Source organism: Nocardia kruczakiae NBRC 101016, assembly GCF_001612965.1.
Lineage (GTDB): Bacteria > Actinomycetota > Actinomycetes > Mycobacteriales > Mycobacteriaceae > Nocardia > Nocardia kruczakiae.
Genome location: NZ_BDBL01000010.1, coordinates 1 through 115,343 on the forward strand (window position 1 = coordinate 1; position 115,343 = coordinate 115,343).

95 protein-coding genes and 1 pseudogene (1 of these 96 running past the window's edge) are annotated in these 115,343 nt (G+C 66.1%); 41 read left to right on the plus strand and 55 right to left on the minus strand.

The annotated features are described in order from the left end of the window. Positions 1 to 133: 133 nt before the first annotated feature. From NK1_RS34325 to NK1_RS34335, 8 genes are all read right to left on the minus strand, one after another. Positions 134 to 403, minus strand: a complete 270-nt coding sequence (locus tag NK1_RS34325) for a hypothetical protein (RefSeq protein ID WP_157104168.1) — start codon at positions 401 to 403, stop codon at positions 134 to 136. Between the two features lie 20 nt (positions 404 to 423). Further along, a complete protein-coding gene (locus tag NK1_RS33565) occupies positions 424 to 858 on the minus strand; it encodes a YbaB/EbfC family nucleoid-associated protein (protein ID WP_084460723.1) in 435 nt (144 codons plus the stop codon). 313 nt (positions 859 to 1,171) lie between these two features. Continuing rightward, positions 1,172 to 2,590 carry a WXG100-like domain-containing protein gene (locus NK1_RS09175; RefSeq protein WP_063008123.1) on the minus strand — a complete coding sequence of 473 codons (1,419 nt, stop codon included), beginning with the start codon at positions 2,588 to 2,590 and terminating at the stop codon, positions 1,172 to 1,174. After that, positions 2,587 to 2,883, minus strand: a complete 297-nt coding sequence (locus NK1_RS09180; RefSeq protein ID WP_063008124.1) for a WXG100 family type VII secretion target — start codon at positions 2,881 to 2,883, stop codon at positions 2,587 to 2,589. Before NK1_RS09180 ends, NK1_RS09175 begins: the two co-directional genes overlap by 4 nt. After that, a complete protein-coding gene (locus NK1_RS09185) occupies positions 2,884 to 3,198 on the minus strand; it encodes a WXG100 family type VII secretion target (RefSeq protein WP_167354242.1) in 315 nt (104 codons plus the stop codon). Positions 3,199 to 3,452: 254 nt separating this feature from the next. Then, complete coding sequence (locus tag NK1_RS09190; RefSeq protein WP_063008126.1) at positions 3,453 to 5,093, minus strand: exonuclease domain-containing protein; 1,641 nt, start codon at positions 5,091 to 5,093, stop codon at positions 3,453 to 3,455. Next, positions 5,090 to 5,689 (minus strand): hypothetical protein, encoded by a 600-nt coding sequence (locus NK1_RS09195; protein ID WP_063008127.1) that lies wholly within the window; start codon positions 5,687 to 5,689, stop codon positions 5,090 to 5,092. The genes NK1_RS09190 and NK1_RS09195 overlap by 4 nt, the downstream gene beginning before the upstream one ends. A 94-nt stretch (positions 5,690 to 5,783) precedes the next feature. After that, on the minus strand, positions 5,784 to 6,047 hold the full coding sequence (locus tag NK1_RS34335; RefSeq protein WP_157104170.1) for a hypothetical protein: 264 nt from the start codon (positions 6,045 to 6,047) through the stop codon (positions 5,784 to 5,786). Positions 6,048 to 6,514: 467 nt separating this feature from the next. Here NK1_RS34335 and NK1_RS34340 point away from each other — a divergent pair, with 467 nt between their 5' ends. After that, entirely contained in the window at positions 6,515 to 6,937 is a 423-nt protein-coding gene (locus tag NK1_RS34340; RefSeq protein ID WP_157104171.1) for a hypothetical protein, read from the plus strand. A 53-nt stretch (positions 6,938 to 6,990) separates the two neighbouring features. Here NK1_RS34340 and dapA read toward each other — a convergent pair whose 3' ends face one another. After that, a complete protein-coding gene (gene dapA, locus NK1_RS09200; RefSeq protein WP_063008226.1) occupies positions 6,991 to 7,881 on the minus strand; it encodes a 4-hydroxy-tetrahydrodipicolinate synthase in 891 nt (296 codons plus the stop codon). 355 nt (positions 7,882 to 8,236) lie between these two features. Between dapA and NK1_RS09205 the strand changes: the two genes are divergently transcribed. Continuing rightward, entirely contained in the window at positions 8,237 to 9,043 is an 807-nt protein-coding gene (locus NK1_RS09205; RefSeq protein ID WP_218023092.1) for a DUF3048 domain-containing protein, read from the plus strand. 305 nt (positions 9,044 to 9,348) lie between these two features. On the opposite strand, the gene NK1_RS09210 is transcribed toward NK1_RS09205, so the two are convergent. Further along, positions 9,349 to 10,449 carry a type I restriction endonuclease gene (locus NK1_RS09210; RefSeq protein ID WP_063008129.1) on the minus strand — a complete coding sequence of 367 codons (1,101 nt, stop codon included), beginning with the start codon at positions 10,447 to 10,449 and terminating at the stop codon, positions 9,349 to 9,351. A gap of 622 nt (positions 10,450 to 11,071) precedes the next feature. Here NK1_RS09210 and NK1_RS09215 point away from each other — a divergent pair. Continuing rightward, a complete protein-coding gene (locus NK1_RS09215) occupies positions 11,072 to 14,626 on the plus strand; it encodes a DEAD/DEAH box helicase (protein ID WP_218023093.1) in 3,555 nt (1,184 codons plus the stop codon). 102 nt (positions 14,627 to 14,728) lie between these two features. Here NK1_RS09215 and NK1_RS09220 read toward each other — a convergent pair whose 3' ends face one another. The 8 genes from NK1_RS09220 to NK1_RS35605 all read right to left on the minus strand — a co-directional run bounded on the left by NK1_RS09220 (position 14,729) and on the right by NK1_RS35605 (position 28,099). Then, positions 14,729 to 15,796 (minus strand): 7-cyano-7-deazaguanine synthase, encoded by a 1,068-nt coding sequence (locus tag NK1_RS09220; RefSeq protein WP_167354243.1) that lies wholly within the window; start codon positions 15,794 to 15,796, stop codon positions 14,729 to 14,731. Between the two features lie 278 nt (positions 15,797 to 16,074). Beyond that, positions 16,075 to 16,824: a hypothetical protein gene (locus NK1_RS09225; protein WP_157104172.1), complete on the minus strand. Its 750-nt coding sequence runs from the start codon at positions 16,822 to 16,824 to the stop codon at positions 16,075 to 16,077. A gap of 208 nt (positions 16,825 to 17,032) precedes the next feature. Further along, on the minus strand, positions 17,033 to 19,207 hold the full coding sequence (locus tag NK1_RS09230; RefSeq protein ID WP_063008132.1) for a DEAD/DEAH box helicase: 2,175 nt from the start codon (positions 19,205 to 19,207) through the stop codon (positions 17,033 to 17,035). Then, entirely contained in the window at positions 19,204 to 20,511 is a 1,308-nt protein-coding gene (gene brxD, locus NK1_RS09235) for a BREX system ATP-binding protein BrxD (RefSeq protein ID WP_218023096.1), read from the minus strand. Before brxD ends, NK1_RS09230 begins: the two co-directional genes overlap by 4 nt. Positions 20,512 to 20,568: 57 nt before the next feature. Further along, positions 20,569 to 23,388 (minus strand): BREX-2 system phosphatase PglZ, encoded by a 2,820-nt coding sequence (gene pglZ, locus NK1_RS09240; RefSeq protein WP_063008134.1) that lies wholly within the window; start codon positions 23,386 to 23,388, stop codon positions 20,569 to 20,571. Next, a complete protein-coding gene (pglY, locus tag NK1_RS09245; RefSeq protein ID WP_245660406.1) occupies positions 23,385 to 27,380 on the minus strand; it encodes a BREX-2 system ATPase PglY in 3,996 nt (1,331 codons plus the stop codon). The genes pglZ and pglY overlap by 4 nt, the downstream gene beginning before the upstream one ends. Before the next feature lie 93 nt (positions 27,381 to 27,473). Further along, the gene (locus tag NK1_RS09250; protein WP_063905946.1) at positions 27,474 to 27,794 is read right to left on the minus strand and encodes a helix-turn-helix domain-containing protein; all 321 of its coding nucleotides are present in this window, start codon (positions 27,792 to 27,794) and stop codon (positions 27,474 to 27,476) included. Then, the gene (locus tag NK1_RS35605; protein ID WP_063008136.1) at positions 27,791 to 28,099 is read right to left on the minus strand and encodes a type II toxin-antitoxin system RelE/ParE family toxin; all 309 of its coding nucleotides are present in this window, start codon (positions 28,097 to 28,099) and stop codon (positions 27,791 to 27,793) included. Before NK1_RS35605 ends, NK1_RS09250 begins: the two co-directional genes overlap by 4 nt. Positions 28,100 to 28,239: 140 nt before the next feature. Here NK1_RS35605 and NK1_RS09260 point away from each other — a divergent pair, with 140 nt between their 5' ends. Then, complete coding sequence (locus tag NK1_RS09260; protein ID WP_063008137.1) at positions 28,240 to 29,436, plus strand: Fic family protein; 1,197 nt, start codon at positions 28,240 to 28,242, stop codon at positions 29,434 to 29,436. Between the two features lie 249 nt (positions 29,437 to 29,685). On the opposite strand, the gene NK1_RS09265 is transcribed toward NK1_RS09260, so the two are convergent. Next, on the minus strand, positions 29,686 to 30,009 hold the full coding sequence (locus NK1_RS09265; protein WP_063008138.1) for a hypothetical protein: 324 nt from the start codon (positions 30,007 to 30,009) through the stop codon (positions 29,686 to 29,688). Between the two features lie 571 nt (positions 30,010 to 30,580). Here NK1_RS09265 and NK1_RS09275 point away from each other — a divergent pair. Together NK1_RS09275 and NK1_RS09280 are read left to right on the plus strand one after the other, a co-directional pair. Beyond that, a complete protein-coding gene (locus NK1_RS09275; protein ID WP_063008140.1) occupies positions 30,581 to 31,909 on the plus strand; it encodes a helix-turn-helix domain-containing protein in 1,329 nt (442 codons plus the stop codon). Positions 31,910 to 31,925: 16 nt separating this feature from the next. Beyond that, positions 31,926 to 32,591: a GDSL-type esterase/lipase family protein gene (locus NK1_RS09280; protein ID WP_063008141.1), complete on the plus strand. Its 666-nt coding sequence runs from the start codon at positions 31,926 to 31,928 to the stop codon at positions 32,589 to 32,591. A gap of 31 nt (positions 32,592 to 32,622) precedes the next feature. Here NK1_RS09280 and NK1_RS09285 read toward each other — a convergent pair whose 3' ends face one another. The 6 genes from NK1_RS09285 to NK1_RS35615 all read right to left on the minus strand — a co-directional run bounded on the left by NK1_RS09285 (position 32,623) and on the right by NK1_RS35615 (position 48,135). Further along, positions 32,623 to 36,171 carry a DEAD/DEAH box helicase gene (locus NK1_RS09285; protein ID WP_063905947.1) on the minus strand — a complete coding sequence of 1,183 codons (3,549 nt, stop codon included), beginning with the start codon at positions 36,169 to 36,171 and terminating at the stop codon, positions 32,623 to 32,625. 260 nt (positions 36,172 to 36,431) lie between these two features. Beyond that, positions 36,432 to 38,852, minus strand: a complete 2,421-nt coding sequence (locus NK1_RS09290; RefSeq protein ID WP_063008142.1) for an ATP-dependent nuclease — start codon at positions 38,850 to 38,852, stop codon at positions 36,432 to 36,434. A gap of 95 nt (positions 38,853 to 38,947) precedes the next feature. After that, entirely contained in the window at positions 38,948 to 42,538 is a 3,591-nt protein-coding gene (gene pglX / locus NK1_RS09295; protein WP_063008143.1) for a BREX-2 system adenine-specific DNA-methyltransferase PglX, read from the minus strand. After that, complete coding sequence (pglW, locus tag NK1_RS09300; protein ID WP_063008144.1) at positions 42,535 to 47,010, minus strand: BREX system serine/threonine kinase PglW; 4,476 nt, start codon at positions 47,008 to 47,010, stop codon at positions 42,535 to 42,537. Before pglW ends, pglX begins: the two co-directional genes overlap by 4 nt. A 389-nt stretch (positions 47,011 to 47,399) precedes the next feature. After that, complete coding sequence (locus NK1_RS35610) at positions 47,400 to 47,606, minus strand: calcium-binding protein (RefSeq protein ID WP_245660408.1); 207 nt, start codon at positions 47,604 to 47,606, stop codon at positions 47,400 to 47,402. A 52-nt stretch (positions 47,607 to 47,658) separates the two neighbouring features. Then, positions 47,659 to 48,135 carry a hypothetical protein gene (locus NK1_RS35615; RefSeq protein ID WP_157104173.1) on the minus strand — a complete coding sequence of 159 codons (477 nt, stop codon included), beginning with the start codon at positions 48,133 to 48,135 and terminating at the stop codon, positions 47,659 to 47,661. A gap of 444 nt (positions 48,136 to 48,579) precedes the next feature. Between NK1_RS35615 and NK1_RS09315 the strand changes: the two genes are divergently transcribed. The 5 genes from NK1_RS09315 (at position 48,580) to NK1_RS09335 (ending at position 52,599) form a co-directional block, all read left to right on the plus strand. Next, the gene (locus NK1_RS09315; protein WP_063008147.1) at positions 48,580 to 49,647 is read left to right on the plus strand and encodes a fatty acid desaturase family protein; all 1,068 of its coding nucleotides are present in this window, start codon (positions 48,580 to 48,582) and stop codon (positions 49,645 to 49,647) included. 470 nt (positions 49,648 to 50,117) lie between these two features. Further along, positions 50,118 to 50,561 (plus strand): TIGR03618 family F420-dependent PPOX class oxidoreductase, encoded by a 444-nt coding sequence (locus NK1_RS09320; RefSeq protein ID WP_063008148.1) that lies wholly within the window; start codon positions 50,118 to 50,120, stop codon positions 50,559 to 50,561. Positions 50,562 to 50,582: 21 nt separating this feature from the next. Continuing rightward, the gene (locus NK1_RS09325; RefSeq protein ID WP_063008149.1) at positions 50,583 to 51,509 is read left to right on the plus strand and encodes a haloalkane dehalogenase; all 927 of its coding nucleotides are present in this window, start codon (positions 50,583 to 50,585) and stop codon (positions 51,507 to 51,509) included. 374 nt (positions 51,510 to 51,883) lie between these two features. Further along, positions 51,884 to 52,138, plus strand: coding sequence for a helix-turn-helix transcriptional regulator (locus NK1_RS09330; protein WP_063008150.1), 255 nt, complete (start codon positions 51,884 to 51,886; stop codon positions 52,136 to 52,138). Next, positions 52,102 to 52,599, plus strand: coding sequence for a hypothetical protein (locus NK1_RS09335; protein ID WP_157104174.1), 498 nt, complete (start codon positions 52,102 to 52,104; stop codon positions 52,597 to 52,599). Before NK1_RS09330 ends, NK1_RS09335 begins: the two co-directional genes overlap by 37 nt. Before the next feature lie 23 nt (positions 52,600 to 52,622). On the opposite strand, the gene NK1_RS09340 is transcribed toward NK1_RS09335, so the two are convergent. Then, positions 52,623 to 53,564 (minus strand): AraC family transcriptional regulator, encoded by a 942-nt coding sequence (locus NK1_RS09340; protein ID WP_245660409.1) that lies wholly within the window; start codon positions 53,562 to 53,564, stop codon positions 52,623 to 52,625. 100 nt (positions 53,565 to 53,664) lie between these two features. On the opposite strand from NK1_RS09340, the gene NK1_RS09345 reads away from it, so the two are divergent. The 5 genes from NK1_RS09345 to NK1_RS09365 all read left to right on the plus strand — a co-directional run bounded on the left by NK1_RS09345 (position 53,665) and on the right by NK1_RS09365 (position 59,260). Further along, positions 53,665 to 54,666 carry a zinc-dependent alcohol dehydrogenase family protein gene (locus NK1_RS09345; RefSeq protein WP_063008152.1) on the plus strand — a complete coding sequence of 334 codons (1,002 nt, stop codon included), beginning with the start codon at positions 53,665 to 53,667 and terminating at the stop codon, positions 54,664 to 54,666. A 233-nt stretch (positions 54,667 to 54,899) separates the two neighbouring features. Next, entirely contained in the window at positions 54,900 to 55,844 is a 945-nt protein-coding gene (locus NK1_RS09350; RefSeq protein ID WP_063008153.1) for a hypothetical protein, read from the plus strand. 109 nt (positions 55,845 to 55,953) lie between these two features. Then, entirely contained in the window at positions 55,954 to 56,280 is a 327-nt protein-coding gene (locus tag NK1_RS09355) for a putative quinol monooxygenase (protein ID WP_084460725.1), read from the plus strand. A 458-nt stretch (positions 56,281 to 56,738) separates the two neighbouring features. Beyond that, entirely contained in the window at positions 56,739 to 57,611 is an 873-nt protein-coding gene (locus NK1_RS34355; RefSeq protein WP_157104175.1) for a hypothetical protein, read from the plus strand. A 284-nt stretch (positions 57,612 to 57,895) separates the two neighbouring features. After that, a complete protein-coding gene (locus NK1_RS09365) occupies positions 57,896 to 59,260 on the plus strand; it encodes a CYTH and CHAD domain-containing protein (protein WP_063008156.1) in 1,365 nt (454 codons plus the stop codon). A 200-nt stretch (positions 59,261 to 59,460) separates the two neighbouring features. Here NK1_RS09365 and pip read toward each other — a convergent pair whose 3' ends face one another. The 3 genes from pip to NK1_RS09380 form a co-directional block, all read right to left on the minus strand. Then, entirely contained in the window at positions 59,461 to 60,402 is a 942-nt protein-coding gene (gene pip, locus NK1_RS09370; protein WP_063008157.1) for a prolyl aminopeptidase, read from the minus strand. Positions 60,403 to 60,444: 42 nt separating this feature from the next. Further along, positions 60,445 to 60,783 carry a hypothetical protein gene (locus NK1_RS09375; protein WP_063008158.1) on the minus strand — a complete coding sequence of 113 codons (339 nt, stop codon included), beginning with the start codon at positions 60,781 to 60,783 and terminating at the stop codon, positions 60,445 to 60,447. An 86-nt stretch (positions 60,784 to 60,869) separates the two neighbouring features. Further along, positions 60,870 to 62,054 (minus strand): citrate synthase, encoded by a 1,185-nt coding sequence (locus NK1_RS09380; protein ID WP_063008159.1) that lies wholly within the window; start codon positions 62,052 to 62,054, stop codon positions 60,870 to 60,872. 54 nt (positions 62,055 to 62,108) lie between these two features. Between NK1_RS09380 and NK1_RS09385 the strand changes: the two genes are divergently transcribed. Further along, the gene (locus NK1_RS09385) at positions 62,109 to 63,197 is read left to right on the plus strand and encodes a DUF2332 domain-containing protein (RefSeq protein ID WP_063008160.1); all 1,089 of its coding nucleotides are present in this window, start codon (positions 62,109 to 62,111) and stop codon (positions 63,195 to 63,197) included. A 158-nt stretch (positions 63,198 to 63,355) separates the two neighbouring features. Here the strand turns inward: NK1_RS09385 and NK1_RS09390 are convergent, their stop codons facing one another. Beyond that, positions 63,356 to 64,783: an FAD-binding oxidoreductase gene (locus NK1_RS09390; RefSeq protein ID WP_063008161.1), complete on the minus strand. Its 1,428-nt coding sequence runs from the start codon at positions 64,781 to 64,783 to the stop codon at positions 63,356 to 63,358. 299 nt (positions 64,784 to 65,082) lie between these two features. Then, positions 65,083 to 66,381 (minus strand): glycosyltransferase, encoded by a 1,299-nt coding sequence (locus NK1_RS09395; RefSeq protein ID WP_063008162.1) that lies wholly within the window; start codon positions 66,379 to 66,381, stop codon positions 65,083 to 65,085. Positions 66,382 to 66,472: 91 nt separating this feature from the next. Here NK1_RS09395 and NK1_RS09400 point away from each other — a divergent pair, with 91 nt between their 5' ends. Both NK1_RS09400 and NK1_RS09405 read left to right on the plus strand, forming a co-directional pair. Further along, positions 66,473 to 67,111, plus strand: coding sequence for a TetR/AcrR family transcriptional regulator (locus NK1_RS09400; protein WP_063008163.1), 639 nt, complete (start codon positions 66,473 to 66,475; stop codon positions 67,109 to 67,111). A gap of 157 nt (positions 67,112 to 67,268) precedes the next feature. After that, positions 67,269 to 68,375, plus strand: a complete 1,107-nt coding sequence (locus NK1_RS09405; protein ID WP_084460726.1) for a 4Fe-4S binding protein — start codon at positions 67,269 to 67,271, stop codon at positions 68,373 to 68,375. A gap of 2 nt (positions 68,376 to 68,377) precedes the next feature. On the opposite strand, the gene NK1_RS09410 is transcribed toward NK1_RS09405, so the two are convergent. The 4 genes from NK1_RS09410 to NK1_RS09425 all read right to left on the minus strand — a co-directional run bounded on the left by NK1_RS09410 (position 68,378) and on the right by NK1_RS09425 (position 71,772). Beyond that, entirely contained in the window at positions 68,378 to 69,004 is a 627-nt protein-coding gene (locus NK1_RS09410) for a DedA family protein (protein WP_063008164.1), read from the minus strand. A 53-nt stretch (positions 69,005 to 69,057) separates the two neighbouring features. After that, the gene (locus NK1_RS09415; protein ID WP_245660410.1) at positions 69,058 to 70,797 is read right to left on the minus strand and encodes a hypothetical protein; all 1,740 of its coding nucleotides are present in this window, start codon (positions 70,795 to 70,797) and stop codon (positions 69,058 to 69,060) included. Positions 70,798 to 70,954: 157 nt separating this feature from the next. Beyond that, positions 70,955 to 71,221: a hypothetical protein gene (locus tag NK1_RS09420; protein WP_063008166.1), complete on the minus strand. Its 267-nt coding sequence runs from the start codon at positions 71,219 to 71,221 to the stop codon at positions 70,955 to 70,957. Next, on the minus strand, positions 71,218 to 71,772 hold the full coding sequence (locus tag NK1_RS09425) for an RNA polymerase sigma factor (RefSeq protein WP_063008167.1): 555 nt from the start codon (positions 71,770 to 71,772) through the stop codon (positions 71,218 to 71,220). Before NK1_RS09425 ends, NK1_RS09420 begins: the two co-directional genes overlap by 4 nt. A 280-nt stretch (positions 71,773 to 72,052) precedes the next feature. Here NK1_RS09425 and NK1_RS09430 point away from each other — a divergent pair, with 280 nt between their 5' ends. After that, positions 72,053 to 72,721 (plus strand): trimeric intracellular cation channel family protein, encoded by a 669-nt coding sequence (locus tag NK1_RS09430; protein WP_063008230.1) that lies wholly within the window; start codon positions 72,053 to 72,055, stop codon positions 72,719 to 72,721. Then, positions 72,721 to 73,983, plus strand: a complete 1,263-nt coding sequence (locus tag NK1_RS09435) for an amidohydrolase (protein WP_063008168.1) — start codon at positions 72,721 to 72,723, stop codon at positions 73,981 to 73,983. The genes NK1_RS09430 and NK1_RS09435 overlap by 1 nt, the downstream gene beginning before the upstream one ends. Position 73,984: 1 nt before the next feature. Here NK1_RS09435 and NK1_RS09440 read toward each other — a convergent pair whose 3' ends face one another. Then, the gene (locus tag NK1_RS09440; RefSeq protein ID WP_063008169.1) at positions 73,985 to 74,365 is read right to left on the minus strand and encodes an inorganic diphosphatase; all 381 of its coding nucleotides are present in this window, start codon (positions 74,363 to 74,365) and stop codon (positions 73,985 to 73,987) included. Between the two features lie 41 nt (positions 74,366 to 74,406). Continuing rightward, on the minus strand, positions 74,407 to 74,880 hold the full coding sequence (locus NK1_RS09445) for a DUF6194 family protein (RefSeq protein ID WP_063008170.1): 474 nt from the start codon (positions 74,878 to 74,880) through the stop codon (positions 74,407 to 74,409). Between the two features lie 101 nt (positions 74,881 to 74,981). Here NK1_RS09445 and NK1_RS09450 point away from each other — a divergent pair, with 101 nt between their 5' ends. Further along, positions 74,982 to 75,671, plus strand: coding sequence for a MerR family transcriptional regulator (locus NK1_RS09450; protein ID WP_281189145.1), 690 nt, complete (start codon positions 74,982 to 74,984; stop codon positions 75,669 to 75,671). A 229-nt stretch (positions 75,672 to 75,900) separates the two neighbouring features. Here NK1_RS09450 and NK1_RS09455 read toward each other — a convergent pair whose 3' ends face one another. Continuing rightward, positions 75,901 to 76,320 (minus strand): group I truncated hemoglobin, encoded by a 420-nt coding sequence (locus NK1_RS09455; protein WP_063008172.1) that lies wholly within the window; start codon positions 76,318 to 76,320, stop codon positions 75,901 to 75,903. 405 nt (positions 76,321 to 76,725) lie between these two features. Beyond that, positions 76,726 to 77,634, minus strand: a complete 909-nt coding sequence (locus NK1_RS35360; RefSeq protein WP_084460727.1) for an NADPH-dependent F420 reductase — start codon at positions 77,632 to 77,634, stop codon at positions 76,726 to 76,728. Between the two features lie 90 nt (positions 77,635 to 77,724). On the opposite strand from NK1_RS35360, the gene NK1_RS09465 reads away from it, so the two are divergent. The 4 genes from NK1_RS09465 to NK1_RS09480 all read left to right on the plus strand — a co-directional run bounded on the left by NK1_RS09465 (position 77,725) and on the right by NK1_RS09480 (position 81,923). Next, positions 77,725 to 78,111, plus strand: coding sequence for a winged helix-turn-helix transcriptional regulator (locus NK1_RS09465; RefSeq protein WP_218023094.1), 387 nt, complete (start codon positions 77,725 to 77,727; stop codon positions 78,109 to 78,111). A gap of 81 nt (positions 78,112 to 78,192) precedes the next feature. After that, on the plus strand, positions 78,193 to 79,293 hold the full coding sequence (gene gcvT / locus NK1_RS09470) for a glycine cleavage system aminomethyltransferase GcvT (RefSeq protein ID WP_063008175.1): 1,101 nt from the start codon (positions 78,193 to 78,195) through the stop codon (positions 79,291 to 79,293). A gap of 246 nt (positions 79,294 to 79,539) precedes the next feature. Beyond that, positions 79,540 to 80,640: a branched-chain amino acid aminotransferase gene (locus NK1_RS09475; RefSeq protein ID WP_063008176.1), complete on the plus strand. Its 1,101-nt coding sequence runs from the start codon at positions 79,540 to 79,542 to the stop codon at positions 80,638 to 80,640. A 305-nt stretch (positions 80,641 to 80,945) separates the two neighbouring features. Then, positions 80,946 to 81,923 (plus strand): formylglycine-generating enzyme family protein, encoded by a 978-nt coding sequence (locus NK1_RS09480; RefSeq protein WP_084460728.1) that lies wholly within the window; start codon positions 80,946 to 80,948, stop codon positions 81,921 to 81,923. Between the two features lie 165 nt (positions 81,924 to 82,088). Here the strand turns inward: NK1_RS09480 and NK1_RS09485 are convergent, their stop codons facing one another. The 6 genes from NK1_RS09485 to NK1_RS09510 all read right to left on the minus strand — a co-directional run bounded on the left by NK1_RS09485 (position 82,089) and on the right by NK1_RS09510 (position 87,061). Continuing rightward, positions 82,089 to 82,697, minus strand: a complete 609-nt coding sequence (locus NK1_RS09485; RefSeq protein ID WP_063008177.1) for a TetR/AcrR family transcriptional regulator — start codon at positions 82,695 to 82,697, stop codon at positions 82,089 to 82,091. Between the two features lie 93 nt (positions 82,698 to 82,790). Then, positions 82,791 to 83,519 carry an ABC transporter ATP-binding protein gene (locus NK1_RS09490; RefSeq protein WP_063008178.1) on the minus strand — a complete coding sequence of 243 codons (729 nt, stop codon included), beginning with the start codon at positions 83,517 to 83,519 and terminating at the stop codon, positions 82,791 to 82,793. Further along, a complete protein-coding gene (locus NK1_RS09495) occupies positions 83,516 to 84,640 on the minus strand; it encodes an ABC transporter permease (RefSeq protein ID WP_063008179.1) in 1,125 nt (374 codons plus the stop codon). Before NK1_RS09495 ends, NK1_RS09490 begins: the two co-directional genes overlap by 4 nt. Before the next feature lie 179 nt (positions 84,641 to 84,819). Next, positions 84,820 to 85,533 (minus strand): MBL fold metallo-hydrolase, encoded by a 714-nt coding sequence (locus NK1_RS09500; protein ID WP_030514790.1) that lies wholly within the window; start codon positions 85,531 to 85,533, stop codon positions 84,820 to 84,822. Between the two features lie 103 nt (positions 85,534 to 85,636). Further along, entirely contained in the window at positions 85,637 to 86,608 is a 972-nt protein-coding gene (locus NK1_RS09505; RefSeq protein ID WP_063008180.1) for a carbohydrate kinase family protein, read from the minus strand. A 102-nt stretch (positions 86,609 to 86,710) separates the two neighbouring features. After that, entirely contained in the window at positions 86,711 to 87,061 is a 351-nt protein-coding gene (locus tag NK1_RS09510; protein WP_036500157.1) for a HesB/IscA family protein, read from the minus strand. A 313-nt stretch (positions 87,062 to 87,374) separates the two neighbouring features. Between NK1_RS09510 and NK1_RS09515 the strand changes: the two genes are divergently transcribed. The 5 genes from NK1_RS09515 (at position 87,375) to NK1_RS09535 (ending at position 94,728) form a co-directional block, all read left to right on the plus strand. Then, positions 87,375 to 88,043, plus strand: a complete 669-nt coding sequence (locus tag NK1_RS09515; protein WP_063008181.1) for a DUF3043 domain-containing protein — start codon at positions 87,375 to 87,377, stop codon at positions 88,041 to 88,043. Positions 88,044 to 88,365: 322 nt separating this feature from the next. Next, complete coding sequence (cobT, locus tag NK1_RS09520) at positions 88,366 to 90,369, plus strand: nicotinate-nucleotide--dimethylbenzimidazole phosphoribosyltransferase (RefSeq protein ID WP_063905949.1); 2,004 nt, start codon at positions 88,366 to 88,368, stop codon at positions 90,367 to 90,369. Between the two features lie 20 nt (positions 90,370 to 90,389). After that, positions 90,390 to 91,130 (plus strand): adenosylcobinamide-GDP ribazoletransferase, encoded by a 741-nt coding sequence (locus tag NK1_RS09525; protein ID WP_439955935.1) that lies wholly within the window; start codon positions 90,390 to 90,392, stop codon positions 91,128 to 91,130. A gap of 315 nt (positions 91,131 to 91,445) precedes the next feature. Continuing rightward, positions 91,446 to 92,687, plus strand: a complete 1,242-nt coding sequence (locus NK1_RS09530) for an ATP-grasp domain-containing protein (RefSeq protein ID WP_063008183.1) — start codon at positions 91,446 to 91,448, stop codon at positions 92,685 to 92,687. Between the two features lie 85 nt (positions 92,688 to 92,772). After that, on the plus strand, positions 92,773 to 94,728 hold the full coding sequence (locus NK1_RS09535; protein WP_063008184.1) for a hypothetical protein: 1,956 nt from the start codon (positions 92,773 to 92,775) through the stop codon (positions 94,726 to 94,728). Between the two features lie 274 nt (positions 94,729 to 95,002). On the opposite strand, the gene NK1_RS09540 is transcribed toward NK1_RS09535, so the two are convergent. Further along, the gene (locus NK1_RS09540; RefSeq protein ID WP_063008185.1) at positions 95,003 to 96,595 is read right to left on the minus strand and encodes a purple acid phosphatase family protein; all 1,593 of its coding nucleotides are present in this window, start codon (positions 96,593 to 96,595) and stop codon (positions 95,003 to 95,005) included. Positions 96,596 to 96,894: 299 nt separating this feature from the next. Between NK1_RS09540 and NK1_RS34365 the strand changes: the two genes are divergently transcribed. Further along, positions 96,895 to 97,038 carry a hypothetical protein gene (locus tag NK1_RS34365; RefSeq protein WP_157104177.1) on the plus strand — a complete coding sequence of 48 codons (144 nt, stop codon included), beginning with the start codon at positions 96,895 to 96,897 and terminating at the stop codon, positions 97,036 to 97,038. A 13-nt stretch (positions 97,039 to 97,051) separates the two neighbouring features. Here NK1_RS34365 and NK1_RS09545 read toward each other — a convergent pair whose 3' ends face one another. The 3 genes from NK1_RS09545 to asnB form a co-directional block, all read right to left on the minus strand. Then, complete coding sequence (locus NK1_RS09545; RefSeq protein ID WP_039777254.1) at positions 97,052 to 97,321, minus strand: DUF2277 family protein; 270 nt, start codon at positions 97,319 to 97,321, stop codon at positions 97,052 to 97,054. A 53-nt stretch (positions 97,322 to 97,374) separates the two neighbouring features. Continuing rightward, a complete protein-coding gene (locus tag NK1_RS09550) occupies positions 97,375 to 97,704 on the minus strand; it encodes a hypothetical protein (protein ID WP_063008186.1) in 330 nt (109 codons plus the stop codon). 230 nt (positions 97,705 to 97,934) lie between these two features. After that, entirely contained in the window at positions 97,935 to 99,860 is a 1,926-nt protein-coding gene (gene asnB, locus NK1_RS09555) for an asparagine synthase (glutamine-hydrolyzing) (RefSeq protein WP_063008233.1), read from the minus strand. A gap of 456 nt (positions 99,861 to 100,316) precedes the next feature. Between asnB and ctaC the strand changes: the two genes are divergently transcribed. Together ctaC and NK1_RS09565 are read left to right on the plus strand one after the other, a co-directional pair. Further along, positions 100,317 to 101,315, plus strand: a complete 999-nt coding sequence (ctaC, locus tag NK1_RS09560) for an aa3-type cytochrome oxidase subunit II (protein WP_084460731.1) — start codon at positions 100,317 to 100,319, stop codon at positions 101,313 to 101,315. 18 nt (positions 101,316 to 101,333) lie between these two features. Beyond that, positions 101,334 to 101,750, plus strand: a complete 417-nt coding sequence (locus NK1_RS09565) for a cytochrome c oxidase subunit 4 (protein ID WP_036500184.1) — start codon at positions 101,334 to 101,336, stop codon at positions 101,748 to 101,750. A 133-nt stretch (positions 101,751 to 101,883) separates the two neighbouring features. Here the strand turns inward: NK1_RS09565 and NK1_RS09570 are convergent, their stop codons facing one another. Together NK1_RS09570 and NK1_RS09575 are read right to left on the minus strand one after the other, a co-directional pair. Then, positions 101,884 to 103,167, minus strand: coding sequence for an FAD-binding oxidoreductase (locus NK1_RS09570; protein ID WP_063008188.1), 1,284 nt, complete (start codon positions 103,165 to 103,167; stop codon positions 101,884 to 101,886). Positions 103,168 to 103,195: 28 nt separating this feature from the next. Continuing rightward, complete coding sequence (locus NK1_RS09575) at positions 103,196 to 104,107, minus strand: CPBP family intramembrane glutamic endopeptidase (protein ID WP_063008189.1); 912 nt, start codon at positions 104,105 to 104,107, stop codon at positions 103,196 to 103,198. Positions 104,108 to 104,463: 356 nt separating this feature from the next. On the opposite strand from NK1_RS09575, the gene NK1_RS09580 reads away from it, so the two are divergent. Then, complete coding sequence (locus tag NK1_RS09580; RefSeq protein WP_063008190.1) at positions 104,464 to 105,231, plus strand: SDR family oxidoreductase; 768 nt, start codon at positions 104,464 to 104,466, stop codon at positions 105,229 to 105,231. On the opposite strand, the pseudogene NK1_RS09585 reads toward NK1_RS09580, so the two are convergent. The 3 genes and pseudogenes from NK1_RS09585 to NK1_RS09595 form a co-directional block, all read right to left on the minus strand. Then, positions 105,213 to 105,847, minus strand: a pseudogene (locus NK1_RS09585) (phosphotransferase). The gene NK1_RS09580 and the pseudogene NK1_RS09585 sit on opposite strands and share 19 nt — an antisense overlap. 28 nt (positions 105,848 to 105,875) lie before the next feature. Next, entirely contained in the window at positions 105,876 to 106,121 is a 246-nt protein-coding gene (locus NK1_RS34950) for a PASTA domain-containing protein (RefSeq protein WP_063008191.1), read from the minus strand. Positions 106,122 to 106,663: 542 nt separating this feature from the next. Further along, positions 106,664 to 107,548 carry an IclR family transcriptional regulator gene (locus NK1_RS09595; RefSeq protein WP_063905950.1) on the minus strand — a complete coding sequence of 295 codons (885 nt, stop codon included), beginning with the start codon at positions 107,546 to 107,548 and terminating at the stop codon, positions 106,664 to 106,666. A gap of 341 nt (positions 107,549 to 107,889) precedes the next feature. Between NK1_RS09595 and cysD the strand changes: the two genes are divergently transcribed. Genes cysD through NK1_RS09620 form a run of 5 tightly spaced genes read left to right on the plus strand, consistent with a single transcriptional unit; the run spans position 107,890 to position 113,893 of the window. Beyond that, positions 107,890 to 108,795 (plus strand): sulfate adenylyltransferase subunit CysD, encoded by a 906-nt coding sequence (gene cysD, locus NK1_RS09600; RefSeq protein WP_063008235.1) that lies wholly within the window; start codon positions 107,890 to 107,892, stop codon positions 108,793 to 108,795. Continuing rightward, positions 108,795 to 110,681 carry an adenylyl-sulfate kinase gene (cysC, locus tag NK1_RS09605; protein WP_063008192.1) on the plus strand — a complete coding sequence of 629 codons (1,887 nt, stop codon included), beginning with the start codon at positions 108,795 to 108,797 and terminating at the stop codon, positions 110,679 to 110,681. Before cysD ends, cysC begins: the two co-directional genes overlap by 1 nt. A gap of 35 nt (positions 110,682 to 110,716) precedes the next feature. After that, a complete protein-coding gene (locus NK1_RS09610) occupies positions 110,717 to 111,955 on the plus strand; it encodes a hypothetical protein (protein WP_063008193.1) in 1,239 nt (412 codons plus the stop codon). Beyond that, positions 111,952 to 112,743: an SDR family oxidoreductase gene (locus tag NK1_RS09615; protein WP_063008194.1), complete on the plus strand. Its 792-nt coding sequence runs from the start codon at positions 111,952 to 111,954 to the stop codon at positions 112,741 to 112,743. Before NK1_RS09610 ends, NK1_RS09615 begins: the two co-directional genes overlap by 4 nt. A 13-nt stretch (positions 112,744 to 112,756) precedes the next feature. After that, a complete protein-coding gene (locus NK1_RS09620) occupies positions 112,757 to 113,893 on the plus strand; it encodes a sulfotransferase family protein (RefSeq protein WP_063008195.1) in 1,137 nt (378 codons plus the stop codon). A 38-nt stretch (positions 113,894 to 113,931) separates the two neighbouring features. Here NK1_RS09620 and NK1_RS09625 read toward each other — a convergent pair whose 3' ends face one another. Beyond that, entirely contained in the window at positions 113,932 to 114,597 is a 666-nt protein-coding gene (locus NK1_RS09625; RefSeq protein ID WP_036500199.1) for a TetR/AcrR family transcriptional regulator, read from the minus strand. Positions 114,598 to 114,738: 141 nt separating this feature from the next. Between NK1_RS09625 and NK1_RS09630 the strand changes: the two genes are divergently transcribed. Continuing rightward, positions 114,739 to 115,343, plus strand: partial view of an acyl-CoA dehydrogenase family protein gene (locus NK1_RS09630; RefSeq protein ID WP_063008196.1) — the 5' portion only. Its footprint extends 547 nt past the window's final position; only the first 605 of its 1,152 coding nucleotides appear in the window; its start codon is at positions 114,739 to 114,741; its stop codon lies beyond the right edge, outside the window.

Sequence of the window (115,343 nt, forward strand, 5' to 3'; positions counted from 1 at the left end):
GAATCGGATGTGGCAGCTTTTCCAGAGTCATCCGCTGCCGTGACGGGTGGGCGCCGGTGAACGAGACCGGGGGCACTGCAACGAGATTCGGGTTGATCGCACGCGCGCAAGTTCTGGCGAAGACCCCCGATCGTCAATCGTTGATATCGTCCGATTCGGGCTTGCCTTTCAAGTAGTCCGGCCGCCCTGGCCCATGTGGCGGAGTGACAGGTTGTCCCGTCCATGCATCCAGCGGATGGATTTCGAATATGGAATGGTCGGTAATCCCCGCGGTGTCATCCAGGACGAGTTCGAGGTGGTCCGATTTCCACTCCATCCTGGTAACGGTTCTCCCACGCAGAGGCTTGAGCAGCCAGCGATCCTCGTGCTCAACGATGGCCCGAGGTGCCTCATAGGCTCCCATCAATCCTCTAGAGGCGAGGTTCACTCCGTCCAGCCGCGGCGGTTCATACGCTCAAAATAGGCGTCATCGGCTGCCTGGATGTCGTCCTCGGTCATTGGCTGATGGCGCGGCGGTTCCGGTGGTGCTGACTGCTCGCCAGTCAGGATCTCGAACTGCCGACATATGCGAGGATCGCCGTGCTGAATGAGCCGTTGGACCTTTGTAGCTGCATCAGCTCGGGCCTTTCGATGAGCAGTACGTATCGAGTGGGCGAGCTGCTCGCTGGTCCAGCGCAGCGCGCCGGGCGCAATGCGAAAATCGGTGATGTCGCCGTTCGCGTCGACTTCTATTGCGACACCTTGCAGTTGGCAGAGGCCCCGGATCGCAGCGACTGAATCGGATAACTGCTGGCTGTTGCGTCTGACCTCATCGAGGTCGCGTTGTAGTTGTCGTTCCCATTCTTGCAGGTCTGCCATCGGGCGGGCTCTCCTCTTGACCGAGTGGATCCGGATTCGGATGGTAGTGAACGATTCGCCCGCTACACTGTGCGCACTACGTCCCCGGGTTCTGCTCGCTCGGATATCTCTCGGGAGAACACGAACGAGTATTGCCCGGAAGGGGAGCGGTGAATTTCGATACCTTCCAGAACGCCGCGAACGGTTGCCCCGTCCCTCTTGAGCAGTTCGACCTGGTCTCCGACGGTGAATATGTCGTCGGTTCGGCCGACAATAATCGGGTTGGGGCGAAAGCTCACCCGAAATATGTCATCGATCCGGAATTCGCTCACTCTCAGTGTCCTGCCTTTCCGGACAAGTAGTCGTTCCAGAATCTCTCGTCTGCGGCGTACGCCTCATCCTCGAGTTCGTTCGTCACGAGGTTGTTGGTCACCTTCCCCTGCGCATACTGGTCGATGTGGACTCGCTCGTGCACAAGATTCCGCATCAAACTCTCCTCATCGGCGAAAGCCGACGGTGCGAGCGCGATGTGGTCACCTGACGTGCTCGCACTGGCGCCCACACTGTCGTAGTAGCGAATATCGTCGGCGGAGTTCGCGATGTCGAAACGCACGCCCGTCAAGTCGACCCCTGCGCGGCGTGCGTATTCCTCGACGGTCTCTCTGGTCATCGGTAAGTGGTTTCCGCTGTCCAAGACCTCACGATTGGTTCTACTCCCCATCCGTGAGAACAGGCGGCCGTCGGACAATACGGCGCCCCCGCGATCGAGCGGTGTCAGCTTGATCTTTGCTGCATCCACCCAATTTCGCACCTTTTCGAAGATGGGCTTCATCTTGCCGACAAGCGGTTTGATGGCGTCAGTTACGATCTTCGCTACCTTGGTGGAAAGCTCGCCGATGATGGTTGCAATGCGGCGCCCTTTCATAGCGATGCGACCGGCCATGGCGGTGTTTCCGACCCACTCTGACAGACTTCCCGTCACAGGGGCGAGGATGGCGAATACTCCCTCGGCTACCGCGGTCTCGACGACGAACTCCTTCAGTTCGTCCAGGATTTTGTGATGCGCTTCGTCGAGATGATGCGCGTAGTCGCCGCAGGCATTGCCGAGCGCATCGCACACATCTGCCAGCGCGTTGAAGTCGTTCTGCCGTTCCTGCGACGTCTGAACAGCGATGTCGATCTCGGGAGACTGCTGATTGGCGAGAAGAGTCTTGGCCTGCGGCACCTGTCCGGCGATGGTGCGGTAGTCGGCGGCGGCGGTCTGCCACGCGGTCTTTGCGGCATTCAGCTGATCTTGGTGTCCGTTCGGCCACGCGAAGCCGACCACATCCTTGATGATCGACCATCCAAATGGTTCGGGAATACCGTCACCGGCCGCGTTGGGTGCGGTCGAGGGCATACAGGGGTCCGGAAGCAGCTGGGGTGGAGGCGGAACCGGCAGATTGCGCTGATGCGCGGTGATCTCCGCAACCTCGTGATTGTGCGCTCCGACGACGAGAAGGTCACGGATCTGGCCACATGACGTGGTCAGCTTCGAGGACGCGGAAATCGCCAGCTGTGCCGACTCGTGGTAGGAGTCGGCCCACTGCTGACCGATGCTGTCGCTGCCGGCCATGCCGATGTACGAGTTGAGTACATTGATAAGCGACGAATGGGTCGTCACCGAGTCGGTTGACATCTGTCCGAATACTTCTCCGGCAGAATGATATTCGTCTGCTCGGTGGACGATCACCGGGACGGTCGGCGTCGTCATTGTGGCCACATCCGGTGGTTTGTCTCTCCTGCGTTGTGGTAGGCCGACCGCGCATGGTCCAGCGCCTTCCGCAATTCACCCAGGGCGGTGTGCATTTCTGTTGCGCCCGTATCCCATTCAGCGCTGGCCTGTTGGTGCGTCTGTGCTGCCTGGCCGGTCCAGTCGATATGGAGATTCGTGACCTGTTTCCGAATGTCACTCAAGCGATCCTCGAGCCGCTTCTCGAAGTCGATCGCCTTATCGATCAGGTTCTGCATGCCGACGAGATCGACGCGATAGTTGCCGGGTTGCATCTACGCATTCCCCGGGAACGTCGTGCCGATCGAGCCGGCGGAACCTTGGTCGGTGTTGTGTATGAGGCCCGCTGCCTGGTGTAGCGCGGCGGCGTCGTGTTCGAGGCCGGCGATGATCTGCCGTGCGCCTTCTTCCCACTCATCCCAGGCATCACCGTGAGATCCGGACGCGGCGCCCTGCCATTCGCCTCCGACGAAGGTCCTCACTTCCTTCATCAGCGAACCCAACTCGTCGCGGAAGTCCTGAGCCGACTTGTCGAGCCAGTCAGCGGTCGCATGCACTTGCTCCGGGTTCACTCCCACCGAATTGCCCACGTCGCCTCCCCTTTTGTAGCCATCAGACGTGCCGTCTGCACTATACGTGCCTAGCGTTGTCTTCTCCTGCGGAGTTTCCCGCGACAACAAACCCAGCCGTTGTTGGTCGCGCATAGAGTATCGCGGTGGTGTCCTGTTCGAATTGAGTTGTGCAACAGGTCGGTTCGCCCCGGCGACCCTAGGGAGGACGACGGGGCTGCCTCCACCTGAACGCGAGGCAATGTCCTATGCGGCGAGAGGTGTGCGCGCACCATTCACAACACCAGAATCGAATTCAGGGGACTGGCTGGATCGAGCGCGAGGTCCGAATGGTCCCCTACGATCCTCTTCGCCCTGGATTTGGGGCGTGAGGTGCCGAGGCATGAGCGGCAGAGCTTGCTCCGCCTGCTCGCGGTCCACGTCGACCCGCACTTGTCGCAGACGCATGCGAGGCCCGCCATGCGCAACCGTGTCCCGTTCGCTTGTCGGCCCGAGCGCAATGCGGCAACGAAGTCTTCTGCCGAGACAATCGGTTTCCCGTGCTTATGTGCCGTCTTCGCTTTGCCGGACATCGTCGCCGGATCCGCGGCGACCAGCACGTCGACCGACTTGGTCATGGACGGCGCGGGTGCCAGACCGTATTCCCGCGCGAGTTCCTCCAGTTCCTCGCGTGGATGACCGTCATCGCCGGTGAAGCACACAATGGTTCCCGCGCCCAGATCCACAACGACGGACTCGGCGCGGTGCTGGTGCGTTCGCGCGGTGACCACCTCGGTGGGAAGGTCCAGTAGTGCCGCGACCCGCAGAAGTCGGTCGATCTCGTCATCGGTGACGACGGAGTCTTCGAGTGCCGCTTCTATTGCGGCGTTGAGGAAGTGGGTGTGTGCAGCGTGCACCGCGGCGTCGTCGAGCCCCAGGTCCGATGCGAGGCGTCGAAGTTCTGTCCGCTCCTCCACGGTGAGCTGCAGATCGGCCAGAGCTTGGTCCAGCAGAATCTCGTAGGGCGCAACGTCCGGAGCGGTGTGCAGGCCCTGACTGATGTCGGCGAGGAAGGGGAGCGGCTGGGCGATCGATTCACCGTCGCGGGCACAGACTCTGGCACTGTGTGCCTTTCGATACCGGGTGGCAGCGGTGGGGGTCCCCGGCTCCGGGAAACGACCTGCGATGGCCTGCAGCAGACCCGCGGTGGCGCGCGCGTCCCCCAGCGCCCGGTGCTGGTTCTCATGCTGGACACCGTGTTCGAAGCACGCGGCTGCCAGCTTGCAGCGGGTCGCCGCCAACGTGTCCAGACCAGAGCCCCACCGGACGTCAATGCCTGACCGCTCCAGTTCGAAACCCACCATTCGTGTGTCGAAGGGCCGGTTGTGGGCGACGACGATTGCACCGTCGAGGAGCTCCGCCACCGCGTGCGCGATCTCCCCGAATGTAGGCGCGCCGGCCACGTCGGCCGGAGTAAGACCATGGATCCACGTGGGGCCGACATCGCGCATCGGGTTGACGACGGTATCGAAGGTGTTCGTGACTGTCCCTGAATGATCGAGGGTGAGCACGGTGATCTCCACGACCCGGTCCGAGTGTCGGAGACCGGTTGTCTCCACATCCATCACCGCGAAACGTGAAGCGGTGCCGAGAAGCGAAGCCAGCTGCGGCGCAATGCCGCCCGCCGGTTGAATAGTTGTTGAGGCACCGGCCCCGGTGTCCAGTGGCACCGGCGGGTGGAGAACCGCCGGCTGTAGTGCGTCGGTCCACAGGTGCCCGTCGAACCAGCGATAGTGCGCTTCCTGCCATGGGTCGGGATACCAGCCCGGGGCGTTGGAAACGGCGTCGGTCCAGCGAAATCCATCGAACCACCGCAGCGGCGCATGACGTGAGGGGTCTGCATACCAGCCGGGTTGTGCGGCAAAGCCGTTGCTCATGGTCGACGACTCCTCTCGTCGCGCCCCGCTGGCCGTACGCGGTCACTGAACTCTGCCGGGAAGATCGCGATCGCCGGATTGTTCAGCTCTTCCGGCATGATCCACGGTGTTTCCCCGGTCCTCGGGTTGACCGTTCTGCGAAGCCGCTGCTCTTCGGTGAAGAGCCAAGCGGTCCAGACGTTCCCGACGTAGTTGGCGACTGCCAGCGCGCGAAAGCGGGGCTCGTCCTGCGCTGGGGCCGCAAGCTGTGGGACGGGCTGGAAAACCGGCACGACCAACTTCGACCGCTGGCGCCGGGAGTAGTCATCGACGGCTTGGCAGATGCGTTCCTGATATGCGGTGGTCAGTTTGACCAGATCATCGAAAAGGTCGACCTCGACAGCATTCTCGAAACACGATTGCGGTGTGGTGCCTGCGGTCAGCACCACCGATCGACCGCTAACCAACCACTGGACCTTCGAGTCATGGTCCGGATCGTCGTGCGGGATCACCACAGCATTCGTGTTGCGGACGATGGTGGTGTCTGTGCGGCTGGTAAGCCACACCGCGGTAGCGTCAGCGGTCGGCTGTCTGTCGACAATGGCGAAGCCGAGCATCGTTCTCCGTTCAGGTCAGGTGATCTCCGGTTAAGCGCGCCGCGCGCCGTCGAATGCTGCGGCATTGAGGGGAAGTGGCACGTGAGGGCCGAGTTCATCTGGACGCGTCGAAATCGTCCTCAGCCGCCTTCCGCAATTCCTCGAGTTGCGACACAGACAGACGCCTGGCGGTGTCCGCGCGACCTCCGGCCACGAATTCGAGACCTTCTTGTTCGAGAATCTGTATGACATCGCGCCACAGCTCCTTGAAGTTGTCCGGCCCCACTGATGCGGCCGCTGATACGGCGGAACGAGGTACTGCGAGGCCTTCGAGTATCTTCTGCAGGCTCGTTTCTTGTGCGGCGACCACGCTGGACATCTCCTTGGGAAGTGCGGCCGTGGGCAGCGCCGACGGACCGGACAGTGATGTGGGTGCTGCCCCACGCGGACATCAACTCTGGCGCATATCGTCGGTGGGTACGAAGTCGTTTCAAGATGGCCATGTTGTCGAACCCGTTGTGGCAAGCAGAGTTTGACCGCTCAGTATGTTGCGGCTCCCATCGGTGAAGCTCGGCGCAACTGCCTGCTGTCGAAGGTGGATCGAGAGAAACGAGTCTGCGCGGGGCGCGAACTCCATCCCTTCGACTACTCGTAGGTGGCCAGCCGGAATTCGTTGTCGTATGCCGAACCTCGGCAGGCGGTGTGGCTGCATCTGGTTCGGGCGTGTCCGAGTCGTACTTGGGTTCCACCCATCGCGCAACCGCAGTCGCGCCGGAGGACAGTTGCCGTCGGCACGAATTCGCAGCAGCGACCGTGCGATCTCGAGCCAGTGACCAAGCCTCGCGGATGGTGGCGTTGTCAGCCTCCCAAGCTGCCGATCTGGAGTACGCGGGCTTTGATGAACAAGTCGACTATGTGGCTCAGCGCTTCTCGGTTCTTCGTCAGCTCGCGCCCCGCGAGTTGCCGATGCGCCTCGGCTACGCGCAGCACCGTATGGTGGCCGGGTACATCGCGCAATCCGCTTGCCAGGTCATGGTCAGCTTAGAGGTGTTCGCTGAGGGTCGCGCGGGCGCTGGCCGCCGTTTGTTCGAGATACTCGGGGTCGGCGGACCGAACGCGCTCCAGCCGTGCTCGAGATTGGCTTCGCCGCGCTGGCGCTCGCAGCGCCGTTTCTGGTACTGCAGCGCCGGAGCGGCACCAGCGAACGGTAGCGCCACATGCCGCGTCACGGCGAACAATCCGCACCATTCGAAAGGCTCACCCGGGTGAATCGTCGGCAAGGGGCGAATGAAGCTGCTGCACAGGGTTGTTCACGCGCCTCTCTACAACAACCCTGATTCCTCGAGTCCGGCACGCAGGCGTTGCTGATGCTCTGGCGGGCCCTGCCGGTATGGCATACGCAGCGCATCGGAGGAAATGACGCCGAGCATTTTCATCGCGGCTTTGGACTGAATGGCGCCCTGCGATACGTGCATGATCGCGTCGACGGCGGGGATGAGGCGCCGGTGGATCTCGCGTGCCCGCGACAGGTCGCCGCGGTCGACGGCGGCGATCATTTCCGCGTAGTGATCGCCGGCGACGTGACCGACCACCGACACGATGCCGGTCGCGCCTTGTGCGAGGTGTGGCAGGTTGACGACGTCGTCGCCGGAATACCAGAGCAGGTCGGTTTGCGACATGAGCCGGCTGGCCTCGAAGAAATCACCCTTGGCATCCTTGACGGCGCGCACGGCTGGAATGTCGGCCGCGCGGCGAATGGTGTCGGTGCTCAGCGCTGTTCCGGTCCGGCCCGGGATGTCGTACAGCATGACGGGCACACCGCCGCCGGCCTCGGCGACCAGGCGGAAGTGTTCGAGGATGCAGTCCTGCGGCGGTTTGTTGTAGTACGGCGTGACGACGAGGAGAGAATCCGCCCCGCAGGCGACCATCTCGCGCGCCGCGCGAGTGGAATGCTCGGTGTCATTGGTGCCGCAGCCGGCCATCACCTGGACACGGTCGCCCACTGCCTCGACCACCGCCCGCACGCAGGCGTAGTCCTCCTCGTCGGTGGTGGTGGCGGACTCACCCGTGGTCCCGTTGACCAGCAATCCGTCGTGGCCGTGGTCGGCGAGATATACGGCGAGGTTCTGCAGGCCGTCGTAGTCGATCGAGCCGTCGGCGTGCATGGGGGTCACCATCGCCGTGATGACTCGACCGAAGGGGGTGTCCACCATGATCGTGAGATTACAGGCGAGCACCTCACCGCCCGTGCGGACGGTCCGTGCCCACGCGCAGCGCGTCGTCGGGGTGGCTCCACGTGCGCTCCCCGGGGAGCAAAAGCCTCAACCAGCGACCGGCTCGAGGGCCGAGAGCGGCGTAAATTGGTAGCTAGAGGTTTGCCTTATGCGACAGCGATGGTGGGTGTGGATTGCCGCGTTCCTGATGAGCTTGGGAATGTGCACTACGTTCGCGTGCAGTAGCGGCACCGGCACCGGCACCGGCACCGGCACTCGTACCAGCACCGGCACTCGCACCGGGCCTGAGCAGACGGCACCTGACTCACCCCCACCCTCCCGGGTAGGGGTGCCCGTGCTGGTCGCGAAGATAGACAACAGTCCGCAGGCACGGCCACCGGTTGGGCTCGGAGCCGCCGATGTGGTCTACGTCGAGCCGGTCGAGGGTGGTTTGAGTCGGCTGGCCGCGGTGTTCTCGGCACAGAAACCCCCAGTGATCGGGCCTGTCCGGAGTGCGCGGGAAACGGATCTGACGCTGTTGGCCCAGTTCGGTAATCCGACGTTGGCATCCTCTGGTTCCGCACCCGAGCTTATTCCCGCCCTCGATTCCTCCTCGCTCCAGAACGCCTCGGCCGATCTGCAACCCGCGGCGTACTTCCGCGATTACAGTCGCGTCGCGCCACACAACCTGTTCGTCCGCCCCGATCAGTTGCCCGAAGGCGGCGGCTGGCCGGAGGCTTCGCAACTGCACTTCGGTCCTGCGCCCGCCGGCGGCCGGCCTACGCAACACGAGGAAGCGCGGTATCCGGCCGCGGTGATCGGCTTCGACTGGTCACCCAGCGATCACGGCTGGCTGGTGTCCATGGATGGTGCTGCCTACAGCGCTGCCGATACCGGACGGCTCACGCCAAGTGCGGTCGTGCTGCAGAGTGTGCCGGTGCAGAACTCGGCCATCAGCGACGTGGCGGGGAGCGTCTCGCCCCTGGCGCAGACGACCGGTAGCGGTCAGGCGCTCGTACTTCGCGACGGTCAAGAGTTCCCGGCCGAGTGGTCCCGGCCCTCGCCGGAGGCGGGCACAACGTATACAACCCCGACCGGCACAGACATCCCCTTCGCGCCGGGACAGGTCTGGACAGTTCTGGTTCCGGAGCAACTCTGGTGAGCCCTGTCCTCGCGGTGTGACCGTTGATCGCGTGTCATTCGACGATGGGAGGTAGCCGGAGTCCGGATTTGCTTGGTGCGGGACAGAAGCCGAGAAAGCTGTCGCTACTGTCGGCAGGGGAGTGACGCAGCTCGGCGAAAGGACTCGGCCGACAGTTGCGGGTGCTGGCGGGCTGGGAGGCAGTCGGTACGTGCCCGGCGGCGGTCGATGGTTCGGCCCCATTCGTGGCGGTTCCTGTGAGACGGGCCGCTATTTCCGCGGCCCGCCGCCTCGTGACAGATTGTCCAGCCGCAGCCGACTGAGCTTCACCCGTAGTTCTTCACCGTCGCGAGCAGCCGATCCGCGTGCTGGTACAGATCGACAACACTGCCGATGTCATGTCGTTCCCCGTCTTTCCCGTTCTCGAACGTCGTGACGAACTTGACGCTTTTTCCGTTGAGGTGAAGGCGCACAATCGGTTTGCGGTTGTTGTCATCGAGGAGCACCGCGAAGTATGCCTTGGCATCGCGGTAGCAGACCCGTGTCGGGTCTATGTCCTTGGCCAGGATCGCGCGAACGATATTGAAGCCGTCAAGCTCTGCCTCTGTGGTGACGACACCGTCGTCGGTGACTGGCGTTTCCGGTTCGGGGGCCTGCGGAGCCGCCGCCGCAGGAGCCTCGGAAGGTGCCGCGATGACCGCGCTCGTATTGTCGCCGAGCGCATTGTTCAACCGGTCGCTCACCTGGTCGGCGACGAACTGCGCTGCGGCCTTCGTAACCAGCGGCCGGAACTGGTCCACGATCTTCTGAGTTGCCTTCCCCTCATAGACGCGGGCGATGAAGTACCGTACCCAGTCATCGGTCGGGAGCTTGATCTCCTGTGCCAGTAGGCGTTTGACCTGGCCGATGTATTTGAGTTCTTCGGCGGCGCTCACGATGGAGTCGAGGTCGAACGACTCCTTCGACAGCTTCGCTACCTCGGGAACGAGAACGTTGTCCATATCGAGAATGTCGAAAACCAGGAACGGCTTCGAGTCCATGATGTTGGGACGATCACCGTCTGTATAGACCTGGTACTCACGACCATTGGTGAGGATCGCGATCCTGGCAGACGTGACGGAGAAGTACCGGAAGAGCTGGGAGGCATGGTTGATGTTGAGCGGCTCCGCGATCTTCTTGCACTCGATCAGGATTTGGACGGCGCCGTCCCGGAGAATCGCGTAGTCGATCTTCTCGCCCTTCTTGGTCCCGACATCCGAAACGAATTCAGGCACGACCTCGGAAGGGTCGAACACGTCGTAACCGAGCACCTGGGCGATGAACGGCATGACGAGTGCGTTCTTTGTCGCTTCCTCGGTGACGATCGACGACTGGGTCGAGCGGAGTTTGGTTGCGATGACATTGATTCGGTCGAGCGTGTTGGACATGGGCTCATGCCTCCCCGTGTGGTGCCTGAATTCGAGGATCAGGCGATGTTCTGTGGTGGATTCTGTTTGCAGGGCCGAGATTTGGGTTCATCCCCGGGTACGATCTCGATCTTCGAAGCAGGGGCGAGATCCGTCGGCTGGAGGTTCGTCCCAGTAGGACCCGGAAGTTTCGTTGCCGATGGCGGATCTCGGACGACATCGATCGCCGACCAATCGGCACGAATCAACGCGGGCAGTTGAGGATGCCGGATCGGTGCGGTGCGGCGGCGGGACCGGCGTTCTCGGGCGCCGGGTGGCAGACGGTGGCGAGTCCTACGACCTCCGCGCCTGAAGGGTGTTCGGTGGATTCGTCACGCTCCCTCATCTCGTTGAGGCGCAAGACAATTCCCGTGGCGGTCCGGAGGGGGTGTGGCTCGCGCATGCCTGTATGAGATAGCCGTAGCTGTGAGCGGTGTTACACAGTTTGAAGGTTTAGATCAGCAATGCCCGGTTGGGCAACGCTGCGCCGTCCACGTTCGGTCGTGATTCGCAATAGCTTCGAATGTCTTTGTGCGATCCGCATGTGTGTCGTCGCCGATGCAGGACCCGGCACCGTTGATTGTTTCGGCGATACCGGCGGAGCGTGACTACGATCGGTGGCCACTGGGCGACATTGTCGACGGAGTGGAGTCGGGTGGTGGGTGGGGAAGACGAGCGGCGCGGCACGATCGTCGAGTTCTGGCAGGCCGTGGAGATGTTCAGTCCGCAACGGGTGGACCGGCCCGACCGGCAGCAACGAGTCTTCCAGGTGGAAGCCGACGAGCCGTTGCCGTGGGATCCGGGCCATGAACTGGCTCGCCTCGCCTTGCGCCCCCACCTGGCGTGGCGGCACATCGTGTACGTGGGGATCTACCGTCTCGACGAAGTCTTCGAGGTGTTGTCGCGGCGTTTCGATCCCGATCCCGACAGTTACGACGAGCGGCCGGCCGGTGAAAGTGCCGTTGCCGCATTTCTGATAGACGAAAATGGTTGCGCCGTACCGGGTTCGGATGTGCTGTCCAGCTGTGCCTGGGCGACCGGCCACGCCGGTGACGATGAGCCCGGACCGAAATGGATCGCAGATTTTCAGGACGCATCCATCGAGTTCACTCGGCTCTGGCAGAAGGTGATCACCGCCGAGCGCACCGGCGTGCCCGTCGACGATTCAGCACAGCCGGCCCTGCGGGTATTCGACCGGACCGTTCTCGATGAATGTCTCACTGCAGCGATCCAGGCGGCCGGGATCAGTGGAGTGCTGCCGGTGGCGGGTATTCGAGTTCGTAGTCAGATCGTGGCCCGGCGTACGGCGAACGAGGTGAACGGCCTCGATTTCCTGAACAGTTTCATTATGGACGATCTGGTCCGGGTCGGCGGCCACGTCACCCGGGGAGATGCCGGCGCGGCTCTGCGTGACTATCTGTGCCCGGAGGATCGGATATCGACCGGCGCACGGATCGATGTTCGGGAGCGGATCGACACTGTGCTGGAGCTGACCTCTCCGGCCGCAGTGCCGGCGGGCCGGTGGCCGAGCGATCCCGGCCATGCCCTCGCCCTGTCTCAACAACTGGCCGTCAACACCGCGTTGGGGATGAGCGATACCGGCATCATGGGCGTCAACGGCCCGCCCGGAACGGGAAAGACCACCATGTTGCGTGACATCATCAGCGCGCTCGTGGTGGAACGTGCCGCGCGGCTGGCAGCATTGCCGGAACCGGGTGCTGCATTCACCGGCGAGCGGATGCGCTGGAAGACCGGCGACCGCACCCGTGTCGTCAGTTTGCTGAGGCCGGAGCTGACCGGGTTCGAGGTCGTTGTGGCTTCCTCGAACAACGGTGCGGTACAGAACGTGACCGATGAGATTCCCGCGTCCGATGCGATCGGTGCCGACTGGCGAGGCGCGGCGGCTGAGGTGAACTACTTTCCGGAGATAGCTACCGCCTTATTAGCACCGGATCCGGCCGAACGGTCGTCGGAGGCAACCTCGGCTGCCCCGATCGACGGCTGGGCACTGATGGCGGCGCGACTCGGAAACAAGACCAATCGTGGGCGTTTCGTCGATGCGTTCTGGTACCACACTCCGGAATCCGATGAGGACCCACAGGATTGGGCCGGCCTGCTGCCGATCCTCAGGTCCTGGGAAGCGGAGGCGCCGCAGCAGACCTGGGCGGAGGCGGTGGCGGCATTCCGAGCCGTGGAGACACGGGTCGAGACCATCCGCCGGTCTCGATCCGCCGTTTATGCGCAGCTGACCAGGTGCAAGGAGGTGAAGCAGCAGCTCGACACGACCGTGGCGGACCTCGCGGCTGCCGCGGCGAGCCTGGAGACCGCTCGCGGACAACGTGATTCGGCGTTTCGAACCGCGAGCGAATGCGTCCGGGAAGCGGAACGGCTCGCTCGTGTTCAACAAGCTGCTGACGAGCAGGCCGCGCGGCAGCGCCGCGCCGCTGCGGAGCAAGCCGTCCGTGACAGCCGGGCGGAGGTCGAACGGATCGTCGACGGTCGCCGGGTCCGCGCCGAGGAATCAGTGCGGCGATGGGGAGCGGAACTCGATCGGAGGGTCGCAACCCGGGACGAACACCGTGCGCTGCGACCGGGGTGGTGGAAGATGTTGTGGTCCTTGGGGACCGCCGGTCGCGAGTGGAAGCAGCGAGACTCGTCGCTGGCCGCCCAGGTGCAACAGGCATCGCAAGCGGTGGCCCAGGCTCAGGCCGAATGGGAAGCGGTGCAGTGTGATCTCGCCATCGCCCGGTCAGCGGTGTCCACCGCCCAGCACGAGTTGACTGCGGCAACTCGCGCCCTGAACGTCGGCATACCGCTTCCGTCGGTGGCCTATGAGCCGCTGGCCAACGCGAACCGAACCCTCGAACATGCCGAGCGCGAAGTCACCGCGGCAGCACAGGCATTGAGCCGGGGCGAACGGCGATACCAAACACTGCGAGAAGAACTGATAACCCTGAGCGCGGCACTTGCCGACAATGCCGGACTGGGGGTCTACTTCCCGGACGACACCTGGTGGACCGACCGGGTGCGCCGGGAATCGGCGGCCCCCTGGACCGATCCCGAATGGAATACCGCACGTAGTGAACTATTGCTGGCGGCCCTGGCGCTGCATCGATCGTTCCTGCGGCAGATGCCCACCCGGATGCGCCAGAATCTGCACGCCGCCATGGACATAGTCGGTGGTGGGGCGCCCCGCGACCTTTCGGCCCAGGCGGCGCAAGCGGCATGGCAGAGTCTGTTCCTGGTGGTGCCCGTCGTCTCCACCACCTTCGCGTCCTACGGTCGGTTGTTCGGTCACCTGGAGCGAGAGGCTCTCGGATGGTTGCTCATCGACGAAGCGGGACAGGCGACTCCGCAGAACGCGGTAGGTGCGCTGTGGCGGACCCGGCGGGCCGTTGTCGTCGGAGACCCATTGCAGTTGGAACCAGTGACTACGCTCCCGTTCCGCACCGAGGATGCCCTCCGCACCGACTTCGGGGTCGACCCGCAGTGGAATCCCAGCGGCACGTCGGTGCAGCGTATCGCCGACCGGCTCACCCCACTGGGGACGTCGCTGCCGGATGACGAGGGCACGACGTGGGTGGGGGTTCCGCTCACCGTGCATCGGCGCTGCGATGCTCCGATGTTCGATATCGTCAACACGATCGCCTACGACGGCCTGATGATCAATGGCACCGGCACCGCGGCCCGTGAACGCTTCGACGCGACCTACCCGAGTCTTCCCGAATCCAAGTGGATCGACCTGGTCGGCGCCAGCGCACACGGGCACTGGATACCCGACGAAGGCCGGCAATTGGACCGGATTCTGCGGACACTCCATGATCTCGGCATCGCCATGTCCGAAGTCATGGTCATCAGCCCGTTCCGCGACGTCGCCCGCGAAATCGGCCAACGTGCCGGGGGTCGTCCCGGCTTGACCGCGGGCACGATCCATACCGCCCAGGGAAAGCAAGCCGACGTGGTGATTCTGGTTCTCGGCGGCGATCCGGCCCGTCCCGGCGCCCGGCGGTGGGCGGCGAGCAAACCCAATCTGCTCAATGTCGCTGTGAGCCGGGCGAAACGGCGGCTCTATGTGATCGGCGATCATGGGTCTTGGTCGCGCGAACGGTACTTCCGAACGTTGGCCAGGCATCTTCCACAGGCCGAGCCGGTGCGGTGAACTCCGGACACGTTGCGGCCCAACCGGGTCCTGCTGGCTGGGATGCACTGCAAGACAACCCCGTGCGATCGTGCCGTCGCGGTGTCGCTTCGGCGACTACTGCTAGCGGTCATTCGGATTCAGATGCGGGACCAGGTCGGCCAGCATGGATCTCAGCTCGTCGCGGCCACGCTCGAGTACCGGCATGACGGACAGCGCAGAAATCGCCTGGGGATAGGGGGTATCCGCGAGGAGGTCGTCCACCACGAACGGCGTATCCAACCACTGAATCAAGTCACGCAGGTGGGAGGCATCCCTTCTCGCCTTTCTGCTCGTTCCCGCGAGGTCGATCGATGCGAGTGGGTGGGCGTACCCGGAATCATCGCCGTCGGCGAGCGCACTGTGCAGTCCGGAGCGCCGGACCAGACAGGGGAAGCAGGTCCCGCAATTGAAGTGTGCGCGGTTACTGTCTCGACGTGCCACGGTCGGGCGGCCGCAGCTCACCGTGCGTCGCAGCACCTCGGAAGCGAGCCCCGAGTCGATGGCGCACCGGCAGACTTCGCCCTTGGTCGCATGCAGAAACGGGTTACGGACGGTTATATAGCCTCCGACGGCGGCGATGAGTTGATTGATGGTGTCGATGACCCACGGATGAACGGATCGGGTGGAGCAGGACGATCTGCGGCCGGATGTCAGCGGCGGGTTGATGGCGAGCTGACCGTTCTCCGGCACGACGACATCGGATATGTCGTCGCCGGCCGCTTGGCACACCGCCGCGGCGATATAGGTCAAGCTGCGTGACCTGTTGCTCGAGTCGAGGCAGCCTCCGATGGGGAGCAGCCGCCTCGAGAACAGCGTCATGCGAGAATCCGCCGACTTCTGATTCGGCACAAGACGTTTGATTTCGTCGAAGATCTCCTTCTGGCGCCCTTTCACCGTGGGATCGAAGGCGACGAATTGAATTCGCTCCTCGTGGCCCAGACGAGCCGCGCGGTAAGCGGCATAGGCGGTCGAGTCCAGGCCGCCGGAGAACAGCGCCACCGATGTCGGCGGGTTGTCGACGAGGTTGGGGGTCTTGGTCGGCGACTCGATTCCATCGTGGAAGCCGATGTCCCATCGATCGCCGGTCAGCAATTGCAGCAGGCTGTCGAGTCTTTCGCATTGCGACTTCCAGACGTCGGGCTCGTGCACCTGGACCGAGAGTTCGATGGTTCGGGTCCAGCGGTCGGGCGCCGCGTCTCGGCGCGACCGCCGATCGGCCAGGTAGACGGCTTGGGCGATTCGCCAGAAATCCTGCGCCCAAGTCTGTTCGGCCGCTCCGACACTGGTGTTCCGCCTTTTCGCTTCCGGGTCGTCGCGGAAGTCTCGATCCGAGAATCGAATCCAGGAGTCATCGAAAGAGGTGCTGGGCGTGGTGTTCACACCGGTGAAGCGGTACCGGAACTCTCCGCCTGACATGGCATCCCCCCCTACGGTTCGATCGGCAGGCCCACCAGGCGGCGGACATTGTCTTCGAGTAGTTGACGGCTGAGGTCAGCCAGTGAGATGTCGTCGGCGTCGGCTCGCTCCGCACACGGATCGAGGACAAGCTCGGTGAGCGTGTCCGCCAGCCATTCCGCGATTCTGCCGCCGGGGTCGACGAGATACAGCAAGGGCACGGCGACACTGAGCTTGGCCGCCGCGACTCCGGCGATGAATTCGATGAGCACGTTTTTCAGGAAGAGTTCGTATACGGCACAGAAGAGATCGTCCGGGATCCGGTAGTGACCGCCGCTTTCGACAGCATCGGCCAGGGCCTTGTCTTCCAACAGCTTTCGTGCGCATCGGACGGCGGCTGCGCGCGCGGCACCATCTGCCGGCGTGGCGGCTATGCCGACGACACGCTCGGTGAATATCGCCACGAACTCTGTGCGGCGATCGGCGGATATGTTCGCGGAATCCGGGAGTGGGCAACCACCTGATGACAGTTCCGCCAGCATGTCCACGAGGCCGTGGCCGGAAGTAACCATCGTAGGGATCAGGCCGTATGCGCCGGGATCGGCCTCGAGCGTTGTGCGTAGCGCGGACACGCACTGCTCGATGACCCGGTGCAGCTTGTCGTCGAAAGGTGCTGTATCGCTGGCGACTTCGGCCGACAGCGTGCTCAGGCGCCCGAAGGCGGCATTCGGCTTGCGCCAGGCGTCGCCCGTTGGTCCAGGCCATCGTGTCGAGGTCCCCACTGCGCCTCCCAGCGCCGGGTCCCGGAACATGCCGGTTGCCGGCCGAGTCGAGTCTCGTCAGTGGTGATTCTATCGGACGGAACGGGCAATAACGCCGAAAATCGTTGCGCGGCAACGGCTAAGCCTAGTTGCAGGACGTTCGCTCATGAGGATCTTCTGGGGCGTCAGGATCCGTGCCATCATGCTGGCCGCGTCGGTTGTCAGAGGATTATGTGATTGCGCGCCACCGGACTGTCTCCTTCAACACCGCCTGCGCCGTCACCGAATCAGCCAGCCGACTGCCGACGGTATCGTTGGCGAGTTGCTCCGGGAGCAACGCCGAAAACTTCAGTCCTGCAACAGCTCGGGAGTCGATGTCCGGCAGGGCGAGTCGATTGGGATCGATTGTCTGTTTGACAGCTGACCATACTGACGGCGTAACACCGCCATCGAACCGAATCGCGAAGTCGTCAGGTCGCTGCGTCGGGCTCGCAACAGGCGCCAGCGCCGCGGCAAGACTCGCATTCGCCCGGTAACCGGCCCAGGTCCACCACCGTGTACCGGAGTCTTCCCGGGTGATGAGCGTGGCGTCCGGAGCGACAGTGCCGCCCTTCTCCTGCCGCTGGTCGGCGAGGGCGGTCTGTGCGCGGCGAGTCAGTGAGACATCAGGGTCGGAGCCGAGCAGGACCGCACGCATTGCCCGGCACAGTTCGGCGGACAGCCCCCGGATTCCGAGGCTCGACCATTTCGCGATGCCTCCACCATCAGCCGGTTCGACGTATGCCCTGCGCCGGTTCCAATCGATATAGGTGACCCGCCAACTGTTTCCGGCGAGAAGGAGTAGCCGAGGGCCGGGACGGTCGTCGGTGAGGACGGAGACATCGGTCATTCCGATCTCCTGTCGCCCGGCGAGAATGGTGAATTGTGGTGGGGCCGTGAAGGACGCAGTCAGCTCCAGAAAGTTCCTCTTTCCGAAACGGTGCTCGGCCTGGTGGCCGATGAAAGCCAGTTCCTGATCGCTGTCGAGGTATCCCGCCTCGAGCAGGTAGGTGAAGATGGGTTCGGCGGAACGGTCGAAGGGGGCGAGGCCGTTCCATTCCTGCGACCACAGGCGTTTTCCGATCGTCCCGTGCTGGAGGGTGACGGCGAGCAGTTGCTGGGCCACGAGATGGCGTGGTTGTGGGGGAGCGGTCACCGGTTCGACCCACCCGCGGCTCCACAGCAGCAACAGACCGGCAGCTTGGAGGAGGGCGTCGGTGGTGGTTGTGAGGAACAGGCAGTTGCGGGTGGTGCCGGCGCGGCGGCCGGTGCGGCCGATGCGTTGGAGGAACGAGGCGACGGTGGCCGGTGAGTCGATTTGGATCACGCGGTCGAGATCCCCTACGTCGATGCCGAGTTCGAGTGTGGAGGTGGAGACGATCACACAGTCGCGGGCCTCGGCGAAGGCTTGTTCGGAACGGGCGCGTTCGGATGCGGACAGCGAGGCATGGGAGAGGAATACCGTTACGTCGCGTTCTCGCAGTGCCGCGCCGAGCTGTTCGACCTGCCGGCGCGAATCGCAGAACACCAGGCGCTTTTCGCCGTGGTGGAGCGCGGTGATGACCTTCGCGGCATTGTCGAGCGATCCCACGTAGTCGAGTTCGACTTCACCGGCCGGCCGCGGCAGAGGAGGAAAATCGGTGGGAAATCGGGAACTCGCAGCCGTGTCCTGGGTTGCCAGTTCTGGAAGGTCCGGTGCGACAACGGTTCCACGTCGCTTGCCCGAGCCCGATCCTTGCAGCCATGCCAGCAGCCGGTGCGGGTTGCCGACCGTTGCCGACAATCCGATCCGCTGAATCGGCTGTCCGGTGACACGCTGCAACCGTTCCAGTATCGCCAGCAGGTGCCAGCCTCGGTCGTCTCCGGCGAATGCGTGGACCTCGTCGACAACCACGACGCGGACCGACCCCAGCAATGCCTGATGATCGGTTTTGATCCCGATCAGCATGGCTTCCAACGATTCCGGCGTCGTCAGCAGAATGTCGGGCGGTTCGCGCCGGATCCGGTTGCGCGCCGATTCGCTCGTGTCCCCGTGCCAGAGTGCGGCGCTTCTGCCGATCCATTGGGCGTAGGTGTCGATGCGGGTCACGAGGTTGTTGAGCAGGGCCTTGAGCGGGCACAGATACAGCACCGAAACCCCCGGCCAATCGCCGGCCGCCATCGCGGTCAGCAGCGGGAAGCAGGCCGATTCGGTTTTGCCGCCCGCGGTGGGTGCGAGCAGGATCGCATCGTCTCCGCGCAAGAGTGGATCGACCGAAGCTCGTTGTAGCGGACGCAGATCCGGCCAGCCCAAGGTGTTCACGATGTGGTGGACGAGCACCGTGTCGAGGCGCTCGATCGGATCAGGAGCGGGTTGCTCGATCACAGCTCTAGATCGACATCGTCGGCGCGAGCCAGGTTGCGTTCCATATCGGTCAGCTCCGCCGAACCGACGGTGAGCTTGTAATGCTGGCGCGGATCGAAATCGGGGAACTGGTCGATGCGGTCCAGCACATCACCGACGAGCTTCTTGAGGAACAATCGCGGTGCGACGCCGACGGTTCCGCCGAGTGAGCCGGTGACCGCTCGGGCGAGATCCGCGATGTAGGTGTCATCGGCGATCGCGTTGACTCGTTCGCCGTTCTCGGCCCCGGAGGCATAGAGTTCGCGGATCGTCTTGCCCAGCGCCACAAGGGAATCCATGCTGAAGCCGGGCAGGCGGATCTGCACCGCGCGCGGATTGTCGAAACGCGGGTCGGTGGTGAAGTCGGTCGCGAGCCGTTGCGCGAGCGGTGGCAGCCGCTGCACACCCTGCTGCCCCTCGTAGAAGGCCGGTGTGCCGGTGATCAGCAGGTACACGCCGGGGAAGCGTCCGGAGTAGACCTCGTCGATCAGCTGCCGCAACGCGTTGAGGGCCTTGTCGCGGGCATCCGAACGCACCCGCTGCAGGGTCTCCACCTCGTCGAGAACGATCAGCAGACCTCGGTGCCCGGAATCACGCAGCACCGTCAGCAGCCCTTGCAGGAAGCCGAACGCGCCGAAATGATCGAGTTCGCCGCGCACCCCGGCGGTCCTGCGGGCGGCCGCGGCGACGTTCGGCTGTCCGCCCAGCCAGGCAAGTACCGCGCTTGCAGTGGCCTCGTCACCGGCCAGCACCGCCGTGCGGTATCCGCGCAATGCTGCGGCGAAAGATGGTGCGTGCCTGGATACTTCGGCCAGCCGCGTGGTCATGAGGCGGTCGACGGCCTCGGCCAGCTGGTCCTCGGTGGCACCTTCGGCGAGAGCGTCTTCCTCCAGCGCATAGAACCATGCGTCGATCACGTGGCGGAACGCGCTCGGTGGTGAGCTGGCGGTGGTGAGTCGCTCGGTGAGCCGTCGATACACGGTCTCCAGCTTGTGCAGCGGGGTTTCGGTCTCGGAGATCTGGATTTCGGACACCGCGAAGTTGCGTCGCTTCGCTCGTTCGCCCAGCCAGCGGGAGAAGAACGTCTTACCGGATCCGTATTCGCCGCGTACCGCCTTGAATACCGCGCCCCCCGAGGCGACGGCATCGAGTTCGGCGTCCAGCGCTGCTTCGAAACGGTCGAGGCCGGTCGCCAGCAAATCGAGACCGCTGTCGGGAACCGCGCCGCGCCGTAATGCGTCGATGACTGCTCGTCGTCGGGCCGCACTCACCCCTGTCGGCTGCACGCTACTCACCGGACCAGTTTGGCATCGAGGCGGCGGTGCGAGCACCTCCCGTGCCGATCATCGGAGTCCGAACTGTTCGCGGAGCAGCCCGACGTGCAGGCGCAGCGTGCGGCCGTCGGAGTGAGTCTCCAGCACCTGCTGCCCGTCGACATTGAGCAGTTGGGTCAGCACGGCCGCGAAACTTCTGGCCCGCGAGGGAAGTTCGCCGATCCGCTGTGCGAGCGCGGTGGTGGTTTGCGGCCCGTCGAGTAGTGCGCGGATGGCCTTTTCCAGTTTTCCGGGCGCCGGTTTGCGCGCGAGGGTCTCGAGTTGGGCGGCGAACGTGTCGGAGTCCAGCAGCTCCTTGATCATGGCGTCTGCCGATCCGAGTGCCTGCCGGACGGGCTGGGCCGCTTCCGGTACCACCAGCTCGAGTGTGATCTGATCGCTGGCCAACTCCCGCGCCTTCGCACTCGCCCGTTTGGCGCGTTCGGTGACGGCCTCCTTCTCTGGGACGTCGAGGGTTTCCTCTGCGTCGCCGATCCACCATTTCGGCTGCTGGCTGCTGCCCAGCTCCTGCCAATCACCGGGGTCGGATTCGAACGGCAGGAATGCCAGCACGGGAATGGTCATTTCGGCGAGGGACGCCCCACCGTGGTAACCGGCTTTCTGAGCGGTGTACCGGGAATCGGCATCCCACAGTGCGACGATCGAGGCTCCCGGTTCCGGCCACACCACACGCGGCCCCCGCAGCGCGATCTCGGAGTCATCCAGCCGATCGTGGGCCGACGTGGGAACTCGATGTCGCGCCGAGGCGACTCCGGTGCCGTCGCATGCCCGGCCGTGCCGGTCGACCACGTGCCCGTGGTCGCTGGTGATCAGCACGGCCATATCTCGCGCGGCGGCCGAGGCGACGAGCGCGCGGAGATCACCGACTTCACGTGTCTGCCAGGCGGCGTCGTCGAGTTTCAGTTCCTTGGCGAGCCGGTCGTCGATGGTGTTGAGCACGACGGCGATATGTTTGTCCGGATTCGCCAGTGCATTCAGCAGGTCGCTGCCGAAGCGATCGCCCGCGGCACTGCGCAGATCGTGTTTGTGGAACACCTCGGCCTGTTTCGCGCCCCAGAACGGATGGGCGGGAAACAGTCTCGCCTCGTCCTTCTGGTCGCCCTTCATCAGCGTGCCCGCGAACAATGACGTGCGCGACACCGCGGTCAGACTCGGCAATGCGGCGACCATCGACCGCCGCCGCACATGCTTGTCGCCGGGCAACGGGTCGTATTCCGCGAAGGACTTGCGAAGCTCACCCGCCAGCTCGGTCGCGATCGCACCGCTCATTCCGTCGATGACGATGAGCATGACGCGCCGTGTGGCGGCCAGTGGGCGGACCACTCGGTGCAGGAAGGTCTCGACGGTCAGCATGGAGCCGGGTGCGCTGCCCGAGGCGGTCCACTGGGCGAGGACAGTGGCGAACTCCCGATCGAATTCGCGCCGCACGGCCCGGACTTTCGTCGCGATGTCCTGATAGGCGATCCGCACCGCGGGATCGTCGTCGCCACCCGCCTCGAGCGCATCCAGGGCGCGGTCGGCCCAGGCGGTGTCGCGCATCTGCCGGTCGATGGCCGCAGCCACGGTGTCGACGGTGGGATCGGGTGCGGTCGCGAGCCACCGAGTCAGCCGCTGCGCCATCCGGATTCGCTGGATACGTACGTGGTGATCCGGTGCAAGCTTGTGATTGCGCAGGTCGGTGACGGCTCGGTCGATGCTGTCGAGCTGGCCGCGACCGAGCGCGTTTCCGGCCGCCGTGATTCGCGCCTCCAGGCCGACGGCGAGGAGGGGGCTGCTTGCCGCCGCTTCGAGTGCGCCGAACTGTCGGGCGAGGGCATCGGCGCGGGAAAGCACCGTATCGGTGATCTTGCGGGCCTGCCGGGCGTGCTCGTCGGCTTCGTCTCCCGGATCGGTCTCGGTGCGCGCCCGGGTGAGCAGATCGCTGATGTAGTCCTCGCAGACCGTGCCGAAGGAACTGAGCACCGAATCGAGTGCCTCACCCTTGATCGGGAAGTCCTCGCCCAGCCACCGTTCGACCCTGCCCCGGGCTTGATAGACCGGATTGTTCGGTGCGGCATGGCGCCACAGTGCCGCGCACAGCAGGCCGTAGGCGACGGCTTCATCGCCGTGTCCGTTGACGGCCAATGTCGTCAGGACTCGACCGGTAGGCCCGGATTGATCTGTCTCGCTGAGGAATTCGATCAAACCGTCACGTTCGGGCCCGCGCAGGTCGAGCAGCAGTTGCGGGTGACCCGGTCGCTGCGACCAGATGAGCAGGGTGCGCGCATCGATACGGTCGCCGACGTCACCGAGGTCGAGACGACGAGCGGCCAGTGCGGCCAATGTCGGTGTGCGAGAGAGGACATCACCGGCCAGTGTGGCCGGCCAGCGCCGAGCGCCGGAGGCATCGAGCAGCGCTTCGCAGACCCAGGTGATACGCCGCAGCATCGGGTCGATCTCTTTGGTGCCGAAGGTCTCCCGGACGATGTCCCACTGGTCCACGACATAGATGTGGGCGCGGTGGACCCGCGCCAGGATGGCCGGGTCGAGGTCGTGTTCCTCGACATCGGTGATCACCACGAGCACTCGCGGATCCGGATTGATATCTCTGGGGTGCGCCAGAATCTGTTCGTGCACCGCCAGCGGCGAGGGGGCCGGTTCCACCCGCACCGCGCGGCCGTCGGACAGCGCCAGCACGGGCTCGCCGTCCCACACCGGCTCACCGCGCAGCAGGATCGTGATGTTGCCCTGCGGCGCAGTGAGGATCTCCGTGAGTTTGTGGTTCGCGGCAAGGTATTGGGCGACCGTGGTTCTCGACAGGCGCATGGCCCCCGCGACGGTCGCGGTCATTCGACAACCTTCCACGTGATTTCGATGGTGGCGTCGGGTTCGAGCTGCGCGAGCCTGGCGAGTTCCTTCTCGACGGACCGGGCCGCCTCGCGTGCGGTGGTCCGGTAAATGTTGGTGCGCTTGGACTTCGTCGTGTCGTCCTGGTCGGCCGAGGTTTCCTGGTCCGTCGGCACCGCAGGATGACTGCTGTCCGTAATGAGCTCGATCTTGTCGGCCACCACCGGCCCCGGATCGCGCGTCTCCTCTTCGCGGCGTTGCTTGTCCTTGACCAGCCTCTCCTTGGACAGCCTGGTCACCTCGGCATTGGTGCGGCGCAGTTTCTCGGCCAGATCGCTCGACCGCTGATCCGCACGTGCGACCGAACGCAGCGAATCCAGCAGCGCCGCACCCTCCGGTCCCAGATGCTGCGCCAAGGCCAGGTTGTCCCACGCGGCATCGGCGAGTGCGGAGATCACCCGGTCCGCGGACTTGATCGAGGTCGCGTAGCGGTCCGGACTGATATCGGCCAGATCGAAACCGGCGAAGGTCTCCACGGTTCGTTTCGCACCCGCCGATCCGCCATCGGCCTTCGTGAGTTCATTGAGCAACTGGGCCGCACGGCGCGCGATCGCAAGCCGCCCACCGGGTTCGGTGTCGTCGAGCCGCAGGAACTCACTGTGCTGTTCGAGCTGTTCCACCAATCGGACGGCAGGATCCAGATATTTCGTTGCGGCGGTAGTGATCTGGCGGGCGAACTGCTGAACCAGCCCGCCGCGGCGCAGCGTCGGCGCCTTGTCTCCGAAGATCACCTCGAACCGGTTGCGTGCGGCATCCCACTCGGCCTCACCGGGCAGTGGCTGGGTCCGCAGGGCGTCGCCGGCCTGGATCTTGGTCAGTTCCGGAGTGTCGATCGGGACGCCCCCGCGCACCCACACCCGATCGTCCATCTCGGCGAACGAGGCGATCACCAGGTTCGCGATATGCGGCTCGAGCCCGCGCTTGTCGGGCAGGTCGGTCCAATCGCCCAGGGAAATCACCGACAGATCGCCGGTGATGCCTTCGTTCTGCGCCGTCAAGCGGAAATGATCGGCCCAGCGCCGGGACAGCTCGAAATACGCTTCCTTCTGCTGTCCCAGCCCGAGCGGTTCGGCGATGCGCTTCATCAGCGGCCGATCCTTCGCCGGCACCTCGACCCGCCCGTCACGCGCTTCGGCGGCGCCGCGCACATGGGTGAGGACGAGTTTCGCGTCCGCGGGCTTCACCGCGGTCCCGGTGCCGGCGGCGTCGAGGTCCGGGTGGCCCGGAAGCTGGTGCGCCAGTAGCTTTCCGGCCACATGGCGCAGCGCGTCGTGCAGCGACTGACCGATGGAGACGGTGAGCCCGTCGAGATCCGGCAGCGGATAGAAATGCTGATCGAGCTCGTCGGTGACATCGGCCGGTTTCCGTTCGGCCAGCCCGTACGCCTGTTTGAAGGTGGCGAGCACCTTGTTGCGCAGCGTTTCGCGCTGCGATTCGAGCAGCTGCTTGGCACTGGCCCGGTTGTCGGGGTTCAGGTGCTGGGCGTACTGGGTGTCGAAGCGATACGGGTCGGCGAGGGCCTTGGTGACGACCACGAGCCGCCGGAAATCCTCCCAACGCGGTTTCGTCAGATGTGTCGGCAGCCAGGCGACCGCGCGAGGATGGTTGTCGCCCTGCTGTTCCCGCAACCGCCGGATCCGGTCGAGATCGACGATCGGGTTCAGGTTGTTCTCGTCGTAGGGCAGATCGACGATGATGCGCCAACGACCCTCGATCGACGGCTGCATATCGTGATTCGGCAGCGTCTCCTCATCGGCCACATTGCCGAACAGCACCTCCACGACGCGGTTCGACCCGCGCCACACGAAACGCAGTTCGTCGGAACCGAAACGGTCATTGGCGCGGTCGAGGCCGAACTCGTCGGCGAGCAGATCGCGCGCCATCGCCAACCGGTTGGACGGATTGTCGTTGACCTGCGCGTTGGCGATCACCGACTCCACATCGACACCGGAAAGTTCCAGTCGCACACCCGGATTGGCGTCGCTACCGGTTTCCTTGATCTCCGGGAACCGCGACGCCCACTCGGTGACCATGTCCTTGATGACACCCTCTTCGCGGCCCGGGATCATGGTGGTGATCGAGCCGTGGTTGAGGGCGCCGAGGCGGCGAATGGTCAAGTCGCGCAACGCCGGAACGCTGGGTGCGAGGGCGGCGAGCAGTACGGTGCAGGCCAGCCGGTTCTGGCCGACGAACTTCTTGCAGCGGCCGGCCAGCTGGGCGTCGGTGATGCTGTCGCGCCGATTCAGATAGGTGTCGACATCGTCCTCGGTCACCTCGCAGGTGCTGAGCAGGTACGGGCGCAGCCGGGTCTTGTAGAGCTTGTCGGCGGCGTCGAACAGCACCTTCTTGTCGGCGACGAACGGGCGGTCACCGCCCTTGGTCAGCTGCTCGTAGAGGTCGCCGAGCGGTACCAGGTCGCCGAGTCGCAATTCGTTGCGGTGATCGGCGAGTAGCTGCCCCATCAGCTTGAGGCCGGTGCGGGAACGCTGCAGGGCCGCGGAGATGTGAACGAGGGTGTCCAGGAAGGCGGGGGAGAACGGGTAGCTCAATCGGAAGGCCGCCTCGTCGGCGCCGGTGGTGCTCTCGTCCGAACCGAGCAGCGTGTCCCAGACTTTCGGGCCGAGCTTCTTCGTCTTCTCGAATGCGGCGTTGATCTGCGCGACCGCGTCGTCGTCACGCGGCCTCAGCAGGCGGGCGTGGGCGATCTGCGGGAGATTGCGGTCTTCCAGACTGATCAGGTCGAACCGGCCCGACGCGTGGTTCAACGCATCCTGGATCGCCGATTCCGCGGCACCGGCCAGTTCCTCTCCGACCAGCTCACGCAGATCGCGCTGGCGGGCGATGAAGGACACGATCGGTATGGCGCGGCGGGCATCGCCGCCTTCACGGAAGTTGGTGATCTTGCTGGCTTCGCGCGCCACCCGCTTCTCGTCGTGGATGAGACTGGCCAGCCAAAGGATCAACTCGTCGAGGAACAGCACCAGGCCGTCGTAGCCGAGCGACTTCGCATGGGCGGCAATGACACTCAGGCCCGCATCGAGTGAGATGAAGCCGGTCTCGTCCTCGGCGGCGAATTTCGTATAACCGGGCAGGAGCGTGGTGACCGCATCGTGGATCAGTTTCCGGCGCAGCTCGCGCGGCGCGGTCGGATTGACCATATCGAGCTGACTGGAGTCCTCGGCCTCCTCCGCGGTGAGCGCGGTATCGACCTTGTCCGAGGTCCAGAAGGCCGCCGAATCGCCCCACTCGTCGTCGTCCTCCGCGTAATCACGGTTGAGGGCGTCCAGGAACTGCTGCTCACCCATGGTTTCGCGGAGGTTGCGCAGATCGGTGAACAGGGCGTCGGTGCGATACACCGCGGGAACGTCGGCATCGGGATGGCGTTTGCGGACGAACTCGACGTACCCGCCGAGCACCCGCTGCTCCATCGTCTTGGCGTCGATCATGTGATACGGCACCATCAGGAACTTCTTGCCGTCCGACAGCAACCACTCGTGCTTGGTGAGCAACGAGTCGAAATCGGTGCGCGACCGCACCGCCGTATTGCCGGACAGCAGCGCGTACAGCACAGCCATGAAGTGCGATTTACCGGAACCGAACGAGCCGTGCAGGAACGCAGGCTTGGAGGTGTTGCCGTCGAGCGCCGACTTGATCAGCGACAACGCTTCGTCGAAGTTGCCGACCAGGCGATCGGTGAGAACGTAGTCCTGCACCGCCTTCGCCGACCCTTCTTCGGTCACCGCGTCGGCGAGGGTGAGCACATAGTCCGAGCCGGCGATGTGCTCTTTGATGTCGATGAGGTCGCGCAGTAGTGGGCGCTGATCCATCAGTTCTCCCCGCGCCCGGAATGCGGGTGTCCGTGCGCTGATTCGTTCGGGTTGCACTCCGGGGATATCGACTCGGTCACCGGTGAATGTTAACTTGCTGGCCGACACCCTCGGGTTGCCTTTGTGCTGGCATGGACCGCCCCAGTCCCGGTTCGGACGGCGCAATGCGACGGTACAGTCCGCTGTCGGTGATACGTCACCTCACGCCGCGGGGTCGGTCGGCATCTTCAGCAGATGGCCACCGATATCCGCCAGCAGCTCCAGCTTCCCACCCAATGCGGAAACGTATGCGGCGAGAGCTTCAACCGTCGCGACTTCACCATGCTCGATCTGCGACACCCGCCCCGGGCTGACACCCATGATCTCGGCCAAACCTGCCTGCGTGAACCCCAGCCGCTTCCGCTCCTCGGCAAGCTGGTGGCCCCACTGCTCGGCCATGATCGACCGACGACGACGCGCCGCTTCTTCTTCGCCCACACGGCGGCGATAGCCTTCGCGATCCCACTTGGAGAAGCTACTCATCGCCTGTCCTCCTCTGCCCGTTCCTTCAAATACACGCGGTACAGCTCTTCCGCGTGCGGAATCGCCTGCTCGTACCAGCTCTTCCACTGCCCGGTCTTGTCGCCGCCGGTCAGCAAGATGGCCGACCGCCATGGGTCGAACGCGAACAGCACACGAATCATCGTCTGTCTCGGCCGTAACTCCTTCAAGTTGGCAAGTTGCGAACCGGTCAGTGTGTCGACGAGTTCTTCCGGGCCCCAATGCGCTCTCAGCGGAAGGTCGTTGCCGACCTCGGCTCGAGATACCGCGACGAGCGGGGTGTCGATCTCCGTGCCGGGTGCCGACCCTTCATTCGGTCTGAAGCGCGACGTCGTCGCCCAGGTAAGTCGGATTAGACCGCCCGCTATTCCGAGTTTAAGATGAAACTCGGAATAAGAGGACTGCTATTCCGAGTTACGGAGGAGCTATGGCAGACGCAGGCTGGCCCCCGCACGAGCGCCGGGTGGTCCCGTGGCACCAACAGTTCAGGGGCGGGACCCGCGACGACCGGACAGTGCGAGAAGTCGCGGTCAGCCTCCCCCCGTTTATCGCAGACTCCGAGGTTCAACTGCCCTCGCGCCTCTCCGTGGACATGGAAGCGGCGTTGCAGGAAATTACCGCACTCGACGCCGAGCACCCGGCTGTACTCGGTGCTCTCGGCACTCTTCTGCTGCGGACCGAATGTGTTGCCTCATCCCGGATCGAGGAGATCGACGCTGCGGTCGACGACTATGCCCGAGCGCTGCACGGCGTGAAAGCCAACCCATCGGCCACGTCGATGGTCGCCGCTACGACTGCCACCGACGTACTTCTGACCAAGGTCACCAGCACCCGGAGAATCGAACTGGCCGACCTGACGGCCGCTCACTACGAACTCATGCGGGACGACTCGACGGACGGCGACTACGCCGGACGCGTTCGCGACATGCAGAACTGGATCGGAGGCAGCAAGTACTCCCCACGCGACGCCCTGTATGTTCCTCCGCCGCCGGAAACCGTCGATGAATACCTGCAAGACCTCATCAGGTACGCCAACCGGGACGATATCCCCGCACTGGCTCAAGCTGCGATCGCGCATGCCCAGTTCGAATCCATCCACCCGTTCACCGATGGCAACGGCCGTATCGGTCGAGCGCTCATCAACAGCGTGCTCCGGCGGCGAGCTGTGACGAATACGGTTGTGGTTCCGTTGGCCTCGGCACTTGTAGCCCACCGGGATCGCTACTTCGACGATCTGTCCGCGTACCGCAGCGGCGACCCGGAACCCTTGATGAACTCGTTCACAGCCGGTTCACGCATAGCTGCCTCTCAATCCCGCAAGACCGCAAGTTATCTCGCCGCCATTCCAGAACAGTGGCGCGAGTTGACAGGTCCGGTCCGCAGCCACAGCGCAGCCGCCAAGATCATGGCGTCGTTGATCGCCATGCCGGTCATCACCGCGGAAGACGTCTCGGACCGGTTCCAGCTCAGCACGAGCAGTAGTTACGCCGCCATCGATAGGCTGCACGAGGCGGGAGTCCTGCGCCCCCTGACGAATCGGAAGAGGGAACAGGTATGGGGTGCCGGTCTCGTCCTCGACGAACTGGACGCGCTCGGCGCACGAATCAAGAAGGCGGCAACCTGAGCCGTTGCTTCGCGTGACGCCGTCGAGGCCACAGGTTTCGCAGGTAGGTCACGGCCCACGGGCCGGCCGGCGACATAGACCGCGTCTCCCGATAGACGTGGATCGATCGGCTCCGCGGCGCAGTTCACGGAGCTGGCCGCCGCGGGGCAGTCGCGGCGAATTATGGTTTGTCTCCTCGTTCGGGCAGCATGACGGCCAGAATCAGCACGGCCAGTGGCAGACCGATCGCAACGACGAGTCCGAGTGTGATCACAGCTCGCGCCCCGTCCCTGGGGTGGCGGCCGGCAGCTTGGGATATGTCCGTGTGCCCGTGATGAGGTCGGTGACCTGGGTGATCGCCCACCATGGCGAGTCGACCTCGAGAGTGTCGAGGTGTGGAATCACGACCGCGTCCGCAGCGTATTCATAGGCATGTTGGGCGGCGATCAGTGCGGCCAGGACGGCGAGGGCGTCGGTGTGCACGGTGTAGACGACTTCCAGTCGGTGCTGCCGAGTCAGTGTCTCGTACGTGTCCGGATCATGGTCGCTGTGCAGCAGAGCAATCGCTCGCCGTGATGTGCTCGGTTCTGTCAAAGTGCTTGTCCCTCCGCGTATCGACGTGCCGCGATCGAACGGCACGGGCTCGGGCTGGTGGTCACTGGTGGGCTTCGATGTACTGAGCTGCGAGGCGGAATCGGGCGCAGTTGTGGGTAGCGTGGTCGGCCATCACATGCGTCGCGTGCGCACGCCCGCGGACGGGCGCGGCACTCTTGCACGCTGCCGGAGGACTCAGGTGACGGAGGCCGGCCGCGACGCGCTCCAAGAGGTCGATATTCCTTGTGTGCCAGAGCCGCAACGTGGCCGCCATCGACTGGTTGTGGGTGCGCCGGGTGGGGAGCTTCGGTAGTTGCCGGTTCGAGTGATCTTCGGCCGGGTCGGTGCCGGTGGCGGTCGGATCCACGCTTGCCGGTTCGCGGTTGCTGGTATCGGTTGCGGGCGTTGGCATTCGGGCGGCTCCGGTTCCTTGTGACGAAGGCTGAACGGCACCTTCGCTGGTCTGCGATGATTGGTCTCAGCTTTGCCGTGTTGACGCATTCGAAGGACTCACCGAACTCGTACGGAGTTCGTACTGTGGCGGTACTGCAGGAGGGGAGAACGCCGAGAAATGACGATCATTACCTGGACGGGGCTCGAGGTCGCTGCGCTGCGAGCAGCGTTGCGGGACACGCAGGTTCAGTTCGCAGACCGGATCGGATGCTCTGTCGAGGCGGTCGGTAAATGGGAACGCCGGGGTGCGGATATCGCCTTGGGTGCGAAGTACTCCGAGTGCATGGACACCGCGTGCGGGCGCCTTAACGACGAGCAGCGGGCGCGCTTCGATGCAGTACTGCATCAGGAACGGCAAAACGAGTTCGCTGGCGTCCCCAAGCAACTTCCCGAGGTCTCGCGCGTTTGCTCGCGGTCATCCGCGGTAACGACCTGGCCGAGTGGCGGTGAAGTTTCGGATAGCTCATATCATGTTTCGCACGATGACGGTATTTCTGCTTTGCGGCGAACGCTGATGGGATGCATCCCGGATGTACCGCCAGCCAGGCATTTCGAGATCGCAGCTGCGGTGGCGAATGTATGGCACTTGTTCTTCTCGGCCCGTCTCGGCGAATTGGAGCAGGTGCTTCCTACCGCTCTGGCCGGTGCGTATAACGCCGTCGAGGAGACAACGGGCGAGAAACGCCGTCAGGTTCAAGTTTTGCTGGCGCAACTGCTGCATGCAGCCTCCAATCTGCTTGGCTACATGGCACATACGGACTTGGCAGCACTCGCGCTCTTCCGTGCGGAGTCATTGACCGGGGCGAGTGGGGATGAGCTGACACGGGCCGCCATCAGAGGTTCGCAATCGTGGCTTCTGACGAAATGTGGCCTGTACGACGATGCCGTCGTGTGCGCGGAGGATGCTGCTGCCGAGATCGAGCCGCGGTTGTCGACAGCCACGCCGCGCCATATCTCGATCTGGGGAGAGCTTCTGTGTTACGCGGCATTCGCGGCTTCTCTCACCGGGGATTATTGTGAACCACGGCGATATCTCCGCCTGTGCGAGTCTGCGGGGACGCTGCTGGACGACGAGTATTGCAGCAGACCTGAGGTGTCCAATGTTTTCGGTCGAAGCTCGGCCGCCAGCTTCGGCATGATCAACGAGATCGGAGCAAATCGGCCGCGTGAAGCTCTGGAACTTGCTGCGGTCATCACCTGCGGTAACACAGGGATTCCGCCCACGCTGTTGAGTCGTAGGCTGGTGAATGTCGCACAGGCGCAGATCGGGACCCGAGATGATGCCGGGGCCGTGGACACGCTTCACAAAGCATGCGCGATGGCTCCGGAATTCGTTCGCCACATTCCGCTGGCTCATTCGCTGACCGATGACCTGCTGTCCCGTCGGAGCAACCTGATCACCAATGGTCTTGGCGGGGTTGCCGCACATCTCGGTTCGTTCACATGACCGTTAGGAACTGACCTTGATCGTCAATCCCTCCGCTCTTACCGTCCTGTGTTTCGGGGATTCCAACACCTTCGGCCAGCCCTCCGAGGGGCGCGGCCGATGGCCGGCCGACGTGCGCTGGACCGGGCAGCTGCAGCAAGTATTGGGGGTCGGCTACTCGATAATCGAGGAAGGCCTCGGTGGCCGGACCACCGATCTCGACGACCCTGATCGAGATGACCGCAATGGCCGCAAGTACTTCCAACCCTGCCTTCGAAGCCACTCGCCCTTGGACATGGTGGTCATCATGCTGGGGAACAACGATTTGAAAACCAAGTTCGGTCGCGACGTAGGCGCCGTCGCCACCGCGCTAGATGGGTATATCGACGACATTGAGCACGCTGCGTGGACGCGTAACGGTGGCGCCCCGGCGGTACTGCTGGTCAGTCCGATCCACGTCGACCCCGACCAGCCTGGGTTCGCCGAGCAAAGTTCCGAATACGGCGTCGAATCCGTCCGCAAGTCACGCGAACTGGCCGGTGCGATACGCCGGGTGGCGGATGAACGTCGGGCATTGTTCGTGGACGCGGCTACCGTTGCGCGGTCAGGCACCGATGGCGTGCATTTGAGCCGTGGCTCGCACCAACGGCTTGCGGAACTGATCGCCCGGGAAATACGAGACTGCCATCGTCCCTCTTCGTAATTGCTGGGCTCGTACCGGTGATGGGGATTTCTCAACTCCAACCTGGCAAGGCTTCGAGCATGGCTTTCCGCTCGGCGGATAGGTTCGTTCTCCCTGCCCGTTGTTCTCTCACCCAATTGCCGAGCCTAACCCCGTCCTGGACATAGACATCGGGGACGCTCGCGTGTCCTTCGCGGTCGACAAACTTCTTCAGAAGGGCAAACTTTTGATTCCACACATAGTCTGACTTCTTACCCCAGAACCAGCCTGGAATCGCATCCAATAGCGCCCTCCTCTGCGGTGTGAGTTTCATATGTTCACTCCGCCGGAGTCGCGTCCACTGCCCGAGTTTCAACCCGTTCTCTACGTAGTTCACCGGGACATTGGTGTGCCCCTCTCTGATGGCGAAATTCCGCAGCAGTTCGAGGTTTTCCATCCAGGAGTCCTCAGTGGAGTTCCAGCTCCAGCCCGGGACGGCTTCCAGCCTCATTCTGCGTTCCGAGCTCATCGTTCCCTGGCTTGCCCGCTGCTCCCCAACCCATCCACCGAGCTTCACTATGCCCTCAACGTGTTCGCCGGGGACACGTGCGTGCCCCTCGCGATCGGCATACCGAACTAGGGCGCCGTACCCGCGCTCCCACGCCGCAGCGTGCGGGTCCCACGCCCACCCAGGCGTGGCCTCCAACCGTGCACGCCGCTCAGCACCGATTTCTTCTTTCCTGTTTCGCTGCTCGTTGACCCACGATCCTAGCTTGATGCCTTCTTCGAGGTGTCCCTGCGAAACCAGTGCATGCCCTTCCCTCCGCTGGAACTGTTGCAGCAGTGCAAATTTGCGGTCCCACATGTCTGACCGTGCGTCCCAGCTCCAGCCCGGGAGAGCCTCAAGGCGCTTCCTCTGTTCAACGGTGAGCTTGTTCCGAACGCTACGCTGGTGTGTTACCCACCTGCCCAACTGAACACCGTTCTCACGATGTGACGTGGGGACACGAGAATGGCCTTCACGTTCAGCGAACTTCACCAGCTCGGCGTATGAATTCTCCCAGCGATCGGCGAATGGGTTCCACGACCATCCCGGGAGATCTTCCAACAATGCCACCCGTTCGGGGGACAACTCCTTTCGGTTCCTTCGTTGAACCGCCACCCATGTCCCAAGGTTTAACCCGTTCTCCTTGTGCCGCTGCGTGATTCGAGAGTGGCCGGTGCGTTCAGCGAACCGCTTGAGTGCGTTGTAGTTTTGCTGCCAGTTGTCCTCAAGCACGCCCCACAACCAACCCGGCAGAGCTTCGAGTTCGCGGATGCGTCGTTCAGACAGTCGTCCTTGACGAAATAGCCCACGTTGGGTGGCAACCCAACTCCGAAGGTTGTACTCGCCGACAGAGTAGGGGAACGGCACATTGGCATGACCATGATCAGCGACGAACTCATTCATCAAACCGATCCAGACGTCCCACTGATCCGAGAGAACATCCCAAGACCAGTCGGGCAGTTCTTCCAACTTGTTCCGTCGGTCATCGTTCAGCCTCCTCTTCGAGTGCAGGCCCCGCTGGACACTGGCCCACTGGCCGAGAGGAAAACCGTCCACAACGAGATCAACGGGGATCCGCGCGGTGCCATTCTCATCGGCGTATCTAACGAGCAATCCATACCGGAACTCCCATTTCGCGCTCGTCTTCTCGACCAACCGAATATCGAAGGCGCGGGCAAAATCCGCACTCACCCTGGCCGGAGCATCGAAATGAAGCTTGTCAGGAATCCTCGGACGACCACCCTTCCTGCCGAGTTCTCGGCGTATGGTGTCGATCTGCTCGGCCAGATCCTCATCGTGCGCCCGGAGCGCATTGATGACATCCCACACCGGCTTGAAAGAGGAATCATCGAGTGCCGCTTCGGGATCCGTCTCGGTGTCGACGAATACCGGCAGGACGATTGTTCCGACGGTCTTGTCCTCAGCGAGCCGGATCGCCCGGCCGACCGCCTGCACGATATCGACCTCGCTGCGGCGGGGGTCAATGAACGCGACCCCATCGAGCGTCGGGACATCGACACCCTCCGAGAGACACCGGGCGTTCGCCAACAAGCCACGCTCTCCGACTTCAAGCTGATGTAGCCGCTGAAGTTGGACGTGACGTTGACCAGCGGTCATCTCTCCAGAGGCGTATCCGGTCCACAGCGGACCCGCCGGACGATCGTTGGCCGGCATCCACTCGATAACTTGCGGCAATTCGGCGGCGAACTCGCGGGCCCGATCAATGCGGGAATGAAAGCTGATGATCCGACGCAGATCATACCTGTGCATTGCCTTGGCCAAACCGATCTGACTCGCTAGGGACCGAGCATCTGTGACCTGCCCCCCGCGTATGACTAGGGCGCCCTTCGCAACCCACGCCTGGTACGTCGCGTCGTCCACACCCACGATGGCAACCTGATAGTCGGTCAGGAGTTTCCTCCTGATTGCTTCTCCGAAGCTCAATCTGTGGAACACCACACCGAACCTGGTTGGATCGTCCATCGACGCGACTTCCATCTCGACGTCCTGCGCTGCCTTCCGGACCCGCCCCGTGTGGTAACGCGGGGTCGCGGTCATGAAAAGGCGACGTCGAGCCTTGATGGCGTCAGCATCGAGAACTGTTGCAAAAACTGTGGATTCGTCACCGGCGATCCGGTGCGCCTCGTCAGCGACGACCAAGTCGAACGCGGGCAACTGCCCGAGCGCGAACGCGGCGGCGATCTGCGGAAGTGACTGATAGGTCGCGAAGACCACACGCGGCCCCGACTGCCGCCGCAGGAATGCGGCTATCTCGGCGGGCTCAGTAGTCACGGGTACACCCAGCTCGCTGGTGTGTGCAATTGCTTCGTCGGTGTTCTGGGCGACGGTCTTGTCAGAGCACACCGGCAAAGACTCGAACGCCTTCGCGCAGCGGACCCGCCAAACCTGCATCGTCTGCTTGAGCAGTGACAGCGAAGGCAGCAGGACGAGGGTCCGCTCAGCATCTATCTTCTCCTTGATGAAAAGAGACGTGAGGGTCTTCCCTGTGCCGCAGGCCATGATGAGCTGTCCCCGGTCGGCAGTTTCGAATCCCTTTACAACGGCGTGCATCGCTTCTTGTTGGTAATCCCGCGGCGTGACCGGATTCGGAGGCGGCGATGGCCGCAGGTTTGCAGGATCGCTGGGCCAGACCACATCCGATGTCAGAAGGTCACTCAAGCCCACCAAGCTGACATGCTTTTCTTGGTCGTTGATCGTCCGACGAGCGATGCTGTGAAGCTTGTCAGTAGTGGCAATCAGCAGTCGAAACGAGAAGATGGCACGGGACGACTCGGCAAGGAATTTATTCACATCGTTCTTGGTGACAGCATGATGTCGCGCATAAGCCTTGGCCTGGATCGCCCAAAGTTTTCCGTCGTGGCCCTCACCGACCAAATCGATGCCAGCGTCAGCAGCCCATCGGCCTGGCCAATCGTCCCACAACCACACCCGTCGCAGCTCGGCCTTGTACGTCGGATCATTGGTCAAAAACCATTTGCAGAGATGCTCAAACTGCCTGCCCCGCGTTGCAGGCTTGGTGTCCAAGAGGCTAAAGAGCTCGGCGAAGGTGCCCATGGTGTCTCACATTAGATTAGGGGTCTGACACTAGAATCTAATCACGCAATCGCGACGTATCGGACGATCTTGGTTGGAGTAGCCTCCGTCAGCGCTCTCGGTCACAGTCCCGGTGTCTCAGCAAATACGACAACTTCGAAATCACCACATCAGTGCGACTTCGTCGGCGCGCGTTCATCAGCTCCGCTGACGCGAAGCAGTTGCCGACCGTTATCACACCAAGGGCACGGCGCTGGACATCTGCAGCGGCAGGGCCGGGCTTACGATGTTCGAACTAAGTCCGCGTCAGCCACGGCTGAGGGAGCCGCTTCCTGCGCATCCAGTACCGGACGGTAGACGATTTCGGCTAGCGCCTGTTTAAGTGCATCGAACTTCTCAACTGGCGTCATAGGGTCCACGTCCAACTTGAAGTCCACACGAATTCCTCGGATAGTGTCACGAACCTTGTCTGCTTGAACGTTGTTTTCTCGGAGTTGGTCGAGCATGTTGTCCAACAGCTCCTCGACTTGCCGACGAGTCGCGGTCGTAGGGTGATCTCGCTCGAATCGGGTTCGCAAGTCCTTGAGGTTCCGGGTCGTGAGGTCGTTCGCCTTCTTGCGTGTAGCCGAGCGCTGCGCGCGGTCAAGAAGTCGGAAAAGTTCCGTGAAGTTCGCAAGTGTGCGGTCGCGAAGGTCAGAGCTGACCTCCTTCTCTACCACGTGGAGGACGGCGCGGGCTACGCCAACCTTGTCGAGATCCAGAGGGCGGTCCTGATTCGGGCTCGCCGCCCGAGCCATCCGCTCCGCCGCTTTGAAGAGCTTCTCGTCACTCTGAGGAGTGATTATCGTGAGATGCTCGGCTATGTGGTCGGCGTCTGTCTGGCTCAGAACCTCTCGGGCGAAGCGAATGACCGCCAGCCGAAGCACTTCAGCAGGAATCAGATCCTCAATCTCGATCGGTGCGCCGACGTCCGTAGCCAACTTATCGGCGTCAAGGCCACCGACCTGGATGATGAACGCGTCGTCTACGAGACGCTTGCCACGGTAGCCCCGACGAAGCTCAGCGGCCTGACGGTTCCCTTCGTCGTCGGAATCGAGGAGAACGGTCACGGCAGGCTTATCCACATCGCGACCCCGTGCGAGATACACCATGTACGGGATGTGCTCTGCGCCGCCGGCCGGAACCAGGGTCAGCGTGTTGAGGTCGAGCGTCGTGTCCTTGGTTCCAAGTCGTCGCGCAAGCGAGCTGAGGCCAGCGAGGAGTACCTGATCGGCTTGGCCTTCAAGCATCAGGTTGCAGTTGCCAATGAAGGTGGTCTCGGCGACGAATGCGCCGAAAGCTGACCGCAGAGGCTCGTAGTGATTTTTGGCTGCGTTCTCGACGACCCGACTGCCTTCATCGCCCTCTCCTTTCTCCAGAACCCTGATGCGCTCGCCGTGGTTCTTGTCGATGAGGAATGGGGAGTGGGTGACGTAGAGGACCTGAATGGGCGCGGTGTCCGGCTCTTCCGGTGCGGCGAAATCAGCGAAGATGCGAAGTAGGTCCTGCTGACCTTGCATCGAGAGATAAGTGTCTGGCTCGTCCATCAGGAGAATCTCTTGGTTGCCCGCTGGAACGTGCGATCGGTAGCGGACGAAGTACGAGAGGAAGTAGCTCATCCCGCTCGACCTCTCGCCGAACGAGTACTCCTGACCGGTTCGGTCGCGGACGGTGAAGATTAGATCGAAATCTCGGAGCGTTAGGTAGACCGAAAACTCAGCGTCTTGCGACCACCATTTCGGGAAGTTGAGGGCGTCGGCTAGTTGCGCGTTCATCTTACGAACCAGGCCGTTCGCCCAGCCCTCTGCGCCCGAGCCCGCCTCGACGGCCTTCTGGAGCTCAATGAACGACGACTTGTCGATCTGCCCCACATCGAACAGCAGCTTCTCGGCCAACTCAAGCCGCGCGTGCAGGTCATCGTCTGTGACACCGGCGTACGAAGCATAGGTCGTCACGACCTTCTCAGCCGCCTTGGTCAACGCGTCGGTCGTCTCGAAGATCTTGGTGTCATCGAAGAGCGTGCGGAAGAACCGCAGGCGACCTTCGCGTGAGAACGCAGGCTTCTTAGTCTTCGCAGCCGTCAGGTACTCAAGGGGGACACTGCTAGGAAGCGGCACATTTGCGTGAATCTCGAAAAAGGTCGGAAGCGTGATCTTCTTAATTTGGGCGTCTGTGAGGGTCGTGCTGAGCCATACGGGCTTCGCGGCAGCCGAGGCAGCCTGGCGGCCGTAGACCCTTACTCCCTTGTTTAAGCGAAACATCCAGAACGACTCAAGCGGATTGTCTGCGTCTGCACCAAGCAGCCCGCGGAGGACCTCTCGTTCCTCGTCAGTCAGGTCCCCGAACTCACCCCCGAACTCTGGTGCGGCCATCTCCTTGTCGACGGCTAACAGTTCGGAGTAGCGGCAGAAGTCCCGCCGCTCGATACCCGCGCCGGTCAGAAGACACTTCACGGCGGAGATGACCTGGCTCTTGCCGGACTCGTTCGCTCCGACAACGGTGCTGATCTCCCGTTCGAGGGAGAGCTGAACGAACGGGAAGAAGCGGGGATCCTGCTCATTGACGACGTCCCACGGATCGGGTGCCGCCCGGGTGTCACTCTTGCGCAGGTAGTCGTAGTTGAACGACTTGTAGAACCTGATGTACAAGGTCTTGATTCGCACGTGGACTACCGCTCTCTCCTGGAGTGAAACGCAATAACGGACCGGCGTTGGTCTGACTCCGAAGCCGTTCCCGCGCCGTGAGATTCGGACGGCGGCTACCACGTCCTCGGGGTTCGTTTTCGTGTGGTCGGTTGGGGACGCCAGTTGCGTAGGTCGTCGTCGGTTAGTCCGTGTTCGGCCTGTCGTTCTCGGCGGTCGCCGCTCAGGAATTCGGCTGGGGAGATGCCGAAGTTTGGGTCGATGTCGTTGTGCCACTGGTCTAGCCATGGTTGGAGTTCCAGCAGGCCGGCGAGGAATGGGGTGATCTCCTCTGTCGACAGGTTGTGTTCGGCGAGGTGGATTGCGATTGCCATCGCCTGTTGGCGGTGGTCCCAGCCGGCCCAGCCGTAGAGGTCGGGGGTGGCGGCGTTGGTTGAGCCGTAAGAGATGAAGCGTTCCTTCGAGACGTCCAGTTTGCCGCGTGCCTGCCAGAAGGATGTGCGTAGGAAGTCCGCGGAGGTGTACTTGGGAGGGATGGGGATGGACTTGCGGAACTCGTTCTTCTCGTGGCCGTCCGGCATTGCGTCCTCTTGACGCTGCATGTTCCAGACGCGTTCCCAGTCCTGGCGCTTCTTCAGGCCGGAGGGCTTGTAGCGCAGGGCGGAGATGAACGGTACATGTTGGTCGGTGATGAGGTCGGCGACTACCTGTGCCAGGTCAGTGCGGAGGGAGTACAGGGCCGCGACCGAGACGAAATCCTCGTCGGCTGCCAGGAGATCGGTAAGGCGGGCGAGAGTGAGGAGCTGAGGCTGGTCGTTATCGCCGAACCAGAGATTGCGGGACTCCATTCGGTCGAGGAGCCAGGACCGTAGTGCCTTGTCTTGTAGGACATCCCAACCTTCGGTTGCCCATCGCCGTTTGTAGTCCGGCTGCTCGATCATTCCAATCGCTCGTATGGACTCGATTGAATCTAAACGTCGTTGGACGATCTGCTTGTAGGAGTTCGGCCAGTGAGCTGGTATTTCCGTAATCGGAGCGAATCGGTGATTGTGGTGTGTGAACCAACTGGATGTGGCCAGGCCTCGCTCGATTTTTCGAGCGAGCACAATAGCGAATGCACGTTCGGAGGGCGAGATTGGGGGGAGCTCATCCGAGAGGGCTGTTAATGATTCGTCGATGAGTCCGTACATTGCATAAGACTGCCAGTCCAACTCTTCCTGCAGGGCAGCCAGCCTCCCTCGAATGCTCTCCCACTCGTTTCTGGCTGCCCGGAGTGAGTTAGCTGTGGGGATCTCACTGGATACTACGATTGCAGGAGACGTGGCTGCAAGTTCTTGGGAAAGTTGGTCGATCTCCCTCGCTATCCGACTGTCAATGGTGCCCGGGAGCGGGAACTCTTCCAGCTTTGTGCCGGTGAATTCATAGTTCCATGACCACGGTTGATCGGGTATTCCACTAGCTGCGGTTGCATTGCCTTTGCTGTGGCTCACCATCTTGAGCCAGAAGCAGGCGGTGGAACTGTTGAGCAGTCCGAGTAGGCGCAGATGCTCCTCCTCGCTTGCTCCGTCCGGCAACTTGATTACTGGAGCGGACTGCTTAAACACCTTTCCGCCTCGATCCAGTACGAAATGGTTGTGCGTCGAAACGAACGCGAATGGGATCGCTAGCGCGCTACGATGCCGTTCCGGAAAGTACATTCCCAGATCGAACCAGCGTAATCCACGTTGTAAGGGAGTCTGTCCGAAGTATAGGCGGCGACTGAGGTTTGTTCGGTATGGCCAAAAGTAACGCAGCGTTGCTGACTGCAAGGTTCGTTCCTCGCCGCTCCACTCGCGCGTCATGATCACATTTTGTGGTGAATTGATAGCAAAGTCTCGAACTTCGTCACCGTTTACGAGATATACGCAATCTGCATCGACATTAATTCTCTTCGAGAAGTGGGTCGGAAGCAAGAATGCTTCGTCCTCGAGCGTTAGCGCTGTCATTCCGATCGCTGATGACTGTGCGCCAAGGTTGGCAGCGCTACTTTTGTCAAGCTCGTCGACCAGTTCTTGTCCGCCGTCGACTAGTATCCATGGTTGTTTGCTGAAGTATCTATCTCGATCCAGGTTGTCGACGGACACCCACTGGCTTGTGCTGGGTGCAGTTTCGATCTGATCCACGATTGCTCGCCACACCAGTCCGTTCTCGGGGTTCTCCGGTGCCTTGGGTTCGCCCTGTACGCTACGTACAGTGCGGATCGAGGTTGATCGGTCCTTCCCAGAGCGCGGTGTACCGATGAGAATCACTGTCGGGGTGCCATGGCCTGGGATGTAGGCGCCGGAGGTGTCGATTACCTCTGTGAGTTCGACGGTCCGGCCAAAAAACTCCGTGATGAGTTTATTTCCAAACTCGCGCTTCATGAATGAGTTTGCGGTTATCTGTCCGACTCGACCATAGCCGTTTCCGTCGGTCCCGCCCGTGCTCGCCAGCTCGAAGAATCGCTGCGCGAAGGGAACTGACAAGGCGTACTTACCTGAACATGCGTTGTACAGTCTGCGGTAAATCTCATTGAGATTCTTGTCCTTCACCGTGATGTACGGCGGATTTCCTACCACTACGTGATACCGCCCAGGCTCCAAAATCCCCGGATAGTCCTGCACATCCTCGGTGGCGTAAGAGAACTCAGCGAGAGGGTCGCCCTGATCACCTACCAGCGAGAGCTCGAGTTGCCGCGCCTTGATCAGCGAGTCACCGACGGCAAGCTTGATGGGCCACTCGTACCCCGCAGCGGCAGTGAGCGTGCGTACGTTCGCTGCCGCCATCGCCGCCACCAGGAGCCGGAAGCGAGCGATGGCGATCGCGAAGGGGTTGAGATCGACCCCGTGTACGGAATCGAGTGCAGCCCGGACGCGTTCGTGACGGTCCTTGGTGGGCTGTTCTTCGGCCCACAGTTTAGTGAGGCGTCGGAACGCGCCGAGGACGAAGTGCCCCGATCCGCACGTCGGATCGATGAGTTTGATTTCCTCGTAACCGAATTCGCCGATCGCAGGCGTGAGAGTCCGATCGAGAATGAACTCTTCAACAAACTCCGGTGTCTGCAGTAGGGCGTAGTTCTTGCGGATGTCTTCGGACAGGTCTTGGTACAGGTCGCCGAGGAAGCGGGTGTCCCACCCGTTGATGCCTTCGTCGTCGAGCGGATCGGTGAAGTCGTGAATCAGCGCACCTGATTCGTCGCGCTCACGCCAGAATTCGATGAGTTCGCGCGCGCCGTCGTGGGACAGCGGAATTTGGTAAAGGGCGTTGTGTGCCGGATCTAACAGGAGTTTTCCGGCCTGCCCTGCGCCGAGTTCGGCGAAGGCGCGGTGCAGCCAGCCGCGGTAGGTGGGGTCGGGGTCGGATTCGACGTAGGCCTCGTAGCGGGCCTGGGCGAGTTCTCGGCGGTCGTCGGTGGGTCCGGTGAGGTAGGGCTCGGCGATGAGTTCGTTGTCTTCGCAGAAGCGGACGAAGACGGTGCCGAGGATCCACGCGACCGCTACCTGGGTGACTCGTTCCTTGAGCCAGGTGCTTTCGGTGGCGGCGGTGCGCTTGAGTTTGAATGCCGTCGAATATTCGTCGTGGAGGCGGCTTTTCACCTCGTCCAGCACGCGCAGCTGTTGGTGGAGATCGGTTTCGGCCGCGCTGACCTGTTTCTTGAGGTCGGACAGTAGGGCGGCGCGGTCGATCATTGCTGGGCTCCTGATTCGGTTGTGGCGGGGGCGCGGTGCTTGTTGCTGGTCCACGACTGCGGTAGCGGGATCCACTCGTTGAGGGCGGATTGGTAGGGCACAGCGGTGGGGCCCAAATGCGGTGGGCGGGACGGGTCGGCTTGCGGGCACAGCAACCACAAGGTTCCTGCGCCGCGGCGGGATCGTTCGGCGAGGCGGGCCAGGACACCCATGGCGTCGTAGCGGGCGAACAACAGGGTGTCGTGCAACAGCAGCGGTCCGTCGGTGCGGATCGAGGCGCCCAGTTCCTTTTCGACTCGGCCCCACGCGGTGCGGGCGTATTCGGAGAACTTCAGTGCGGCCTTGCTGCCCGATTCGGCGATATCGGCACGCAGGATCGTCGACCAAGTGGGTTTACGGCCCGGTGGTACGAGGTCGTGCATATTCGCCAGGAACAGTGCGGTCACCGAGATGGGGTTCGCGCCGAACCGGTCGCGCAGCTCGCGGATGGCGTCCGGCGTGGAGTGCGGGGGAGCGGTGGGGCAGGTGAGCACACGGAACCCCTCGCGGATCGCTGCACCGGCCAGAAATTCTTCCGCCCGTGCGGCTTTCGCCAGATCGGGATCGTCGGAGTAGGTGTCGGCGAACTGTGAGGTGGTGGCCGTGGACCAGCGCGGGGTGTGGGCGGTGTAGCTGCTGGCGCGGTCGAGATGTTTCGGGATGTAGCGCGGTTCCCGGGTGTCGGCGTTGGTGGCGACGACCAGGTCGAAACCTGCGTCGTTCAGTGCCTTGGTCAATTCCGGGGTCGGCAGTTTGCGGTCGCTGCCGGCGATGACGAGTTCGGGGAAACGGGCAAGAATTCGCTCGAACACGGTCTCCGCGCGCAGTCCCGCCTGCTTCTCGCGGGGCAGGTCGGAGGGGACGTAGAGGCCGGCCTGGGTGAGGCGAATTGCGCGCTCCAGCCGCAGATCACGCGGGTAGATCTCGAGGCGCGGCGTGACCGCGGCCGTGCGGGAGGACGCCGCGGCCAGCTGCACCAGGCGGCGCTCGTCCACGGTGGAGCGGCCGGGCGGTCGTTCGACCGTGACGAGCCGTTCCAGCACCACTGCGGCGGTGGGGACCGATTCGTGCCGGGCCAGTACGTCGGCGGCCTCACCGAGTTTCAGCGCGTAATTGGTGAGCGCCCGCGCACCCGGAGTGTCCGGGTCGGTGTCGTCGCCGACCTCCAACGCCAGGACGACGACGGGATCGAGGCCCTTCTCGCGTTTCTGCGCGACCAGGATCGCAGCCTCGTCGGGGACGAACTGTTCGACCTCGGTGATCACACGCACCGCGGCCAAACCGAGTGCGCGACGGTCGTTTCGATCCAGCAGGCGGGTGCCCAGCCTGGTCACCAGAGCATCGGCGACCTCGGTGGCGGCGGCGACCCGGCCGAACCCCTCGAGCAGTTCCAGCACCTGGGTACGCAGATTCTGGACCGCGGGGTCCTTCTTCCAGAGCTGGCGCTGGGCGCGCAGCAGTTGTGCGACCCGGCCGCCGGTGAGGTCCAGAGTCTGCGCCACCGCGGTCTGAGTGGGCCACATGTCCAGCTCCGGTAGATCGCCGGAACCCGGAATGCGGAGCAGGCGCGCCACCGCGTCGACCTTGCTGGAGTTCGACTCGTCCTTGTTGAGCTCCGGAACGAACCGCGCGGCGAGAGTGTCCAGGCTCAGGGTGCGCATCATCCCGGCGGTCGACTCCGCTCGAGCGGCACTGATTTCCGCTTTCGCTTCCTTGCGGGCCTCCGGTGTGAGCGGTGCCGGCTCCCGTTTGCCGAGCCGCTTGGCCCACTCCTTCACCCGTTCCTGAATTTCGCGCCGGGCGCGCACACCCAGGCCGGGGGCGTTGATCAGGCGGGTGCGGCCGTAGTCCAGCAGTTCACCGACTGTCGTGACGCCCAGACCGTAAAGGAACTGTTCGGATGCGGCGGTCAGACCGGCCTGGGACAGGTGCGTGTCGCGGGTCGCCTGCTCGGCGATCAGCAACCGCTGCTGCTCCGGGGTGGTGTCATCGACATCATCGACCACCGGATGGTCGCTGAGCGGACGCGAGGGCACCGAGCGGGACATGTCGAGGAAGATCTTGCGCCAGGCGTCGCGCATCGGCTTCAGTTCCGGGAACCGTTGCGCCACATCGCGATGCAGGGCCTTGCGGAAGAACGCCACCAGGTCCTCGCGCACCGCCGCATCGAATGCCTCGGCCGCCACCTGCGGGTACTGGAACTCCTTGGCGTCCAGTTGCCGCGGCAGCACACTGCCGTCGCCCCAGCGCGGGAGTTCGCCCGATGCCATCTCGTGCAGTGTGACCGCGAGGGCGTACCGCTCGGCGTGTGCGTCGTAGGACGAACGCAGCAGGGTGCCGATGAACGGGTCCAGATAGCCGTCGGTGCCCGCGTCGGCGTGCTTGGCGGGATAGCCGGCCAGGGAGAAGTCGATGAGGACCAGTTCGCGGGTTCGGTTGGGGCGCACCCGGATCGCGATATTGTCCGGCTTGATGTCGCGGTGCCAGACGCCCTCGCCCTCGAGGAAATCGACGGCGCCGAACAGGTAGTCGCTGTAGGTTTCGAGGCGGCCGAGCTGGAGCCGACCGTTGTCGCGGAGCTCGCGGGCCACCGTCTCCTCGGTGCGCCCGTCCGTATTGTTGTCGAGGCCCTGTTCGTTGCCGACATATTCGAGTACCAGGGCGGTGCGGCCGGCGAGCGTGATCATGCCCGGATCGACGAGGTTGATCACGCCGGAATGGCGGCGGATGCCGCGCAGGACGGCGGCTTCCCTCTCGAGGACCTCCGTGCGCTCCGGCGCCAGCGCGATCTTCAGCACCACATAGGCTTTCGTGCCGCGCTGTTTGTCCTCGGCCTGCAGATCGCGCACCAGTAGCGCGCGGCTCGTGGAACCGGTGCCGAGACGGCGGCGCACCAGCCACCGGCCGCCGAGAACATCGCCCGGAACGGCTTCCAGTGGGTCCTTGTCCGGCTCGGGATCCGGCTCGTCCGGGGTGGTGAGCGCGTCCTCGACGTCTTCGAGCACTTCGAGGAATTCGTCCATCGACGACAGTCGCTTGCTCGGCTGATACGCCGTCGCCGTCGCGATGAGCAGATCGATATCAAGCACCAGGTTGTCGACCAGCGCACTCGGTCGCAGATCCTTGCCGGCCTCGAACTGGGCCAGCAGCTCCGCTTGACTGCCCGCCGGTGGCTTTCCGGTCACCAGCAGATAGGTCAGCATTCCGAGCCCGTAGACATCCATCGCGATCGGATCGGGGGCGACCGCCTGCAACTCGGGAGCCAGGTACACATCGGCGGACGACCCCAGATGTATCGCCGACAACGCGGTGGGGGCATGTCTGGTCATGGTGGCGCCGGTGGCCTGCGAGCGCTGGGTCGCAGTCTGCCAGTCCGAAATCTGGAGTCGCGGATGGCCCCACCGCTGCGCGTCACCGCTGCCCGGCCGCGGAAGGACGTGAATGGATCGTGCGGCCAGCGCTCGATGGAACAGCCGGGCGCCATGCGCGGACCGCAGAGTTTCCGCGAGCTGGCGGACCAGTTCGATGCGATCGGACAGGTCGAGCAGGTGGCCGAAGCGCAGCAGATACTCGTCCAGATGCAGGGTCTCGGGGTGGTACCGGAAGATCAGGGCCGGGCCGGCGGAATGGCCGGACGGGTCGAACAGTTCCAGGCGCACCACACCGGGGTGGGTGAAGCGGCGCAGCACCGATGCTTCCCGGCGTGCGGCATCGTCGACCGAACGGCGCTGTGCTTCATCGGCACCGCGCTCGCGCAAATAGATGCGCACCCGAGCAGGCTCGCGCAGCTCGGTGTGGGTGGCGAGATAGTCCTGCCAGGTCGCGCCCGCATCGAACGGCTTACGTTCCAAACGGTAGGGGCCAACCGTGAATTCGGCGTCGCTGCGCCGGATTCCGATCTGTTCGAGCGCGTTCTTGATCGCCTTCGAGCGCTGCACGTCGATGCGGTGCCGGGCGTCGCGCACCGGGCTCTCGAGTCGGTCGATCAGCTCGCGCACCGTGTGCGTATTGGCGCGATCGCCCTCCGGCAGTTCGAACCGCAGGTTCGGGTTGGTGAGACAGACGGCGTTTCCGACGAAGACCCGCACACCGTGGGATGCGAGCAGCCCGGCGAGTTCCTTGCTCTTCTGATTGGCCAGGTGCAGCGGGCTGCGGTGATATCGGGTTCCGCCGCGCTGGAGTTCCTGTACCCAGTCACCGTTGCGGCTGTGTAGCCGGCCGCTCCAATCCTTCAACTCGATCAGATGCACACCGTTCGGCGCGACAACCAGCAGATCGACCTCGCGAATGTGACCGGTCGAGGCGGTGAAGGTGAAATTCGACCAGGCGAGCCACGGATCGACATCCGGCAACTGCGTCCGGATCGCTTCCAGCCCCCGGCGCTCGTGCTCGAAGCTCGACTCGGTGACCGTCGTCCACCGCCGACTCTCCATACGCGCGCTGTCCTGTTCTTGTCGTCGACCAGCCACCGACCCCACCACGGCGGTAGGTTCGCGACGCCCACGGCTGCCGAATGCCTACCGACCGGACGAAGAGCCGCCGGTCTGTTCTCGCCTGTGGGCGCAACATTAGCGCTTGCACATCGCCGAGAAACGGGACGGCGGTCGTCCGGCCGGTGGGATCGCCGACGCGGGTGATTGCAGTGGTGGATCGCCGGTGAGGGTGAATATGTTTCGGGGTCGCGAGCTCGATGCCGGGGCCTGCGTGGCCAGTCGGTCGAATTTGCTAGGTGTCGGGGCGGACGCGTGGGTGTACCGCTCCGGCATCGATCGCCCGTTCAGTGAGACCGTCGCGCCGCCGGAGATCATGGAGTCTGCCCTGATCAGGAGCAATCTCCCGGTTCGCCCTTCTTCACCACCGACAGGACGGCGTCGCCCTCACCGATCGGGACGCCGGCGGCAGGGGTCTGTGCGACTACAACCCAGTTGCGGTCGAGTACTTGCATTCGGCCGGCTCCGGTCGCGTCCTTGCTTCGTGAGAAGAACACTCCGGCTTGTTGGATGAGGTCCTGTGCGGCCTGCAAATTCATGCACACCACATTCGGCATCGGCACCGTCGCTGCTTGCGTGGCCGCCGGTGCGCTAGAGGATGCCTGGGGTGCTTCTGTCGAAGGTGCTGGCTGTGTCGTCGCCGGCGCTGGGACAGTTGTCGTCGTGTCGGCGATTGTCGCCTGCGTGGTCGACGTTTCCGTAGCTCCGCATGCGGTTGCTGCCCCTATGGCAGCGATAGCGAGGTATGTCGCGATTCTCTTCAATGCATGGTCCTTCCGGCGCGAAGTGTGTCTCGAGTCGCCAAAATGTCGGTGAGTGCTGGGCGGCTTTGGCGAGTTCGGTCGCAGAACTGTCGGCCAGCGTCTGCAGGTGCTTGTAGTTGTCCTCGAGGTTTTGCCGGATATGCTCGACGATCCCCTTGACCTCGACGAATATGCCGGTGTGGGCGTCCGGGAGGTTGAACCACCTCGTCACGTGGGTGCCTGCGGCGCCGGCCTGACCCGCGAGATCACGCAGTGCGGCGCTGAACGTGTCCACATCGTCGGGTACGACTTGGAAGTCGGTCATCGCGCTCCTTGCGTGACGGGCTGAACACTTCTGATCTGTTGGACGGATGGCGACTGCCCGTCGGTTCCGGTGATCGACCTGCGGTTGAGAACGTGACTGGCGGCCGTCCCTGGTCGGATACCTCGTCGAAAGGTATGCCTCCGGTGTGCGGACGCGCCTGGCTTCAACTTGATCCGACGCCGGGCGCAACACGAAAGCTGTTGTGCGTCCGCAAAGAGTGACATCTGTGCCGAGGACCCTCGGCCGCGACGGAGCCCTGTAGCACACCGCAGCCTAATTCCGTGTCATACCAAGGGTTGAGAAGGAACGAGAATTCGGCCGATAGCTTTGGGGTACCGACATCGCCACCCCGCCCTACGCAATCCCGCTGTGTGTTCGATCGACATCGATCGGTCGGTATCGACAGCGGGCGTGGCCTCTCCGACCGAGCTCCCAGGAAGAAACATGACGACACCGACTTTGGTTTCCAAGTCATCCCCCCGCCCACGCTCGCGGCGCAGCGGCGCCGACGGTGATTACGCCCGTCTGCTGCGCCGTATCTCCGACGCGGGCTTGATGGACCGCCGCCCCGGCTACTACGCCATCCGGCTCAGTCTCGTCGGGATCGCGTTCGTTGTCGGCTGGGTGGCGTTCGTTCTGGTCGGCGACTCGTGGTGGACGCTCACGGTCGCGGCGTTCATGGCCGTGGTATTCGCTCAGGTCGCGCTCGTTATGCACGATGTCGCGCACCGCCAGGTCTTTCGGCTTCGGCGTCCGACGGAGATCATGGGGCGGATCGTCGGGAATGCCGGTATCGGGCTGGGGTATGGGTGGTGGCAGGACAAGCACACGCGGCATCACGCCAATCCGAATCATGAGGAGCTGGATCCGGATGTCGTGCCAGACATTTTGGTTTGGTCGCAGCGGCAGGCGCGGGCCAGTCGTGGGTTGCCTCGGCTGATCGGGCGGGCGCAGGCGTTTCTGTTCTTCCCGCTGCTGATGCTGGAGGGGTTGAATCTGCATGTGGCCGGGGTGCGTGCGCTTCGGAGCCGGGCGGTCAAGCATCGAGTGGTGGAGGGGGCGTTGCTCTTCGGCCACTTCGCTGTCTATCTGGGCATGCTGTTCGCAATTCTGCCCGCCGACAAGGCTTTTGCGTTTTTCGTTGTGCACCAAGCGCTGTTCGGGCTCTACATGGGGTGCATCTTCGCGCCGAACCACAAGGGGATGCCGACCTTCACCGGGGACGACCGGCCCGACTACTTGCGCCGTCAGGTGCTGACCTCGCGCAACGTGCGTGGTGGTGCGTTGACCGATATCGCCCTCGGCGGGCTGAACTATCAGATCGAGCATCACTTGTTCCCCAGCATGCCTACTCCGAATCTGCGGCATGCCCAGGTCATCGTTCGCGATTACTGTGCCGAAATCGGCGTGCCGTATCACGAGACCGGGCTGGTCTCCTCGTACCGCGAGGCGCTGAGGCACCTGCATGACGTCGGTGTGCCGTTGCGCGCCGGAGGTCGACAGGCAGGATGAACCAATCGACGGGCCTACAGCGGGACGCTGGGCCGCTTCGATTCGAACGCCCATCTCTTCGCGCTACGCGCTCGCGTCACCGCGTGACGCACCCGCAGCATCGCCGGCCGGCACCGCCTCACGCGCCCGTGCCACCGCCACACGCGGCGGTACCGCGCCCCGCGCCCCGCGTCACGGCGCTACGTCAGCGGAGCCGTGCTGCCCACGGAGAAGTGGTCATGTTCGCGATCCGCGGCATCGAGCAGCGAGGGATTGGGGTGTACTGATCGTGCAAACCTCGTCGAATTTTGCAGTTTTCTCGCATCCTCGTCGAGGTTTGCACGGAAAATTCACCCACCCGCGATCCTGCAGCCCGCCAAGCCGGGCATTTCGAGGCACAAACCCGTCATCTGCGTGACGACGGTCGCCCAATCCCGCCAAGCGCACAATGGGCCGTGCGAGGATCGGAGCATCCAACCACGGGAGATGTGATGACCACATTGGAACAGGCGGTGGAACTCGGTCGGGCCGAGAAGGGGCTTGCCGTCGTCTCCACCCTCAGGTCCGATCAGACCATCCAGTCGACGCTGGTCAATGTCGGACTGTTGGCTCATCCTTCGACGGGTGCGCCGGTTCTGGGGTTTGTTACCTACGGCAAGGTGAAACTCGCGAATCTCCGCGCTCGCCCGCAGGTGAGCGCCACGTTCCGGCAGGGATGGGCGTGGGCGACGGTGGAGGGGCGGGCTCGGATCGTCGGGCCCGACGATCCGCAGCCGTGGATCGACGCCGAGGGGTTGCGCCGGCTTCTTCGCGTCGTGTTCACGGCGGCCGGCGGTGAACACGACGACTGGGACGAGTACGACCGCGTGATGGCGGCGGAGCGGCGCGCAGCGGTCTTGGTCGACCCGACTCGGGTGTACAGCAACGGCAGCTAGCGTCGACGAAGGGATTGGGCCATGCGGATATTGAGGACGCCCGACGAACGCTTCGAGAACCTGCCCGGCTTCCCGTTCGAACCGCATCACGTCGAGGTGCCGGCGGGCGACGGGACGACGCTGCGGGTGCACTACCTGGACGAAGGGCCGCCCGAGGGTGAGGTCGTGCTGCTGTTGCACGGTGAACCGTCGTGGTCGTATCTGTATCGGCGGATGATCCCGGTCCTGGTCTCGGCGGGGCTGCGGGCGGTCGCGATCGATCTCGTCGGATTCGGCCGCAGTGACAAGCCGGCGGACCGCGCCGACTACACCTATCAGGCGCATGTCGACTGGACCTGGGCGGCAGTCGAAGCCATCGGCCTCGACCGGATCACGCTCGTATGCCAGGACTGGGGCGGATTGATCGGGCTGCGCCTGGTCGGTGAACATCCCGAGCGGTTCGCACGCGTGGTCGCGGCGAATACATTCTTGCCGACCGGTGACCGCCATCCTGGCGACGCGTTCCTCGCCTGGCAGCGCTTCAGCCAGGACACCCCCGACTTCCGAGCCGGGAAGATCGTCAACGGTGCCTGCCGGACCGAGCTCTCGCCCGAGGTGATCGCCGCCTACGACGCCCCCTTCCCCGACGACACCTACAAGCAGGGCGCCCGTCAGTTCCCGCTCCTGGTTCCGACCAGTCCGGACGATCCTGCCGCCCCCGCGAACCGGGCCGCGTGGGAAGTTCTGGAGACATTCGAGCAGCCGTTCCTGTGCGCATTCTCGGACTCGGATCCGATCACGCGCGGCGGCGACAAGGTGCTGTCGTCGAAAATCCCTGGCGCCGCAGCGCATTCACCGGTGACCATCACCTCGGCCGGGCATTTCCTCCAGGAGGACAAGGGCGAAGAACTCGCTGCGGTCGTCGTCGACTTCGTTCGTGCGACGCCGCTGGACACATCGCTCGCTTGAGGCGGCAGCCTGCCCGCGGCTGGCCACAGCCACGGGCCCGCGCGACGCCGCCCTAGGGGCCCTGTCCGCCGTCGGATCGGCGGCGTGGACAACTCGCCCGCGCGGCCACTGACCCCTGCATCACCTCGCCGAGACCGGTCTGAGGCGTGCCGACGCCGGAGCCGTGCGATGGACGCTGGCTGCCGACGAAAAGCGTTGGCCGACACAACCATCGACGTTGACGCCAGAGGGTGTGGCGTCCAGCGCTCGTGGAAACGCGCCACCAAATCCGGACGGTGTCGAACCGACCTCGCGGTTGTGCGCCCTGCGAACGGTCCGCGGCGAAAAGACAAGTTTCCTTGACATTGGATGTCAAACATCCTTAACATTTCTTCGTGGTTGGCGATCAGCGGGAGCATCCGGTGCGTACGCGGCGGCGGGAGTGCCGGATGACCCAGGCGCAGTTGGCGACAACGGTCGGCGTCAGCCGGCAGACCGTGATCTCGATCGAACAGGGCGACTACGCGCCGAGTGTCTATCTCGCACTGCGGATTGCCCGGGCGCTGGGAACGACGGTGGAAGACATTTTCTGGACCGACGATCTGGAGGGGACATGGCCAAAACCACTGCATTCGAAGACATCTTCCTAGCACCCGATGAACCGGCGTGGGGGGACGAGCGTGCTCGCGAGGAGTTCTATCGGGGCTCGACCATGGCGCTGTGCGCAACGATCTACGGCTGCTATGCGATCGCGATCGTCGCCGCGGCGATGGATGCCGAGGTGGTATCACTGCTGATCTTCGTGCTCCCCAGCCTCACCTCGCTTCTGCTGCTTCGTTATTGCGCGCGGCGTGGCATCGATATGCAGACCCTGCTGAAAGGCTTTCCGCCGCACCGCAAACGGATCGCCTATGCCACGACCTATCCGTTGATCGCCACATGGCTGATCGTTTTCCTGTGGCGCACCTTGCCATCGGATTCGTTGCCGCAGAGTCTGTTGGGCGCGGTGGTCGGTGGTGCGATCGGAGCGGGTGTCGCCGCAATCATCGGCAAATTCGTTCGGCGCCGCTCCACAGCACAGCAGCTACCCGAGGACGACAGCTTCGACTAGCGATCCGTCCGGAGTTGCGGCCGTCAGCGTGACAGACCAAGTGCAGCAGCGCGATAACGACCCGGAGGAGTGTTGTATTCGCGCTTGAATGCCTTGGCGAAGGCGAATTCGGAGGTGTAGCCGACTCGTTGGGCCACCGTGTGCAACGGGGTGTCGTCGGAGCGGAGCAATCGGCCGGCGAGGGTCATGCGCCACCAGGTCAAGTAAGCGAGTGGTGACCGGCCGACCGTGGCGGTGAAGCGGCGGGAGAAGGCGGCGCGCGACAGACCGCCGAGGGCGCCGAGTTCCTCTACGCTCCAAGGCTTTTCGGGGCTGGTGTGGATGGCGCGCAGCGCGGTGGCGACGGGGCGATCGGCCAAGGCTGCGGCCCAGCCGTTACGAGGGGTGCCGTCGTCCTCGGTGTCCAACCACCAGGCGCGCAGGATGTAGAGCAGCAATGTGTCGAGCAGGGACGTCACGATGGCGTCCGAACCGGGCTGGGACTCCTCGAGTTCGGTGCCGAGCAATTCCACCGCCGCGCGCAGGGAGCGGTGCGTGCCGACTCGGGGGCGTAGATGGACCACGTCGGGCAGATCGGTGAGCAGCGGATGGGCGCGTCGGCGGTCGAGTTGATATGCGCCGCACAGTAATAGCGTGACAGGCGCGCCCGGTGTGTGCGGGTCGGGCGCGGGAGGGGGCCACGATCCGTCGGGCAGCGGATTCACCGTTCGCAGCGGCGCGGTCGGGTCACTGGCCAGTGCGTGGCCGCGGCCGTGCGGCAGGAAGACGATATCGCCGGGACCGAGCGGAGTGGGGTCGCGGTTATCGAGGATCAGCCATGCCGAACCTTGCAGGACGACATGGAATCCCGTGCCGTCCGATGCGGGGAAACGCATTCCCCACGGGGCGGACTTGTGCTGGCGCGAGGAGTGTGGACGCCCGGTTCGCATCGTCGTGACGGCATCGCTGAGTACGTCCAAGCCCATATCCGCATGGTAGCCGTAATCCTCACACCGAGACGAACGGACATTTCCGCGAGACTTTCACGCATAGATCATCTCTGTACTGGTGAATAGCGTCAGTGCCATGACAACCGACGCGATTACCGCACGCACCGTCGTCTTCCACGAACTCGGTGACCCCGAGGTATTGACCATCGAAAATCTCGACCTACCGGCGCCCGGACCGAAGGAGGTGCTCATTCGCATCGAAGCGCTCGGACTCAACCGGGCGGAGGCATTGTTCCGGGCCGGCGCCTACTACTACCTGCCGACGCTTCCGGGATCCCGGCTCGGCTACGAATCCTCCGGAGTGATCGAGGCGGTCGGCGCCGACGTCACCGAATACGCTGTGGGAGACAAGGTCTCGACGGGCCCGAATATCGAGATGAGCTCGGCCGGGGTCTATGCCGAGCGGGTGGTGCTGCCGGTGGAGTCGGTGGTCCCGCGTCCGGAGGGACTCGACGCGGTCACCGGCGCGGCCACCTGGCTGACCTACTCCACCGCATACGGCGGCATGATCGAAACCGGGGGCCTGCGTCCGGGCGACCACGTTCTGATCACCGCGGCGTCGAGTGGCGTCGGTATCGCGGCACTGCAGACGGCTGCCCGCATCGGCGCCATCCCCATCGCGGTCACCCGGACGGGCGAGAAGAGCCGATACCTGCTCGACAACGGAGCAGCGCACGTCATCGCCTCGGCCGATACCGATGTCGTGGCCGAGACCCGCCGCATCACCGGCGGCGTCGGCGCGCAGGTGATCTTCGACGCCGTCGGCGGGCCCGGCCTGGCCGAATTGAGCACGGCCGCAGCGCATAACGGTACGGTCGTCGTCTACGGCTGGCTCGATCAGCGCCCGATGGCCATGCCCATGAACTGGCCGCTGCGAATCCTCGGCTACGCCAACATGGAACTGTCGGTCACCGCCGACGGCCGCCGCCGTATCAACCACTGGATCGCCTCCGGCATCCGCGACGGTGTGTTCCGCCCCCACGTCGGCGCGGTTTTCGACGGCCTCGACAGCATCCGCGACGCGCACCGCCTGATGGAGTCCAGCACCCACACCGGCAAGATCGTCGTCAAGCTCTGAGAGCCGTTCTTTTCGCCCGCCGCCGGATTTCCCGGCGACCGTCACCAGGTTGCCCGGAAGCACCTCGGCCTCCGTAAAACTGGTGCGGTGTGCGATATCTGCCCGCAGCCCTTCGAATTGCGGGCTGGACGCCGCGCCGAAATTGGGTGATCGTCGTAGGGGTGGGCGGAGGGAACACTGCACGAGAGCAACGCCGGTTCGGCCTTCGCGCATGGTGGTTGGGCGGTGCTCTCGTGCTCGTCGCGGCGGTGGTCTTCCGCGGCTGGTGGTGGGAGCTGTGCGTGCGGTGGTCGCGCGGTCCGCTGCCCGAAGCGAATCTTCTGCTCGGACATTCGGTTCTTTTCTGGGGTCGTCTCGGGAAAAGTCTTCAGTTCGTAGCCGGCCTGCCGGTGATATTCGATCTGATCGGCGCTGCCGCGTTGAACGAATTCGGTAGACGGCAGGCGAAGCGTTTGAGTAGAGCGAAAGACAGGATCACGGCCACCCGCGACGCGGCACGGTTACTCGAACGCCTGCGCACACTGGAGCGTCGCGTGAAGTCGGACCTTACGGCCGGGCTACGAGGACGCGACACCCCGGAGTACGAGTCGCTGCTGGCTTCGCTGGTCGGGGCGTTCGACGGCGAGCTCATGTGTGCATCGTGCAAACCTGCCATGCCCCCGGTCTCGGAGGTCGACGGCATCGTGGTCGTCGGGCCGGATCCGGTTGTATACAAATGGGAATGTCAGCATGGCCGTGAGGTTTTCGAGAGCCGGGTCGAAGCGGCTTTCGTCGACACGTTGGCCGGAAGCGAGAAAACAGCGTGGCGCAATGCCGAATACGTCGACCGGCGGGTGGAGCGAATCGGCTCGGTCCTGCTGGCGGTCCTCCTCCCCGTGGCGTCGACGTATCTCGTCGCACAGTGGACGGTGGGGTCGCACCCGCCGGGGCTCATGATGGCGATCGCGGTCGGGCTGGTGATACTCGCACCGTTGGCGTACCTGACGACGCAACCCGATAAACGTCACCGTGCCGGGGCTGTTCTGGCTTGGCTCTGGGCGGTCGTGTGCTGGCTCCCGGTCCCGATAACTCGTTCGATCGTCTGGGTCATGCACCGCGAACGTCCGGCGCATCCTCTTCGCTGGATTGCCGTGGGGCTGTTCATCTTCGGCTCCCTACTCGACCTGCTGGCCAGTTAGGTCGAAGGCTTACAGCGGCCGGTCCTCCATCCGGCGCGAGCATGATGTCGCCGAGATGGCGTCGAGGAGTAGCCTCCACGCAGGGTGGGCAGGCGAAAGGTGAAGTTGTATGTCCGGCGGGACTATGTTCAGCGTCTACGGGCGAATGACCGCTCTGCCCGGGCGGCGCGACGAGCTGATCGCGGTGCTGCTGGCCGGATTTCGCGCCGGCGGCGACGACAGCGGCCTGCTCCACTACAGCATCAACACCGCGTTCGACGACCCGGACACGATCTGGCTGACCCAGCTGTGGCACGACAAGGACGCGCACGACGTAACCACTCGTTCCGAGCCGGTCGCGGCGGTCTCTCGCCAGGTTCCGCCGCTCCTTGCTCGGCAGCCCGACGGGGCCTACGGCAACACCGTCCATGTCGGCGGTCGAATCACCGAGGGGTGATTCGGCGCCTGGGAGGCTATGCAGCTCCGAATCACGGGCCGCGAGAGCGTAAGTCGCCGCCTACGTCGCCATCGCTCGAGCGGTTTCGCAGCTCAACCGGCCATCCTGCGTCATGCCCCAAGCCGGCGCATACCACGATTGGCAAGGCGGCATTCGGCCTCGGCGCGGTCGTGTCCCAACGGTGCTGGGTATTTCCGTGTGTTCTTGCCGGTGGCGATTCTCGGAGATGGTGCGAACAGCTGCCTGTGAGAGTGGCGTCTCAGTTCGACCAGGTCCGAGACGGTGTGCGGCGAAGGGGGGCGCGCTGGGGCGTCCTCCTGCACGGAGCGCTTCCCGGTGACAACTTACGGGAATCGCCCACCGGTCCGATCTCGATTGCCCCACAGAGTCGGTCTATGTAGGGAATAATCGGCGAAGTCGTTGCGTGACAAGGCATGTGAATGACGGGGGTGGTGCTGGTGAACGACTATCTGTCTTTGCTCCCATCGACTCTGCAGTGGATTTCCAGGCAACTGGACTCGGTGTCGCCGATCCCGTGGCCCCTGTGGATCGGCGGGTTGTTTCCGGTCTACGTGGCCGTCGTATCGGTGTTGCTCTGGTTCCTGCGCGGGTCGGTGTGGCCGGTTCAATGCGCGTATCCGCGGACAAGTAAGGGGCGACCGTGCCGCAATTGGGTGCCGGGCGAGTGGATGCGCTGTCGTCACCACAATCGCCGCGTCAGATATCGGTATGGGCACGAGGTGGTGAAACTGCAACGTTGGCAGACGCTGACCAGGGGAAACAAGATCGTGGACCGGCCGGAGGTCGGCGTGGGAGCGCTGAGGCTGCGCCCTGCGAACGCAACGCTACTCTACGAGAGAGGTTACGCCAGACCGCCTTTGGCGGTGGTTCGGTTGCTGCCTGACAAGCTACGGGCGGGGCTGCGACGGCTCGGTGAGGCACGGTGGAGAACCCCGTCGCCGCCTGATGAAGCTGTGCAGACCGAACACCAACCCTACGAGTCGATCGCCACCGAACGGCGGACCGATATCGCGACAGGGCTGACCCAGGTTGTCCGCGCGACCCAATTCGCGACGGTCGCCTTCTGTGTCGCCGTCGTTTTCACCATTGTCGCGACGTTGCTCCGTGACACCACTCAGACTGTCCTGCAATATGTGGCAACGCTGGGCTTCGTACTGGCTTGGGCTGCGACGAGTGCGGGAGTTTACGGGCGCAGCGAAACCTGGCTCAAAGGCGCATGCCTGAAATCTCTGAAGTGGTGGGCGGGCATTTTCGTGCCGGTGGGTTTGCTCAATCTCGCCTTCACGGTCATGAACAAATCACCTGTATAACGCCGGTACCCCGGGGCGGGCGGCCCCGTCCGACGCGAGGTGCTGTGCCGGCGGATCGTCGGTGGACCGATTATCGAAGCGACGTCCGGCCGCCAGGCGGGCACGCATCCCGGCCAGACCGGTCGAACGCCAGGAATCAGAGCGTCGACGATAAACCCGTGCGCGCAGAGCTGGGACGGAGGTGGCGGGGACATCGTGTCGCAAGCATTTGCCCGGGACATTCACGGGTCCGGCTCGCTGTGAGATTTGGGACTAAAACCGCCCATTCGTGGTAGCCGGATCATATGGCCACGCACGTGAACGAAAGGGAACGGAAGTACCAGTTGCCGATCACGGGTGGGGTGCCGCTGGATGACATGCCCGGTATGACCCTGGACCCGCTGAGCGAGGAGCAGGTGCTGGATGCCGTCTACCACGACACCGCGGATCTGCGGTTGGCGCACAAGGGAATTACGCTTCGGCGGCGGACCGGTGGGGAAGATGAGGGGTGGCATCTGAAGTTGCCGGTGGGGGAGGACACCCGGGAGGAGATTCAGGTTCCGCTGGGGCGTGGGGGTAAGTCGGCGCCGCAGGAGCTGACCGACATGCTCGCGGGGATCACCCGGGGCCGGCCGCTCGCGCCGGTGGCGCATATTCGGACGAAACGGCGGAAATGGCGGCTGTCCGACGATCGGGGCGACGTCGCGGCGGAGATCGTCGCCGACAGCGTGTCGGGTCAGACGCTCGGTGAGTCGTCGTCGGTGATGTCGTGGGAGGAGATCGAGGTCGAGTTGGCCGGCGGTGGTCCGGATGTGTTCGACAGCGTCGAGAAGAGACTGGGTAAGCCCACGGACGCGCCGCCGAAGGCGCTGCGCGTCCTCGGTGTCCGTACGACGCCGCGTCCACCCGAGCGGGGTCTGCAGAGTTATATGCGCAAGCAGGCGGACAAGATGATCGAGCAGGATATCCTGATCCGGCGCCGCAGCCCCGACTCGATACACCAGATGCGGGTGGCCGGTCGCCGGTTGCGCAGCATTCTGCAGGCCTTCAAGGGCTCGCGAGATCTGCGCAACGAGTTGAAGTGGCTCTCCGGTGTCCTCGGCGATATGCGTGACCTCGAGGTTCTGCACGACCATCTCGTCGCGGAGGTCAGGGCGCTGCCGGACGAACTGGTGATCGGCGAGGTACGCCGGCGGCTGACCGAGTCGTTCGTACCACGCCGGTCGGCGGCCCGCACCGACGTGCTCGAGGCGATGAACAGTGAACGGTATTTCGCACTGTTGGACTGTCTGGAAAACAGCCACCGACTCCCGCTGAACCGTAAGAAGGGCAAGGGGCTGCGCAAGACCCGCCGCCGCGTCGACCGCGCCTTCGACGACATCGGCCGGCTCGGCACCGATCGCGGCCTGCACGAGGTGCGCAAGGCTGCGAAACGCACCCGCTACGCGGCCGAGGCGACCGGCAAGAAAAAGCTGGCCCGCCGCATGAAGAAGTTGCAGAAATCCCTCGGCGTCCACCAGGACGCGGTCGTCGCCCGCGCCGAAGTGCGCACCCTCGGCGTCCAGGCGCACCTGGCCGGGGAGAACGCCTTCACCTACGGCTTGCTGTACGGCAGGGAGGTCCAGCGTGCCGAGAAGGTGCGGCAATCCCTGCGGCTCGGGGAGCGATAGATCGCCGAAATCCCTACTGCCGAGCATTGCGAACCACAGCGTGCATCTGCGTCGACGCCGAGTCCGGTTCAGGTTCGCCGCGACGCTCCCCGCCGGTGATCGCGGCGACGATATCGGTCAGTGCCGCTTCGTGATCGGTATACCGGCCGCGAACCCCAGTCGGAGCCGGAGGGGGTGGGGGCGGACCCAGTTCCCGCGGGTCATGCGAAGCGGGCAATCGCGTGGGCGATCGCGTCGCTCATGGCGGGGCTGCCGGTGTGGCCGGAGTCGTCGATGACGTGCAGGCGGGCGTCGGGCCAGACTTTCGCCAGCTCCCAGGCGGTTTCCAGGGGCGCGCTGAGATCGAGGCGACCGTGGATCAGTTCCCCGGGGATTCCGGCCAGCCGCCCGGCCTCGCGCAGCAGCACACCTTCGTCGAGCCACGCGGCGTGCGCGAAGTAGTGGGTGCAGATCCGGACGAAGGTGAGCATGGCCGCGTCCTGCTTGGCGCTGTATTGCCCTGGGCGGCCGAGGGATTCGTGGGCGATCACCGCGTCTTCCCAGCGGCACCATTCGATCGCGGCGCTGCGGCGCACCTCCGGATCGGGGTGTTCCAGCAGCTGCCGGTAACCGTCGACCAGGTCACCGTCGCCGGGCAGCCCGGCCCGGAATCGCTCCCACTCGGCGGGCAGCAGCTGTGCGACACCCCGATACAGCCAGTCGATTTCGCGGCGGCGAGTGGTGGTGATGCCGACCAGCACGATCCCGGTGACCCGCTCCGGGTACCGCTCGGCGTAGGCGAGGATGAGCGTCGAACCCCAGGACCCGCCGTACAGCAGCCAGCGGTCGATGCCGAGATGGGTGCGCAGCCGCTCCATATCCGCGATCAGGTGCTCGGTGGTGTTCACCGACATGTCGGTGGCCGGGTCGCCGGCGCTCGGAATGCTCCGGCCGCAACCGCGCTGGTCGAACTGCACGATGCGGAAGACGTTCGGGTCGAACGACTTTCGTGGCCCCGGACTGCTCCCGCTGCCCGGTCCGCCGTGCACCACCAGCACCGGCCGGCCCGCGGGGTTGCCGCTGGTGCACCAGTACACCCGATTTCCCTGGCCCACCTCGAGCAGGCCGTCGGCGTACGGGTCGATCGGGGGGAAAGGGGGCACGGTCGCCGAGGTTAGCGGAACAGGGGTGCCGGCGTCGACGACTCAGTCGGGGATCAGGGCATACACCTGCACGACGAACTCCTGCGTCGCGCCGGATGGGTCGGCGATGTAGAAACCGCGGCGCGACAACGACTTCCGTTCCAGTGGCATGCGGGTTCTGCCGCCGGAGACGATGTTGGAGAGGACGCGCTGGTCGTAGTTGGCGCGGACGTCGACCATCACGCTGAATTTGATCACTTCGGTGCCGGGGCCGGTCCGCCAGAGCAGTTCTTCCGCCTCCGCCGGCACGGACGCGAACGAGAAGTTGTCACTCGCTCGCGCCTTCTGATTGCGCCGTGGCTCTGAATCCGACCGGACTTCGGCGACCAAGACCTCTCGCATCGCTGCCCTCCCTGTATGTCTTGTGCCGCTTCGGGGATGTTCTCGAATCTTAGCGGCTAGGGCTGTCCGATCGTCGGTTCGTGATGTCATCGGTGTCGTGGGACAGCGCGAGGGCGGATGAGGGTCCCGGATTCGTACTCCTCCATCGCGTGGGCCAGCCAGCCCGCCGTTCGCGCGATGGCGAAGATGATTTCGCCCGCACCGGGAATCATGCCGAATACCGTGGCGAGAACGCCGAGTCCGAAATCGCTGTTGATCGCGGGCAACCGCCGGTGTCGCAGCTCGGCCGAAATCGCTTCGGCGACAAGCAGAGCCGGATGATCCGGGGCGAGCGTGCGAATCGCATCCATCAGGTAGGTGCCGCGTGCGTCGCCGGATCGGTAGACGGCGTGGCCGGCGCCGGGAATGCGTTCACCGCGACGCAGACGCTCGTCCAGCGCCCTGGGTACGGCGCCGGGGTCGGTGATGTCGGCGAGCATCCGCTCCACCGCCAGCGAGGCGCCGCCGTGCATCGGACCACCGAGGACCCCCAGGCCGCAGCCGACGACGGCATAAGGGTCGGCGTGCGCCGAGGCCGCGATCCGGGCCGCGAAGGTCGAGGACGCCAGCTCGTGATCGGCCAGCAGAACCATTGCCGCGCACAGTATTCGCAATTCGTCGGCTCCGGCGGGTGCGGTGGCCGACAGGCGCGACCAGAGCATCGCGGCGGCGGAGCGGCCGACCGGGAGGGACAGTTGTGGGAGCGCCTCGATCATGCCGGCGACCGCGGCGCGCGCGATGGTGACGACGGTAGCGCGGTCGCGGTGGAAACGCAGCGGGTCGCCGACGGCCAAGGTGGTCACGATGAGTTGCAGCCGGTCGATCGGCAGCAGGCCGTCGGGCAGGCCGGCCTGTGTCGCGCGGGCAGCTGCCACCGCCTTCTCGGAGGGTTCCCAGGGTCCACTGTCGGTGAGGTCGGCGTCCCACAACCATTCGGCGACGGCCTCGAAGCTGTGCGATGCGGCCAGTTCGACGGCGTCGCGACCGCGGAAATACGGCCGGTCGGTGCCGAGGGTGGTGATGCGGGAGGCGATATCGATTTCGGTCGGCGCGGGGTTGCGGCGCGGTTTGCCCCGCCGGGCCAGCTCCTCGATCTCGGCCGGATCGAACAGGCTGCGCCGCCGGACCGGGTCGTAGCGGCGTTTCAGCACGCCCCGGCTGACGTAGGCGTAGAGGGTCGCGGGCTTCACCCCGAGCCGTTCGGTGGCGTCGGCGGTGTCCATCCACTCCATGGGTTGACCATAATCAATATTGATTACGGCTGGGCAGCGGCGCACAGTTCACTCATGCATCTGGTATCGCAATTCGAGTTGCAAGCCAAGGCCTGCGACAAGCTCGGTTCACCGCTGTACGGCTCCCTGCTGCGCGATATCGCGCGCGATATCGACGATCGCGGACCCTGCGCCGCGGTTCTGGAGGGCTACGAGGACATCGACTTCGATTCCGCGGTGCCGCTGCGCCTGCTGGCCGGTGTGCACGCGCTGGTATTGTCCGGCGCCGCAAGCGATCTCGCTCCGTTCTATCCCAGCTCGGGAGCGTCGGTGCGCACTCACGATCCCGCCGGCGCGTGGGCTCCGTTCCGTCGGATCGTGGCCGATCGGACCGAGTGGATTCGCGACTGGCTGACTCGTCCGCCGCAGACCAACGAGGTCGGGCGGGCCGTGCCGCTGCTGGCCGGGCTGCTCGCGGCGGTCGATGTGACGCCGTTGCCGATCCGGCTGCTCGAGCTGGGCGCCAGCGGCGGACTCAACCTGCGCGCCGACCATTTCCGGTGGGACAGTGGCGATATCGGCTGGGGCCCGCAGGATTCACCGGTCACGATCGCGGACGCGTGGCGAGGGCCGGTCCCGCCGTGGCTGGCCGGTGCGGTGCGACGCCATCCGCGGATCACGGTCGTCGAGCGACGCGGGTGCGATCCGACGCCGTTGGATCCCTTGTCGCCGCGCGACGCGCTCGCATTGCGCGCCTATGTCTGGCCGGATCAGCAGGCGCGTGCGGCCCGGCTCGACGGAGCGTTGCGACTGGCGGAGAAGATCCCGGTCGATATCGCCGTGACCGGGGCCCGAGACTTCCTCGCCGGCATCGAGGTGGAGCCCGGCACGCTGACCGTGGTGTGGCATTCGGTGATGCGCCAATACGTCGGCAAGGACGAATGGCAGGCGGTCACCGCCGAACTGGATCGGCTGGCCGCGGCCTCGCGCGCCGAGGCCGGATTCGCCTGTGTCGCTTTCGAACCGCAGAACAACTCCGACGATCGCAACGGGTTCCGGCTCACCGTCCGGATCGGCGACAACGAGCCGGTGATCCTCGCCCGTGCGATGCCGCACGGCGTGCCCACGTTCGCCTACCCGCTCGACGATCCCCGCACGGCCTAGTGGTGGCCGGCCGCTCCGACAAGGGTGATACAGCGGACGGTGCCGGGCGCGCTGTCGCGTCGCCGCCGGCCGAACCGGCATCCGCAGCCGCCGCCCAATTCCCCGGCTGCACCCCTCCGGCAGCCGAGGAGTCGGCTATTCAATTCAACGGGAAATATTCAGTCTCCGAGACGGTTTCGCACGGAATGATTCGCGTGAATGACATCCGTGGCGTCCCAGCGGTCCTTCGCGGCTACCCATCGCGGCAGGTCGGAGCCGAACAAGCGCTCCGGCGCCGTTGCGCTCTCGGTGAAGCTGCTGATGTCACGATCCGATCGGACGGTGGCGACGGCAGCCGTCAGCGCCTGGAATCCGGTTGCGGCCGCTTCGGCCGCGGCTGGGTGGGGAGCTACGGCGACGGCGAACAACAGCGCCGCGGATCCGCGGACAGGGCTCGCTTCGCTGCGGTCGAGGGCGCCGCCGAGGTGGCGCAGTTCGACCGAGGTGAGTGTATCGGCGGGACCGTCGGTCACCGCGGTGACGATCGCGTCGACCACCTCTGCGGGCAGCGTCCGGAGCAGCGCGCTGCACCCGAGCGCCGGGACCGGAACCGGCGGATCCATATGCAGGCCGGCGAGCGTCGACGGTGCGACGACATCGAATGTGTCGACAAGAGGCGATAATTCACGCAGCGGCGCGAGCAGATCGTGTGCCGTCGCCGTGTCGGCTTGTATGACGGCCTCGATGATCGCGAAGGCCCGTCCGGCGAACATCGGTGGGGCGTCGGGCGCATCGGGGAAGCGCAGTACTCGTACCACGGAGGTCACGGTCTCGGGCATCGTCGCGGTCCATGCCGTCCAGGCGTGGAAGATGTCGCGGGTCGATTCGACCGGCCAGAACAAGGCGCCGGCGACCACGTCATCGATGGCGTGCAGCCGCAGTGTGAGCGCGGTGATCACGGCGATATCGGCGCCGGCGAGGGCCGAATCGAACAGGTCGTCGCCGGCACGGACGCGGCGGATCACGCCGTCGCCGGTCACGAGTTCGAGTTCGAGAACCGAGGCTCGGGCGGGTCCGTGGGAGCGCGCGAACCAACCGAGGCCGCCGCCCAGCATGAGGCCGACCACGCCGACGTCCGCGGAGAAACCGCCGATCGGTGCGAGGCCCGCGGATGCCGCGGCAGCCGTGAGATCGGCGCAGCGGGCGCCGGCGCCGACATGTGCGATGCGTGCGTCGGCGTCGATCTCGACGCGATCCAATGCGCCGGTGCGCAGCAGGATCGTCCGTGCGAGGTCGCCCAGCGGGGTGGCATTGTGGCCGGTGGATTGCGGTGCGACGCGCAGTCCGAGGGTGGTGGCGGCGCGCACGGTGAGTGCCACATCGTCGGTGGTAGCCGCCGTCACCACGGCGATCGGTCGTTGATCGGCCAGCAATTGCCATGCGGCGCGGGCCTGATCCCACTCGGCATCCGTGGGGCGGACGAGGGCGCCGCACAGTGCGGATGCGAGGTCGTCGAGGTTGCGAAAGACATTCGGTAACTCAGCGTTTCGATCGACCACGCCGGGTCTGACGTTCGCGCGGCGGAGGGCTTCGTGCGGGAGGGTCATGATTTCTCCTGGCAGGGTTGGCGGTTGCGGTCCGAAGCGGGTGCGACGGACCGTCCGGCCTGCGGAGGGTGCAGGGCGGATGAAGCGAAAGATGATGTGGTTGAGAAGAATTGGACTTGCGAGACGAGGTGAGAGATGCGGTGCCTCGCGATGCGCCGGACGCCTGGGTCTCGAGCAACCGGATCCAACTTCGGAGGCCGACTACACCGGCCTCTCAACGACTGGCAACCAGGTCCGCGCCGTCGTTGGAGCCCGTGAACTCGAACGCCGCCACCCCGACCTGATCGCCGGACAGAGCTCTATGCCCGCGGCCGGCCGGCGGACCGCACCGCGTCGGCGATGATGCCGTGCACGGCCTCGGGACCTGGCGACCGACGGATCGATTCGCCGATCTCCTTGGCGCGCAACCGATACCGCTCGTCGGTCAGCGCGGTGCGGACCGCGGCGGCGACCTTGTCCGGCGTGGGAGTGTCGGTGCGCAGATCGATGCCGACTCCGGACCAGGCCACCCGCGCACTGACCTCCGTCTTGTCCTCGGTGCGGCCCGCGACCACGATCGGCACGCCGTGTTCGAGCGCGTAGTGCACCCCGCCGTAGCCTCCGTTGGTGACGAAGACGTCGGTCTGCGGCAGCAACCGGTCGTAGGGAAGGAATTCGGCGACGCGCACATTGGCGGGCAGGTCGTTCGGCAGTGTGGCAACCGGTCGTCCGCCGGTGCTGACCACGACGACGACGTCGTCGTGGGCGAGTGCGCGCACCGTGGGTTCGATCAGATTCCATTCGCCGGTGGCGACCGTGCCCTGTGTCACGTGCACGACGCGGCGGCCGGCGAGATCGTCCCACCACTCGGGCACCGGGATCGCCGACGGCCGCGACCGGGCCACCGGCCCGACGAAATGGACGGTGTCGGGCAGGCCGCGGCGCGCGTATTCGAATTCGGGGACGGTGAACTGCACGATGTGGTCGGCTCCGGCCGGCCAGTCGAGGAAGAATCGCGGCAGTGCGCGACCGGTCTCGGCGCGCGCGATCTCGTTCGCGAAGCGCTGGACGGGAGCGAATACGCCCTTCTCCGCGCCGAGGGTGAGGACCGCGTTGCGCAGGCGCCCCAGCGGTCCGCGCATCGGTGCGATCCCGAGACCGAACGGCGCGACGTCCGGATGCTTCAGCGCGAGCGGCAGGATGCCCAGATTCACCAGCAGTGGCCGCTGCGCGCGCGGAATACCGCTGAACACCGCGGCGGCGGCGAACATCGACTCGGCGAGAACGGCATCCGTGGGCTCGGCGGCGATGGCCTCGCGGACAGCTCGCAGCTGGGCGGGCACCGGGCGGAGGAAGATCTCGATCATGTCGTAGCGAATCCCGGCGGGGCCCGACAGTCCGCGACGGCCCGGAAAGGCCGCGTCGATATCGCGATCGTCGTAGTCGGCCTCGGGCGGAAGGGGCAGGAATTCGGCGCCGGCGGCGAGGACGTCGTCGCGGAAGCGGGTGCCGGTGAGGAACCGTACGCGGTCACCCGCGGCGATGAGTGCCTCCGCGACGGACAGCAGAGGCGTGACATGGCTGCGCACGGGTGTGGCGGTCAGGAGAACGGAGGTCATGGGCAGGTCTTCCCGAATGTGAAGCGAAGTAAGATTGGTGACACCGATAAAGTATTCACTACCTCGCCGGGGTAGTCAATTAGGAATTGAGATGAGCGACAAGACCGCAACCCGGACCTATCGATCCGCCCTGCGCAGCGAACAGGCCGCGGCCACCCGCCGCCGAGTGCTCGAGGCCGCGGCCGCCTGCTTCGTGGAGCGCGGCTACAGCGGCACGTCGCTGTCCGATATCGGGTCGCGCGCCGGAGTGTCGACCGAGACCGTGAAGGCCAACGGCCCCAAACGCAATCTCCTGCTGGGCGCCTTCGAGCAGGCATTCGCGGGCGAGGAGGGGGAGGCGCCGGTATCGGACAGCGATGCCGCGGCCGAGGTCAACGCCATCGCCGACCAGGAGGGTTTCCTGCGGGCGGCCGCCGGCTTCGTCGCCGCGGCCAACGCCCGCACCAGCGTGCTGTGGACGGAGTTCCTCAGCGCCGCGAACGCCGACACCGCCGTCGCCGAGGCGCTGGCCGGACTGCTGACGCGCCGCAAACAGGACTACCGCAACGTGATCGGCATGTTGCTCGAACGCGGAATAGCCCGAGACGGCACCGATCCCGAGACCGCGGCCGACGAGCTGTCCTTCCTCTGGTCGCCCGAAAGTCACCAGCAGCTCGTCCTGCAGGGCGGATGGAGTATGGAACGCTACGAACAGTGGCTCGTCGCCGCGGTCCGGCGCCAATTCGGCTGAGATTCGAAAGCCATTGCTGGGCAGCGGTCTTCGCGGTCTCGATTCCGGTTGCGTTTCGGTAACGTCTGCCGCCGATGCGGATATCGGCGATGAATTCCGGCGACCGGATTCGTCTATCTCTTCGAGGCCATACGCCTCGTGGAGATAGGAGGGCGCGATGTCGTCAACTGACCGGGAGCCGACCGAGGCAGGGCGCTACGCGGAGCATCCGACCGTGAAAAACCTTGCCGCCCAAGGCCGAAGGGCACCCGATCCGGTGCTGACCGCCGCGCGGCTGCGCGAGATCTGCCTCGCCGCCGGTGCCGACGACGTGGGCTTCGTCTCCGTCGAGGATCCGAAGGTCGCGCAGGAGCGCGAGCACGCGCGCGGCATCCTGCCCTCGGCCCGCACTTTCGTGGCCTTCTGTATCCGGATGAACCGCGACAATCTGCGCAGTCCGATGCGCAGCCTCGCCAATGCCGAGTTCAACCATGCCGACGACGAGACGAACGTGGTGTCGCGGCGCATCACCCGGGCCCTCGAGGAGGCAGGCTATCGCGCGGTCTACCCGGCGCCCGGCTATCCGATGGAGGTCGAACAGTTCCCGGGACGGATATGGGTGCTCGCGCACAAGGTGGTGGCCGAGGCTGCGGGCCTGGGCGTCATGGGCATTCACCGCAACGTGATTCACCCGAAGTTCGGCAACTTCATTCTGCTCGGCACGGTGGTGACCGACGCGGTCGTCGACGAGCCGAGCACGGCACTGGACTTCAGCCCGTGCCTGGAATGCAAGTTGTGCGTCTCCGCGTGCCCGGTCGGCGCGATCACCAACGACGGCGGTTTCGATTTCCAAGCCTGCTACACCCACAACTATCGCGAGTTCATGGGCGGGTTCACCGACTGGGCCGAAAACGTCGCCGACAGCGCCGACCGCGACGACTACCGCGAGCGCGTGACCAGGGGTGAGTCGTTCTCGATGTGGCAGAGCCTGTCGTTCAAACCCAACTACAAGGCCGGCTACTGCATGGCCGTATGCCCGGCCGGTGAAGATGTGATCGGCGCCTTCATCGACGACCGGAAAACGCATCTCGACGAGGTGGTGCGTCCGTTGCAGAACAAATCCGAAACCGTCTATGTGCTACCGGGATCCGCGGCCGAGGAACATGTGACACGCCGGTTCCCCAACAAGACGCCGAAGCCGGTCGGCAACGGTTTCGGCGACGAGGTCAACGATCTGCTCGATCAGATCGGGCCGCGCCCGCGACGGGGGAATACGCCGGAGTGACCTCATGCGCGTTTACGCAGCTGCCCCAGCAGCGGCAGCATCGACACCACGACGATGACCGCGACCGCCGGCAGCAGATATTTGTCGACATTCGGCACCGACGCCCCCAGCCAATAACCCAGCAGGACCAGACTCTGCGACCACACGATCGCGCCGACGATCTGCCACAGCGTGAACGTGCGGGTGGGCACGTCGAGCACACCGGCGACCGGGCTGATGACCGTCCGGACCATCGGCACGAATCGGCCGATCACGATCGCCCGGCGCGCACCGTACCGGTCGAGCCAGTGTTCGCCGCGGGCCACGACGGTGTGCAGGCGGGAGTTCGACGTGCGCTGGAGAACGGCGCGGCCGCCGTGCTTGCCGACTGTGTACCCGACCTGGGCGCCGGCGATCGAACCTAGTGCGGCGCAGAGCAATACCTGCCACAGGATGAGATGGGGTCCGGAATGGGACCCGCCGGCGCACAGGATGCCGGCGGGGAAGATCAGGGTGTCGCCCGGAAGGAAGAAGCCCACGACCAGCAACCCGGATTCGGCGAAGGTCCCGACCAGGACGGCCAGTGCGCCGAAGTTGGCCAGCAGGGAGGATCCACTCGTCGGGTTGAGTGCGGTCCACGTGCCGGTCACAGGACAACCGTAACGGTTTGCCGGATTCGGGGCCGGAAACGGCGTCCCTCCCGCTAGGAAGCGTTCCCCTCCCGGCTGCGCTCCACCGTCTGACCCGGTCGCAGCACCGTCCCGCAGTCACCGGTCTTCTGGTAGTCGGACAACAGATGCGGCAGGACCTCGCTCGAGTACCGGCGCAGTTGCGCGAGTTGTCTGTCGCCGCGCACCACATCCTTGCGGACCCAGTCCTCGTCCGGGCTGGCGATGTTCTGCGACTGCTGGATCCGGTAGTAGTCGCGGTCCATGCGCGGATCGACGGTGAGTCCGTTCCGCATCCAGACGCCGTGGGTGTGGACGAACGTGGGCTTCAGGTCCTCGAAGACGTAGTCGGACAGGCCGATGTCGGCCTTGCCCGCGTAGATGTCCGCGATCCGCGCGTCGGCGAGCCCGGCCATATCGATCAGCCGGAGCCGGGAGGTCAGTGCGCTTCCGCCCATGTCGGGCGCCAGCAGTGTGCCCTGCTGCAGGTCGAGAATGTCGGCGTAGCCGTTGAAGTAGCGCCCGAAGCGAAACGCTATCCAGCACAACGGGATATCCGAGTCGGCCCGATAGGATTGCGCGGCATCCGCCAGGGCCACCCCGGAGGGGATCATGGCGGCGACCAGCGTCAGCGCGACCAGCGCCCTTCCCCGGGCGCGCAGCCGGGCCAGCACCTCCGTCGCCGAGAGCACGACGACCAGCGCGGCGAGCGCCCACACCGGAGTGGCGAACCGGAACTGCCCCATCCAATCCGGTTGCAGCACACAGTAGCCCGTTATCGCCAGCGTCAGCGGAACCAGCAGGGCGACCAGGCCGTGACGAATTCTGCCCGGGCCTGCCAGGGCGAATCCGACCACGCCGACGGCCGCGACCACGGCGGGCGCGCCCGCATACTGCACCAGATCGCCGGCCCTGGTCAGGTCGTGCACGGTCGGCATCGCCTGATTCTTGGCGACCGCCGTATTCGCGACGAGACGGCCGAACTCGGTGATCCGCCACACCAGATACGCCCCGAACGGAATCGCGAACGCCACAACGGAATACACCACGTGACGCACGGCGACGGGCCAGGTGGCACGACGAACGAGGATCACCGAAACCAGCGGGTACGCGGCGAGGTAGATCAGGCCGTCGGGTCGGGTCAACGCCGCGAATGCCGCTATCGCACCGGCGGTTACGGCCACGGTGGGTGTCCACAATCGCTCGTCCAGCACCCCGAGGAACAGGCGGACGCCGAGAGCACAGGCCGCCAAGGCGAACAGCGAGTTCTCCAGGCCGGAGAAACACCAGATCACGAACGATGGAATCGCGGCGAGCACCGCACCGGTGACGAAGGTCACCACCGCGGGCCATCGCGACACCCGTCGCGCGGCGACGTAGCAGCAGAGCAGGATCCCGGCGCAGCACAGTGCCGCGATCGCCTTGGGGTAGAAGACGAAATCGGGAATGCCGAACAGGGAGCCGGAGTCGAACAGGCCGCACCATTTGCCGAGCACCAGCACCGCGAGCCAGGTGGGATCGGAGAATCCTTCCACCGGTTGCGCCCCGGGTTGCAGGACCGGCCCCGCACCGTCGGCGACGCTGCGTGCGTAGGCGAACGTGATTCCGGCGTCGTCGACCAGCCAGATGCCGTACTGCGCCGCCTGCCACACCAGTAACAGCACGCCGCTCGTCACCGCGGCCGCCGCGCCCCACCATGATCGCCCGCGTCGCTGCCGCGGGTTCTCCCGCTGCGGGCCGGTGGTTTCCGGCCGCGCTGCTACTACCTCAACCATTCACCGAAACCCATACTCGAAAGATTCGCCAAGGGGCACAACAACTTTTGCGGCCCCTCGGCGAGTACTGCCACAGCTGTCGGTCGATCTTGAATCCGCGTGCCGACGGCTGTCAATCCGGCGAGACCGGCCAGAGATGGGGAAGGGTGTGTAGCGGTTACACGCGCACCCGGCACTGTCCTTGCGTGCACTGTCGTTCGATTCTGCCGCGCGACACCGTCTGCGCCAGGCCGATCAGCCAGCAGGTGGGGCAGCCGCGCAGCGCGACCACACCGGCCGGCAGCAGGAGCAGGACGGCCGGCCCCGCGGCGGGGAGCAGCGCGATCGATCCAGCGATCAGGCCGAACCCGAGCAACCCGCGTGCCAGGTGAACGGGGACCGAGCGGCTGGCGAACGTCTTCTGTTGTCCGGCACCGTTCGTCATGGCCGCACCCCCCGATCCGGCATCCCGAGTTCGACGCGAACTGCCGCGCGCGCTCGGTGCAGCCTGGATTTCATCGCCGCCGTGCTCAATCCGAGCGTGCGGGCGACCATGCTGCCAGGCAGGCCCTGCACATCACGCATGATGAGGACCCGACGCTGATCGGCGGGCAGGGCGGCGATCGCGCCGGCGACCCGCTCGATGTCCAGCCGGGCCAGCACATCGTCCTCCGCCGACGCCGCCGCGATCTCCGCGTCCGGTTCCCGGTGCGCGACGGTGCGTATCCGCCGCAAGCACTCGTTGCGCACGATGCGGAACATCCACGAGGCCAGCGCGCCCGCCGCCCGCAGCGTGCCGATCTTGCGGAACAGGACCAGCATCGCCTCCTGCGCGGCGTCCTCGGCGTCCTGACTGGTCGCGCACAAGGAATGAGCGAAGCGCTGAACGTGGGGATAGGAACCGGAAACCAACGCGGCGATGGCGGACTCGTCGCCGTCGCGGGCCGCCGCGACCAGATGTTCCTCGGGCCACGCCGATCGCGTGCACTCAGCCACGGTTACGCCTCCGTCGCAGGACCAGCATGCAGCTGCACAGTAGTACGGCCGCGACCACCGCGGCGATGACGGCGACAACCATGTCGACTCCTTCGATTCCGCGGGCCCCTTGCCCGCACGGATATGAGAGCGGTCGCGGACGGGAAAGGATTCACGTTGTTTTCGCGTCAGGGTGCCGAGGCCGGTCGGGCGATGACCCGCCGGTTCCCGGGCGATTCGCTGACCGGCGGGTACCGTGCCGATAGCGGATGCGGCGGATATCGCGGAAGGAACGGGGTCGATGGCGGCAGTGTCGGATACCGTCCCCGAATTGCTGCGCGCGCTGGATCTGACCGGTGTGTTCGCCAACGCGATGCTCGGCGGGGCGGTGGCGCGCACGTTCCGGTTCGACCCGATCGGATTCGCCGTCCTGGCCACCGCGTCGGGGCTGGGCGGCGGCATCATCCGCGACACGCTGCTGCAGCGGGGGACGCCGGTGGCGCTGGTCGACTACACCTACCTGCTGACCGCTTTGTTCGGCGCGCTGATCGCCTTCGCGTTCCGCTTCGAGGGCCGGTTGTGGGATCGGCTGTTTCCCTGGGTGGACGCGCTGGCGCTGGGCTGCTGGGCGGCGGTCGGTGCGCAGAAGACACTCGAAGTCGGGCTCGGGTGGTTGCCGGCGGTCTTGCTGGGGACGACGACGGCGGTCGGTGGCGGAGTGGTTCGCGATATCGCCGTGGGGCGGGTGCCGACGATTTTCGGGGGTAACACGCTGTATGCCACGTGTGCGCTGCTGGCTAGTGCGACACTGGTGATCATCTGGTATTCCGGGCATGTGACGGCGGGGTCGATCGCGGCGACCGTGGTCGGAGCGGGGTTGTGCCTGCTGGCGCGGTGGCGGGGATGGATGTTGCCCGAGCAGATGAGTTGGCCGGAGCGGTTGCGTTACGGACGGCGAAAGGAGAGGTAATGGCCTCGACTGCGCAGGAAGCGGCGGTACTGGCCGGGCTGGACGGAATCGGTGGGTGGCAGGACGAGTTCTACCGCGACCTGCACGCCAATCCGGAACTGTCGCATCAGGAGCACCGCACCGCCGGACTGATAGCCGAAAAGTTACGGTCGTGGGGGTACGAGGTGCACGAGGGTGTCGGCGGGACCGGGGTGGTCGGGATCCTGCGGAACGGGGACGGCTCCGGAGTTCTGCTTCGCGCCGATATCGACGCCCTGCCGGTGCGGGAGGCGACCGGATTGCCCTATGCCAGTTCGGTTTCCGCCACCGACGCCGGCGGTCACGAGGTGCCGGTGATGCATGCCTGCGGCCACGACGTGCACGTGACCTGCCTGCTCGGCGCGGCGCAACTGTTCGCCGAACACACCGATCACTGGCAGGGCACGCTCGTCGCACTGTTCCAGCCCGCCGAGGAGGTCGGCGACGGGGCGCGCGGGATGGTCGAGGACGGTCTGGCCGAGCTGGCGCCGAAGGTCGATGTCGCGCTGGGCCAGCATGTCCTGCCCGCACCTGCCGGCATCGTCGGAACCGGCAGCGGGCCGATGCTGGCGGCCGCCGACAGTATGCGGATCACCGTCTACGGGCGCGGCGGGCACGGGTCGATGCCGCAGGCGACCGTCGATCCGGTGGTGCTGGCGTCGATGATCGTGCTGCGGCTGCAGATGGTGGTCTCGCGCGAGGTGGCGCCGACCGAGACCGCGGTGCTGACCGTCGGCAGCATCACCGCCGGAACCAAGAGCAATGTCATCTCCGATCATGCTGTGCTGCAACTGAATGTGCGCACCTACAGCGAATCGACCCGCACCACGATCCTCGACGCGATCCGCCGGATCGTCACCGCCGAATGCCAGGCCTCGAACTCCCCGAAGGACCCGGAATTCGAACTGTTCGACCGATTCCCGGTGACCGACAACGACGCCGATACCACCCGCCGAGTCGCGGCCGCGTTCACCACCCACTTCGGCGACCGCGCCGTGGAACTGCCACGGCAAAGTGCCAGTGAGGATTTCAGCGATATCCCGAACGCCCTCGGCGTGCCGTACACCTATTGGGGAGTGGGCGGCATCGACCCGGAGACGTTCCAGGCAGCGGCGAAGGCGGGACGGATAGCCCAGGACATCCCGTTCAACCACTCGCCGTCCTTCGCCCCCGTCATCGAGCCCACGTTGCGGACCGGGACCGAAGCACTGGTCGTGGCCGCGCTGGCGTGGTTGGGGAAGTAGGTCACGGCCGGACGATGACGTAGCAGCCGACCTCCTCCTGGAACTCGACGGCGGCAGCGATCGCGTCGTCGTCGAGAACCTCGCTGTCGCTGGGGATTACGACCAGCTTGTCGTCGTCGTCGAAGAGCCGGTGGACGATCGCGATGCAGGTTCCCGTCGCAGTGGAGAGTGGGACCGTCGGCCCCAGGAAGTAGGCGTCGAGTTCCTTACCGTCGGGCGCGAGCGTGCCCGGGACGAACCCGTAGTTCGTCGTATACCGGAACCCGCAGGTCGGGTGGGTGCTTCCGTACGGGCGGTCGAAGGTGAGGGCGACCGCCTTACCGAGGAACGGGCGAGCCAACGCGAGTGATCGGGATTCGGCGAGCTTTTTCGGGCCGGTCATCGGCCGAGGTTATCGAATCCGGCGCCGCGCCGATGGCGACATCAGTTGTCTGCGTGTGATTCTCGGCGTTCGTATCGGGTGCGGGCGATGTGGTGGGCGCGCTGGAGGAGGTCGGTGACCGTGGTGGCGGTCTGCAAGCCCGGGTTCACTACGGCGAGCCAGCCCTGGGCGCCGTAGACGGGGTGAGGGAACAGGGTGTCGGAGATGCTCGGGTCGGCCGGGTACGCGGCGTGGTCGCGCGGGGTGTGGCCGGTGAGCTCGGTGAATGCCTCTGTGCCCGCGAAGATGTTGAGGCGGAAGGTGTTCGGGCGGTCCAGGCAAGATGATTCGTCGTCCGGGTAGTTCTTGGTGACGATGGTGGCGAAGGGCTGGGTGCGGGGTACTACGCCGTCGGGGGCGTAGTAGAAGAAGGTGTCGCCCCAGCTGATGTCGGGGGTGCCGTCGCCCGGCCGGGGGGTCAGCGTCAGCACGCCGCCGAGCTTTTCGACGAATTCGATGATCTCGTTGATCTCCATGGCTCTAGCGTTTCATTCATGTGCTTGTGGAGACTTCATCTACGAGAAGGGCAGCTCGGCTAGTGGCAAGTCGCAAAACCGCTGTTCTACGGACCGTGGATGTGGCGCGGCGAGCCGGCTGTTCCGTTCAGCAGGTGCGCAACCTCGAACGGGACGGTGTATTGCCCGCGGCCGAGCGTGGTCCGTCCGGGTATCGCACATACCGTGAGGTGCATGTGCTGTCGGCTCGCGCGTATCGGCTGGTGGCGGCGGCCGTCGGGCCGGCCGAGGCGAGAGTTGTTCTGCGCGAGGCACATTCCGGGCAGCGGTTGCCCGTACTGATGGATGCCGCGCACGCCCGCCTCGATGCGCAACGCCGGGAACTGCGGCTGGCGCAGCGAGCGGCCGAAGCGATCGCGGAGGAACCGATCGGGGATGCGGAGCCCGCCGACTCGATGACGGTGTCGGAACTGGCGGGCGCGCTCGGTGTGCGGCCGTCGACACTGCGGCACTGGGATGCGGAAGGGGTGGTCGTGCCCGGCCGGGCCGGTGCGCGCGGTGCGCGGCTGTACGCGCCGGAGGATGTGCGCGATGCGCGGATCGCGCATCAGCTCCGGCTCGCCGGATATCGCATTCCGGCACTGCGCGAGCTGCTGTCCGCCCTGCGAACCTTTCGAGGTGGTGACGTGTCGGGCGCACTCGCCGCGCGGGAGGCCGAGATCGACGCACGCTCCTGGGCGTTGTTCGAGGCGGCCGCGCTGCTGTTCCGGATCGTCTCCCCGTCCGGCGACGACTCCGTCGAGATCGGATGAATGGTCGCCGGCGTGTGTTTCCCCGGTCGGCTACGGATCGATTGCCGGAGACCGGCCCGGTCCATGTGTCGCTCGGCCGCCGCCGATCCTGTGCGCGGGCAGGCGCGGCGGCGGCCGATCCGGCGAGTTCACCCGCGCGGCAAGGTCTCGTCCATAGTCGCGGCCCCGGGGAAGCGGGTTGCCTGTGCAGGGAGGTGGGGCTCTCTCGCCGGCAACCCCCGAGTGCTGCTCACGACACGGGTGCGTCCGAGGCGATCTCCGGTGCCAAAGGCGCGATGGCGCCGATGATTTCGCCGAGGGTCGGCTCCTGAACCCCGGCGGCCACCAGGGCGTCGGTGAGGTGGGCCGCCACGAGGGTGAAGTGGTGCATGGTGATGCCCCGGCCCTGGTGCACCTGCTTCATCGGGGCGCCGGTATACGGCTCGGGACCCCCGAGGGCGGCGGCGAAGAATTCCACCTGGCGCCCCTTCAACCGCGACATATTCGTGCCGGTGAAGAAGCCGGCGAGTTCCTCGTCGGCGAGGACTCGGACGTAGAAGTCCTCGACGACGGTTTCCAATGCCTCGTGCCCGCCGATCTGCTCGTAGATCGACGGAGCGGGCGCGGGCGGGGCTGCGGACGATTTCGAGAAAAGTGACGAGATTCGCATGAAAACAGGAAATCAGCGGCGTGTTTCACCTCCGTTAGTTGTGTGTCGCCGACGGATTGCCCTGTGTAGAAAGGCGGTTGCTCCGATCTCACCAACGCCGCGGGTTGGCTGCGAGGTTTCTCTCGCTGCGATGACGAGCGAGCGGGCCGGATGTGCGCCCGGCCGGCTGCCTCGGCCTTCGTGCGCGCCGCGCGGTCGGCCGCCTAATCGTCGCGCGCGCTGCGCAGTCCGCCGCCTGGAACTTCGTGCGCGCCGTATGACCGGCCGCCCCGCATAGGACTTCTGCAGCGCCAGGCTGCGCCCGGACGTCGGGGTGGTGGGTGATGGTGACGCGCGGGGCTCATCCCGGTGCGCGAATCCGGCGCCGTGACGCCGGTACCCGCGCAAGCTCCGCGGCGCACGCGACTACGAGGTCGGCATGGCCGGCACCGCCCGGCTGGGATCCACGCCGGCGAAGGCGAGCGAGATGACGAAACCGGCGGCCTCCTCCAGTTGACGTGCGCGATCCAGACCACCCAGCACCACCGGTTCGGCGCCGACGTCGCGGACCAGCTGTTCGGTGGTGCGCAGCGCGGCCGCGTCGTCGCCGCAGATCGTGACCGACGGCGGCAGGTCGGTCGTTCCGGTATCGGCGGATGGGGCTGCGGCCCATTGTTCGCTCGGGAACAGATGGAACGCCTTGACCACCCGCGCGCCCGGCGCGAGGTCCGCCACGCGCTGCGCGTGCGAGGTCCCCGGCGGCACGCGCAGCACGCCCACTCCGTGGTCGATCGCATTGGTCGCGTCGATGAGGGTGAGTCCGGACAGCGCACCGCCGGGAGCGCCGACCGCGCGCAAAACCTCCTCCACGCCGGTATAGGCCACCGCCAGCAGCACCGCTTCGGCGCCCGCCCACGCTGCTGTGCCGAGGTTTGCCTCCGATCCGGCGCCTGCTGCCGAGTGCGAGCCGGCGTCGGTCACCGGCCGTGAATCCGAGGCGGCTGCCGAGTGCGAGTCTGCGCCGACTGCCGACCGCGAATCGGTTGCAGCTGCTGACCATCCCGCTGCGCCCGCCGTGCCCGCCGTGCCTGCGTCGCCCGCGGCTGGCGCTGTATCCGCCGCTTCGGCGTGCGTTCCGAAGTTTCCGTCCGCTGGAACCGTCGCAATCTCCGCCAACGGCATCGCCCGCGCGCCCGCACCCAGCCGCTGCGCGAGCTGCCGGGCTTTCTCCACCGAGCGACCGACCACCGTGATCTCGTGACCGGTGTGCGCCCATCGGCGGCCCAACGCCTCGGCCAAGGTGCCGGTGCCGAGAATCGTGATTCGCATACGCATCGTGTGCTCCTTCGACTTGTCGATCCGGCGCTACGGTAGGGGAGCCGATACGCACCGATCGGTGCGCGACGGATGGGTGATCATCACGGGATGAGCGGTTACGACGAGCATGCGGGCGAACTGGTCGCCGACTGCCGATTGCGCGCGGCCACAGACCTTTTCGCGCATACCTGGGATCCGGTGGTGCTGGTCGGGCTGCTCGGCGGGGCGCGCCGGCGCAGCGAATTGCGCGCCGAGATCGGCGGAATCAGCGACAAGGCGCTCACCGAGGCGTTGCGCCGGCTGCTCGGCCGCGGCCTGATCGAGCGTCAGCGCTACGCACAGGCTCCGCCCCGGGTCGAATACGCGCTGACACCGCTCGGGCGCAGCCTCGTCGAGGGGCCGATGCGCGCGCTCGGCGAATGGATCGAGATCCACGGCGACGCATTACTGGATGCGGGCGAGCCTGACGGGGAGCGTCGGGACGAACCGGCGTAAGCGGGCCGTCGCCTCCGGTGCGCACCGACACGGCGGACCGGCCGTGAACCATCGGCCCGCGGCGCTCGATAAGCTCGCCGGGTGACCGACGAGACGCTGCAGCAGGGCCCCATCCACGCCGTCCACGTGGAGCTGGGCGCGACCTTCGCCCCGTTCGGGGGGTGGGAGATGCCGGTGCAGTACGCGGGCACCGTCGCCGAGCACACCGCCGTGCGGACCACCGTCGGTGTTTTCGATGTGAGCCACCTCGGTAAGGCGACCGTGCGCGGCGCGGGAGCGGCGGCGTTCGTGAACGCGGCGCTGACCAACGATCTCGGCCGCGTCGGTCCCGGGAAGGCGCAGTACACGCTGTGCTGCACCGAGCAGGGCGGGGTGATCGACGATCTGATCGCCTACTACGTCTCCGACGACGAGATCTTCCTGGTGCCGAATGCGGCCAACACGGCCGCGGTGGTGGCGCAGCTGCGTAAGGCGGCGCCGGAGGGCATCACGATCACCGATGAGCACCGCGAGTACGCGGTCTTCGCGGTGCAGGGCCCGAAGTCGGCGGAAGTGCTTGCCGCGCTGGGGCTTCCGACCGATATGGAGTACATGGCGTTCGCCGATGCCGAGTGGGACGGCCGGTCGGTGCGCGTCTGCCGGACCGGATACACCGGTGAACTCGGCTATGAACTGCTGCCGCGCTGGGCCGATGCCGAGGCGGTTTTCCGCGCGCTGACCGCGCAGGTCGAGGCGGCGGGCGGGCAGCCTGCCGGACTGGGTGCGCGCGACACCCTGCGCACCGAGATGGGCTATCCGCTGCACGGCCACGAGCTGTCGCCGGAGATTTCGCCGGTGCAGGCCCGCGCCGGCTGGGCGGTCGGCTGGAAGAAGCCGGAGTTCTGGGGCAAAGCGGCACTGACGCAGGAGAAGTCGGCGGGCCCACGGCGAATCCTGTTGGGGCTCAAAGCTCTCGATCGCGGCGTGCTGCGGCAGGGGCAGACGGTGCTGCGCGGAGAGGAGACGGTCGGCGAGACCACCTCGGGCACCTTCTCGCCGAGTCTCAAGGTGGGCATCGCGCTGGCCTTGCTGAATACCGACGCCGGACTGGAACCGGGCGACGAGGTCACCGTCGATGTGCGCGGGCGTCGCCTGCGCGCCGAGGTGGTCCGCCCGCCGTTCGTCACACCGCACACCTCCTGAACGGGGGTCGCGGACCCCGCGCACGTGACGGAAATCATGAGATTTCCGGAGTGAAGTGTCCGGTAACCGGTATGTGCGCTGCACGACGGCGGCACGCGGGCTTGCCGGGGTGGAGCGAACGGCTCGTATCGGACGCCGTCAATCGGGCATTACGCCGCGATTGTCCGGTTCCCTGGCCGCTGCCCGGTGGGTCCCGACGCAGGTCCGAGCATCGGCGCCGAGGGCCGCAGTTCTAGTATCGAGGTCATGACAGTCGCCGCACAGTTCACTCGTACCCCGCATCCCGCCCCGGTTCCGGCGGATCGGCGCACGGAGATTCTGGCGGCGCCCGGGTTCGGTCGCTACTTCACCGACCACATGGTGTCGATCGACTACCTCGACGGGCAGTGGACGAACGCGCGGGTCGAGCCGTACGGGCCGCTGTCGATGGATCCGGCGACGATGGTGTTCCACTACGGTCAGGCCATCTTCGAGGGGCTCAAGGCGTATCGGCAGGCCGACGGCAGTATCGCCACCTTCCGCATCGACGCCAACGCGGCGCGGTTCCAGCGGTCGGCGCGGCGGCTGGCGATGGCGGAGCTGCCGGAGGAGCTGTTCATCGAATCGGTGCGCCAGCTGCTCGAGGTCGACGCGGACTGGGTGCCGGCCGCCGGTGGCGAGGAGTCGCTGTATCTGCGGCCGTTCATGTTCGCCACCGAGGCGGGGCTGGGCGTGAAGCCCGCGTCCGGCTACAAGTACCTGCTGCTGGGTTCGCCCGCCGGAGCGTACTTTCCCCGTGGCGTGAAGCCCGTGCGGGTGTGGCTGTCCACCGAATACGTGCGTGCCGCGCCCGGCGGTACCGGCGAGGCCAAGGTCGCCGGCAACTACGCGTCCTCGCTGCTGGCCCAGCAGCAGGCCACCGACAAGGGCTGCGACCAGGTCGTGTGGCTCGACGCCTGCGAGCGCAAGTACGTCGAGGAGATGGGCACCAACAACCTGTTCTTCGTCTACGGTTCCGGTTCCGAGGCCCGGTTGGTCACCCCGGAACTGTCGGGGTCGCTGCTGCCGGGTATCACCCGCGACAGTCTGCTGACCCTGGCCGCCGACTCCGGTTATCCGGTCGAGGAACGCAAAGTGTCGGTCGAGGAATGGCGTACGGGTGCCGAATCCGGTGAGATCACCGAGGTTTTCGCGTGCGGCACCGCCGCGGTCATCACCCCGGTCGGCTGGGTGCAGTCCGCCGAGGGTGAATTCGAGATCGGCGGCGGGGAGCCCGGCGAGGTCACCATGGCGCTGCGCGACACGCTGACCGGAATTCAGCGCGGCACGTTCGCCGACAACCACGGCTGGTTGCGCACCCTGGCGTGAGGTGAGAGAACGGGCTGGGCGCCGGGCCCCTTACGGCATGTGCCGCCGTCGCGCGCCGGAACCGGCGTCAAGCGGCCGTGCGACCGGCCGGTTATCTGGGAGCAGTTGCCGTGCCGTATGCGCGAGACGTTCGCTGCTGTGTGCCTCACCCACCGAGGGTGAATTCGATGTCCCTCTGCCGGAGCCGTCCGAACAGTTGCCGAATACTGCCTCCGACGGGGTGAACGGCGCTGTACCGTCGAGTCAGCGAACGATCGGCTACCGCTGCCTGCGTTGACGTTTCGGATAGTGAGGGAGAGGACGTCATGCCACATCGCACCGACTCCGGCACCCACCACGCCTGCTGCGCACCCTCGGCGGGAAAGAGCGCTGATTCGACCCAGGACATCGGCGTCACCGGTCGCCCGGCCGGGGGAGAACACGGCCGGGAGTTCGGCCCCGCAGTGGTTCCGGTCCCCGGCGGCACCTTCACCATGGGGGACGAGAGCCGGTGGGCGTATCCCGGTGACGGCGAGGGGCCGTGCCACCCGGTCACGGTCGCCCCCTTCGCCATCGGCCGGTACGCGGTGACCAACGCCGACTTCGCCGCCTTCGCCGCCGACACCGGCTACCGCACCGATGCCGAGAAATACGGCTGGTCGTTCGTCTTCGCCGGACTGCTGCCGCCGGATATGCCGCCGACCCGCGCGGTGGTGAACGCCCCGTGGTGGCGGCAGGTGGAGGGCGCGGACTGGGCTCATCCGTTCGGACCGGACTCCGATGTCGGGACCCTGGCCGACCATCCCGTGGTCCACGTGTCCTGGGAGGACGCGCGAGCCTTCTGCACGTGGTCGGGTACCCGGTTGCCCACCGAAGCCGAATGGGAGTACGCCGCGCGCGGCGGATCCACCGGCCCGTTTCCCTGGGGCGAGGACTTCGAGCCGGAGGGGCAGCGGCAGATGAACGTCTTCACCGGCGACTTTCCCCGCACGGCCCCCGGCGCGCATCTGGGCACGATGCCCGTGAACGCCTACGCGCCCAACGGTTTCGGGCTCTACAACACCACCGGAAACGTGTGGGAGTGGTGTTCGGACTTCTTCTCGCCGGACTACTACCGGCACAGTCCCGAGGCGAATCCCACCGGACCCGATCTCGGGCGCGACCGGGTGATGCGGGGCGGCTCGTATCTGTGCCACCTGTCCTACTGCCGCCGCTACCGCGTCTCGGCGCGGCAGGGCAGCGAACCGGTCTCCTCGACGGGAAATCTGGGCTTCCGAGTGGTCGCGGACAACCCCGTGCAGTGAGATCCCCCGGGCCGAGCCGAGAGGGAGAGTCGAGAGCAGATGAGCAGCGTGGTGGCGCCGACGCTCACCCATGGCTCGAGCGACCCCGACCGCCTCCATGCCGGTCGGAGCCGGGTCGCCGATTCGAGGGAGGCGCAGACCGCGCTGATGACGGGCCGAGGCGATCTAAGCGACGTCGGGTGTGTGCGGGCCGGCCGCCGCGTGACGGAGGTACGGACTCAGTAACTCTCGGACGCGCGCCGCCACGGTGTCGACGGGGGTGTGGTTTTCCACCAGGCGGGAGGCGGTATGGACGACGGCGTTGATCAGTTCGGCGGTCGTGGCCGGATCGGGGGCGCCGAGTTCGATCAGCGCGTCGATCAGCGGTGTGCGGAGTTCGTCGTGGATGGCGCGGCCCTGGGCGGCGAGGGCGTCGGCGGCGATGTGGGTCGAAAGTCCTTGGACCACCGCGTGTTCGCCCTCGTCGACCAGTTCGAGGTTGGCCATCGCATACGCCAGGACCCTGCCGCCGGGGTCGTCGGCCGCGGCCATACGTTCGGCGATCCGCTCGCTCCAGCGGGGAAGCGCGTCGGCCAATACCGCTTCGAACAGGTCGTCGCGAGAGCCGAAATACTGATACACGCTGGGCCGGGCCAGACCGGCGCGGGCGGCGACCTCCGCGAGAGTCGGCGCCGCACCGGTCTGCTCGGAGAGAATCGCGCGGGCCGCGTCGAGGAGGGCGCGCCGCTGCGCCTGCCGGTGTTCCGCGACTGTCGCCGCCTGAATCCTCGGCATGTCACCTCCTTCTCGCGCGGCCGGGCCCCGGTCGACCCTGTGCGACAGTGCTATCACACCCTGTCGCCGCGCCGGCCGGGGCGTCGCGCGATCTCAGGTGCCGGGCACGAGGCGGCCGTCGATCATGTGCAGGACGCGGTCGCAGCGGTCGAGGATGTCGTGATCGTGGGTGACCATGACGGTGGCAACCGCCGCCGCGCGGGTTTCGCGGGCCAGCAGTTCCACCACCTCCGCGCTGCGGGCGCGGTCCAGGGCGGCGGTGGGCTCGTCGACCAGCAGGACTCGCGGTGAGCCGATGAGTGCGCGGGCGATGCCGACGCGCTGGCGTTCCCCGCCGGACAGCTGCTCCGGACGCCGATTCGCCTTCGCACCCATCCCGACCGCATCTAGCAATTCCCGCGGATCGCGCCGGGCACCGGTCAGCCGGGCGACCAGTCGCAATTGATCGGCGGCCGTGAGCGCGGGCAGGAGATTGCCCGACTGGAAGACGAAACCGATGTGGCGCAGGCGGAATCGGGTGCGGGCCCGGGTGCCGAGGGCGGTGAGATCGGTGCCGCCGATGCGGACCCGCCCCGCGTCGGGCGTGGTGAGCCCGCCCGCCACGGCGAGCAGACTCGATTTGCCCGAACCGGAGGGGCCGATGATCGCGACGAATTCCCCCGGCGTGACCGACAGGTGAACGTCGTCCAGCGCGGTCACCGTATCGGCGCCGTCGCCGAGGGTGAGCGCGACGCCGTCGAGTTCGAGGCCCGTCTTCGCGTCGTCCAGGTCGCGCGTATTACCTTGTGGCGCAACTGTTTTGCGGCTGGTGAACAGGCTCATCGGTGGGCTCCCAGGGCCGCGAGGGGATCGATTCCGGTCACTCGCACGATGGCGGCGGCCGCGCCCAGCACGCCGAGCAGCACCAGTAGGCCGGCGCCGGTGGCGATGGCCGCGGGATCGAGGGTGAACGGCATGCCGTGAATGAATCGGCTGCCGCCGACGGCGATCAGCACGCCGACGGCGGTCGCACCGACCAGCACCACCACGGCCTGAGTGAGTCCGTCGGCGAGCAGGAACCGCGTCGGTGCGCCGATCGCCCGCAACACCGCCAGTTCGCCCGCGCGCTGAATGGTCCACACCAGGAAGAACGCACCGACCACCAGCGCGGAGATCGCGTAGAGGAACACCTTGATCAGCGACATGGTCGCCATCTCCGCCGAGAAGCCGGGGGAGGCGTCGTAGGAGGCGGTGCGCGTCATGGCGGTCGTATCCGCCGCCGCGTCGCCGGCGGCGAGGTCGACAGTCGCACCCGGCCGCGCACGCAGTGCCACGGCACTGGCCTCGCGGTAGGCCTGCTCCCGCACCTGCTCACCCGGTTTCACCCCGGCGTGGATCTGCTGCCAGGTATGCAGCGGCACATAGGCGACATCGACGTGGCCGAAGGTCTGCTTGCCCGCGGTGACACCGACGATCGTCAATGTGGTGCCGAGCCGATCGATCACGACGGTGTCGCCGAGTCGCGCCCCCTTGTCGAGGGCGGTGGCGCTCACGACGATGCCGTCCGGCCGGTCCAGCCGTGCGCCCTGCGCCGGGGCCGGGGCCAGGAACGACTGCGGATCGACGCCGAACAGGGCGAAGTCGAGCGCGACCCCACCACCGGTCTTGGTGTTGACCAGCGTATTGCCGAAGGGCGCGGCGTCGGCGACGCCCGGCTGGGATCGCCACGCCGCGACCTGAGCGGTGTCGATCGTGCTGCGGGTGAACGCGGAGTCGGTCTTCGTGCCGTGCGCGAAGGCGAAGGCGTCGACGGGCAGGGCGCGCAGGCCGGAGACGCCGTCGTCGACCAGTCCGGACGAGAGCCCGGACAGCATGACGGTCAGGATCGAGATGAGCGCGACCACCCCGCCCATCAGGCCGAATCTCACTCGCGCGTACCACAGTTCGCGCAGTGCCAGGAACATGGCAACTCCTCACAGCTGCCGCCGGGCGCCGGCGGCGGGACAGCACCATCTTCCTGACGGCGCGTCGGTAAGATACCAACGCTGCGTCGGCAAAATCCGCCGGGGTGCTGCACCTGCGCCGGACATGCGAAAAGCCCTCTCGCGCAAGGCGAAAGGGCTTGGAGGGCGAGGGCGGGTGCTCAGCCGGGCATGAGCATATGCCACTGCTCCAGGGTGGTCGGGCGCATCACGTAGTTGTTCTCGCGCACCGACGACAGGGCCGCGCTGGGTTCTTCGGAGTACCAGTGGCCGGGGTAGACGACCGGGTCGCCGGACAATTCGGCCAGGTGGCGCAGGCTGCGGAACATGGCGTCGGAATCGCCGCCGGGGAAGTCGGTGCGGCCGCAGCCGTCGACGAACAGCGTGTCACCGGCGACGAGCCGGTCCTCGAACAGGAAACACTGGCTGCCCGGCGTATGGCCGGGGGTGTGCAGGAATTCGATCTCGACGCCGCCGACGGCGAGCGTGTCACCGTGGTCGTGGCCGGTCAGCTCGCTCGGGGCGATGCCGGTGACGTTGGCGACCCAGGACAGTTCCTCGTGGTTCACGTGCACCGGAACCTGCACCCGTTCGAGCAGTTCCTTCACTCCGCGCAGGGTGAAACCCATCATCGTGCCGCCGACGTGGTCGGGGTGGTGATGGGTGGCCAGCACGCCCGTCAGCCGCAGGCCGTCCGCCTCGGCGATATCGACGAGATCACCCGCCGCGTACGCGGGATCCACCACCACGCATTCGCCGGACTCGCGATCGCCGATCAAATACGAGAAATTGCGCATCTGAGTGGCAATCGGGTCGCCGACGGCCCAGTCCCGGCCCGCCAGCAGCTGACGAAAATATAAACGATCGGATCCCATACGCACACCCTATTGTTCGCCGGCGAACTCCGCGCATCCGGACGCAATGTTGTGAATCGTCACGGCTGCGGGCCGCCGAACGGCTCGGTTCTTCGGGGCGGCGTCAGCTCAGCAGCGCGCCGAGTTCCTCCGCGGCCTCCGGGCCGTACGCGCCGCGCAACCGCCGCAGCGCGTCGTCGCGGTCGAGCGACCACTCCTGGGTTCCCACGGTCTCCAGGACCAGCACCGCGGTCAGCGAACCCAGCTGGGCCGAGCGCTGCAGGCTGAGGCCGGCGGTGTGCCCGGTGAGGAAGCCGGCCCGGAACGCGTCGCCGACGCCGGTCGGGTCGACCTGCGAAAGTTCCGGCACCACTTCGACATTCACCTCGACACCGTCGGCGTCGACGATCAGCGCACCCTTGGCGCCCAGGGTGGTGACGCGAATGCCGACCCGGCGGCCGATCTCCTCGGGGGACAGGCCGGTCTTCTGCAGCAGCAGGCCCCACTCGTACTCGTTGGTGAAAAGGTATGTGGCGCCGTCGATCAGGGCGAGCGCCTGATCGCCGTCGAGGCGGGCCAGCTGCTGGGAGGGGTCCGCGGCGAACGGGATGCCGAGCTTGCGGCACTCCTCGGTGTGACGCAGCATCGCGTCGGGATCGTTGGCGCCCACCAAAACCAGGTCCAGCGAACGTTTTTCGGCCACCTCGGCGATCGAGATGTCGCGGGCCTCGCTCATCGCACCGGGATAGAATGATGCGATCTGGGCCATCGTCTCATCGGTGGTGCAGACGAAACGGGCGGTGTGCGCGGTCTCGGAGATCCGCACCGCCGAGCAGTCGACGCCGTGGCGCTCGAGCCAGTCGCGGTACTCGCCGAAATCGGGGCCGACCGCGCCGAGCAGCAGCGGGTTACCGTTCAGCAGACCCATCGCGTACGCGATGTTGCCGCCGACACCGCCTCGGCGAATCACCAGATCGTCGACCAGAAAGCTCAACGACACGTGCTGCAACTGATCGGCAAGCAGGACGTCGGAGAATTTCCCCGGAAAACGCATCAAATGGTCGGTCGCGATGGAAGCGGACACAGCGATGGTCACGAAGCCCGGTCCTTGTCTGTCGAGGGCGGAATCAGCTTTACCGTACCGTGTGCACGACACGGCGCGGAACCTCCGCAGAGATTCCGCGCCGGGTGCAGATCGTCAGTTGAAGCTGTCGCCGCAGGCGCAGGAGCCGGTGGCGTTCGGGTTGTCGATCGTGAAGCCCTGCTTCTCGATGGTGTCGACGAAGTCGATGGACGCACCCTGGACGTAGGGGGCGCTCATCCGGTCGACGGCGAGCTTGACCCCGCCGAACTCGGCGGTCAGGTCACCGTCGAGGGTGCGATCGTCGAAGAACAGCTGGTACCGCAGACCCGCGCAACCGCCCGGCTGCACCGCGATGCGCAGCGCCAGATCGTCGCGGCCCTCCTGGTCCAGCAGCGCCTTCGCCTTGGACGCGGCGGCGTCGGTCAGGATCACACCGTGGGTGGTGGTCTCGTTCTGCACAGTCATGAAGTCTCCTCGCAGACCCTCGTTACCCGTGAACGTTGTTTCCGTGAACAGCGCACGGCTCGGTAGCTGTCAACGCCACGTCGCGGGTGGCTATTCCAATCTTGCCACTGCGCGCGCCAGGGTGGGCCCGTCGGCCCCGGAATTGCCGGGTTGTCGGCGGTCGGACGTGCGAATCGCCACACCCGCGAGGCGTGTCGCGGGTGCAGACCGCCCGGTCGGAGCCGGTTTGCCGGTATGGGCGGTATGACCGATCACACAGGCTGCGCGGACTCCGTGTTTCCAGGCCGGTATGCCATCCAATAGCCTGGTCGGCGTGAAGTTCCTGCGCCGTGGCGATGCCAGCACCACCGACGACCGCGTCGACGACACGTCGGCCGCGACCGACGACGACACGGCCACGGCAGCGCAGCGGCCCGCACCGACCGCCGGCAAGGGCCGGCCGACGCCCAGACGTCGCGATGTCCAGGGCCGACGTCGCGGGCCGGTTGCGCCCGCGCCGCTGACCGCCAAGGAGGCCCGCGCCCGGCGCAAGGCCACGCGCGGCAACCGCGAGGAACGCAAGGTCGCCTCGGCCGAACGCCGGGCCGCGGCCGCGGATCGCCGCGCCCGGATGCTCGCCGGTGAGGACAAATATCTGCTGCCGCGCGACCGCGGCCCGGTCCGCGCCTACGTCCGCGACCTGGTCGACGCCCGGCGCAACCTGGTCGGACTGTTCATGCCGCTGGCGCTGGTGCTGATCCTGACCATGTTCCTCACGCCGCAGGTGCAGGCCTACGTCACCCTCGCGATGATCGTGATGATGCTGTTCATGGTCGCGGAGGGCTTCGTGATCGGCCGCCTCATCAACAAGCGGGTGCACGAGCGCTATCCCGACGACACCACCTCGAGCTGGTCGCTGGGCTGGTACGCCTTCGTCCGCGCCTCCCAGATCCGCCGTATGCGCGCGCCGAAGCCACGGGTTTCCCCCGGCGACGCGGTCTGAGTCCGGGAACCCGCGCGGCACGATCGTTGTACTCGCGGCCGAGCCCGGATTTCGCCCGGGGCCGCGTGTTCTGTCGAGTCTTCATGTCGGGCGAGGACCCATGTCCGGCCGAGCACCCCATGCCCGGCCGAGCCGCAGGTGCGGCCGGCCCGGCCGACGGGCGGGACGATTGCCGTGGGCCTCGGTCGGGTGCCGCCGCGCGTCTGCTGAATCGCCGCGGTGGACGGATGGAACTCGGCCCGTCGCGGGGGCCGTGGGCTCGCACCGGCGGGGCCTCGGGTGGGCGGCGTCCGGGGTGCGGGCCGATTGGTACCGTGCTGACGTGGTGAACGATGCTGCGGGCGGCCGAGGGCTGCGGACGCTGGTGCTCGGTGGGGCGCGCTCGGGGAAATCCGCCTATGCCGAGGAGGTGGCCGGCCGCAGCGGACCGGTGCGCTACGTGGCGACCGCGGTTCCCGATCCCGCCGACGCGGACTTCGCCGATCGTATTGCCGCCCATCGCGTCCGGCGCCCCGGCACCTGGCATGTGGTGGAGGGCGATCCGATCACCGTGCTCGGTGATCCGGCGCCGGTGACGCTGATCGACGACCTCGGCACCTGGCTGACCGCCCGCATCGACGCGCGCGCGGCCTGGGAATCGCCGCGCGGAACCGTCGGCCCCGATATCGACGCCCTGGTCGCGGCGGTGACCGGATACGCGGACCGCTTGCTGATCGTGAGCCCGGAGGTCGGGCTGGGTGTGGTTCCGGCGACCGCCTCGGGACGACTGTTCCAGGACGAGATCGGGACGCTGAATCAGCGGCTCGCGGCGGTATGCGACGAGGTGGTGCTGGTCGTCGCCGGAGTGCCGGTCGTGCTGAAGGGCGCGGGGGCCGCGAGTGCTTCCACCGGAAGCGGCAGGGTGGCGGCCGCCTCCGCGGCGGCCGGGGCAGCCGGACTGGGAGATGTTGCGGCGGAGCGATTCTCGTCTTCGGGAAGCGCTGATCCTGCGGGCGGCGAGCATCCGTTCCACGGTTCCGGTTTCGCCGACTCCGCTGCGGCAGAAAAAGCTTTCGCCGCCGACCGTGATGCGGACGGCGCCGCTGCGTCGACCGGCCCGAGTGACGCGGCGCACGTGGGCGCGGGGACCCACCCCAGCCCCGGTGCCGCGGACGCGGGGGCCGCGGCGGGTGGCGAAATCGCTGGGGCCGGAGCTGCTGCCGTCGGCTCGGCGGCAGCGTCGACTCCGCGCGGCCTCGCCGAATTCGGCGGCACCACACCGGCATTCGGGCCGGTCGCCGCGCCCGATGCGCGCGTACGAGCCGAGGCCGAGCAGCGGCAGTTGCAGTTGACCAAACCGGCGGGAGCGCTGGGTCGGCTCGAGACTCTGGGGAATTGGGTCGCGGCGTGCCAGGGGGAGTGCCCGCCGCATCAGTTCCGGCAGGCCCGGGTCGTGGTGTTCGCCGGAGATCACGGCGTGGCGCGACACGGGGTGTCGGCGTATCCGAGTGAGGTGACCGCGCAGATGGTCGCCAACTTCCTGGCCGGTGGGGCGGCGGTGAACGCGCTGGCACGGCTGGCCGATGCGACCGTGCGCGTGGTCGACATCGCGGTGGACGCCGACACCGATCCGTCGGTGTCCACGCACAAGATTCGCCGCTCCAGCGGCGCCATCGACCGCGAGGACGCCCTCACCGAAGCCGAACTGTACGCCGCGCTGGCCGCGGGCCGCGCGATCGCCGACGAGGAGATCGACAGTGGAGCCGACCTGCTGATCGCCGGCGATATGGGCATCGGAAACACCACGCCGGCAACGGTTCTCATCGCCACCCTCACCGATACCGAACCGGTGGTGGCGATCGGCCGGGGCACCGGCGTCGACGATGCCGGATGGATGCGTAAGGCCTCCGCGATCCGCGACGCCATGTGGCGCGCGCGTCCGCACCGTCAGGACCCGTTCGCGCTGCTGCGGATCGCCGGTGGCGCGGATTTTGCCGCCACCGCGGGCTATCTCGCTCAGGCCGCCGCCCGGCGCACGCCGGTGATTCTCGACGGGGTGGTGGTCACCGCCGCCGCGCTCATCGCCGAGATGCTCGCCCCCGGTGCGAAGCGCTGGTGGGTGGCCGGGCATCGGTCCACGGAACCGGCGCACCCGCTCGCCCTGGCCAAGCTCGACCTGGAACCGCTGGTCGAGCTGAACATGCGGCTCGGTGAAGGCTCCGGTGCGGTGAGCGCGCTGCCACTGCTGCGCGCGGCCATCGCCGCGCTGTCGGAGATGTCGACCTTCGGTGAGGCCGGGGTGAGCACCGCCGAATCCGATTCGGCCGCACCGGAAGTCGTGTCCTGAGCGAGGCGGGTGGTGCGATGATCGCCGCCGCCCGTCTGGCGGTCTCGTGGTTGACGGTGCTGCCGGTGCGTGGGCCCGAATTGGTCGACCGGAAGTCGGCGGCGGGGGCGATTGCGGCCGCGCCGGTGGTCGGGGCGGTGCTCGGCGCGGGCGCCGCCGCGTTGCTGTGGGTGGTGTCCTGGGTAGGCATGGATTTCGCGCTCGCCGGTCTGATCACCGTCGGCGCGCTGGGGTTGGCCACCCGCGGCATGCATCTGGACGGGCTGGCCGACACCGCGGACGGGCTCGGCAGTTACGGGCCGCCGGAACGGGCCCGGCAGATCATGAAGAGCGGCGGGGCCGGGCCCTTCGGGGTGGCGGCGTTGATCTTCGCCATCGGGATTCAGGCGCTGTCGTTCGCCGCCTTGGCCGAGCACGGGCGCTGGTTCGCGGTGGGGCTGGCGGTGGCCGTCGGACGGGTCGCGGTCGTCCTCGCCTGCCGTGGGTATGCGCCTGCTCCCGGCGCCGGTTTCGGTGCGTTGGTGGCGCGCACACAGTCGGTGGTGACCTCGGCGGTCTGGACTCTCGTCGCGATCGTGGCCGGCGTTGTCGCCGCGCCCGCGTATTGGCTCGGGCCGGTCGCGGTCGCCGGGGCGCTGGCCGCTGTGGCGGTGCTGGTGTGGCATTGTGTGCGGCGTTTCGGCGGGCTGAACGGTGATGTGCTCGGTGCCGCCGTGGAGGTGACGGTCGCGGTCACCGCCGCGGTGCTGTCATTGTCCTGACGCGCCGTCGAGTTCTCGATCGACGTGCGGTCTTCTCCGCACCGGAGAACGATGACCAGCGAAAACGGTTGTGCGTCAATATCGCAACCGCATTGCCTCTGTTTGGGAATGAGGCACCGGGGTATCCGTGGGCAATGACGGTGATAGAGCGGATCGCCGTTGTTGCCGCCCGCCGACGATGCCGAGCGCACGCGCGGCGATGCCGGAGCCCGCCGAATTCGCAGCCCCGGTGTCGAGCGCAGGACCACCGCGCGACAAGACGACCTCGCAATCGACGAACGTGCACCGAGGTCGAAGAGGGGAGCAGGTTTGTCGATGTCATCCCGTGAATCGAAGAGCAGGAACCCGGACAAAGGCTATGTCGCCCTGCTGGGTTGGAGTCTGAACGCGGTCGAAGCGGTGGACCGATTCGATCGGCGCTATGTCGTGGTAGCTCCGGAGTGGGCAGAGGAGTACTGCACCGAACACGACATCCCCTATCTTTGCTGGAATTTCGAACGACTCAACGACCGGTCCGTGGAAATCGCGGAAACCCTGAAGGAGATGGGCGTCGACGTCGCCATCCCGATCTTCGAGGAGACCGTGGAATGGGCGGGCGCGATCAATTCGGTGCTGTTGGACAATCCTCGGCTGCTCGGCCAGGCCATGCTGCTGCGCGACAAATCGCTGATGAAACGGCGCGCGCAGCTGGGCGGTATCCGAGTGGGCATCTTCGAGGAGGCGCACGAGCGTGACGACGTCATCCGGTTCCTCAAGCGCGTCAACCAGACCCTGCTGAAACTCGACGGCGATCCGAACGATCCGATCCACATCAAGGCATTCGACAAGGCCGGCTGCCTCGGGCACCGCGTGATCCGCACCCCCGACGAGATCGACGCGATCCCCGACGACGAGTTCCCGGTGCTGATGGAATCCCATTTGGACGGTTGGGAATTCGCGGTCGAGGCGTGGATCCACGACGGCAAGATCCGATTCCTCAACATCTCCGAATATGTGCGGCTCGGCTACTCCGTCTTCGTCCCCGCCACGCCGGAACTGGAGAAGTATCGTCCGGAGATCACCCGCCAGGTGGAAAAGCTGATCAAAACCTTCGATATCGAATTCGGGTTCGTGCACCCGGAATACTTCGTCACCAGCGACGGCGAGATGTATTTCGGCGAGGTCGCCTATCGCCCGCCCGGTTTCAAGGTATTCGAATTGCTGGAGCGCGCATACGGTTTCAACGCCTATCACGCGCTGGTACTCGCCTTCGATCCGAAGACCACCGAGGAGGAGATCGAGGCGTTCTTCCCCCGCGAGGTGGTGGATGCGAAAGGGCACGCCGGTTCGTTCGGCGTCTATCCGCGACGGCGAGTGGTCAGCCGGTTGTCGATCCCGGAGGAGACGGAGGATCACGAATATTTCGAAACCCACGAACTCACCGCCCCGCTGGCGGAAAAGGTCACCAAGCGAACCGCATTCGGCAATCACTGGGGTCTGCTGTACTTCTTCGGCGAAGACCCGTACGCTCTGCGGGACCTGCTGAAGCGACAGGAAGAACTCGACTTCTACGTATGACTCCTTCTCGCAGGAATGGATCACGGGAGGATCCTGATTGAGTCCACTCGGCAGCGACGACGACACTCTGGACAGACGTCTCGCCATGCTGGACGACGCCACCCGAATTCTCGGCGCCACCAGCGATTTCGGTAAGCAGGTCAAGCTGTCCAGGGTTCTGGGCGCGCTGCGGCGGGTGCTGCTGCTGCCCGGCGGCTGCGCGGCGGTGCGGGCCCGGGCGAGCGGGCTCGAGGCGGCCGGGTTGTTCCTCGGCACCGACTGGGCGCATCCGGAGATCCTGATTCCCGCATTGAGTGTGGGTTCGCTGCGCAGTGCCAACGCCGACACGATGGTGCTGGAGACGGTGAGCGATCTGCGATTGCTGGCTGTGGCCAAAGGCGATTACCCGCATCCGTCGGTGAGTGCGGACCAGGCGCTGGGGCATCTGTCGCAGGTGCTGGCGGTCAATCTGAGCCTGCTGTTCACTCCGCCGAGCGAGGCCGAACGCGAACAGCAGGGCCGGATGGCGCGGGTCTCGCGGGAGCTGCTGCATCACCTGGTGGAGGAAATCGGCTACGAGAAGGTGCTCGAGCATCTGGTCGACGAGATCTGGCGGATTCTGCGCCAGCGTCCCATCCAGGTCGAGCAGGTGAAGCGGATGATCACGCAGATCGCTGTCGCCCGCAGCAATCCCGATATCGATCTCGGCGCCAGCGGGCTGGGCGCGGACCGGCTGATCAGCAGCCTCTACGGCACCACCGACGCGTGCCGGGAGGATCCGGGTGTGGAGGTCTACCGCACGCGCCTGGAAAGTATGGACGACAGCGCATTGCAGTACGAGGCAACGGGTTTCGCGCGCTCGATGCACGATACCGGGCTGGTGTCGCCGTATCACGCGGTGCTGCTGCGGTTCCTGCTGACCAAAGGGGAATATCTGCTCGGTGAGGCGCTGGGATTGTCGAGCACCGGGCGCGACAGCCTGCTGTGCTACCACGAACTCGTGCGCAACCTGATCGAGGAGGCCGTGCACGTCGAGACCGCGCAGGGCATCTACGGGCTCGCGCTGCTGCTGGAGCGGGGGATTCTGTATCAACCGCCGGTCGCGCCCGCGCTGTGGCGGCAACTCGCGCTGCCGGTGTCGTCGCGCTCCCGGGAACGGCTGCACGAGGTGTTCGGGCCGGTGCCGGACGCGCGGGCGCGGCTGCTGTCCGGGATGCTGTCGATCCTGGGCCTGCCGCTGGGCGTGGGGCAGGGTGACAATCCGACCTGCCAGTCGGCGCGCGCCCTGTCGATGTGGGCCTACAACGATCCCGACTACCTGTTGCAGACCGTGGCATGGGCGGCACGCGACGACGAGATCGTCATGCATTTCGAGGGACAGCCGATTTCCTCGCTGGAGGCCGGGGCCGGGGTGGCGACCACCCTGCCGATGGATCTGGACCCGGTATCGCTGCTGGTCGTGCCCCATCTCGACCGGATCTACGCGGAGATGGGGCGGCGCTGCGTCGGTCGCGAGGGCGATCCGCATCGGTGGATCAACCCCGAATTCCACGGCTGGTGGTCCGGGCGCGGATTCCGCATCAACGTCGATGTGGAGACCGGGCGGCTGATCGACGTCGACGAATTCCTGCGGCACTTCTACGCCAGCTACCACCCCTTCTACAACGGCAATCAGCCGCTGATCCACCCGCAGCCGGCCGGCATCGCGGTCACCGACAGCGCCGCCCGGTTCGTCGGCTGGCACGCGATCACCGTCCTGCGGGTCAGCCTCGATCCGCAGGACACCATGCGGGTCTACTTCTACAACCCGAACAACGACAGCGGACAGGACTGGGGCGACGGCGTGGTCGTCGGCACCGCCGGACACGGCGAACGGTTCGGGGAGGGATCGCTGCCGTTCGAACAGTTCGCGTCGCGGCTCTACATCTTCCATTTCGATCCGCTCGAACGCGGTGAACCGGCTGCGGTGGAGCGCACGGAACTGGACCGGGTCGTCGGATACATCCACCGCAGCTGGGGTGCGGATCGGTTACCGGAGATCGTGAGCGATGCGTCGTCGTGACGCGGCGGATCGGTTGCGCGCATGGACGATTCACGGTGACGGGCGGCACTCGTAGCCGAGGGCGACGCGATCGCCGCGATACCGCGGGACGCGTACGGGGCGCCGGTGGCGGGGTCGTCTCGCTGCCTACGGTGCTCAGAGCCGGGCCGATGATCGACGGTGTTGTGCGCGGCGTGACGGGTGCGGTCGGGGATGTGCGGGCGGGACAGGTGGCCGGCAGTGGATGTGGGCCGAGCCGTTCACGTCGGTGCAGGTGCCGATGACCTCGGGCGGGTCAGTGGTCCGAACGCGGCCGCGTGAGAATGAAACTGTCCACCGGCTTCAGCGTGTCGGTCACGGCGTAGTAGGTGGCGGTGATGGTGGTGTGGCCGCCGGGAGCACCGGGATCGACATCGAAAGCGCAGAACCCGTAAGGATGTTCGGGGTCCTTGAAGGCAGACCAGGGCGCCTGCTCCATCACGTATATCGGCGCCTTCTTGCCCGTGGCGGGGTCGACGGCGCCGACACCGGTGATCACCCGGCACTGCTGTCCGGGGAAGAACAGCCCGTTCGAGGGGACGGAGGTACCACCGCCGCCGATCACGAGATGCACTGTGCCCCGGGAGGTGTCGATGATTTCGGGCGCGGTCGCAGTGGCCGGCGTGACCGCCTCCGGAACCGGTTTCGGTGTGAGGGTGTCGCTGCCGAGGACGCCGCGCACGGGATGGGAACGCTCGTAGTGGTGTTCGTGGCCGCACAGCACCAGGTCGACCTGGTAGCGGTCGAACAGCGGTAACCATTCCTGGCGGATCCCCAGATCGGCGCCGTTGGCCTTGTCGGCGGAGGATATCGCGGTCTGGTGCATGAACACGACGATCCAGTCGATCGCGCGGTCCGCCCGGGCGGCCGCCAATTCCTTGCTCAGCCAACGTTTCTGGGCGCCGCCCGAGTAGCCGTGCACGTAGGAGTTGCCGCCGTCCTGCAGGCAGATGTCGTCGTTGGCCACCGCGATCACCCGTACCGAGCCGACCGTGAAGGCGTACCAGAGCCCGCGCGCGAGGTCCTCGGCGCCGCTGTCGGGCACGGTGAAATACGTCTGGAACGCCTCGTAACCGATCGGGCCGTTGCCGCGCTCGTTCTCGTGATTCCCGGGCGCCGGCATCCACGGGCGGTGCCGGGCGGACCGAGAATTATTGGCCCACCAGTCGTTCCAGGTGCGGATCCGGTCGGTGGCGAGATTGGCGTAGCACAGATCGCCGTTGACGAGATTGAACAGCGGGGCCAGATGTTCGATCCCGGCGGTGACGTCACCGGCGACGGGGGAGCCGAGGTTGTCGTTGACGTAGCGGCCGTTGTCCAGCTTGCCGAGCGTCGGAGTGCCCTGATCACCGAAGCTGATGAAGCGGAACGCGGCCCGGCCGGTCGGCGCGGTGCGATGGGTGCCCAATTCCGGTGTGGCACCGTCGTGGCCGGCGGCGTAGATGTAATCGGTGTCCGGGGTGAGCCCGGTCAGGACCGCGTGATGGGCGTATACCTCGGTGCCCGAGGCGGCGTCCCGGTAGACCCGGGTCTGGGCTTGCGCGGTCGCGCCGAATCCGGTTGTGGCCGTGCCGAATCGCACCACCGGATTGCGCACCGATGCCGAACTCTGCCAGCTCACCACGGCCTCGCGCGCGGCGTCGGCACCGAACTGCAGGTGCAAACCCGTCACCGGCGGCGCGGCGATCCGGGCCGGACCCGTCGCCAATTCCGGTGACACCGGCCAGAATCGCCCGCCGCTGCCGGTCGAGGAACCGTCGCCGTGCAATGCCGCCGTCGCCCCCGCACCCACGGCCAGCCCCGCGATCGCCGCCGCTCCCGACGCGCCGAACAGCCATCGCCGGCTCACCCCGCGCGATCGGTCGGGGCGAGTGCCGCCTCCCTCCGGTCCACCTACACGAGCAGCGGCTTGCGGCCCGGCGGTGACATCTCCGTGGGTACCGGTGCCCGGCGTCGAACCAGGACCGGCCGCCGCCCCGGCGCTACCCGCCTGCTCCGCTACCGGCTCCGACGCATCCCGCTCGTCCATACCTCCAGCCAACCGTGCGCGGGTTCAGAAAGCCCCACGCCACGGCGAACTCCGGGTGAATCACGAGCCGGGACGACGGCTCCAGGACGCTGCTGTGCCGTGGCGAGGCGACGTGAACCGTGCGTCGCCTCGGCGATCCGGTCTCCCGTCGGGCCGACGCGGCGGTGCTCGACTATCTGCGCAGCGGTCTCGCCGCCGGCATGCGACTTCCCGATGCCACCGACCCCACCCTGTCGACGGTCCGGGTGGTGGCGAAAGGTTAGGTCCGCTCCGGGCTCAGGCGCGGGCGGCGATGCGCGCTTGCACCTCCGGCCGCCGCAGCGGCGGAACCGACTTCGGCGGCACCTTGCGGTCGGGCAGAGCCGCCAGCAGGCGGGTGGTGGCCGCGGCGATCTCGGCGACGGCCTCGTCGACCGCGGGGCGGGTGGCCGCGGAGATACTGCTCAGACCACCCACCTTGCGGACGTACTGCAGCGCGGCCGCCTCGATCTCCTCGGCCGTGGCTTCCGGTTCGAGCCCGCGCAGGGCGGTGATATTTCGGCACATAGCTACGAGGTTAGGCCGCATGCCGGTTGCGATCGAGCCGATGGGATATCGGGTCAGGAGGCGCTGCCGGTCGAGAACGGCGAGTAACCGTAGCCGTACCCGTACCCGTATCCACCCGACCACGGGCTGTTCCATCCGGGATAGAAGCCGCCGTAGCCTCCGCGCGGCAGGCCCCAGCCCGGCATTCCCCAGCCGCCGTGATGGCCCCAGCCATGGTGGCCCCAGCCGTGGATTTCCTGGGCTTGGGACTGGGCCGGGGCCGCCGCCGGCTCGGCGAGAGCGGGGGCGGCGGCCGCCACGATCGGTGCCGCCGCGATGGCGACCGTGATCACGGTGCGTGACATGCGGGTGCGGAGCTTCGAGGACAGGTCGTTTCGAACCATCGGAATTCCTTCGGTACGCGTCTCGGTCGTATCCGTCCGCGGCCCGATCGGGCCGCTCGACTAGCTTGACGCCACTTAATGTACCGCTATTTAACGGCACGTTCAAGAGCGACGAAAAGATGACGTGACTACGAGTGGCGTGCGAAGGGGATCGCTGCACACGGGACGGGCGCCGCACCGCCGGCCGTGATCGGCCGCGGTACGACGCCCGCGTCGCTGGTATCCGCCGGCTAGAGCCGCACGGGGTAGGTCGGCTCCTGGATATCGGGCTTGATGCGGTCCTCGACGAAGATGCCGTGCCAGATCATGAACACCAGCAGCGTCCACAGGCGACGGCTGTGGTCGCCGTTGCCGGCGCGGTGCGCCTCGAGCATGGCCTTGATCGCGGACTTGTCCAGCAGATGGTCGGTCTGCGATTCCGCGATCTGGGTGGCGGCCCAGTCGTAGAGTTCCGGTCCGCGCAGCCAGTGCCGCAGCGGCACCGGAAAGCCCAGTTTCGGGCGGTGCAGCACATGCGCCGGGACGATCGTCTCGAGCGCGCGGCGCAGCGCGTACTTGGTGGTCTCCTTGGTGATCTTCTGCTGATACGGGATCTGCTCGGCGACCGCGAACACCTCGGGGTCCAGGAACGGCACCCGCAACTCCAGCGAATTGGCCATGGTCATCTTGTCGGCCTTGACCAGGATGTCACCGCGCAACCAGGTGAACAGGTCCAGATGCTGCATGCGCGCCACCGGATCCCAGCCGCGTGAGCGCGCGTAGATCGGGGCCGTCACATCCTGATGCGTCCACTCCGGGCGGAATTCGCGCAGCACCGAACGCAACTGGGCGTCGTTGAAGCTGCGGGCGTTGCCGTAGTAGCGCTGCTCCAGTGGCAGCGAACCGCGGTGCAGCAGGCTCTTGCCGCGCGTCCCGTCCGGAATCCGGTCCGAGAGCTTGCCGGCCAGCCGCCGCAGGCCCTTCGGCAGATACTCGAAAGGCTTGAGCGACAACGGTTCCCGGTAGATCGTGTAGCCGCCGAACAGCTCGTCGGAACCCTCGCCGGACAGCACCACCTTGACGTGCTTGCGGGCCTCCTGGGCCACGAAATACAGCGGCACCAGCGCCGGATCGGCCACCGGATCGTCGAGATACCAGACGATCTCGGGGATCGCGCCCGCGAACTCCTCGGGGCTGACGGTGCGGATGAAATGCTTCGCGCCGATCGCTTCCGCGGTCTCGGCCGCCACATCGGCCTCCGAATACCCCTCCCGCTCGAACGCCGAGGTGAAGGTGAGCAGATTCGGGTTGTGCCGGATCGCCAGCGCCGCGATGGCGGTGGAATCGATGCCGCCGGACAGGAAGGCGCCGACGGTGACGTCGGCGCGCATGTGCTTGGCGACCGAATCCTCGAGCACCGCCGCGATCTCGCGGTAGCGGGCCTCCTCCGAGCCGGCCGCGAACGGGCGAACCCGGAAGTTCGGCTCGAAGTAACGGGTGACTTCCGGCGCGGCGCCGGGGCGCAGGGTGGCGTAGCAGCCGGATTCCAGGCGGCGGATGTTCGCGTGCAGCGATTCCGGCTCCGGCACGTACTGCAGCACCGTGTAGTGCTCGAGCGCGCGCGGATCCAACGCGTCGGAGAGATTCAGCGCCGGCAGCAGTTCCAGCAGGCTCTTCTTCTCGCTGGCATAGGCGGTGCCGCCCGGGCCGGTGGCCAGGAACAGCGGTTTGATGCCGAACGGGTCGCGGGCCAGCACCAGCTCCTGGGTGTCGGTGTCCCAGATGGCGAAGGCGAACATGCCGCGCAGCTTGGAGAATGCCGCGGTGCCCCAGTGGTGATAGGCGGCGACGATCGCCTCACCATCACCCTCGGTGGCGAACCGCGCGCCGAACTCCTCGCTCAGCTGCGCGCGCAACTCCAGGTAGTTGTAGATCTCACCGTTGAACGCCAGCGCATAACGCTCGGTATTCTCCGGCGGACCCCAGCGCAGCGGCTGATGCGAATGCTCGATGTCGATGATCGACAGACGGTTGAAGCCCAGGATGATGTGTACGTCGTGCCAGGTGCCGCGCTCGTCCGGGCCGCGATGGCGCCCGCACTGCAAGGCGTCGTACACCTGCTGTACGACGGAGTCGGTGGCCACATCGGCGGTCAGAAATCCCAGCAGTCCACACACTGCGTCGAGAACCTCGTTTCCGGATCGGGTACGCGGAGAACATTCGAAACCAGTCCCCGAGTATGCCGCACCGCGGCCCCGCTCGTCGCCTCGCTGGGCGGCGGTCGCGCTCGCCAGGGATTTCGCGCCCGCGCGCGTGAGCGGGGCGGAGCTGCGGCCGGGCATCGCACCCGGTGGCCGGTGTGTCGAAAGCGACCCGGGCACAACGCGGGAGGCGGTTTGGTCTACGCTGCGTAGTACTCGGGAACTCTCGTGGTCGGCCGTGCGTTCGGTGCGGCTCGCGGAAGGCTCCCGAACGTGCTGAAAACGCGCCGCCCGGCCTCCGGGTGGCGCCGTGTCGGATGGACGACCAGGAAGGCGTTGAGCGTGGCGCACAAGGCGAGCGAAGCGATAGGGGCACGACCCGCCCGGGTACGGCGGGGCCGCATCCTTCGGCGGGCCGGGCTGGCGGTGTCCATGGGGATCACCGTGATGCTCGTCTCGGGCTGCTCGATCGACAATCCCGTGCTTCGGTTCGGCTGGCCCTCGGGTGTGACCCCGCAGGCGACCCGGATGCGGGAACTGTGGACGTGGTCGGTCGTCGCCGCTCTGGCGATGGGTGTGCTGGTCTGGGGCCTGACCTTCTGGACCGTGGCCTTCCACCGCAAGAAGAAGAACTCCCCGGAGTTCCCGCGGCAGACCGGCTACAACGTGCCGCTGGAGCTGACCTACACCGCGATTCCGTTCGTGATCATCGCGGTGCTGTTCTACTTCACCGTGGTCGTGCAGAACTACGTGCACGAGAAGACCTCGAACCCGGATGTGGTCGTCGACGTGACCGCGTTCCAGTGGAACTGGAAGTTCGGTTACCAGAAGGTCGTCGGCCAGAACGGCCAGGTCCACGACGGTGTCGACCAGGCCCGTCAGGCGCTGAACGAGCAGATTCAGAGCGAGTACAAGGAGCGCACCGCCGACGGCCACCCGCAGCCGGGTCCGGTGCACGGCCTGCCCGCCAACGACATCTCCTACCTGCACTACGACAAGGTGGAGACCGTCGGCTCGTCCAACGAGATCCCGGTGCTGGTGCTGCCGACCAACAAGGTCGTGGAATTCCAGCTGGCCTCCGCCGACGTCATCCACTCCTTCTGGGTGCCGGAGTTCCTGTTCAAGCGCGACGTGATGCCGAACCCGAAGGAAAACCACTCCGACAACACCTTCCAGATCACCAAGATCGAGCACGAGGGTGCCTTCGTCGGCCGCTGCGCGGAGATGTGCGGTACTTTCCACTCGATGATGAACTTCGAGGTGCGTGCTGTGACGCCGGACAAGTTCGACAAGTACATCGCCGCCCGCGAAGCGGGTAAGACCAATGCCGAGGCCCTGTCGAGCATCGGCGAGTCGCCGGTCGCGACGACCACGCATCCGTTCGACACCCGTCGCACCGCGCGTGAAGCCAGCCAGGCCGAGAGCAAGTAAGAAGGGTACTGAACTGACATGAAGGTCGAAGCACGCATCTTCGAGCTGCTCACGGTGTTCTTCATCATCGTGGCGGTCGTCTACGGATTCTTCACCGGCCAGTCCCGCACCGGCGTCGAATGGGCGGGTACCACCGCCATCGTGCTGACCGCCGGACTGACGCTGATCGTCGGCACCTACTTCCGCTTCGTGGCCCGCCGCCTGGATCTGCGCCCCGAGGACTACGAAGAGGCCGAGATCATCGACGGCGCCGGCGACCTGGGCTTCTTCTCGCCCGGCAGCTTCTGGCCCATCCTGCTGGCAGGTTCCGCCTCGGTCACCGCGCTCGGCTTCGCGTTCTTCCAGTACTGGCTGATCGGCCTGGGCGTGCTCTGCGTCCTGGCCTCGGTCGCCGGCCTGGTGTTCGAGTACCACGTGGGACCCGAGAAGCACTGAGTACCCGACGAAAATCTCGAGCGCCCCGGCTTCGGCCGGGGCGCTTCGTCGTTACCGGGGGCCGTTCGAGATATCGCCGGAGAAGCCGAACGCCCCGACATGTCTGCCGGGGCGTTCGGTCTACGCAAAGGGATCAGTCGGGGGTGTGGTAGCGGCGGGCGCGTTCGGAGCGGCAGATGTCGTCGATGCCGGAGGTGATGTCGCGTACCAGTTCCGGGGCGCCGGAGCGGCCGGAGTAGGTGCCGGTGGGGCGCAGGCGGCAGGTGAAGGTGATGAAGCCGTGGTCTTCGCCCACGGATTCGTGCAGATCCGGGGAGCGCACGCCGTAGGTCATGGCGGAGATGACCGTGATGGCGCCGCTGCGTTCGCGATGGTCGGCGAACAGGTCGTGCAGCCGGTGGAAGACGGTGCTGTAGCTGCTCATGGGCGCGAAGAGCGCGACCCGGTAGGCGGGGCCGCGCTCGGAGGAGCTGATCACCGTGTCGGCGAGGTATTCGGCGTCGCGCAGCGTCAGCACCTTCGGCGCGAACATCAGCGCACCGGCGGCGGCGTTGCGCACCGGCATACCGGCGCGGCCGCCCGCGGCGGAGGCGATGGCGCCCAACGACTTTCGCGCCCGCGCGCCCAGTTCGCGGCGGGCTCGCAGCGAGGGAGTGGCGGTGGTGGGATGCAGACTCGACCACTGGCCGAAGCGGACCGTGCCGAGCTGGATGTTCCCGGTGCCGACCGGTCGCGACACCCGCAGCGGCGCGGTGTCGACCCAGCGGCCGACCTGCAGCAGAGCATCACCGGGGCGGGTGATCTCGGCGTGTGAGTGCTCGACGAAGGTGTCGAAGTCGAGGAATCGGTGCGCGTCGGATGTCAGCCAGGTGTGGTCCTTGTCGACCTCGATGGCTTGCAGCGTCAGCGCCGTGATGATGCCGGTGCGCCCGGCTCCGCCGAGGATGCGCCGGAATCGGTCGGCGTGGTGGGTGCGCCCGCAGGTGCCGAATCTGCCCTCGGGGTCCACGTATTCGAGGGCGACCACGTTGTCGCTGAACATGCCGTAGCGATGTGAGGCCGCGCTGAGTCCGCCGACGGCCGCGAAACCGCCGGCGGTGATCTCGCGGTGGTCGCCGACGATCGGCAGCCCGAGGCCGTGCGCGGCCAGGGTGCGATCGATATCGGACAGTCGTGCGCCGGCCTGCACCCGTACCAGTCGCGCGTCGGCGTCCACCGCCTGCACCCGGTTCATCCGCCGCAGCGACATCACGATGCGGCGGTCGGGCGGGGCCGGTTCGTCGTCGAGTTGCTCGCTGCTGTGGTCGCCGCCGCGCACGGTCAGCGGTTGCGGTCGTGAATCTCGCACTGTGCGAACGACATCCGCGGTGTCGCGGGGCAGGTATTCCTCCGGAAGAGCAGCGAGCGTGGTACTCATGGCCTCAAAGCTAACCACAGTAGCGGCGCTACGTCTGCACCGAAGATTGCAGTGCAGGTGCGGGGGTTTTCGCAATCGGCGCGAAGGCGAACAGCGCGGTCGCCACGGCCGCCCACAGGATCCAGCCGGGAATGCCGGAACCGCTCAGTAGCGTGTGCGCGTGCTCGCTCGCATCGGCGGACTGCAGGGCGCCGAAGATCAACGCCGCGCTGTTGAACGACGCGTGCGCGACCGCCGCGGGCCACACGCTGGCCGACCGCAGGCGCAGCCAGCCGAGGACGGCGCCGAAGCAGATGCAGAACGGGATGTAGGCCGGCGCCGACCAGGCGCCGATATCGGGGAAGCCGTAGCCGAGCAATGTGAGCGGCGCGTGCCAGAGGGCCCAGATGACGCCGGTCGCGATCAGCGCCACCGCAGTGCCGTAGCGGGAGATCAATTGCGGCAGTAGCCATCCGCGCCAGCCGATTTCTTCGCCGAGAGCGTTCGGCAGTGTCGAGATGACGACCGTCGTCAGCGTCTCGAGCAGCAACGCGGCCACCATCGAGGTGTCGAGTTTCTCCAGATCGAAATGGAACCAGCCGAGCGCCGCGCTGATCTCGTAGGCGATCCACAAGACCATCTGCGTGCCGAGCCAGGCGGCGACGATCAACCGGGCGGTGCGAGCAGGTGCCGGACCGAGACCGAGGCCGACGTCGGCGGCGAAGCCGGGAGCCGCCGCGACGCCCGGTGCGGCGGGGCGCGCGAGGACGGGCTGCCGCATCCTCGACCGTGCGACCAGGACGGCCACTGTCGGGGCGAACATCATGAGGGCCGCTCCCTCGTGCAGCCACGGGACCGATTCCAGCCCCTTCCCGTCGATCCAGGGAATCGACGCGAGCACCCACGCGAGTGCGTACGCCACCACGATGTATGTGGCGATATCCGAACGCCGAGCAATCATATGTCCGTCCTTGCGACTGAATCCGATGCCGATCGGGATCGGCCGTCACCTCTCCGGCATTCGGCCCCCCGGATACTTCGACGCGGGGGATGTGGGATCGGTTCCAGCGCAGGGTGGTTCGGACGACGTGCCTACCGATGTGCGGGTGTGCCGGACGAGGTGGAGGCCGGGCGTACCGTGAACTTTTCGTGCAAACCGCCACAGGAAATGCGGAAAACCGCCGAATTCGGCGAGGTTTGCACGATGGATTCACCATCACCCAACCCGCCGCCGCCTACCCTGGCGGGCGGTGATCGGGATGTGACATCGGCTGTCGGGTGCTTGCCCGGACCACGGGTGCGGGGTTGGGTGGAGGCATGAGCACAGTGCTGGTGACCGGTGGGACAGGCGCGCTCGGGCGGCACATCGTGGATCGGCTGCGCGAACGCGGGCACGACGTGCGGGTGCTATCGCGGCGCCCGGGTGCGGGGACGCACGTGGGGGATCTGACGACGGGGGCCGGGGTGCGCGACGCTGCCGCGGGTGCGGAGTCGATCGTGCACGCCGCCTCGGATTTCCGGCGGTTCGGTAAACCGGATATCGAGCAGACGCGGAACCTGCTCGCGGCCGCTGGGGGAGCGCGGCATCTGATCTACGTGTCGATCGTCGGCATCGACCGCATCCCCTTCGGCTATTACCGCAACAAACTCGCCTGCGAACATCTGATCGCCGACAGCGGTGTGCCGCACACGATTCAGCGCGCGACCCAATTCCACGATCTGATCGCCGCGGTGCTCGCTGGGGTGCAGAAGCTTCCGATCGCCCCGCTGCCCTTGGATTTCCGCTTCCAGCCGGTCGCCACCGAAGATGTCGCCACCCGCCTGGCCGACCTGGTCGAAGGGGAACCTCGCGGCCGTGCGGCGGATTTCGGTGGACCGCAGGTGTCCACGCTGGGTGAGCTGGTGACGACGTGGCAGCAGCATTACGGGCGCCCTCGGCGGACGGTGTCGCTCCCGCTTCCCGGCAAGATCGCGCGGAGCTTCCGTACCGGCGACAACACCTGTCCCGAGCACGCCGACGGCACCCGCACGTGGGCCGACTACGTCGCGGCGAACCCGGGCCCCAGCTACCGGCTGCGTGGTTGATTTGCCGGGGACAGGCGCTCGAGCAGGCCGGCCAGTCCGCTGCGAATATGAGTGGCCGAGCCGGTCTCGAGGCCGTGGGACACCTCGTGCCACGGCCCGAGCCGATGCCACACCGACGCCCGGCTGCGAAGTTCGCCGGTCACCCCGTACGCGGCGGTCACGGCGTTCGAGAACTCGGGTGGCGCGCCGTACAGCGCCCATGCCAGGTCGATGGCCGGATCACCCAGGTGAGCGTCGCCGAAATCGATCACGCCGGTGATGCGGCCGGCGGCGACCAGAATGTGCTCGGGACCGATATCGCCGTGGACGACGGTATCGGCGGGAAATTCGCGGGACAGTCGTGCAGGGCGCGCAGAAATCGACCGATCAGGAAACCCTGTTCGGCACAGGGTGTTTCGATTGCGCTCCCCGGAATCAACGCATGGCGTACGACGAGTGGGTTCTCCCCGGCCACCCGAGGAACCGGCACCTGCAACGGCAGTTGTGCCGCCAGCCACGGCAGCAGCCGCGTTTCGCGCAGCAGCTGCGCGGCGACCTCCGGGCGACGTGGCCGCCGCTCGACCCAGCGGTCGTCGACCAAGGTCGCCACGGTATCCCAGCCTCCGGAAAACTCCATGGCGCGACCGTAACGCGAGGGCCGCGGTTCAGCAGGGACTCTGCCCGCCGACCTCGCCGGTGGTGAGCTCGATCGTGGTACCGGTGGGTACCGAGGTCTCCGCGTCGGGGTTCTGGTTGGTGATGACGCATTGCCCGCCGCCCGGCCCGCGGCCGGTGCCGCCGGTGATGTGCGCGCGCAGGCCGGCGGCGGTGAGGAGTTGGTCGGCGAGGGCCGGGCGATCGCCGCGGACATCGGGAACGGTGACCGTGCCGGGCGAGGGGGATGTGGTCACGCCGGAGGGCTGAGTGGGGTTCGCGGCCTTCGGCGTGCTGGTCGCGTCGCCGGACGTGTGCCCAGTGGCGGTCGACGTGCCCGCGACGGTGGTAGTCGTTGCGGGCGTTGAGGTTTCGGACCCGCAGCCGGTCAAGGCCGCGGTCGCTGCGAGTGCGGCGATCGAAATCGACAGGTGGGGAACGGCACGGCGGACAAGGAGGGAAAGGCGTGGGAAGGTTGAGGTCGGCACATCCCGACCGTAGTTGCCGCCGTGCCGATGCGCGCGTGGACCGGTTGTGGCATGTTGACGCCCGGCGGGGACCAGGCGAGTCCTCCTTCCACGGCATTCTGCGGCCCGGGCATCGGCGACAGATCGCATAACCAACGACCGGCGACATAGATAGCGGCGCTCCGATGTCGTTGTCGCGCAACGCTGAACGTCCGCCTGGGCGCGGGTGGCGAGGACGTTGTGGGTTGGTGAGCTGGTGTGGACCGTCGGTGGCGAGACGGCTGCTGGGGTCGCCTGGCATTTCTGTGCTCGGACGCCGGCAAGCGGGTCGGTCAGGTGCCGGTGGTGGTTCGGGTGATTTTTTCCGCGGTGGCGGTGATGGCAGCGCCGAGGTTGGTGAGGTGCTGGGCGGACAGGCGGGTGTCGGGGCAGGCGACCACGGCGGCGATGACGCGGTCGCCGGCGAAGATGGGGGCGGCGACGGTGACTACGGCGTTTTCGGCGCCGAGTTCGTCGGGGAGGTAGTCGATGGTGATCAGGTCGGTGATCATGCTGCCCAGGCGGTTGCGGAGCGGGTCGGTGACCGGTGAGTTGCGCAGGGCGGCAAGGGCTTCGAGTATGGGTGCGGATTCGTCGGCGAGGCGTTCGACGGAGTAGCCGCGGGCGCGGACGGCGTCGAGTACCGCGAGCAGGCGTGCACGATGGGCGGGGTCGGCGTGGTCGATCCAGGTGGTGCGTTCGGAAACTGGTGCCCAGGCGATGAATTCGCGCGCGACCGGCGGCGCCAGGGGCAGGCGGCGGCCCTGCCGGATCCACGGCACCGAGGGGGTGCCGGCGACCTCGGTGATGATGATCGACCCGTCGTCGCGCTCGGCCAGGAAGACTGGAAAGCCCTGTGCGGCAACGAATTCCCGCAGCAGGTCTGCGGCCAGCCGGCGCAGCGGGAACGCCGCCTCCGCACGGCGTGCGACGGCGAGCAGCCCCATCCCCAGACCGTAGTTGCCGTCGAGATCGCGCACGGTCCAGCCGTCGGCCGTGAGCTGGGTCAGTACCGCATGTGCCGTCGCCCGCGAGAGTCCGGTCTCGCGCACGATCCGCGCCAGCGACAAGTGCTCGGCCGGCCGGCGCGACAGCAGTTCGATCACCCGTACCACCCGATGCGTGGGCGGTGATCCCGCGGAGGCAGTGGGAGTAGCGATGTCGGTGCCCTCGGACATGGCGCCCTTTCCTGGTCGATGGGCCGATCCATGCGGCCGGTGATCGCGCCGCGCCCGACGGGTCACACCGCCGCTCACCGTACCGGTCGCCGCAGGCTTGGTCCTTCGAGTGCGGTGGCGTGGATTGGTGCGTTCGGCGGTGCGGATCGCGACCTATGGCCAGGTGTGGTGGCGAAACCCGCGCGGGGGTCGACAGCCCCTTGACCGACGCACCGGCATCCGCTTATCGTCGGTGTCACAATATCGAACAATAGCGTCGAATATTCGACACCGCAACCTCTGAGCAGTCGAGATTTCGGATGCGGGGAAGCGGGGCGAGCGATGCGGACAAGGCGAATGTGATGCGGACGGGATACGAGCTGTCGCATCTGTCGGCCCTCGAGGCCGAATCGGTGCACATCTTCCGGGAGGTGGCGGCCACCTTCGAACGACCGGTGCTGCTGTTCTCCGGCGGTAAGGACTCGGCGGTGATGCTGGAGTTGGCGCGTAAGGCGTTCTGGCCGGCGGCGCTGCCGTTCGCGCTGCTGCACGTCGACACGGGGCACAACTTCGACGAGGTGATCGACTTCCGCGATCGCACGGCGGCCAGGCTCGGTGCGCGGCTGCTGGTGGCGCGGGTGCAGGACGATATCGACGCCGGGCGGGTGACCGAACGTCCGGGGGAGAGCCGGAATCGGCTGCAGACCACCACATTGCTGCGCGCGATCGCCGAACATCGCTTCGATGCCGTGTTCGGCGGCGCGCGGCGCGACGAGGAGAAGGCGCGCGCCAAGGAGCGGGTGTTCAGTTTCCGCGACGAATTCGGCGCTTGGGAGCCGCGCGCGCAACGCCCGGAGGTGTGGAACCTCTACAACGGCAAACACCGTGCGGGCCAGCACATCCGGGTCTTTCCGCTGTCGAACTGGACCGAACTCGACATCTGGGAGTACATCGACCGCGAGGCGGTGGAACTGCCGCCGCTGTACTACGCGCACCGCCGCCCGGTCTTCCGGCGGGACGGCATGCTGCTGGCCGCCAATCCCTTCCTGACTCCGGGCGCGGACGAGCCGGTGTTCGAGACGACGGTCCGGTTCCGCACCGTCGGCGATGCCACCTGCACCGGATGTATCGAGAGCGAGGCCGGCGATCCGGCGGCCGTGATCGCCGAAACCGCGATCACCCGGCTCACCGAACGCGGCGCAACCCGCGCCGACGACCGCATCTCCGAATCCGGGATGGAAGACCGCAAGCGGGAGGGCTACTTCTGATGAGCCGCAATCTGTTACGTCTCGCGACGGCCGGCAGTGTCGACGACGGCAAATCCACCCTCATCGGCCGCCTGCTCTACGACTCCAAGAGCCTGTTCTCCGATCAGCTGGCCGCGATCGAACGGGCCAGCGCCCAACGCGGCGATGCCGCAACGGATCTGGCGCTGGTGACCGACGGCCTGCGCGCCGAGCGGGAACAGGGCATCACCATCGACGTGGCCTACCGCTACTTCACCACGCCGCGCCGCAAGTTCATCATCGCCGACACCCCGGGGCATGTGCAGTACACGCGCAATATGGTGACCGGCGCCTCCACGGCCGATCTGGCGTTGATCCTGGTCGACGCGCGCAAGGGCGTGGTCGAACAGACCCGCCGGCATGCCTTCCTGGCCTCGCTGCTCGGGGTGCCGCACCTGGTGGTGTGCGTGAACAAGATGGATCTGGTCGACTGGTCGGCCGCGCGGTTCGAGGAGATCCGCGAGGAATTCGCCGATTTCGCGGCGAAGCTGACGGTCGGTGATCTGAGTTTCGTGCCGGTCTCGGCGCTGCACGGCGACAACGTGGTCACCGATTCCGCGCATACGCCGTGGTTTGCGGGCCCGCCGCTGCTGAGCCACCTCGAACAGGTGCATATCGCCTCGGATCGCAATTTGATCGACGCGCGGCTGCCGGTGCAGTACGTGATCCGCCCGCACGCCGCCGACGCCGGCGGGGCCGGCCATCGCACCTATGCCGGAACCATCGCGGGCGGCATCTTCAAACCCGGCGACGAGGTGGTCGTGCTGCCGTCCGGGCGCTCGTCGCGGGTCGCGCGGATCTGGGGGCCCGGCGGGGTGAAGGTGGACGAGGGGTTCACCGGGATGGCGGTCTCGGTGGAACTCGATGACGAGGTCGACGTCGGGCGCGGAGATATGCTGGCCCGTCCCGGAAACCGGCCGCATATCGCCGGCGAGGTCGACGCCATGGTCTGCTGGTTCTCCGAGACCACCGAACTGCGGCCCGGTGCGCGCTACACGATCCGCACCGCCGCGCAGACCACCCGCGTCCAGGTCCACGAACTCGACTACCGGCTCGACGTCAACACCCTGCACCGGGTCACCGACGCGCAAGCCTTGGCGCTCAACGACATCGGCCGTCTCACCCTGCGCAGCCAGCGCCCGCTGATGGTCGACAGCTACCGCGACAATCGCCGCACCGGCAGTTTCATCCTCGTCGACGAGGACACCGACCAGACCGTGGCCGCCGGGATGATCCTGGCCCGCGACACCGGACCGGAGTCCGTGCCCGACGCCTCGGCCGCACCCACGGTGGTGCGGGAGGACGTCGTCTGGCACAGCTCGTCGGTGGGGCGCGGCGAGCGACCGCACGCCGGCGCGACGGTGTGGCTGACCGGTCTGTCCGGCTCCGGAAAGTCCACGATCGCCGTGGAATTGGAGCGCCAGCTGGTGGCCGCCGGCCGCCCGGCCTACCGGCTCGACGGCGACAATCTGCGGCACGGGCTCAACGCCGACCTGGGCTTCACCGACGACGACCGGCGCGAGAACATCCGCCGGGTGGCTCAGGTCGCCTCCCTGTTCGCCGACGCCGGCCTGATCGCCATCGTCTCGGTGATCAGCCCGTTCGCCGACCAGCGCGAACAGGCGCGCGGGGTGCACGCCGCGAGCGGCCTGGACTTCCACGAGATCTTCGTCGACACACCGCTGGAGCTGTGTGAGCGCCGCGATCCGAAGGGCTTGTACGCCAAGGCTCGTGCGGGCCGGCTGCCGGAGTTCACCGGTATCGACTCACCCTACGAACGTCCCGAACACGCCGAGCTCGTGATCACTCCCGAACACGGTTCACCCGCCGAAATCGCCGCGCTGATCCGCCGCGAACTGAGACTGTGAACCGCACTACCGCCCGCACAACACGCTAGGACGACATGAGTACATCGACAGGATCGTCACCGGGAACCGACACCGCCACCGGAAACGGACTTCCGGGCGGCGCTCCGCTGACCGAACCGTTCACCGCGGCGATCGCCGAGGCCGAGAAGCTGATCGCGGCAGCGGATTTCATCCACGACGAGAAGGATCTCGCCGAGGGCTACGACTACCTCGCCGGCAGTATCGCCGCCTGCCTGCAGCTCTCGGGCACGCACGGCACCAGCCACCCGTACTTCGTGAGCTCGACCGGCCCGCACGCGAAAATGGGCCTGGACAACCCGGATACGCTCTACTACCACGCCAATGTCGAGCCGGGTGCGGAATATCTGCTCACCGGTGTCCGCGGCAGCACCGTCGACCTCAGCTTCCAGGTGCTGCGCGGCGACTACACCGCCACCGACGTGCCCAACGGCGACGACGCCTTCGACGACCGCCGCCTGCAGATCGCCGAGGACGGCAGCTACCAGCTCCGCTTCGGGCCGCCGAAAGCCGATGCCGGGCCCAACTATTTCGTCCTCGGCGAGGGCGCCTCGATGCTCGCGGTGCGCGAGGTCTACGGCAACTGGAACGCGGAGACGAAGGGCAGTATTCGCATCGAGCGCGTCGACACCATCGGCACCGCGGCGCCCGAACCCGGTGTCGAACAGCTGCGCAAGCGGTATCGGGCGGCGGCGCGGGCGCTGGTGCAGCGCATCCACACCTGGTTCAACTTCCCCAAATGGTTCTATCTCGACCTGCCGGTGAACACCCTCACCGAACCGCGGCTGACCCCGGGCGGGCTCAGCACGCAGTACTCCTCGGTCGGCCACTTCGATCTCGACGACGATCAGGCGCTGGTGATCACGGTGCCGAAATCCGATGCGCCGTATCAGGGATTCCAGCTCGGCAGCCGCTGGTACATCTCCCTCGACTACGTCAACCATCAGACCAGCCTCAACAGCGCGCAGGCCCAGGTCGATCCGGACGGAATGATCCGCATGGTCGTCTCGGCGCGCAACCCGGGCATCGCCAACTGGATCGAGACCACCGGACGCCGCCGCGGCATCCTGCAGTTCCGGTGGCAGCGCGTCGACCGTGAGATGACGCCCGCGGACGGCCCGCGGTTCGCGCTGGTGCCGTTCGACGAGGTGGCGGCGCAGCTGCCGCACTACGACCTCAACCGCATCGATGAGCAGGGCTGGCGCGCCCGCATCGCCGACCGCCAGCGCGGTTTCGCCGATCGGATGCTCGGATGAGCGCCGCAGCGGGCCTGCTGGCCGACAAGGTGGTCGTGATCAGCGGCGTAGGCCCCGGACTGGGCCGCGCCCTGTGCGTTCAGGCGGCCGCGGCCGGTGCGAAGGTGGTGCTGGCCGCGCGCACCGAATCACGGCTGCGGGAGGTGGCAGACGAGATCGACGGTGCGGGCGGGACGAGCCTGATCGTGCCGACCGACATCACCGACGATGCCGCGGTGGCGAATCTGGTCGAGCGCACGGTCGAGACCTTCGGCCGGGTCGACGCGCTGGTCAACAACGCGTTCGCGATGCCGTCGATGAAATCGCTGGCGCGCACGGACTTTCAGCAGATCAGCGACAGCCTCGAACTGACGGTGCTGGGCACGCTGCGCGCGACCCAGGCCTTCACCGACGAACTGGCCAAGACCCGCGGCGCCGTGGTGATGATCAATTCGTCGGTGCTGCGGCACTCCGAACCGCGCTACGGCAGTTACAAGGTCGCCAAATCGGCGCTGCTGGCGATGTCGCAGACGCTGGCAACCGAATTGGGCGCCAAGGGGATTCGGGTCAACAGTGTGGCGCCGGGCTACATCTGGGCCGATCAGCTGAAGTGGTATTTCGGTGAGGTCGCCAAGAAATACGGCATCACCGTCGACCAGGTGTACGAGCAGACCGCCTCCCGGTCGGATCTGAAGCGACTGCCGGAACCGGACGAGATCGCCAGAGCCGTGGTGTTTCTCGCCTCCGACTGGGCCAGTGCCATCACCGGCCAGACCCTGGACGTCAACTGCGGCGAATACCACGTGTGAGGAACAGAATTTCATGACCGCTCGTACCACCGTCGGCACCGTCGAGGATCTGCACGCATCCGCCACCAAGGCGTGCGGCCTCACCGATTTCGGCCCCGACGACTACACCGAGGCGCTCGGTGTGCTGCTCGACTCGTATCGGCGCGACGCCGACCTCACCGAACTCGGTTCCAAGATGAACCGCTACTTCCTGCGCGGCGCGCTGGTCGCGCGGGCGCTGAGCGAGGCGTCCTGGAAGGCGAACCCCGGGTACGCCGAGACCGCGATCCAGCGGCCGATCTTCGTCACCGGCCTGCCCCGCACCGGCACCACCGCGCTGCACCGGCTGCTGGCCGCCGACCCGCAACATCAGGCGCTGGAGATGTGGCTGACCGAACTGCCGCAGCCCCGCCCGCCGCGCGAGACCTGGGCCGACAATCCGGTGTTCCAGCAGATCGATGCCGGTTTCGCGCAGCATCACATCGACAATCCGGAATTCATGGGCCTGCACTACATGAGTGCCGCCGAGGTCGAGGAATGCTGGCAGTTGCTGCGCCAGACCGTGAAGTCCATCGCCTACGAATCGCTGGCCTACCTGCCGACCTATTCGCAGTGGTTGCAGAAGCAGGACTGGACCAACGCCTATGAGCGGCACAAGCGCAATCTGCAATTGATCGGCCTCGGTGATTCCAGGGGCTGGGTGCTGAAGAATCCCAGCCACCTGTTCGCGCTGGACGCGCTGATGGAGGTCTACCCCGACGCGCTGATCATCCAGACCCACCGCGACCCGGTGACCATCGTCGGTTCCTCGTGCAGCCTGTCCGAACAGGCCACCAAGGGCTGGTCGAACACCTTTGCCGGGGAGACGATCGGCCGCACCCAGTTGGAGTTGTGGTCACGCGGCCTGCGCGAATTCAATTCCGCGCGTATGCGTTACAACCCCGACCAGTTCCTCGACGTCCAATTCGAGGATCTGCGGGCGGACCCGTTCGGCACCGTCGAGAAGATCTATTCGACCTTCGGCCTGGATTACACCGAACCCGCCCGCAATGCCATGCGGGCGCTCGACGAGGAGAGCAAATCGGGCGATCGCAAACCCGCGCACAAGTATTCGCTGGCCGACTACGGGCTGACCGAGGACGAGGTCCGGTCGGTCTTCGCCGACCTCTGAGATCGCTGTACCCGCCGCATAAGCCGCCAGGCGACGTGTCAGCCCTCGGTGGATTTCTCGCGGCGGCGGGCGCGGCGCTGCTGGATGGCCGCGAAACGGATCTCGAGGCCCGTGACGAACGACTCCAGCGCCAATTCGAAACTCTCCGAGTCGATTTCGTCGGCCTTGGCGCGCAGCAGGTGTGCCTGTTCCAGGTGTGGATAGCGGTCGCGGTAGACCTGCACGTCGTCGACGAAGCCGCGGGAGAACGACCCGATGGTCGAGCCCATCACCACATAGCGGGTGGCGGCGCCGATCATGGTGGCCTGGCGGGGTGGCCAGCCGGCGCCGACCAGGCCGCCGTGCACGGCGTCGGCCGCGCGCAGATTCTCCTCGCGCTTACCGGGGCCCGAGGCCAGGTAGGGGACGAAGTTGGGGTGGCGGACCAGGGCCGCGCGATAGGAGCGCGCCCACGAGACGAGGCCGGTGCGCCAGTCGGCGGTCTCGAAGGCCGAGGCGTCCACGTGGGACATGATGCCGGCGGCGATATCGTCGAGCAGATCGTCCTTGGTGGGGTAGTGGCCGTACAGCGAGGCCGCCTGAACGCCCAGCTCGGCGGCCAGTTTCCGCATCGAGAGCTCGGGTAGTCCGTCGCGGTCGATCAATTCCAGTGCCGTCTCGCGGATGCGTTCGCGACTCAGCAGCGGTACCCGTGGCCGGGGCATCCTCGCCACCTCCTTCGCCGCGACACCGATCCGTGCCGAGTCAACCTACACCGTCCGGGACCGGGGCCTTGAACATCCGAACAGTGTTAGTTTATCGTGGCGGTAGATACCTAACAACGTTCGGTTAGGAGTTTTCCCGTCATGGATCTGGAACTCGGCGATGCCCACCGCGAGCTGCGCGACGTCGCCCGCGCGTGGGTCGACAAGGAGGTCGTGCCCTATGCCGCGGCCTGGGACCGCGCCGAATCGGTGGATACCGCGATCGTGCGCAAGCTCGGTGACATGGGCTTTCTCGGCATCGAGATCCCGGAGGAATACGGGGGCTCGGGCGGTGACGCGCTGTCGTACTGCGTGCTGCTCGAAGAGCTCGGCCGCGGTGACAGTTCGGTGCGCGGCATCGTGTCGGTCTCGCTCGGCCTGGTCGGCAAATCGATCAAGAGCTACGGCAGCGAACAGCAGAAGCGGGACTGGCTACCGCGACTGTGCGCGGGCGAGTCGCTGGGCTGCTTCGGCCTCACCGAACCGGGCACCGGATCCGACGCGGCGAATCTGACCACCCGCGCCGTCCGCGACGGCGAGGACTGGGTGCTCACCGGCACCAAGATGTTCATCACCAACGGCACCTGGGCCGATATCGCGCTGATCTTCGCCCGCACCGGCCAACCGGGACCCAAGGGCGTCACCGCATTCCTCGTGCCTACGGACGTACCGGGTTTCGGCCGCACCGAGATCAAGGGCAAACTCGG

Bases quoted from the DNA above. Each gene is read 5' to 3' on its own strand.
- NK1_RS34325 (WP_157104168.1), bottom strand. From the start codon at position 403: ATGGGAGCCTATGAGGCACCTCGGGCCATCGTTGAGCACGAGGATCGC.
- NK1_RS33565 (WP_084460723.1), bottom strand. From the start codon at position 858: ATGGCAGACCTGCAAGAATGGGAACGACAACTACAACGCGACCTCGAT.
- NK1_RS09175 (WP_063008123.1), bottom strand. From the start codon at position 2,590: ATGACGACGCCGACCGTCCCGGTGATCGTCCACCGAGCAGACGAATAT.
- NK1_RS09180 (WP_063008124.1), bottom strand. From the start codon at position 2,883: ATGCAACCCGGCAACTATCGCGTCGATCTCGTCGGCATGCAGAACCTG.
- NK1_RS09190 (WP_063008126.1), bottom strand. From the start codon at position 5,093: ATGAGCAACGGCTTTGCCGCACAACCCGGCTGGTATGCAGACCCCTCA.
- NK1_RS09195 (WP_063008127.1), bottom strand. From the start codon at position 5,689: ATGCTCGGCTTCGCCATTGTCGACAGACAGCCGACCGCTGACGCTACC.
- NK1_RS34335 (WP_157104170.1), bottom strand. From the start codon at position 6,047: ATGTCCAGCGTGGTCGCCGCACAAGAAACGAGCCTGCAGAAGATACTC.
- NK1_RS34340 (WP_157104171.1), top strand. From the start codon at position 6,515: ATGGTGGCGTTGTCAGCCTCCCAAGCTGCCGATCTGGAGTACGCGGGC.
- dapA (WP_063008226.1), bottom strand. From the start codon at position 7,881: ATGGTGGACACCCCCTTCGGTCGAGTCATCACGGCGATGGTGACCCCC.
- NK1_RS09210 (WP_063008129.1), bottom strand. From the start codon at position 10,449: ATGTCCAACACGCTCGACCGAATCAATGTCATCGCAACCAAACTCCGC.
- pglZ (WP_063008134.1), bottom strand. From the start codon at position 23,388: ATGACCGCGACCGTCGCGGGGGCCATGCGCCTGTCGAGAACCACGGTC.
- NK1_RS09250 (WP_063905946.1), bottom strand. From the start codon at position 27,794: ATGAGTAGCTTCTCCAAGTGGGATCGCGAAGGCTATCGCCGCCGTGTG.
- NK1_RS09260 (WP_063008137.1), top strand. From the start codon at position 28,240: ATGGCAGACGCAGGCTGGCCCCCGCACGAGCGCCGGGTGGTCCCGTGG.
- NK1_RS09275 (WP_063008140.1), top strand. From the start codon at position 30,581: ATGACGATCATTACCTGGACGGGGCTCGAGGTCGCTGCGCTGCGAGCA.
- NK1_RS09285 (WP_063905947.1), bottom strand. From the start codon at position 36,171: ATGGGCACCTTCGCCGAGCTCTTTAGCCTCTTGGACACCAAGCCTGCA.
- pglX (WP_063008143.1), bottom strand. From the start codon at position 42,538: ATGATCGACCGCGCCGCCCTACTGTCCGACCTCAAGAAACAGGTCAGC.
- pglW (WP_063008144.1), bottom strand. From the start codon at position 47,010: ATGGAGAGTCGGCGGTGGACGACGGTCACCGAGTCGAGCTTCGAGCAC.
- NK1_RS35610 (WP_245660408.1), bottom strand. From the start codon at position 47,606: ATGAATTTGCAGGCCGCACAGGACCTCATCCAACAAGCCGGAGTGTTC.
- NK1_RS35615 (WP_157104173.1), bottom strand. From the start codon at position 48,135: ATGACCGACTTCCAAGTCGTACCCGACGATGTGGACACGTTCAGCGCC.
- NK1_RS09315 (WP_063008147.1), top strand. From the start codon at position 48,580: ATGACGACACCGACTTTGGTTTCCAAGTCATCCCCCCGCCCACGCTCG.
- NK1_RS09320 (WP_063008148.1), top strand. From the start codon at position 50,118: ATGACCACATTGGAACAGGCGGTGGAACTCGGTCGGGCCGAGAAGGGG.
- NK1_RS09325 (WP_063008149.1), top strand. From the start codon at position 50,583: ATGCGGATATTGAGGACGCCCGACGAACGCTTCGAGAACCTGCCCGGC.
- NK1_RS09335 (WP_157104174.1), top strand. From the start codon at position 52,102: ATGGCCAAAACCACTGCATTCGAAGACATCTTCCTAGCACCCGATGAA.
- NK1_RS09340 (WP_245660409.1), bottom strand. From the start codon at position 53,564: ATGGGCTTGGACGTACTCAGCGATGCCGTCACGACGATGCGAACCGGG.
- NK1_RS09345 (WP_063008152.1), top strand. From the start codon at position 53,665: ATGACAACCGACGCGATTACCGCACGCACCGTCGTCTTCCACGAACTC.
- NK1_RS09355 (WP_084460725.1), top strand. From the start codon at position 55,954: ATGTCCGGCGGGACTATGTTCAGCGTCTACGGGCGAATGACCGCTCTG.
- NK1_RS09365 (WP_063008156.1), top strand. From the start codon at position 57,896: ATGGCCACGCACGTGAACGAAAGGGAACGGAAGTACCAGTTGCCGATC.
- NK1_RS09375 (WP_063008158.1), bottom strand. From the start codon at position 60,783: ATGCGAGAGGTCTTGGTCGCCGAAGTCCGGTCGGATTCAGAGCCACGG.
- NK1_RS09380 (WP_063008159.1), bottom strand. From the start codon at position 62,054: ATGGAGTGGATGGACACCGCCGACGCCACCGAACGGCTCGGGGTGAAG.
- NK1_RS09385 (WP_063008160.1), top strand. From the start codon at position 62,109: ATGCATCTGGTATCGCAATTCGAGTTGCAAGCCAAGGCCTGCGACAAG.
- NK1_RS09390 (WP_063008161.1), bottom strand. From the start codon at position 64,783: ATGACCCTCCCGCACGAAGCCCTCCGCCGCGCGAACGTCAGACCCGGC.
- NK1_RS09395 (WP_063008162.1), bottom strand. From the start codon at position 66,381: ATGACCTCCGTTCTCCTGACCGCCACACCCGTGCGCAGCCATGTCACG.
- NK1_RS09400 (WP_063008163.1), top strand. From the start codon at position 66,473: ATGAGCGACAAGACCGCAACCCGGACCTATCGATCCGCCCTGCGCAGC.
- NK1_RS09405 (WP_084460726.1), top strand. From the start codon at position 67,269: ATGTCGTCAACTGACCGGGAGCCGACCGAGGCAGGGCGCTACGCGGAG.
- NK1_RS09415 (WP_245660410.1), bottom strand. From the start codon at position 70,797: ATGGTTGAGGTAGTAGCAGCGCGGCCGGAAACCACCGGCCCGCAGCGG.
- NK1_RS09420 (WP_063008166.1), bottom strand. From the start codon at position 71,221: ATGACGAACGGTGCCGGACAACAGAAGACGTTCGCCAGCCGCTCGGTC.
- NK1_RS09430 (WP_063008230.1), top strand. From the start codon at position 72,053: ATGGCGGCAGTGTCGGATACCGTCCCCGAATTGCTGCGCGCGCTGGAT.
- NK1_RS09435 (WP_063008168.1), top strand. From the start codon at position 72,721: ATGGCCTCGACTGCGCAGGAAGCGGCGGTACTGGCCGGGCTGGACGGA.
- NK1_RS09440 (WP_063008169.1), bottom strand. From the start codon at position 74,365: ATGACCGGCCCGAAAAAGCTCGCCGAATCCCGATCACTCGCGTTGGCT.
- NK1_RS09445 (WP_063008170.1), bottom strand. From the start codon at position 74,880: ATGGAGATCAACGAGATCATCGAATTCGTCGAAAAGCTCGGCGGCGTG.
- NK1_RS09455 (WP_063008172.1), bottom strand. From the start codon at position 76,320: ATGCGAATCTCGTCACTTTTCTCGAAATCGTCCGCAGCCCCGCCCGCG.
- NK1_RS35360 (WP_084460727.1), bottom strand. From the start codon at position 77,634: ATGCGTATGCGAATCACGATTCTCGGCACCGGCACCTTGGCCGAGGCG.
- NK1_RS09465 (WP_218023094.1), top strand. From the start codon at position 77,725: ATGAGCGGTTACGACGAGCATGCGGGCGAACTGGTCGCCGACTGCCGA.
- NK1_RS09475 (WP_063008176.1), top strand. From the start codon at position 79,540: ATGACAGTCGCCGCACAGTTCACTCGTACCCCGCATCCCGCCCCGGTT.
- NK1_RS09480 (WP_084460728.1), top strand. From the start codon at position 80,946: ATGCCACATCGCACCGACTCCGGCACCCACCACGCCTGCTGCGCACCC.
- NK1_RS09485 (WP_063008177.1), bottom strand. From the start codon at position 82,697: ATGCCGAGGATTCAGGCGGCGACAGTCGCGGAACACCGGCAGGCGCAG.
- NK1_RS09490 (WP_063008178.1), bottom strand. From the start codon at position 83,519: ATGAGCCTGTTCACCAGCCGCAAAACAGTTGCGCCACAAGGTAATACG.
- NK1_RS09495 (WP_063008179.1), bottom strand. From the start codon at position 84,640: ATGTTCCTGGCACTGCGCGAACTGTGGTACGCGCGAGTGAGATTCGGC.
- NK1_RS09500 (WP_030514790.1), bottom strand. From the start codon at position 85,533: ATGGGATCCGATCGTTTATATTTTCGTCAGCTGCTGGCGGGCCGGGAC.
- NK1_RS09510 (WP_036500157.1), bottom strand. From the start codon at position 87,061: ATGACTGTGCAGAACGAGACCACCACCCACGGTGTGATCCTGACCGAC.
- NK1_RS09530 (WP_063008183.1), top strand. From the start codon at position 91,446: ATGTCATCCCGTGAATCGAAGAGCAGGAACCCGGACAAAGGCTATGTC.
- NK1_RS09535 (WP_063008184.1), top strand. From the start codon at position 92,773: ATGCTGGACGACGCCACCCGAATTCTCGGCGCCACCAGCGATTTCGGT.
- NK1_RS09545 (WP_039777254.1), bottom strand. From the start codon at position 97,321: ATGTGCCGAAATATCACCGCCCTGCGCGGGCTCGAACCGGAAGCCACG.
- NK1_RS09550 (WP_063008186.1), bottom strand. From the start codon at position 97,704: ATGGTTCGAAACGACCTGTCCTCGAAGCTCCGCACCCGCATGTCACGC.
- ctaC (WP_084460731.1), top strand. From the start codon at position 100,317: ATGGGGATCACCGTGATGCTCGTCTCGGGCTGCTCGATCGACAATCCC.
- NK1_RS09565 (WP_036500184.1), top strand. From the start codon at position 101,334: ATGAAGGTCGAAGCACGCATCTTCGAGCTGCTCACGGTGTTCTTCATC.
- NK1_RS09570 (WP_063008188.1), bottom strand. From the start codon at position 103,167: ATGAGTACCACGCTCGCTGCTCTTCCGGAGGAATACCTGCCCCGCGAC.
- NK1_RS09575 (WP_063008189.1), bottom strand. From the start codon at position 104,107: ATGATTGCTCGGCGTTCGGATATCGCCACATACATCGTGGTGGCGTAC.
- NK1_RS09580 (WP_063008190.1), top strand. From the start codon at position 104,464: ATGAGCACAGTGCTGGTGACCGGTGGGACAGGCGCGCTCGGGCGGCAC.
- NK1_RS09595 (WP_063905950.1), bottom strand. From the start codon at position 107,548: ATGTCCGAGGGCACCGACATCGCTACTCCCACTGCCTCCGCGGGATCA.
- cysD (WP_063008235.1), top strand. From the start codon at position 107,890: ATGCGGACGGGATACGAGCTGTCGCATCTGTCGGCCCTCGAGGCCGAA.
- cysC (WP_063008192.1), top strand. From the start codon at position 108,795: ATGAGCCGCAATCTGTTACGTCTCGCGACGGCCGGCAGTGTCGACGAC.
- NK1_RS09610 (WP_063008193.1), top strand. From the start codon at position 110,717: ATGAGTACATCGACAGGATCGTCACCGGGAACCGACACCGCCACCGGA.
- NK1_RS09615 (WP_063008194.1), top strand. From the start codon at position 111,952: ATGAGCGCCGCAGCGGGCCTGCTGGCCGACAAGGTGGTCGTGATCAGC.
- NK1_RS09620 (WP_063008195.1), top strand. From the start codon at position 112,757: ATGACCGCTCGTACCACCGTCGGCACCGTCGAGGATCTGCACGCATCC.
- NK1_RS09625 (WP_036500199.1), bottom strand. From the start codon at position 114,597: ATGCCCCGGCCACGGGTACCGCTGCTGAGTCGCGAACGCATCCGCGAG.